The organism is Pseudomonas mangiferae (assembly GCF_007109405.1).
In the GTDB taxonomy this organism is placed as follows: Bacteria; Pseudomonadota; Gammaproteobacteria; order Pseudomonadales; family Pseudomonadaceae; genus Pseudomonas_T; species Pseudomonas_T mangiferae.
The window spans coordinates 279,396-380,147 of sequence record NZ_VJOY01000003.1 but is presented as its reverse complement, the minus strand read 5'-3'; the positions used below and the strand labels follow the sequence as shown (position 1 = coordinate 380,147).

Here is a 100,752-nt window from a genome sequence, read left to right as displayed (position 1 = left end):
GACCCGACCCGACCTCGACCTCGACCCCAGCCCCAGCCCCAGCCTGGGCCGCACCCGCACCGCCCCGATCCCGCCATGAGTCGGCCCTGACGCCCTGCCCTTGTCCCCCCGCCCAATCGGGCCTCTCGCTCGCCCGCACGCCGATTTCTTTATGGCTTCTTTACGCCGCGGCCCCGTGCCGCGGATCGTTTCTTTACGCGCCTCCCTTCGAGAATGACCGCCACTGCGGCGCGGCCGCGTTAACGGAGCATCACCATGGGTTTTCTCGACGGGGCGTCCCTGGCACTGGCCGTGGGGCTTTTCATCTACCTGCTGGCCGCGTTGCTGCGGGCGGATCGCTAGGAGGCGCGTCATGCAGCTTCACGACTTCGGGCTGATCCTGGCCTTCTTCGTCCTGGTGCTGGCGCCCGCGCCCTGGCTGGGGCGCTACCTGTACCGCGCCATGGAAGGCCAGCGCACCCTGCTGACGCCGCTGCTGCAGCCGCTGGAGCGGCTGTGCTATCGGGTGGCGGGGGTGGACCCCGGCGCCGGCCAGGACTGGAAGCGCTACACCGGGGCGCTGCTGGCGTTCAACGCCGTCGGCCTGGTGCTGCTGTTCCTGATCCTGGTGGGGCAGGGCGCGCTGCCGCTGAACCCGCAGCACCTGCCGGGGATGGAATGGAGCCTAGCCTTCAACACCGCGGTGAGCTTCGTCACCAACACCAACTGGCAGGCCTACAGCGGCGAGGCGTCCCTGAGCTACTTCAGCCAGATGCTCGGCCTCGCCGTGCAGAACTTCGTCAGCCCTGCAGTGGGCCTGGCGGTGCTGGTGGTGTTCTGCCGCGGCATCGCCCGGCGCAGCACCGCCGACCTGGGCAACTTCTGGGTCGACCTGACCCGCGCCACCCTCTATGGCCTACTGCCATTCTGCCTGGTGCTGGCGCTGCTGCTGGTCTGGCAGGGCGTGCCCCAGAGCCTGCACGCTTACGTCCAGGCCCATACCCTGGCGGGCGGCGAGCAGAGCATCCCCCTCGGGCCGGCCGCCAGCCAGATCGCCATCAAGCAACTGGGCACCAACGGCGGCGGCTTCTTCGGGGTCAACTCGGCCCACCCCTTCGAGAACCCCACGGCCTGGAGCAACCTGCTGGAAGTGGCGGCGATCATCCTGATCCCGGTGGCCCTGCTGTTCACCTTCGGCCACTACGTGGGCGACCGCCGGCAGAGCCGCGCGCTGCTGGCCAGCATGCTGATCCTGTTCGTCCTCGGCCTGGGCGCCACCCTCTGGGCGGAGCTGCGGCCGAACCCGGCGCTGGCCGCCCTGCCGGTGGAGCAGATCGGCTCCCTGGAGGGCAAGGAGAGCCGCTTCGGCAGCGTCGCCTCGGCGCTCTGGGCGGTGACCACCACGGCCGCCTCCAACGGCTCGGTGAACGCCATGCACGACAGCTTCAGCGCCCTGGGCGGGCTGGTGCCGCTGTTCAACATGATGCTCGGCGAGGTGATCTTCGGCGGCGTCGGTGCCGGCCTCTACGGCATGCTGCTGTTTGTCCTGATCACCGTGTTCCTGGCCGGCCTGATGATCGGCCGCACCCCGGAATACCTGGGCAAGAAGCTGGAGGCGCGGGAGGTGCGGCTGCTGGTGGCAACCCTGCTGGTGATGCCCCTGGGCGTGCTGGTGCCGGCGGCCCTGGCAGCCTGCCTGCCCGGCGCCGCGGCGGCGGTGAGCAACCCCGGCGCCCACGGCTTCAGCCAGATCCTCTACGCCTACACCTCCGGCACCGCCAACAACGGCTCGGCCTTCGCCGGGTTCGGCGCCAACACGCCGTACCACAACCTGATGATCGCCCTGGCGATGCTGCTGGGCCGCTTCGGCTACATCCTGCCGGTGCTGGCCATCGCCGGCAGCCTGGCGGCCAAGACCCGGGCGCCCCAGGGCAGCGGCAGCTTCCCCACCCATGGCCCGCTGTTCGTGGTGCTGCTGACCCTGACCCTGTTGCTGGTGGGCGGCCTGACCTTCCTGCCGTCCCTGGCCCTCGGCCCCCTGGCCGAACACTTCGCCGCCGTCGGCGGCGCCTGAGGAGACCTGTCATGAATGCCCAGAACCCGTTGCACGGCGCCCAGGCGCCGCTGGCCGGGACGTCCTTCGCCGCGCTCTGCGCCCCGGCGCTGCGCCAGGCCTTCGTCAAGCTCGACCCGCGCCGGTTGTGGCGCGCCCCGGTGATGGCGGTGGTGGCCCTGACCGCCACCCTCACCAGCCTGCTCTGCGCGGTGCCGGACAGCGGCGTGTCCACCGGTCTGGCGCTGCAGATCGCCCTCTGGCTGTGGTTCACTGTGCTCTTCGCCAACTTCGCCGAGGCCCTGGCCGAGGGCCGCGGCCGGGCCCGCGCCGACAGCCTGCGGGCCGGCGGGCGCGGCCTGATGGCGCGGCGCCGGGCCGGCGACGGCTACGAGACGGTGGCCGCCGCGGCCCTGCGCCGGGGCGACGTGGTACGGGTCCAGGCCGGCGAGAGCATTCCCGGCGACGGCGAGGTGATCGACGGCGTGGCGGCGGTCAACGAGGCGGCCATCACCGGCGAATCGGCGCCGGTGATCCGCGCCGCCGGCGGCGACCGCTCGGCGGTCACCGGCAACACCCAGGTGGTTTCCGACTGGCTGCTGGTGCGGATCACCGCCAACCCCGGGGAATCCACGCTGGACCGGATGATCGCCCTGGTGGAGGGCGCCAAGCGCCAGAAGACCCCCAACGAGGTGGCCCTGGACATCCTGCTGATCGGCCTGACCCTGATCTTCCTGGTGGTGGTGGCGACCCTGCAGCCGTTCGCCCGCTTCGCCGGCGGCGACCTGCCCCTGGTGTACCTGGCGGCGCTGCTGGTGACCCTGATCCCCACCACCATCGGCGGGTTGCTCTCGGCCATCGGCATCGCCGGCATGGATCGCCTGGTGCGCCTCAACGTGATCGCCAAGTCCGGTCGCGCGGTGGAAGCGGCGGGGGACGTGCACGTGCTGATGCTGGACAAGACCGGCACCATCACCTTCGGCAACCGCCGCTGCAGCGCCATGGTCAAGGCGCCCGGGGTGACAACGCCGGCGCTGGCCGAGGCGGCGCTGATCGCCTCCCTGGCCGACGAGACCCCGGAAGGCACCTCCATCGTTGACTACCTCAAGGGCCTGCACACCCTGCAGGCCCCGCCCCGGGAAGACCTCGACGTGGTGCCCTTCAGCGCCGAGACGCGCCTGTCCGGCGCCGACTGGCGCGGCGCTCGCTACCGCAAGGGTGCGGTGGACGCGGTACTGGCCTACCTGCACCTGGGCCGCGACGAGCTGCCGGCGCCCCTGGCACGGGAGGTGGAGAAGATCGCCCAGAGCGGCGGCACCCCGCTGCTGGTGGCCGCCGACGGCCAGTTGCTGGGGGCGATCCACCTCAAGGACGTGGTCAAGCCGGGCATCCGCGAGCGCTTCGGCGAACTGCGGCGCATGGGCATCCGTACGGTCATGGTGACCGGCGACAACCCCCTCACCGCCGCCGCCATCGCCGCCGAGGCGGGGGTGGACGACGTGATTGCCGAGGCCACCCCGGAGAAGAAGCTGGCGCGCATCCGCCAGGAGCAGGCCGAGGGCAAGCTGGTGGCGATGTGCGGCGACGGCGCCAACGACGCCCCGGCCCTGGCCCAGGCGGACGTCGGCCTGGCCATGAACGACGGCACCCAGGCGGCGCGGGAGGCGGCCAACCTGGTGGACTTGGACAGCGACCCCACCAAGCTGCTGGACGTGGTGCGGGTGGGCAAGGAGCTGCTGGTGACCCGCGGCGCCCTGACCACCTTCTCGGTGGCCAACGACGTGGCCAAGTACTTCGCCATCCTGCCGGCGCTGTTCGCCGGGCTCTACCCGCAGCTGGGTGCCCTCGACCTGATGCGCCTGCACAGCCCGCAGAGCGCGATTCTCTCGGCCATCGTGTTCAACGCGCTGATCATCGTCGTGCTGATTCCCCTGGCCCTGCGCGGGGTGCGCGTGCAGGCCCTGGACGCCGCCCGCCTGCTGCGGCGCAACCTGCTGATCTATGGTGTCGGCGGCCTGGTGGCGCCGTTCCTGGGGATCAAGCTCATCGACCTGCTGCTGACCGCCGTGGGGCTGGTGTGATGCCGGCCCTTCCTGACCCGATCCGAGGACTTCCCATGTTCCATCACCTGCGTCCCGCCATCGCCTCGCTGCTGGCGCTCACCCTGGTCACCGGGGTCGCCTACCCCCTGGTGGTCACCGCCCTGGCCCAGGCCACCTTCCCCGAGCAGGCCAACGGCAGCCTGGTGCGCGATGCCCGCGGCACGCTGCGCGGCAGCGCGCTGCTGGCCCAGCCGGCCGACGGCCCCCAGTGGTTCCACCCGCGGCCGTCGGCGGCGGACTACGCCAGCGTGCCCAGCGGCGCCAGCAACCTGGCGGCGGACAACCCGGCCCTGGCCGAGCGCATCGCCGCCGACGCCCGTGCCCTGGCGGTGCCGGGCCAGGGGCCGGTGCCGCTGGCCCTGGTCACCACCTCGGCCAGTGGCCTCGACCCGCACCTGCCGCCGGCCGCCGCGCGCTACCAGGTGGCCCGCATCGCCGCCGCCCGCGGCCTGCCGGTGGAGGCCCTGGAGCGTCTGGTGGCCCAGCACACCCGGCACCCCGCGGTGGGCCCGGCGGTGGTCAACGTGCTGGCGCTGAACCTGGCCCTGGCCAACCGCGCCGGCCTCTGAGCCGGCGGGTAGACTGGATCGCCGCGCCCACGGGCGCGGTCGCACCTTCACGACTGCACGAGGACATCCATGAGCGACAGTGGCCGGGCCGATGCCCTGCTGGCGGACCTGCCCGCCGCCGGGCGGGGCCGCCTGAACGTGTTCCTCGGTGCCGCGCCCGGGGTGGGCAAGACCTTCGCCATGCTGCAGGCCGCCCAGGCCCGCCTGCGCCAGGGCGTGCGAGTGCGCGCCGGGGTGGTGGAGACCCACGGCCGCGGCGAGACCGCGGCGCTGCTGGCCGGGCTGCCGGTGCAGGCGGCCCTGCGCCGGGACTACCAGGGCGTGGCGGTGGCGGAGATGGACCTGGACGGCCTGCTGGCCGACCCGCCGCAGCTGGTGCTGGTGGACGAGCTGGCCCACAGCAACGCCCCCGGCAGCCGCCACGCCAAGCGCTGGCAGGACGTGCAGGAGCTGCTGGACGCCGGCCTGGACGTCTACACCACGGTCAACGTGCAGCACCTGGAGAGCCTCAACGACCGCATCCGCGACATCACCGGGGTGCAGGTGCGCGAGACGGTGCCGGACTGGCTGCTGCAGGACGCCTTCGAGCTGGTGCTGATCGACCTGCCGCCGCGGGAGCTGCTGGAGCGCCTGCGGGACGGCAAGGTCTACGTGCCCGAGCAGGCCCGGGCGGCCATCGACGCGTTCTTCTCCCAGACCAACCTCACCGCGTTGCGGGAGCTGGCGATGCAGGCCGCCGCCGCCCGGGTGGACGCCGACCTCGCCCGGCGCTACCGCCAGCACGGCCGCGAGGCGCCGGCGGTGCGCGGCCGGCTGCTGGTGGGGATCGCCGGCGACGAGGCGGCCGACCGCCTGGTGCGCCACGCCAGCGAAGTGGCCCAGCGCCGCCACCTGCCGTGGTCGGCGGTGCACGTGGACACTGGCGCTGTGGGCGACGAGCACAGCCGCGCGCGGTTGCAGGCCGCCCAGCAACTCAGCGAGCGGCTGGGCGGCGAAGTGGTGCTGCTGCGCGGCGGCGAAGTGGTGCGGACCCTGCTGGAGCACGCCCGGGAACGCCGCGCCAGCCTGCTGCTGGTGGGCCACGGCGACCGCCGGGGCTGGCGCCGCGGGCTCGCCGAGCGCCTGCTGCGGCGCGGCGACGGCCTGGAGATCAGCGTACTGGACGGCGAGGGCGCCCGCCATGCCCGGCGGACACGGCCCCGACGCCCGCCGCTGCGGGCTACCGACTACCTGCTGGCGACCGTGGCCGCCCTGGTGGCCTCGGCCCTGGCCTGGGGCGTGTCCCGCTACCTGGCGTTGCCCAATATCTCCCTGGTGTTCCTCGCGGCGGTGCTGCTGGTGGCGGTGCGCAGCAGCCCGGGGCCGGCCCTGGCCTGCGCGGTGCTGTCGTTCCTGGCCTATGACGTCCTGTTCATCCCGCCGGCGTTCTCCTTCACCATCCAGCGTCAGGAAGACGTCCTGACCCTGCTGTTCTTCCTGCTGATGGCGGCCCTCACCGGCAACCTGGCGGCCCGCCAGCGGCGCCAGCTCACCGCCCTGCGCCAGGCCCAGCGGGAAACCACGGCGCTGCTGGAGCTGTCGCGGCGGCTCACCGCGGCCACCGACAGCGAGGCCATCTACAGCGCCACCGCCCAGCAGTTCGGCCAGTGGCCGGCCCTGGACGCCTGCCTGGTGGTGCGTGACGGCGACAGTGCCTGGCGCCTGGTGGCGGCGGCCGAGGGCAGCCCGGGCAGTTCCGTCGAGGCCCGGGCCGCGGCTTTCGCCGCCCGCTTCGCCGAACCGGAGCGGGCGGCGGCGGACTGGGCCTGGCAGCACGAGCGGCCCGCCGGCACCGGCACCGACACCCTGCCCGGCGGGCGCTGGTGGTGGTGGCCGCTGTCCGGCGAGGATGGCGCCCTGGCGCTGCTGGGGGTGCGCGGGCGTGACGGGCGGCCGCTGTCGGCGGCGCGCCGGCGCCTGCTGGCGGCCCTCGGCCAGCCGGTGGCCCAGGCCCTGGCCCGGGCGCGCCTGGCGGAGGACCTGGAGGCGGCGCGCCTGCACGGCGAGACCGAGCAACTGCGCAGCGCGCTGCTGGCCTCGGTGTCCCACGACCTGCGCACGCCGCTGACCGCCATGCGCGGCGCCATCGACAGCCTGCTGGCCCTGGGCGAGGCGATTCCCCTGGCGGACCGCCGGGCGCTGCTGGAGGGCACCCGCGACGAGGCCGAGCGCCTCGACCGCTACATCCAGAACCTGCTGGACATGACCCGCCTGGGCCACGGCGGGCTGACCCTCAACCGCGATTGGGTGGCGCCGGCGGACATCGTCGCCAGCGCCCTCGGCCGGCTGCGCCCGATGCTGGCCCCGCTGCGCCTGGAAACCCGCCTGGCGGACCCGCTGCCGCTGTTGCACGTGCACGCCGCGCTGATCGAACAGGCCTTGGTGAACGTTCTGGAGAACGCCGCACGCTTCTCGCCGGCGGACGGCCGCCTGCAGGTGGCCGTGGAGGCCGACGCCGACGAACTGCGCTTCGTGGTCAGGGACGAGGGGCCGGGCATCCCGGAGGCGGAGCGGGAGCGGGTGTTCGACATGTTCTACACCGCCGCCCGGGGCGACCGCGGCGCCGCCGGCAGCGGCCTCGGCCTGGCCATCTGCCAGGGCATGCTGGGCGCCCACGGCGGCCGGGTGAGCGTCGGCGAGGGCCTGGACGGGCGCGGCACCGGGATGGTCCTGCATCTGCCGCTGCCGGCGCAGCCGGCGGTGGAGGTGGAGCGCTGAGGGCGGCTCTGGGAGAATGCCGCCCGGCGCGATGGGCGCCCTGCCGGGGAGACGAGGATGAAGCCGGAAGACCTGCAGCTGCTGGTGACCCGCAGCATGCCGTTCGGCAAGTACAAGGGCCGGCTGATCGCCGACCTGCCGGGGCACTACCTCAACTGGTTCGCCCGGGCGGGCTTCCCGCCGGGGGAGATCGGCCGGCTGCTGGCGCTGATGCAGGAGATCGACCACAACGGCCTGGCCGGCCTGCTGGAGCCGTTGCGCCCGCGTTGAATGGCGTCAGGGGCGCCGCAGCTCCACCTTGTCCAGCCGCCCGGCGACGAAGGTGAGCACGCTGTAGGCGCCGCCCCCGCCGGGGTACACCCACTCCTCGACGGGCGCTTCCTGGCGACCGTAGGCGTCCAGGGTGTAGCCGGTGATGCTGCGGTCGGCCGGCGCCCCGCACTTCCGTTGCACGTCGTAGAGCCGGTCGCCGCTGTTCACCAGCTTGCCACCGCAGCGGAAGGAGTCGGCCTGGGCCAGGCCGGCGATACCCAGGCCGATCAGCAGCAGGGCAGGGCGCGAAAGGCGGTTCATGTCATCCCGATCCTCGAAAGCCGTCCGCCGGCCCGCAGGGGGCGGTACGGCGGGAGTCCGGCAGTATCGCCGGGGGCGCTCCTCCAGGCCAGGGGCGTGCTGCTGGCCTACCGTTCGTCCGATGATTTCCAGTGCGGACCGGCGGCAACCCCCCTGTGCAGAATGCGGAATTTGTCCAGCACGGCGGGAGGCGGCGGCGCCCAGGCGTTGGCGCCGGATCGGCCCGGGCGTGCGCGAAAAACGCGCGTCGGGTTGAGCGTTCGGTCAGCTCCGGATCCGCCCGCAGGCTCTGGAACGGCCACGAACTTCGACGCAACCCCTGCACCGGGACGGCGCCCCGCCTGTAAGAAAAGCTTTCCAGAAAAATGAGTACGAACGTACTAGAAATCGCCGGAGTGCCTTGCCAGAACTCGTTTCATGGTCTCCGACATATACTGTTACATGTCGCAACCTTTTGTATTTGAAGCGTTTTTTGTTCGTCGAAAAGACGCTAAGGAAGACCTGGGACGAGCGTCCAGGGGCCGCCTTCACGGCGTGGAAAGCTCGGCTACCGTGAGTTTCTGCCGGTTCGCACCGGAGACAAAAACAATCACGGAGATCGCTACATGGAAACGTCGAAGTCAGGATTCGCCTTCACCGCGACAGCCTTCGCTGCAGTAGTCGCCCTCGCCTCCGCGGGCGCCCAGGCGGCCGGGACCCTCGCCCCGGACAGTGCCAGCCAGGAAAGCGCCCGCTACATCATCAAGTACAAGTCCCCCAACAGCCTGAGCAAAGACCTGCGGGCCAAGTCGAGCCTGGTGGGCCCCATGGCCCAGGGTCGGTTCGACACCCTGGTGGCCGACGCCGTGCTCAACCGGGTCAGCACCCAGGCCATCATGCACCTGGACCAGGTGGGCGCCAGCGTCGCGACCCTCGATGCCCAGCAACTGGCCGCCCTGCGCCGCGATCCCTCGGTGGAATACGTGGAGCGCGACCCGAAGCGCTACCTGATGGCCGAGCAGACCCCCTACGGCATCACCATGGTCCAGGCGCCCCAGGTGTCCGACGCCAACATCTCCAGCCGCAAGGTGTGCATCGTCGACACCGGCTATTCCCTCGGTCACCAGGACCTGCCCTCCAGCGGCATCACCGGCACCGGCAACAGCCAGACTGGCAACTGGTACGAGGACGGCAACGGCCACGGCACCCACGTCGCCGGCACCATCACCGCCCTGGGCGGCAACAACGTCGGGGTGGTGGGGGTGAGCCGCTCGGGCAACATCGGCCTGCACATCGTCAAGGTGTTCGACAACAACGGCGACTGGGCCTACGGCTCCGACCTGGTGGCGGCCATCCAGCAGTGCCGCGACGCCGGCGCCAACGTGGTGAGCATGAGCCTGGGCGGCACCGCCTCGTCCACCACCGAGCGCAACGCCATGGACAGCGCCTACCAGGGCGGCATGCTGCTGGTGGCGGCGGCCGGCAACTCCGGCAACAGCTCGCTTTCCTACCCGGCGGCCTACGAGTCGGTGATCTCGGTGGCGGCAGTGGACAGCGCCGGCAACCGCGCCTCGTTCTCCCAGTACAACAACGACGTGGAGATCGCCGCGCCCGGGGTCAACGTCCAATCCACCATGCCCGGCAACAAGTACGGCAGCATGTCCGGGACTTCCATGGCCACGCCCCACGTGTCCGGGGTCACTGCCCTGGTCTGGAGCCAGCACCTGCAGTGCAGCGCCGAGCAGATCCGCAAGGCCCTGGATGCCACCGCCGAGGACCGCGGCACCGCCGGCCGGGACACTTATTACGGCTACGGCATCATCAAGGCCAAGGCCGCCAGCGACTACCTGAGCAAGGGCTGCGACGGCGGCAGCGACCCGGGCAACCCGGGCAACGGCCAGACCAAGCCGAACCTCTCGGCGAGCGCCGGCAACTGGCTGCGCTACAACTTCACCGTGCCGGCCGGCACCAACAGCCTGACGGTGCGCATCTCCGGTGGCACCGGTGACGCCGACCTGTACACCCAGATCGGCAAGCAACCGACCGCGTCCAGCTGGAACTGCCGGCCGTACAAGGAAGGCAACGCCGAGACCTGCACCTTCAACAAGCCGACCGCCGGTGAGTGGCACGTGGGCATCAACGCCTACTCCGCCTTCAGCGGCGTCACCCTCAACTGGTCCTTCCAGTAACGCGTTTTGCAGGCTGACGGCCGGCCTTCGTGCCGGTCGTCCTTTTTCTTCCGGCCGCGTCCGTCAGCCTCTGGCGGCGACGGCCACCACACTCAGCAGGTGGGCGCCATGGGCGGCGTACAGGCCGTCCAGCTCGCAGCCCGCTCGCCATTCGCCGTCCAGGTCCGCCAGCAGGCGCAGCCGCGCCCGGCCCCCGGCGCAGGCAACCACCTCGGCGGCCTCGAAGTAGAAACGCTGGCGCACCAGCGGGTAGAGGGCCTTGAACAGGCTCTCCTTGAGGGAAAAGGTCAGAGTGACCTGGCGGGCCCGTTCCGCGGCCGGCAGGCCGGCCAGGCGCTCCAGTTCCGCCGGCACCAGGATCTCCCCGGCCAGGCGCTCGGCGCGGTCGTCCGGCAGGTCTTCCTCCACGTCCAGGCCCAGGCTCCGCCAGGCGCGGGACGGGCCCACCACCGCGGCGGCGAGGCCCGAGCCGTGGGTGATGGAGCCGCAGACCCCGTGGGGCCACACCGGCGCACGGTCGTTGCCGATGGTCGGGATCGCCGGGCGCCCCAGCAGCGGCAGCAGGGCCTCCCGGGCGCAGAGGCGGCCGGCCAGGTACTCGGCCTGGCGCTTGGGCACCGAGCGCTCGATGCTCGCCGGCATCGGCACGTCGCTCTGGCGAAACGCCGCGGGGTCGAGGCGCGCCGGGTCGAACCGGCAGGCCACCCAGCGCACGCCGGGAAGCGGGGCGGGCAGGGGCCAGGCGAAGTCGAACGGGCCGCAGCAGGCGGGGTGGGTACGGGTCATGGCCGCATTCTGCCGGCCGGGCGCCGAACTGACCAGTCACGGCCGGGTTACATTCGGTTGCACAGCGGTAACCAAAGGCCAACGGAGCGAACGCCGCGGCTTTGCCAGACTGGCGCCGCGTTTCCCTGGAAACGCAAGGTGAGGTTTTTGCCGGACCGGCGTACAGCCGGTCCGGTATTTTCGCCCCTCCCGCTCCCGCCCTGGCCGGCCCACGGCCTTCCCCGGTCCGCCTCGCCTCCCGCTGCCGCTTCGCCATCGCGCGCCGGCCAGCCCCTGCCGCTGTGCTAGCCTGGGCCCTTCGCGGCCGTCTCGGCCGGGCTTTCCGGGAGACCTCATGAGCGCGGCACCCCCGCACCTGCTGCACGGCACGCCGGCCTACCGACGGGCGTCCTGGGCGCTGTTCTGCGCCGGTTTCGCCACCTTCGCCCTGCTGTACTGCGTGCAGCCGCTGCTGCCGCAACTGGCCGGGCACTTCCGGGTCTCGGCCGCCACCAGCAGCCTGGCCCTGTCCCTCACCACCCTGACCCTGGCCGGCTGCCTGCTGCTGGCCGGTGCCCTCAGCGAGCGTTTCGGCCGCAAGCCGGTGATGGCCCTGGCGCTGGGGGTGGCCGGGGTGCTCGGGCTGGGCTGCGCGCTGGTGACCTCCTGGCACGCCCTGCTGGTGCTGCGGGCGCTGCTGGGGCTGGCCCTGAGCGGGCTGCCGGCCCTGGCCATGGCCTACGTGGGCGAGGAGTTCGACCCCGAGTCGCTGCCGGCGGCCATGGGCCTGTACATCGGCGGCACCGCTTTGGGCGGGTTGCTGGGACGGCTGCTGGCGGGCCTGCTCAGCGACCTGGGCGGCTGGCAGCTGGCCCTGGGCGGCATCGCCGTGCTGGCCCTGGCGGCCCTCGGGCTGTTCGTCTGGCTGCTGCCGCCGTCCCGGCACTTCCGCCCGCAGCCCCTGAGCCTGGGCGGGCTGCTGGGGAATTTCCGCGCCCACCTGGCCCATCCCGCGCTGCGCCCGCTGTTCCTCCTGGCGTTCCTGCTGATGGGCGGCTTCGTGGCGCTGTTCAACTACATTGGCTTCCGCCTGGCGGCGCCGCCCTTCGGCCTGTCGCCCACGGTGATCGGCCTGCTGTTCAGCGTCTACCTGATCGGCATCGTCAGCGCCGGCTGGGGCGGCCGCCTGGTGCCGCGCCTGGGCGCCCGGCGGGTGGTGCAGGGCGGCATCGGCCTGATGCTGGCCGGGGTGGGGCTGTGCGCGCTGCCCTGGCTGGCCGCGGTCATCGCCGGCCTGGCCTGCTTCACCCTGGGTTTCTTCGCCGCCCATGCGGTGGCCAGCGGCCAGGTGGGCCTGCGCGCCCGGGGCGCCAAGGCCCAGGCCTCGGCACTGTACCTGTGCGCCTATTACCTGGGGTCGAGCCTGGTGGGCTATGGCGGCGGCTATGTCTGGCAGCACGCCGGCTGGCTGGCGCTGCTGGGGGTGCTGGCGCTGCTATTCGCCTTCGCCGGCTGGCGCGCCCGGGCGCTCTAGGTTCTGTACGAAACGTGCCTGCGCTCGGTGATGCTGCGTTAAAAACAGGCTCAGACTGCTCATTTACAGCACGTAAACCCCGCTTCTTCGCCTGTTTTTGCCTTGCCTGACCTTCGCTCGACGACTTTTCGTACAGAACCTAGGCATGGGGGGCACCAGGGGAGGGCGGAATCGTTCAGCGGCGGTTCAGGATGGGTTCAGCCGGGGTTCAGGGCGTTTCGGCCAGCATGTCGGCCGAACCCGTTCACTCATCTGGAGGATTCACGATGAACGTCCCACTGACCCGTCTCGCCCTGGCCGCCGGCCTGTCCCTCGTCGCCCTGTCCAGCCAGGCCGCCGATCCCTTCGTCGGCCTGAGCATCGGCCAGAGCACCAGCAATATGGAGCGGTCCAGCGCCCTGGAACGCAACCTGGACAACCCGAAGTACGACGACGTGCTCAAGCACGCCAGCACCTACGGCCTGCGCGCCGGCCAGGAAGACGCCCAGGGCCGCTGGTACGCCAGCTACGAGAGCCTGACCGGCGACTACCACCACGACCTGAACCTGCGCCAGCGCAACCTGCTGGGCAGCTACGACGCCTTCCTGCCCCTCACCGACAGCACCAAGCTGTTCGCCGGCGCCACCCTGGGCCTGACCAAGCTGAGCCAGAACGCCTCCGGTTACCGCCGCGACAGCGACATCGGCTACGCCGCGGGGGTGCAGGCCGGTATCCTGCAGAAGGTCGCCGACAATTTCTCCGTGGAAGGCGGCTACCGTTACCTGCGCAGCAACGCCAGCGTCGAGGTCAAGGACCACGACGGCGCCAAGGCCGGTTCCCTGGACCTGCGCAGCACCGGCCAGGCCTACCTGGGCGCGAACTACTATTTCTGACCGGTCGCGTCCCGTGCGCGCCCGGTGACGGGCAAGGCAGGATGCGACGGGACGATGCACCCGAAGCGGGGCGCCTCCGGGCGCCGTGTTTCGTTGAGGAGCGACGATGAAACTACTGGTGGTGGAAGACGAGGCGCTGCTGCGCCATCACCTCTCGACCCGCCTGGGCGAGCAGGGACACGTGGTGGACGCGGTGCCGAACGCCGAGGAGGCGCTGTACCGCGCCCGGGAGTACCACCACGACCTGGCGGTGGTGGACCTGGGGCTGCCGGGCATGAGCGGGCTCGACCTGATCCGCCAGCTGCGCAGCCAGGGGTGCGATTTCCCGATCCTGATCCTCACCGCGCGGGGCAACTGGCAGGACAAGGTGGAAGGGTTGGCCGCCGGCGCCGACGACTACGTGGTCAAGCCGTTCCAGTTCGAGGAACTGGAGGCGCGCCTCAACGCGCTGTTGCGGCGCTCCGCCGGCTTCACCCAGTCCACCATCGAGGCCGGCCCCCTGAGCCTGGACCTGAACCGCAAGCAGGCGCTGATGGACGGCCAGCCCATGGCGCTGACCGCCTACGAGTACCGCATCCTCGAATACCTGATGCGCCACCAGCAGCAGGTGGTGGCCAAGGACCGCCTGATGGAGCAGCTCTACCCCGACGACGGCGAGCGCGACCCCAACGTCATCGAGGTGCTGGTGGGCCGCCTGCGGCGCAAGCTGGAGGCGGCTTCCGGCTTCCGGCCCATCGACACCGTGCGCGGCCAGGGCTACCTGTTCACCGAGCGCTGCCGGTGAAGGTGCCCTGGCCGCTGCGTCGTGGCCGGGGGTTTTCCCTTCGCCTGCGCCTGATGCTGGGAGCGGCGGCCCTGGCGGTACTGTTCATGCTGATCCTGCTGCCGGCGCTGCTGGGGGTGTTCAGCTCCACCCTGGAGACGGTGATCGAGCAGCGCCTGGCGTCCGACGCCAGCACCCTGATCGGCGCGGCGCGCTTCGAGAACGGCGCCCTGAAGATGCCCAAGCGCCTGCCGGACGAGATCTTCAACCTGCCCGAGGCCAAGCTCCTGGGCTACATCTACGACCGCGACAACCGCCTGGTCTGGCGCTCCCGCTCCGCCGACGACGAGTCCATCACCTACCTGCCGCGCTTCGACGGCAACGGCTCCACCGACTTCCTGCGCACCCGCGACGCCAGCGGCGAGGAATATTTCGTCTACGACGTCGAACTGCACCTGCAAGGCCAGGAGGACGCCTCCTTCAGCTTCATCACCATGCAGCCCACCCGCGAGTTCGCCTACATGCTCGACGGCTTCCGCGACCAGCTGTACATCTGGCTGGGCGCCGCGCTGCTGGTGCTGCTCGGGTTGCTCTGGCTCGGCCTGACCTGGGGCTTCCGCAGCCTGCGCGGGCTGCGCGAGGAACTGGACGAGATCGAATCCGGCGCCCGTGAGCAATTGAGCCGGGAGCATCCGCGGGAGCTGCTGCGCCTGACCGATTCGCTGAACCGCCTGCTGGACGGCGAGCGCCGCCAGCGCCAGCGCTACCGGGATTCCCTGGGCGACCTGGCCCACAGCCTGAAGACCCCGCTGTCGGTGCTGCAGGGGGTTGGCGAGGTGATCGCCACCCAGCCCCACAACCGCGAGCAGGCCCAGGTGCTGCAGAGCCAGATCGAACGCATGAGCCAGCAGATCGGCTACCAGCTGCAGCGCGCCACCCTGCGCAAGAGCGGCCTGGTGCGTCACCGGGTGCCCCTGGCGCCGCTGCTGGACACCCTATGCCAGGCCCTGGACAAGGTCTACCGGGACAAGCGGGTGGAGGTGGAGCGGGTGTTCGACGGTCGCTTGCACCTGCCCATGGAGCAGGGTGCGTTGCTGGAGTTGCTGGGCAACCTGCTGGAGAACGCCTACCGCCTCTGCCTGGGGCGCATCCGCGTCAGCGCCCGCAGCGACCTGGGCGGGTGCGAGCTGTGGGTGGAGGACGACGGGCCCGGGGTGCCCGAGGACCAGCGCGCCCGCATTGTCCAGCGCGGCGAGCGCCTGGACACCCAGCACCCGGGGCAGGGCATCGGCCTCGCCGTGGTGCGGGACATCATCGACAGCTACGACGGCAGCCTCCACTTGCAGGCGTCCAGCCTGGGCGGCGCGGCCTTCCACATCCGCTTCGACAACGCCTGAGGGGGACGGGCGCCGCGAGCGCTTCCCGCCAGTGGGTGCAGCTAAGCCGGGTCGGCCGCGGTGGCCAGGCCCGGCGCCCTACGGGGCTGGCCAGCCTTCCGGATTTCTTTCCCCCTCGCCACCCATGCCGGTGGCGCTGTTCTCCTATTTCCAAAATCGCCGTAGCTGGTGCCCCCCCAAAGGCCCCGGGTGGCCGGGTGCCGCGCGTCGCCCCCGCTTGCTCCGCGCGGCGTCACCGGAGCGCCCGGGCGATCGGCGGCCGTTGCCCGGCAACCGGGCTGTCATCGGCTGGCCCCAGACTGGATCGGCCCACGGTGGCGGAAATCCCCCGAGGCCGACGGCGGAATCCCGCCATCGCTGGCGGGTCGCCGCCCGGCCACCGGTGCCCAGGCGCCGGAATCACAGGCCCGCGTAGACCCGACGGACCTGGCATGGGGCTTGCGATAGGAGGGGAGCGCGACGTCTGCCGCGCCCACAACAAAGTCTCCCGGTCAGGGAGGTGAACGAAGTCCCGGTGACGCCGCCGCCGTCCAGGCCGCGCCGCTACCCGCGAGGAAACTGCCATGTCCCGCCCACCCTTCTATAAAAGCTTGTATGTGCAAGTGCTGGTGGCAATCGCCATCGGGGTCCTGCTCGGCCACTTCTACCCGCAAACCGCCGTCGCCCTCAAACCCCTCGGGGACGGGTTCGTCAAACTGATCAAGATGGCCATCGCGCCGATCATCTTCTGCACCGTGGTCACCGGCATCGCCGGCATGCAGAGCATGAAGGCGGTGGGCAAGACCGGCGGCATGGCGCTGCTGTATTTCGAAGTGGTGTCCACCCTGGCGCTGATCATCGGCCTGGTGGTGGTCAACGTGGTACAGCCCGGCGCGGGCATGCACGTGGACCCGGCCAGCCTGGACACCAAGGGCATCGCCGCCTATGCCGCGGCTGGCGAGAAGCAGAGCACCATCGACTTCGTGATGAACATCATCCCGGCCACGGTGGTGGGCGCCTTCGCCAACGGCGACATCCTCCAGGTGCTGTTCTTCTCCGTGCTGTTCGGCTATGCCCTGCACCGCCTGGGCGACTACGGACGGCCGGTGTTCGAGTTCATCGAGCGCGTCTCCCAGGTGATGTTCAACATCATCAACGTGATCATGAAGGTCGCCCCCATCGGCGCCCTCGGCGCCATGGCCTTCACCATCGGCCAGTACGGCGTCGGCTCCCTGGTGCAACTGGGCCAGCTGATGCTGTGCTTCTACGTCACCTGCGTGTTGTTCGTGCTGCTGGTGCTGGGCACCATCGCCCGCGCCCACGGCTTCAGCGTGGTGAAGTTCGTCAAGTACATCCGCGAGGAGCTGCTCATCGTCCTCGGCACCTCGTCGTCCGAATCGGCGCTGCCGCGGCTGATCGCCAAGATGGAAAAGCTCGGCTGCAACAAGTCGGTGGTCGGCCTGGTGATCCCCACTGGCTACTCCTTCAACCTGGACGGCACCTCCATCTACCTGACCATGGCCGCGGTGTTCATCGCCCAGGCCACCGACACGCCCATGGACATCACCCACCAGGTCACCCTGCTGCTGGTGCTGCTGATCGCCTCCAAGGGCGCCGCCGGCGTCACCGGGTCGGGCTTCATCGTGCTGGCCGCCACCCTGTCCGCCGTGGGTCACCTGCCGGTGGCCGGGCTGGCGCTGATCCTCGGCATCGACCGCTTCATGTCCGAGGCCCGTGCCCTGACCAACCTGGTGGGCAACGGGGTCGCCACCCTGGTGGTGGCCAAGTGGTGCAAGCAACTGGACGAGGACACCATGCGCCGCGAGCTGGCCGGCGGTGCGCCGCCCAGCGATGTGATCCCGCCCCGTAGCGAAATGGCCTGACGCCTCCGCGTCGCCGCTCCACGAAACCCGCCCTCCGGCGGGTTTCGTCGTTTCAGGGCACGTCGAGGAAGCGCAGGGCCATGGGCTGCGTCACGGGCAGGCGCTGGCGGGTGTCGCCCAGCCGGCCGCTTTGCGGGTCGCGGCGGATTACCAGCAACTCGTCGCTCTGCTGGTCCGCCACCAGCAGCCAGCGGCCGCTGGGGTCCAAGGCGAACTCCCGCGCCTCGCGGCCTTCCAGGTCGTGGCGCTGCAACAGGCGCAGGCGGCCATCGCCCGGGGCCACGGCGAACACCGCCATGCGATTGCGCGGCCCGCGGCTGAGGACATAGAGAAAGCGCCCGTCCGCCGACAGGTGCAGGGCGCCGGCCCGCTGCGGGTCGGCCGCGCTGGCCGGCGGCGGCCCGGCCTCGCCCAGGGGCAGGCGCTGGCGCAGGGTCAGGCGCGCGGCCTGGCGATCCAGCAGCGCCACCTCGTCGGCCAGCTCCAGGGTCAGGTAGGCATGGGTGCCGCTGGCGTCGAACAGCAGGTGGCGCGGGCCGCTGCCCGGGGGCAGGGCGGTGGCGGGAGGCTCGGCCGGCGCCAGGGGCAGCGCGGCGTCCGGCTGGTAGCGGTAGGCGAACAGGCGGTCCGCCCCCAGGTCGCTGGCGAACAGGTAGCGGCCGTCGGGGGAGGGCACCGCGGCGTGCACGTGGCTGGAGGCCTGGCGCCGGGGATCGACTCCGCTGGGGGCGTGCCGCAGCCGTTGCCGGGGCGGACCCAGGCGACCCTGGCGGTCCACCGGCAGCACCGTGAGGTCGCCGCCGGGATGCGCCTGCACGGCGTAGTGGGCGACGAAGAGGAAGCGCTCGTCGGCGGACAGGCCCAGGTGGGTCGGTTCGTCGCCGCCGCTGGCCACCCGGGACAGCGGCGTCAGCCAGTGGTGGACCGGATCGAGGGCGAAGCTGCTGACGGCGCCGCTGGGGTCCGGTTGGCCCGGCCCGTTCTCGTGGCTGACGAACAGCCGTCGGCCGTCGACGGAGAGGGTCAGCCAGGCGCTGTTCGCGCTGCCCAGGCGTTGTTCCGGGTGCGTGTCCAGCCGGCCGTGCACCGGGTCGAAGCGGTAGCGGTACAGGCCCTCGCCGGGTGCCTGGGTGTGGCTGCCCACCAGCAGGTCCTGGCGCTCGCCACCGGCGCAGCCCGCCAGCAGCGCCAGGGCCAGCAGGGGGAGGGGCCGCCTCACTGGCGCGGCAGGGCGAAGGCCATGACGTAGTCACCCTGGCGCGTCTTCAGGGAGCCATGGCCGCCCGCCACGATCAGCACATACTGGCGTCCGTCGCGACCCTGGTAGGTCATCGGCGTCGCCTGGCCGCCGGCGGGCAGGCGGCCTTCCCAGAGCACCCGGCCGCTGCGCACGTCGTAGGCCCGCAGGTACTGGTCGAGGGTGCCGCCGAGGAAGGCCACGCCACCGCCGGTGAGCAGCGGGCCGCCCAGGCTGGGCACGCCCATGGGCAGGGGGAGCGGCAGCGGCGAGCTGTCCCGCACGGTGCCGTTCTTGTGTTTCCACAGCACCTGCTGGGTGGTCAGGTCGAGGGCCGCCACGTAGCCCCACGGCGGCGCCTGGCAGGGCAGGCCAAGGGGCGACAGCAGGGGCTCCAGGATCACCCCGAACGGCGCCCCGGCGTTGGGCTGCACGCCTTCGGTCTCGCTGATACGGGCCTTGCCGCCGGCCACCTGCTCGCGGGGCACCAGGGTGGAAGTGAAGGCCATGTAGTTGGGGTTGAGGAAGGCCATCTGGCGCACCGGGTCGACGGCGATGCCGCCCCAGTCGAAGACGCCGAAGTTGCCCGGGTAGACCAGGGTGCCCTGGGTCGACGGCGGGGTGTAGATGCCTTCGTAGCGCAGGGAGCGGAAGCGCAGCCGGCAGAGCATCTGGTCGATGGGCGTGCCGCCCCACATGTCCCGTTCTTCCAGGGTGGGCGGGGCGAAGCCGAGGGCCGACATGGGCTGGGTCGGCGCGGTGCGGTCGCCCTCCGCGGCGCCCTGGGGCACCGGCACTTCGTTGACCGGGACCAGGGGCGTACCGGTGCGCCGGTCGAGGACGTACAGGCTGCCCTGCTTGGTGGAGGCGATCAGCGCCGGCTTCACGCCGTCGGCGGTCTTCAGGTCCATCAGGGTCGGCTGGCCGCCCACGTCCATGTCCCAGAGGTCGTGGTGGGTCATCTGGAAGGTCCAGCGCACCTGCCCGGTGGCGATGTCCAGGGCGGTGACCCCGGCGCTGAATTTCTCCGCCTGGGCCGTGCGGCGGCCGCCCCACTGGTCGGGCATCTGGTTGCCCATGGGCAGGTAAAGAAGGCCCAGCGATTCGTCCAGGCTCATCACTGACCACATGTTGGGCGAGTTGCGGGTATAGGTCTGGCCCGGCGCCAGGGGCGTGGTGTCGTCAGGGTTGCCGCTGTCCCAGTTCCACACCAAGTGGCCGTCGTGGACGTCGTAGGCGCGCACCACGCCGGACGGTTCGTCCTCCGACAGGTTGTCGCTGACGTGGCCGCCGATGATCACCAGGTCGCGGGTCACCCCGGGCGGTGACGTGGAGTAGTAGCCGCCGGCGACGAAGCCGCCGATGCCGGTGGACAGGTCCACCGCGCCGCCCTGGCCGAACCCCGGGCAGACCTTGCCGGTGTCGGCATCCAGGGCGATCAGGCGGGTATCCGCGGTGGGCAGGAACAGCCGCCGCGGGCATTCGCCGCCGGCCGCCGTCCCGCCATAGGCAGCCGCGTCGTGGTAGGCCACGCCGCGGCAGGTCATGTGGGCCCAGCCCTTGAAGGTGTCCGCGCGCTGGGTGCTCAGGCGCGGGTCGTAGCGCCAGAGCTCACGGCCATCGTCCGGGTCGAGGGCGATCACCTGGCTGTGGGGCGTGCAGACGTAGAGCATGCCGTTGGCCTTCAGCGGGGTGTTCTCCGCGGTGGTCTCCTGGGGATCGTCGGGGCCGGGCAGGTCGCCGGTGCGGTACGTCCAGGCCAGTTCCAGCTGGCCGGCGTTGTCCGGGGTGATCTGCGCCAGGGGCGAGTAGCGCTGGCCGCGGGCGTCGCCGCCATAGGCCGGCCAGTCGCCGGCGGCCAGGGCGGGCGCCGCCGAGCCCGGGGCAGCGGCGTCCAGCGGGCGATCCAGGGTGCCGCGCACCTCGCCGGGGTCGCCGACGAACTGGCTGGCCAGGGCGAGGCCGCCGGCCAGCAGCACCGCCACCGCCAGGGTGCCGTGGGCGAACGGGGTCTGCTCGTCGGCCTGCAGCGGCCGGCGCAGGGCCGGCAGCAGCATCAGCACGCCGAGGGCGAACCACAAAGCCAGGCGCGGCACCAGTTGCCACCACTCCAGGCCTACTTCCCACAACGCCCAGACGCTGCTGCCCAACAGCAACACCCCGTACACCCCGAGGGCGGCGCGCCGACCACGCAGCAGCAGGAAGCCGGTGGCGCCCAGGGCCAGGCCGGCCAGCGGGTAGTACCAGGAGCCGCCCAGCAGGCCGAGGCGGATGCCGCCTATGAAGAGGAAGGCCGCCAGGGGCAGCATCAGGAGACCGAGCAGTGACGCCGGCAGGCGGCTGCGGTGGAAGGGGCCGGGGCTGTGCACGGGAAAGGATCTCCGCCGGAAAGGGTGCGCTGGGTTGAAACGAGGTCGAGTGGTCTGTGGACTTCGCCGCTGGCGGATAATTCTTCCCAGGTGCCGGCCGGGGCGTGCGTCGCGCGGATTGCCCGGGGACGCCTCGGGCGTCTACCGTTGGGGTTCGCCCCGCCGCCCAGGAGCCGCTCGTGACCGGTCCGCTGTCTTCCCTGAAGATCCTCGATTTCTCCACCCTGCTGCCGGGACCCTTCGCCTCGCTGCTGCTGGCCGACCTGGGTGCGGAGGTGCTGCGGGTGGAGGCGCCCGACCGGCCCGACCTGGTGCGGCTGCTGCCGCCCCACGCCGACGGGGTGTCCGCCAGCCATGCCTACCTGAACCGCAACAAGCGCAGCCTCGCCCTGGACCTGAAGCGGCCCGAGGCGCGGGAGGTGGTGACGCGCCTGCTGCAGACCCACGACATCCTGCTGGAGCAGTTCCGCCCCGGGGTGATGGCGCGCCTGGGGCTGGACTACGACACCCTCAAGGCCCTCAACCCGCGGCTCATCTATGTCTCCATCAGTGGCTACGGGCAGACCGGGCCCTATCGCCAGCGGGCCGGGCACGACATCAACTACCTGGCCCTGGCCGGCCTGGCCAGCTACACCGGGCGCGCCGCGGACGGCCCCTTGCCCCTGGGGATGCAGGTGGCCGACCTGGCCGGTGGGTCGCTGCACGGGGTGATCGGCCTGCTGGCGGCGGTGATCCAGCGCCAGCACACCGGTGAGGGCCAGCAGGTGGACGTGAGCATGACCGACTGCGCCGTCAGCCTGCATGCCATGGCCGGCGCCGGCTACCTGGCTGCCGGGGTGGAGCCGCAACCGGAAGGCCTGGCGCTGAACGGCGGCAGCTTCTACGACTACTACCGCACCCGCGACGGCCGCTGGTTCGCCGTGGGCAGCCTGGAACCGCCGTTCATGCGGGCGCTCTGCCAGGTCCTCGACCTGCCGGGGCTGGAACGCCAGGGCCTGGTTGCCGATCCGGCGGTCCAGCAGGACCTGAAGCGGCAACTGGCCGAGCGCTTCGAGCGGGAAGACTTCGACCACTGGTGCCGGCGCTTCGCCGAGGCGGATGCCTGCGTGGAGCCGGTGCTGACCCTGGCCGAGGCATTGCAGCATCCCCAGCTGCAGGCCCGCGGGGTGGTCACCGACGTGCCCTGGGAGACCGGGGGGGTGCAGCGCCAGTTGGCCTGCCCGCTGCGCTTCTCCACGGGCCTGCCGGCGCCGCGCCACCCGGGGGCGACCCTGGGCGCCCACACCGAGGCGGTGTTGCAGGAATGTGGGTATGGCGAGGCGGAGATTGCGGCGCTGCGGGACGCCGGCGCGATCCGCTGAGGCTCACTCCACCCGCTGCTCACCGGTGAAGGTGAGTGGCCCCCGGCAGCGCCGGCAAATGTAGCGGCGGCCGCGCCCTACCAGGGCGTGGCGCTGGGCGGTGAAGGGGAAGTCCTGGTCCGGGCAGCCGCAGCGGTAGATGTAGCGGGTGCCCTGGCGGCGCTCCACGGCGTAACTGTGGCAGCGGTGGGGCTGCAGTTCGTAGACGCCGCGCATGATCAGTTGCCATTCCTCGCCATGGGGCTGGATGCGACCGCCGAATACTTGGTGGGCGATGAGGTGGGCGACTTCGTGAGGGACGGTCTGGCGCAGGAAATCGTCCTGGTTGTCCCGGTAGAGCTGCGGGTTGAAGCGCAGGCGGTTTTCCTGCAGATGCGCGACCCCGGCCTTCTGACCGCGCAACTTGAAGCTGACGTCCGGGCGGGTGAAGCGGCGGTGGAAAAAGGCTTCGGCCTGCTGATAGCAGGCCTCCACCTTCGCGAGCAGGCGGTCGGGCATGAATCACTCCTGGAGGCGGGTGATTATGCCCGAGCCGCAGGGGGCTTACAGGCCTTCCGGGACCTTCTGCGGACGCTCGTCGACGGTCGGGTAGCTCTGGTCCTGGGTGGTGCGCTGGTATTCCGGGTACATGGACAGCTGCCAGATATGGATCGTGCCCACCATGGTGTTCACTAGCACCAGCAGGCCCACGGCCAGTACCGATGTGGAGAACAGCGCACCTTTCTGGTTGGGGATGCGCATGAAGCGCGGCAGGCCCACAAACAGCAGGAACGCCGAGTAGGCCGATGCCGCCAGCAGCACCGCCACTGCCAGCCAGCGGCTCGGGTACAGGCCGGTGAGGCCGGCCAGGTAGAACGGGGTGGAAACGTAGGCGATGAAGCCGACGCACTCGTTGAAGCTGGGGCGAGCATCGAAGGTGCGGGTCATCCAGCGCACGAAGGCGCCCATGACGAACACCCCGAGGATGATGGCGAAGTACATCAGCACGCACAGCTTGGCGGCGCTGGCGCTGTCGAGGCGGACTTCTTCGTTTTCCACCAGGTTCCACCCGGTGTAGGTAGTGCCCACGTAGAGGCTGACGGCGGGGATCAGCGCGAGCAGCAGCAGGTGGCCGAGGTAATGCAGGCCATTGCTCTTCTCATCCTGGCGAATTTCGTCCCAGGCACGCTCCGGACTGGTGAACAGCGACACGAAATGAGGGGTCATGTGAGGGCTCCTTGGCAGCCTTTGAGACATCCTGGCGGCCGGAGATCGGACGGCGGCCGTTATAGCCTTAGACGGCGTAAGGGAAAAGGGTTTCAATCCTTTGCACGGCCCCTTGCAGGGCTCTGGAATGCACCGGAGCCGCCCATGGGCGGCTCCGGTGGAAGGGGAGGTACAGGCCGGCGTGGCCGGCGCCGCGGGTCAGCGGATGTAGACCGGGCCGGCGCCCATTTCCCAGACGATCACCGACAGCGCGATCATCGCCACCAGCACTACCAGGCCCACCGCCAGCACCGAGCTGGAGAACAGAAAGCCCTCGTCCTTGGGAATGTTCATGAAGGTAGGCAGCCCCACGTACAGCAGGTAGACCGTGTAGCAGATGGCCGCGGTGCCGACGAACATCGCCAGCAGCAGGTGTGGGTAGAGCGCGGCGATGCCCCCGATGAACAGTGGCGTGGCGCAGTAGGCGGCGAACACCACGCACTCGGTGAAGGTCGGGCTGGCGTCGTAGGTGCGCGCCATCCAGTGCATGAAGGCGCCCATGATGGCGACCCCGCAGAGCATCGCCAGGTAGGCCAGCACGGTCATCTGCATGGCGCTGCTCTGGGTCAGCAGCACCGGCTCCCGGGTGCCGATGGCCCAGCCCACCTGGGTGGTGCCGATGTAGGCGGAGATGGCCGGGATCGCCGCCAGGACCAGGATGTGGGTCAGGTACATGTGAGCGATGGATTCCTCCTCCCCGCGGATGTCCTGCCATTCGCGGTCGGGATGGGTGAAGAGCCCTACGACGTGATGGATCATGTTGAGTACCTCCTCATTGTTCATGAGGGCGAACCCGGGGTTCGCCCTTGAGAGAAGGCGCCAATGCCCTGCGCCTTCGAAGCGGTCGTCCCGCGACCTTATGCCGCAGTATAGGAGCGCTGAAAGCCGCGGGGCCCGTGGCGTTAGAGCAAATCGACCTCTGCGCCTCAGCGGTAATAGCGGCGCAGAATTTCCATCGCCAGGTTGATGGATTGCAGCCGCGTGGTGCTGCCGCCGCGGTCCGGGTGGTGCTGGCTCACCAGCTCCCGGTAGCGCTGGCGGATGCGCGCCAGGTCCAGCCGGCCGCCTTCGCCATCCAGTTCGAACAGCGCCAGGGCCGCCTGCTTCTCCTCGCCGCCGTGCATGCGGGTCCAGAAGCTCTCCAGCAGCCGGTCCACGTCGCCCGGGGTGGTCTCGCGCAGGTGGCGCAGGTCCAGGTAGTAGTCGCGCAGCGGGTCGGTCTGGCTCACGCCCTGGGTGCCGTCGGCGTAGGGCAGCAGGCGAATGCACAGGGGCTCGATGAGCAGGTGGCCTGCGCGCTCCTGCCAGAGGCGATCACGCAGGCGGTACAGCGCGTTGAACAGCAGGAAATGGGTGCGGAACAGCACCAGGCGGTCGCTCAGGGCGAGGTGGGGCAGGTGGGTGGAGCGGCGGGCGCGCAGCTGCTGGATCAGCAGGTACTCCCCCAGGCCGTCCGGCGCCGCGCGCAGCAGCTCCAGCGCCTGGTCGGCCAGGTCCTGGTCCGGGTGGAAGTCGGGGAGGGGCGCGCGGTCCATCGGCGCAGCCTAGCATGGGGCGAAGCGGGGGTGGGGCGCGCCGCGCTTTGTGCGTAAAATAGCCAGTTTTTCGTTCCTCCCTCGGATTTCAGCGCACCATGGGCACCCTTTCGGTCAACCAGAACAAACTGCAGAAACGCCTGCGCCGCCAGGCCGGCGAAGCCATCGCCGACTTCAACATGATCGAGGACGGCGACAAGGTGATGGTCTGCCTGTCCGGCGGCAAGGACAGCTACACCCTGCTCGACATCCTGCTGTACCTGCAGAAGGTGGCGCCGATCCGTTTCGAGATCGTCGCGGTGAACCTGGACCAGAAGCAGCCCGGCTTCCCCGAGCACGTCCTGCCCGCGTACCTGGCCTCCATCGGCGTTGCGTACCACATCGTCGAGAAGGACACCTACTCGGTGGTGAAGGAGAAGATCCCCGAGGGCAAGACCACCTGCTCCCTGTGCTCGCGCCTGCGCCGCGGCACCCTCTATACCTTCGCCGACGAGATCGGCGCCACCAAGATGGCCCTGGGTCACCACCGCGACGACATCCTGGAAACCTTCTTCCTCAACCTGTTCTACGGCGGCACCCTCAAGGCCATGCCGCCCAAGCTGCGGGCCGACGACGGACGCAACGTGTTGATCCGCCCGCTGGCCTACTGCAACGAGAAGGACATCGAGGCCTACGCCCAGCTCAAGCAGTTCCCGATCATTCCCTGCAACCTTTGCGGTTCCCAGGAGAACCTGCAGCGCCAGGTGGTCAAGGAAATGCTCCTGGAGTGGGAGCGCAAATCCCCGGGGCGCACCGAGATCATGTTCCGCGCCCTGCAGAACGTGGTGCCGTCGCAGCTGGCGGACCGCGCGCTGTTCGACTTCACCAACCTGCGCATCGACGAAAGCGCCACCCCGCGCTTCCTCGACGTGATGAACCTGTAAGGACGAACCGACCCGCATGCGCGACTACCGCTGGCTCCACGAATTCTGCCTGAACCGCCTGGGCTCCGAGGCGGCGCTGCGGGCGCGCCTGCCGGTGCCGCGCAGCGAGGCCGAACTGCGCGCCGAGGGCGACGACCGCTACCTGTCGCTGCTGACCCGGCGGGTGTTCCGCGCCGGCCTCAAGCACAGCCTGGTGGATGCCAAGTGGCCGGCCTTCGAGGAGGTCTTCTTCGGCTTCGACCCGGAGAAGGTGGTGCTGATGGGCGCCGAGCACATCGAGCGACTGATGCAAGACGCGCGGCTGATCCGCTACCTGGGCAAGCTCAAGAGCGTGCCGCGCAACGCCCAGATGCTTCTCGACCTGCGCCAAAGCCACGGCCGCTTCGGCGATTTCCTCGCCGACTGGCCGGGGGACGACATCGTCGGCCTGTGGCGCTACCTGGCGCGCCACGGCAGCCAGCTGGGCGGGCTGTCGGCGCCACGCTTCCTGCGCATGGCGGGCAAGGACACCTTCCTGCCCACCGAGGACGTGGTGGCGGCCCTCAAGGCCCAGGAGGTGCTGGACAAGGCGCCCACCAGCCAGCGGGACCAGGCGGCGATGCAGGCCGCTTTCAACCAGTGGCACGCCGAAAGCGGCCGGCCGCTCTGCCATCTGTCCGTGATGCTGTCCCTTACCGTGAACCACTGACGGGCGCGCAGGCCATGGACGAACGCACCCTGCACACCGTGCTACGCGCGGTTACCCGGGCGGAACGCATCCTGATCGTTACCGGCGCCGGCCTCTCGGCGGACTCGGGCCTGCCCACTTACCGCGGCCTGGGCGGCCTGTACAACGGCCTGACCGAGGAGGGCCTGCCCATCGAGGCGGCCCTGTCCGGCCCGACCCTGCGCCGCGACCCGGCGCTGTGCTGGAAGTACCTGGCCGAACTCGGCCGTGCCTGCCGCCGCGCCGCGCCCAATGCCGCCCACCACGCCATCGCCGAGCTGCAGCGACGCAAGCCGGGCTGCTGGGTGCTGACCCAGAACATCGACGGCTTCCACCGCCGCGCCGGTTCGCCGGTGGAGCGGCTCATCGAGATCCATGGTGACCTGGAGCCGCTGCGCTGCCAGGGGTGCGGCGCGCCGGGCGGCGATTGGGATGCGCTGCTGGACGCGCCGCTGCCGCCGCGCTGCGGGGTGTGCGGGGACGTGATACGGCCGCCGGTGGTGCTGTTCGAGGAGCGCCTGCCGGAAGCGGCGCTGGAGACGCTCTACCGGGAGATGCAGGTCGGGTTCGAGCTGGCCATCAGCATCGGCACCACGGCGAGCTTTCCTTATATTGTCGAGCCGGTCTTGCAGGTGGAGAGGGCAGGCGGCTTGACCGTGGAGATCAACCCGGGCGTGACCGCGTTGAGCGGTCAGGTCGACATAAGGATGGAAGGACGCGCCTTAGACATCATGTCGCAGCTTTTAGGTCACACTTTATCGGATTAAATTTGCATAACCAGGTTCTGCAAGGCAGAGTGGCACATCTTAAAAAACCGACCAAGGCCGTGCCCATGCTCAAACGCTTAGCACCCCTCGTCCCTCTGTCGATGGTTTTCTTGCTGGCGGCATGCGCCGGGACCTCGACTCAGCAACACTCCCAGGCCGAAACCGCTCCCCGCGTCGCCCGTGTCGACCAGCCGGTATTCCCCACCCTGCCGTCCCCCAGCCTGGCGAAATTCGACAGCATCGACGACGCATCCGAGGACGAAAGCTACACCCTGCCGTCCCTGGCGGACAGCATCCTCGACCGCGGCTTCCAACTGATCGGCACCCCGTATCGTTTTGGCGGCCGTTCCCTGAAGACCGGCTTCGACTGCAGCGGCTTCGTCAGCTACCTGTTCAACGAAGAAGCCGGCATCCAGTTGCCGCGCTCCACCCGCGAGATGATCAACCTGGACGCCCCGCTGATCGCCCGCAGCGACCTGGAACCGGGCGACATCCTGTTCTTCAACGACCGCGGCCGTGGCCGGGTCAGTCACGCCGGCATCTACATCGGCGACGACCAGTTCATCCATTCCTCCAGCCGCCGCAGCGGTGGCGTGCGGGTGGACAGCCTGGAAGACGGCTACTGGCGTTCCAGCTTCATCGAGGGCAAGCGCGTCCTGGCCCAAACCTCCGGCCCGACCCTCGCCAGCCGCGGCCCGCTGCATCGCTGAGCCTGGCTGCTGGCGCGGGGCTTGCTTCCGCGCCGGTCTGCCGGCAGAGTAGGGCGCACTTCGGCCCCTGGACTTCAAGCCCATGCCTTCATCGCTGCGTATCACCCTGCTTGCCCTCTTCGCTCTGCTTGCCGCCTGCGCGAGCAAGGCACCCCCTCCGAAAGTCGTCGCCCCCGTCTTCACCCCTCCGCCCGTCGGTGCCTTCTCGCCGGTGGCCGAGGACGTGCTGTTCCGCGCGCTCGGGCTGGTGGGCACGCCCTACCGCTACGGCGGCAACACCCCCGATGGCGGCTTCGATTGCAGCGGCCTGATCGGCTACGTCTACCGCGACGCCGCCGGCATCCTCCTGCCGCGCTCCACCCGTGAACTGAGCGTCATGCGCTCCGCCAGCGTTGGCCGGGACGCGCTGCTGCCGGGCGACCTGGTGTTCTTCGCCACCAGCGGCGGCAGCCAGGTCAGCCACGCGGGCATCTACGTCGGCGAGGGCCGCTTCGTCCACGCGCCGGCCAGCGGCGGTACGGTGCGCCTGGACAACTTGTCGGCCCGCTATTGGCAGCACAGCTACCTCGCCGCCAAGCGCATCATCGACGACGCGCGCCTGGCCCGCTCGCCCTGAGAAGTCTCGCGGTAATCGCCGTCCCGCCGCCATGAGCGAGCCGATCCGCCTGCCGCCGCAACCGGACGCCTGCGAGCTCTGCGGTCGCGCGGCGCCCTTGACCCGTCACCACCTGATCCCCAAATCGCTGCACGGCAAGGCCTACATCCGCAAGCGCTACCCGCGCCACGAACGCATCACCGCCACCCTCTGGGTCTGCCGGCCCTGCCATTCCCACCTCCACGCCACCTTCGGCGAACGGGAACTGGCGCTTACCTACAACAGCCGTGACGCGCTGCTGGCCGACGAGCGCATCCGCAGCTTCGTCGACTGGCTGTCCGCCAAGCCGGCGGGCTTCAGGCCGAAGACCTAGGGCGGAGTGGGAAAGGGGCGATCCCCGGTCAGGCAACGGCAGCGAGCCGCGCCTGCCGGAGACGCCGCCTTCTCCTGACCGTTCTCAGCTATCTACGGGGGATGGGTTTCCGCCTTCAGGTCGCTACCGAAGCGCGGCGCTATTCGCTACTGGCGCGCATCACTTACCGCGCGCGACAGGGAGGGCAACCCGCTCGCCGGTCATGTCGGGTCCGGGTGCGGAGCGATCTGCGCAGGCGTTGGCCACATGCGTTCCGATAGGCCCGACGATCGATCGGGCCGCCTTGCCTTCGCCGGCCGAATACCGTCGCGCAGGCGATCCAGGGGCCTGACCGTACCGCCTGGGCCTCGCCTTGGAGCGGGAATGTCAAGGCTCGTTCCGGTGGAGAGAGGCGTCGCTTGGCCCGCGCAAGGCTGCTGGAAGCGCAAGGCCATTCCAGACGGTCGCCCGAGACGAGCCGCCCCGGCTCGCTTTCAGCACGTCGAACCCGGGATGGGCTTGCCCGAATTCAGGTCGATGCCCAGGGAACAGCGGTACTGACCGTCCTCCCAGCGGATGCACTCGAACTGGCTGCTCCGGCGGGCGCGAACCCGTATGCCCGTGCCTTCCGTGCAGGCGTCGCGGATATCCGGCCCGATGGCCTCGAACAGGCGTCTGGCGTCCTCGCCTTCTATACCGATGGCCAGCTTCTGGTCCTTCCGGGTGGGCGGAACGGGGTCACTGAGCTCGCCCCCGTAGAGCTTGTAAACACCGGAAAGAGGTTGATAGTCCGGCGCGTGCTCCAGGTCGTCACGCGCAATTGACGTGGCAGAAACCAGCAGGCTTGAAAGCGGGACCGCCAGCAGCATCAGTAATCGGATCATGGTCCATCCACAACGATATTCAGGTGGAAAAGACAGGGACGTCACCATCAGTCCATCGCTGGAGGCCGGCCCCCTGTCGTTGACCGGTATTTCTCCTGACCGACCCTGCTCACGCGGCAACGCTTCAGGCCGCGCGATGAAAGCGCGCCCCTATCGAAGGGGTGGGTGAGCCATGGGCGCGTCTTTCTCTTTGTAGGCAGTTGCACACGGTTTGATGGGCAGGTGATAGGCGTGCTACCGGCCAGGTCGACGGTATTGCGTCCGATCCATTCGGCTTGCTCATCCCACGTCGTTCAACCAAACCGCCCTGCGAAGGCAGGGAACAACGGCGGGCTTCGCGCGGCCTGGGGGCACTCCTTTTGCCCGGAGCACACGGTATCCTTTTCGAGCACTTCATACTGTGACGCCGTTAGAGTGGGCAGAACCCTCATGACCGTCATTCCCGCCGCACTCATCGACCGCCTGCGCCAGGCGCGTCGCGTGGTGTTCTTCACCGGTGCCGGCGTCTCCGCGGAAAGCGGAATCCCCACCTTCCGCGAGGCGCAGACCGGCCTGTGGGCGCGCTTCCGGCCGGAGGAGCTGGCGAGCCCGGAGGCGTTTCGCGAAAGCCCGCAGCGGGTCTGGGACTGGTATGCCTGGCGCCGTTCGGCCTGCCTGGCGGCCCGGCCCAACCCGGCGCATCACGCCATCGCCGCGTTGCAGCGGCAGTGGCCGGACAGCGTGCTGATCACCCAGAACGTGGATGGCCTGCACCGGCGCGCCGGCAGCGTCGAGCCGCTGGAATTGCACGGCACCCTGCACCGGCTGGCGTGCTTCGCCTGTGGTCGCGATGCCGGCGACTGGCCGGAGAACCCACCGCCCTCGGTGCCCCGCTGCGCCTGCGGCGGTCAGCTGCGACCCGCGGTGGTGTGGTTCGGCGAGGCGTTGCCGGCGGCGACCCTGCGGCGGGCGGTCGAGGCCAGCGAAGCGGCGGACCTGTTCGTCAGCATCGGCACCTCCGCGCAGGTCTACCCGGCCGCGGAGCTGCCGCTTCTGGCCCGGCGCCAGGGCGCCTGGCTGGTGGAGGTGAACCCGCAGCCCGCGCCCCTGAGCGCGCTGGCCGACCTCTGCCTGCACGGTGCCGCCGGGGAGGTGCTGCCCGCGCTGGCGGCCAGCCTGGACCTCGGTTGCGTTGACTCCCCGGGTGCGAGTCTCTAACCTTCCCGACCTGCCTCAGGTGCCCGCGCGTGCGCGACGGGTGAAACAGGGAAGCCGGTGATGTTCCAGAGTCCGGCGCTGCCCCCGCAACGGTAGGCGAGCAGGAACCGCACGATGCCACGGCGACCCCGGATGGCGCCGTTCGGAGGCGATGGCCTCGCTCGCGAGCCCGGAGACCGGCCTGAGGCGTTCCATGACCGTGCGGTGGGCGCGTGTCGGGCGGAGGCTGCCCCATGCGGCGTCCGCGCTCGTCCGCCGCGGGTCGTTCCCGATCCCGTGCCGGAGATCCGCCTTGGTCCTCCCGTTCCGTTCCCGGACCCCCGTGCCCGTCGCTCCCGGCGACGGCGCGTCCGGCCGTTCCCGGCTTCCTTTCTCTGCCCGGGGGCCTTGCGCCCGGGCCTGCCCCGCGAGGTGCCCATGACCGAATCCCTCGACCGCGACGCCCGGCACACGGCGCGCATGCAGCGCAAGAAAGCTTTGATGGACGAGAAGATCGCCCAGGCCCAGGAGGAATACGGGCTGCTGCTGGTGCTCGGCGGCAACGGCAAGGGCAAGAGCAGCTCGGCCTTCGGCATGGTGGCCCGCGCCCTCGGCCACGGCATGAAGGTGGGGGTGGTGCAGTTCATCAAGGGCGGCATGCCCACCGGCGAGGAAGTGTTCTTCCGCCGTTTCCCCGACGAGGTGCGTTACCACGTGATGGGCGAGGGCTACACCTGGGATACCCAGGACCGCCAGCGCGACATCGAGAAGGCGCAGGCCGCCTGGGCGGCCGCCCGCACGCTGCTGGACGACGACAGCATCGGCCTGGTGGTGCTGGACGAGCTCAACATCGCCCTCAAGCACGGCTACCTGGACCTGCAGGCGGTGCTGGCCGACCTCGCGGTCCGGCCGCTCATGCAGCACGTGGTGGTGACCGGTCGCGGCGCCCAGCCGGAAATGATCGAGGCCGCCGACACCGTCACCGAGATGACCCTGGTGAAGCACGCCTTCAAGGCCGGGGTGAAGGCGCAGAAAGGCGTCGAGTATTGAACGCCACCGCGCCCTCGTCGGGCACTCCCCGCGAATGCCCGGCGCTGCTGATCGCCGCGCCGGCCTCCGGCCAGGGCAAGACCACCGTCACCGCCGCCCTGGCGCGCCTGCACACCCGCCAGGGGCGCCGCGTGCGGGTGTTCAAGTGCGGGCCGGACTTTCTCGACCCCATGGTGCTGGCCCGGGCCTCGGGTGCGCCGGTCTACCAGCTGGACCTGTGGATGGTGGGCGAGGCCCATAGCCGCCGGCTGCTGTGGGAGGCGGCGGGGGAGGCCGACCTGATCCTCATCGAAGGGGTGATGGGGCTGTTCGACGGCTCGCCGTCGGCCGCCGACCTGGCGCGGCGCTTCGGCGTGCCGGTGCTGGCGGTGATCGACGGTTCCGGCATGGCCCAGACCTTCGCCGCCCTGGCCCACGGCATGGCCACCTTCCAGCCGGACCTGCCGTTCTCCGGGGTGCTGGGCAACCGCCTGGGCAGCCTGCGCCACGGGGAGATCCTCCGGGACAGCCTGCCCGCCCATCTGCGCTGGTACGGCGGCCTGACCCGCGACGCCGGGTTGGAATTGCCCAGCCGTCACCTGGGCCTGGTGCAGGCCGAGGAACTGCACGACCTGGACCGCCGCCTGGACGCCGCCGCCGACGCCCTGGCGGCCAGCAGCGACGTCTCCCTCCCCACCCCGGTGCGGTTTGCGCCGGCCGATGCTGCGGCAGCAGATGCCGCGACAGCCAATGCCGCGACAGCCGAAACGGCGCCGGCCGATGCCCTCCGCGAGGCCGCGCCGACCGACCCCCATCCGTTCACCGATGCCGTGCCCAGCGACGCCCTGGCCGGCGTGCGCCTCGGCGTGGCGCGGGATGCCGCCTTCGCCTTCCTCTACCCGGCCAACCTCGACCTGCTGCGGGCCATGGGGGCCGAGCTGCGGTTCTTCTCCCCCCTGGCGGATGCTCAGTTGCCCGCGGTGGACAGCCTCTACCTGCCTGGCGGCTACCCGGAGCTGCACCTGGAACGGCTCGCCGCCAACCGCTCGATGGCCGAGGCGATCCGCGCCCATCACCGGGCCGGCAAGCCGATCCTCGCCGAATGCGGCGGCATGCTCTACCTGCTGGAGCGCCTCACCGACAAGCACGGCGCCAGCGCCGAGCTGCTGGGACTGCTGCCCGGCCAGGCGACCCTACAGCCGCGCCTCACCGCCCTGGCGTTGCAGGCGGCGCACCTGCCGGAAGGCACCCTGCGTGGCCATACCTTCCATTACTCGAAGCTGGACTGCGACCTGGCGCCCCTGGCCCGGGGCGAGTGCCCCACCTACAAGCGCACCGCCGAGGCGGTCTACCGGATCGGTCGGCTGACCGCCTCCTATATTCACTTCTACCTGCCGTCGGCGCCCCGGGCGGCCGCGGCGCTGCTGCGGCCATGAGCGAGTCCCGGCCGTTCTCCGCGGCGGAGCGCGAGGCGGTCTACCGGGCCATCGCCGAGCGGCGCGACATGCGCCATTTCAGCGGCGGCGAGGTGCCGCCGGTCGTGCTGGCGCGCCTGCTGCAGGCCGCGCACCAGGCGCCCAGCGTCGGCCTGATGCAGCCGTGGCGCTTCGTGCGCATCGCCGAGCCCGCCCTGCGCGAGGCCATCCACGGCCTGGTGGAGGCGGAGCGGGTGCGCACCGCCGAGGCCCTGGGCGAGCGCGCTGACGCCTTCATGGCGCTCAAGGTGGAGGGCATCCGCGAGTGCGCCGAGCTTCTGGTGGCGGCGCTGGCGGACGGTCGCGACGCTCACGTCTTCGGTCGCCGTACCCTGCCGGAAATGGACCTGGCGTCGCTTTCCTGCGCGATCCAGAACCTCTGGCTGGCGGCCCGCGCCGAGGGCCTGGGGATGGGCTGGGTATCGCTGTTCGAACCCGCCGATCTGGCGGCGCTGCTGGGCATGCCGGTGGGCGCGAAGCCGGTGGCGATCCTCTGCCTGGGCCCGGTGACGGCGTTCTACCCGGCGCCGATGCTGGCCCTGGAGGACTGGACGCAGCCGCGTCCCCTGGAGGACTTCCTCTTCACCGACCGCTGGGGCGCGCAGCCGTGACCCTGGGACTGATGGCCCTGGCGGCGGTGCTGCTGGACGCCTGGTGGGGCGAGCCGCGGCGCGGTCACCCGCTGGTGGCCTTCGGTCGCCTGGCGCAGCGCATCGAGCAGCGCCTCAACGGCGGCGGCCAGGGCTGGCGCAGCCACGGGGTCACCGGCTGGTGCCTGGCGGTGCTGCCGCCGACCCTGCTGGTGGCCGGGCTGTCCCAGGTGCCCGGGCTGGGCACGCCCCTGGCGGTGCTGGCGCTGTACGCGGCCATCGGCCTGCGCAGCCTGGGCGAGCACGCCGAGCCGGTGATGCTCGCCCTGTGCCGCGAGGACCTGGCCGAGGCCCGGCGTCGGGTCGGCTACCTGGTCAGCCGGCAGACCGCCGAGCTGGACGACACCGCGGTGGCCCGGGCGGCCACCGAGTCGGTGCTGGAGAATGGCAGTGACGCGGTGTTTGCCGCGCTGTTCTGGTTCGCCGTGGCCGGGGCGCCGGGTGTCGTGCTGTACCGCCTGAGCAACACCCTGGACGCCATGTGGGGCTACCGCAACGCCCGCTTCGAGCGCTTCGGCTGGGCCGCGGCGCGCATCGACGACCTGCTCAACTACGTGCCGGCGCGCCTGGTGGCCCTGACCTATGCGCTGCTGGGGCGTACCCGCCTGGCGCTGCGCTGCTGGCGGCGCCAGGCACCGCTGTGGGACAGCCCCAACGCCGGCCCGGTGATGGCCGCCGGCGCCGGCGCGCTGGCGGTGAGTCTGGGCGGCCCGGCGGTCTACCACGGCGAACGCCACGAGCGGCCGCACCTGGGGGAGGGGCCGGCCCCGGTGCCGGCGGACATTCATCGGGCTCTGACCCTGGTGCGCCGCGGCGTATGGTTGTGGCTGGCGCTGCTGATCGCGGGAGGCCTCTGGCATGCTTGAACACGGCGGACGACTGCGCGCGGCGGCGCAGCGCCATGGCATTCCCCTGGCGGACTGGCTGGACCTGTCCACTGGCCTCGCCCCCTACGCCTGGCCGTTGCCGGCGATCCCGGCCCGGGCCTGGATGCGCCTGCCGGAGCCGGACGACGAGCTGGAACAGGCCGCCGCCCGCTATTACGGCGGCCCGGTGCCCCTGGCGGTGGCCGGTTCCCAGGCGGCGATCCAAGGCCTGCCGCGGCTGCGCGGGCGCTCCCGGGTCGGTGTGCTGGCACCCTGTTACGCCGAGCACGCCGCCGCCTGGCAGCGGGAGGGGCACCACGTGGTGGAGCTGCAGGCGGAGACCGTCGAGGCGGAGCTGGACGGCCTCGACGTCTTGCTGCTGGTGAACCCCAACAACCCCACCGGACGCCTGCTGGCGCCGGCGCGATTGCTGGACTGGCATCGTCGCCTGGCCGCCCGCGGGGGCTGGCTGGTGGTGGACGAGGCATTCGTCGACACCTGTCCCGACCACAGCCTGGTGGGCCACGCGGACCGGCCGGGGCTGGTGGTGTTGCGCTCCTTCGGCAAGTTCTTCGGCCTGGCCGGGGCGCGGCTGGGCTTTGTCTTCGCCAGCGCCGACCTGCGGGCGCGACTGGCCGACCTGCTGGGCCCGTGGACCGTGGCCGGGCCGACCCGCGCCCTGGCCACGCCGATCCTCGACGACCGCGACGGCCAGCAGCGCCAGCGCCAGCGGCTAGCCTTCGACGGCGCGCGGCTGGCGGCGCTGCTGGAACGCCACGGCCTCGCCCCCGACGGCGGCTGCGCCCTGTTCCAGTGGCGGCGCGATCCCGCGGCGGCGGTGCTGCACGACTACCTGGCCCGGCGCGGCATCCTGGTGCGCCTGTTCGAGACGCCCGCCAGCCTGCGCATCGGCCTGCCCCCCGACGAAGCCGGCTGGCAGCGCCTGAACGACGCCCTGCGAACCTGGAACGAGGACACCCCATGACCACCCTGATGGTGCAGGGCACCACCTCCGATGCCGGCAAGAGCACCCTGGTGACCGCCCTGTGCCGCTGGCTGCGCCGCCAGGGCGTGGCGGTGGCGCCGTTCAAACCGCAGAACATGGCGCTGAACAGCGCGGTCACCGCCGACGGCGGCGAGATCGGCCGGGCCCAGGCGGTGCAGGCCCTGGCTGCCGGCCTGGCGCCCCACACCGACATGAACCCGGTGCTGCTCAAGCCCAACAGCGACACCGGCGCCCAGGTGATCGTCCAGGGCCGCGCCCTGTGCAACATGGACGCCCGTGCCTACCACGGCTACAAGCGGGTGGCCATGGACGCGGTGCTGCAATCCCACGGGCGCCTGGCCGCGCGCTACCCGGTGGTGCTGGTGGAAGGCGCGGGCTCGCCGGCGGAGATCAACCTGCGGGAGCACGACATCGCCAACATGGGCTTCGCCGAGGCGGTGGACTGCCCGGTGATCCTCATCGCCGACATCGACAAGGGCGGCGTCTTCGCCCACCTGGTGGGCACCCTGGCGCTGCTGGCGGAGAGCGAACGGGCGCGGGTCGCCGGCTTCGTGATCAATCGTTTCCGCGGCGACGTGACACTGCTGCAACCCGGCCTGGACTGGCTGGAGGCCCATACCGGCAAGCCGGTGCTGGGGGTGCTGCCGTACCTCCACGACCTGCACCTGGAGGCGGAGGACGCCGTGGACCCGCGCCAGGCGGAAAAGCGCGGCGACGTGCTGCGGGTGGCGGTGCCGGTGCTGCCCCGCCTGAGCAACCACACCGACTTCGACCCGCTGCGCCTGCACCCGCAGGTGCACCTGACCTTCGTCGGCCCCGGCCAGCCCCTGCCGTCCAGCGACCTGATCGTGCTGCCCGGCTCCAAGAGCGTGCGCGCCGACCTGGACTGGCTGCGCCGCCAGGGCTGGGACGCGGCGATCCACCGCCACCTGCGCTACGGCGGCAAGCTGCTGGGCATCTGCGGCGGCCTGCAGATGCTCGGCCAGCGCATCGACGACCCCGACGGCCTGGAAAGCGCACCCGGCAGCAGCCAGGGCCTCGGCCTGCTGGAACTGGACACCCGCCTGGAACCCCACAAGCAACTGCGCACCGTCCACGGCCGGCTGTGCCTGGAGGACGCACCGGTGAGCGGCTATGAGATCCATGCCGGCGTCAGCCGGGGCCCTGGCCTGGCACGCCCGGCGGTGCGGCTGGCCGATGGCCGCGACGACGGGGCCCTGAGCGCCGATGGCCAGGTGCTCGGCACCTACCTGCACGGCCTGTTCGAAGACCCGGCAGGCAGCGCGGCGATCCTGCGCTGGGCCGGTCTGGAGGCGCCTGGCGCCTTCGACTACGGCGCCCTGCGCGAGCGCGACATCGAGCGTCTGGCCGACCTGGTGGAAGCGCACCTGGACGGCCCGCGGCTCCGCGCCCTCTGTGGCCTGGACGCGCGTCCGGGCGCTGCCGTGGAGGCCGTGCCATGCGCGAACTGATCCTCGGTGGCGCCCGCTCCGGCAAGAGCCGGCTGGCCGAGCGACGGGCGGAGGCCAGCGGCCTGGCGGTGACCTACGTCGCCACCAGCCGCCCGCTGGACGACGAATTGCAGCAGCGGGTCGCCCACCATCGGGCGCGCCGCCCCGGCCACTGGGGCCTGGTGGAAGAGCCCCATGCCCTGGCCGACGTGCTGCGCCGCCACGCCGCGCCGGAGCGTTGCCTGCTGGTGGACTGCCTGACCCTCTGGCTGACCAACCTGCTGATGCTGGACGACGACGCGCGCCTGGCGGACGAGCGCGACGCCTTGCTGGCCTGCCTGCCGGCGCTGCCCGGCCAGGTGCTGCTGGTGAGCAACGAGACCGGCCTGGGGGTGGTGCCCCTGGGCGAACTGACCCGGCGCTACGTGGACGAGGCCGGCTGGCTGCACCAGGCCCTGGCGGAACGCTGCGAGCGGGTGACCCTGGTGGTCGCCGGCCTGCCCATGACCCTCAAGGAGACGACCCCATGACCCACTGGTGGCAGGCCCCGACCCGGCCCCTGGACCGCGACGCCGAGCGTGCTGCCCTGGCCCGCCAGGATGCCCTGACCAAGCCCCGGGGCGCCCTGGGCCGGCTGGAGGCCCTGGCCGTCCGCCTGGCGGCGATGCAGGGGCGCGAGCGGCCGCGGCTGGAGGCGCTGCGCATCGTGGTGTTCGCCGGCGATCACGGCGTGGTGGCGGAAGGGGTGTCGGCCTATCCCCAGGCGGTGACCGGCGAGATGCTGCGCAACTTCGTCCGCGGCGGCGCGGCCATCAGCGTCCTGGCCCGCACCCTGGACGCGCAGCTGGAGGTCATCGACCTGGGCACCGCGGTCCCCCTGGAGCCCCTGGCGGGAGTGCTGCACCTGGGCCTGGGCGCCGGCACGGCCAACTTCCTGGCGGGCCCGGCCCTGGACCCGGAGCAACTGGCGGCGGCGCTGGACGCTGGCCGGGCGGCGGTGGCGCGGGCCCTGGCGGACGGCGCGCAGGTGTTCATCGGGGGCGAGATGGGCATCGGCAACACCACCGCCGCCAGCGCCCTGGCCTGCGCCCTGCTGCAACGGCCGGCGAGCGACCTGGTGGGGCCCGGCACCGGCCTGGACGCCCAGGGCGTGGCCCACAAGGCGGCGGTGATCGAGCGGGCCCTGGCCCGGCACCGCAGCGCGGAGACGCCCCTGGAGCGGCTGCGCTGCCTGGGTGGCTTCGAGATCGCCGCGCTGACCGGCGCCTACCTGGCCTGCGCCCAGGCCGGCCTGCCGGCCTTAGTGGACGGCTTCATCTGCAGCGTGGCGGCACTTTGCGCCCGGCACCTGAACCCAGGCTGCGGCGACTGGCTGTTGTACGCCCACCGCGGCGCCGAGCCGGGCCACGGCCTGGTACTGGCGGCGCTGGAGGCCGAGCCGCTGCTGGAACTGGGCCTGCGCCTGGGCGAGGGCAGCGGCGCCGCCCTCGCCGTGCCGCTGCTGCGCCTGGCCTGCGCCCTGCACGGGGGCATGGCCACCTTCGCCGAGGCGGCGGTGTCGGACCGCGCCCCATGAGCTTGCGCCTGGACCTGTTGCGTCACGGCGAGACCGAGCAGGGCGGCGGTTTTCGCGGCAGTCTCGACGATTCCCTCACCGCCGCCGGCTGGGCGCAGATGGAGGCGGCCCTGCACGCCGTGGGCGGCTGGGACCTACTGGTGAGTTCGCCGCTGCGCCGCTGCGCGGCCTTCGCCGAATCCCTGGCCGGGCGCCTGGGCGTTCCCCTGCAAGTGGAGGCGGAGTGGCGGGAACTGCACTTCGGCGACTGGGAGGGGCTCGACGCGGCCACCCTGATGGCCCGCGACCCCGAGGCCCTGGGGCGTTTCTGGGCCGATCCGTTCGGCTGTCCGCCGCCGGGGGGCGAGGCGGTGGCGGACTTCGTCGCCCGGGTGCTGGCCGCCCGTGACCGCCTGCTGCGCGAGCACGCGGGCCGCCACGTGCTGCTCATCGGGCACGCCGGGGTGATGCGCCTGCTGCTGGCCGACGCCCGGGGACTGCCGCCCGCCCAGTTGTTGCAGGTGCAGGTAGCCCACGGTGGCTTGCACCGCCTGCAGGCCGATGACGCCGGCGTCTGGCGCGAGGGCTGAGATGCTGCCGCTGCTGATCGCCCTGCAATTCCTCACCCGCCTGCCGGTGCGCCTGCCGGGCATGCCCGAGCCGGCCCAACTGGGCCGCTCGCTGCTCTGGTACCCGGCGGTGGGGCTGCTGCTCGGGCTGCTGCTGATGGCGGCCCAGGCCCTGTTGGGCAGCGTGCCGGTGCTGCTGCAGGCGGCGCTGCTGCTGACCCTCTGGGTGGCGCTGACCGGCGCCCTGCACCTGGATGGCCTGGCGGATACCGCCGATGCCTGGGTTGGCGGCTTCGGCGACCGGGAGCGGACCCTGGCGATCATGAAGGACCCCCGCAGCGGCCCCATGGCGGTGAGCGTGCTGGTACTGGTCCTGCTGCTGAAGTTCGTCGCCCTGGCCGCCCTCCTGGAAGGCGGACGAGGCGACCTGCTGGTGCTGGCTCCCTGGCTGGCGCGCGTGCTGCTGCCCGGGCTGTTCCGCTGCACCCCCTACGTTCGCTCGGGTGGACTCGGCCAGGCCTTGGCGGATCACCTGCCCGGCAGGCTGCCGGTGGTGCTGGCGCTGCACGGCCTGGCGCTGCTGCTGGCCTTCGGCGCCCCCGGCGCGCTGGCGGCGCTGCTGGGCGGGCTGGTGTTTCTGGTCTGGCGCCGCACGCTGCTCGCGCGCCTGGGCGGCACCACCGGTGACACCGCCGGCGCTCTGGTGGAGCTGGTGGAATGTGCGGTGCTGGTGGGGCTCGCCTGCTAGGTTCCGTATAAAACGTGCCTGCGCTCGGTGATGCTGCGTTAAAAACAGCCTCAGAATGCTCATTTACAGCCCGTAAACTCTGCTTCTTCGCCTGTTTGCCTTGCCTGACCTTCGCTCGACGACTTTTTGCACAGAACCTAGAAGTCGCGGGCGTCGTCGAGGGCGAGGTGCTGTGCGAAATGTGCCTGCTCTCGGTAATGCGCCGGGTTGACGTCCCCATTTAGCGCTTCGTAAAGCGCCGCTTTCCGCCCGCGTTTGTCCGCCTGATCGGGGTTTCGTCCACGGCCTGAGGCGTCGGCTCTGGAGAGCGGGATCACCGCCATCTTCCACGCCGAAACGGCGAAGTGGCTCGTTGATCGCCCTACCCAGGCCTCGGCGGATTTGACGCTGCCGTCGGTGCGGGTATATACACGTACCCCATGCTTACTTCCCATTGCCTGTGCACCCGGCTGCGCCGCGCTTCCCGGGCGGTCAGTCACCGCTACGACGAGGCCCTGGCCGACCTCGGCCTCAACGTCGCCCAGTATTCCCTGCTGCGCCACATCGAGCGGCTGGACCGGCCGAGCATCACCGGCCTTGCCGAGGCTACGGGCCTGGACCGCAGCACCCTGGGCCGCAACCTCAAGGTGCTGGAAGGCGCCGACCTGGTGACCCTGGGGGAGGGCGCCGACTTGCGCCACCGCCTGGTGGCCCTGAGCGAGACCGGCCGCCAGCGCCTGGCGCAGGCGCTGCCCCGCTGGCGGACGGCCCAGGCCCGGGTGGCCGAGCGCCTCGGCGAAGACCACGACACCCTGATGCGCCTGCTGGCGACGCTGGAGCGCCTCGATTGACCCACTCACCGAGGGGCCCGGCCCCCCACCAAGGAGTCCACATGACCTCGCTATGGCGTACGAGCGGCTGGATGCTTCTGGGGGCGTCGCTGATCCTGGCCCTGTCCCTGGGCACCCGCCACGGCTTCGGCCTGTTCCTCGCCCCCATGAGCGCCGAGTTCGGCTGGGGGCGCGAAGTGTTCGCCCTGGCCATCGCCCTGCAGAACCTGGTCTGGGGTCTGGCGCAGCCCTTCAGCGGCGCCCTGGCCGACCGCCTGGGGGCGACCCGGGTAGTGGTGGGTGGCGGCGTGCTCTACGCCATCGGCCTGGCCCTGATGGGCACAGCCGATTCCCTGGGGAGTCTGTCCCTGAGCGCCGGCCTGTTGATCGGCCTGGGCCTGTCCGGCACCTCCTTCTCGGTGATCCTCGGCGTGGTGGGCCGCGCGGTGCCGGTGGAAAAACGCAGCATGGCCATGGGCGTGGCCAGCGCCGCCGGCTCCCTCGGCCAGTTCGCCATGCTGCCGGGCACCCTGGGCCTGATCGGCTGGCTGGGCTGGGCCGGCGCGCTGCTGGCCCTGGGGCTCCTGGTGGCGTTGATCGTCCCGGCCGCGCGCCTGCTGCGCGACCGGCCGCTCGCCGCCCACGGCCCGGTGCAGAGCATTGGCGAGGCCTTGCGGGAGGCGTCCGTCCACAGCGGTTTCTGGCTGCTGGCCCTGGGTTTCTTCGTCTGCGGCTTCCAGGTGGTGTTCATCGGCGTGCACCTGCCGGCCTACCTGGTGGACCAGCACCTGCCGGCCCAGGTGGGCACCACGGTGCTGGCCCTGGTAGGGCTGTTCAACGTGTTCGGCACCTATACCGCCGGCTGGCTCGGTGGACGCTGGTCGAAGCCGCGCCTGCTGGTGGCGCTGTACCTGATCCGCGGGGTGGTGATCGCCGCCTTCGTCTACCTGCCCCTGAGCGCCGGCAGCGCCTATGCCTTCGGCATCGCCATGGGCCTGCTGTGGCTGTCCACGGTGCCCCTGACCAACGGCACCGTGGCGACCCTGTTCGGCGTGCGCAACCTGTCCATGCTGGGCGGCATCGTCTTCCTGTTCCACCAGTTGGGTGCGTTTCTCGGCGGTTGGCTGGGCGGCTACCTGTACGACCATACCGGCAGCTACCTGCTGGTCTGGCAATTGTCCATCGCCCTCAGCCTGCTGGCCGCGCTGCTCAACTGGCCGGTGCGGGAACGCCCCGTGGCGCGCCTGCAGGCCGTGGGGGCGGTGTGAACCGGCCGGGCTGGCCGAGGCTGGCGGTGATCGCCGGGGTGCTGCTGATCCTCGCCCTGGCCGCCTGGGGCTGGCAGCGCGGCGGCCTGGCGCTGCTGCAGATCGGCCCGGGCATCTGCTGACGACGCCCGGGCCTTCGCGGTCTAGCGGCGCAACGCCGGCAGCAGCGCCACCAGGCTGGCCGGCAGGCCGGTCCGCAAGCGCTCGGTGAGGCGGTCGCGCCGTTTCTGGTAGGCCACGCCCAAGGCGATCAGCCCCAGGCCGATCAGGGTCAGTACCAGGGGGAACGCCAGGGAATCGGCGAACACCCGGTAGGACAGGTGGCCCAGGTAGCCGGCTACCCCCAGGGCGCCGAACACCGCGAACATCGGCCGGCGCAGCAGCACCCCGGCGCCGATCAGCAGCAGGTTGATGAGGCAGTAGGCGGCTTTGCCCAGCTCGCTGTCGCTGTCCATCAGGCTCAGCCCGCCCCAGAACGCCAGCAGTCCCGCCAGGTAGCCCCAGAAGGCGTAGTCCCGGCGGCTGCGGCCATCCACCAGCAGGCTGCCCAGCAGCATCGCCAGGCCGAACCAGAGGGAGACCCAGCGCCGCTGCGTCCAGTCCAGGTCGATCCCGTACACCCATTCGCTGAAGTCCATGGAAAAGAACCACAGGGCCAGGGCCATGGGCATGACGATGAAGGGGAAGGGCATCAGCCGCAGCATCAGCACCCCCACTAGCACGGTGCCCAGCTCCATGGGCAGCCAGACGCCGTGGACATAGCGGTAGTAATCGTGGGAGCTGAAGTCCAGGCCCGGCCAGAACCCGGTCAGCCGCTCGAGAGCATAGATCGCCAGGGGGGTCAGGCTCACCGCCACCGCGCCCAGCAAGCCACCGGGGATTTCCAGGCCCCTGCGCCAGCAGCGCAGCCCGGCCGCGGTGAAGCCGACCATGTAGCAGACGGCGACCACCAGCAGCGCCCCCTCGCCGAGGCCGTTCCAGGCGCGGTTCAGCAGCCAGCCCATGGCGCCCATGATCAGCAGGGCGCCGAAATAGTAGGCGACGTGGGCGAACTGGAAGCTCGGGCGGGCCGACGGGTGCTGGCGGAAGAACGCCAGCAGCGCCTGGTCCTGGCCCGGTTGCAGCACCCCGGCCGTGACGGCCCGGGCGAAATCCTCGGGATCGAGCGTGAGCGACATGGGTACTCTCCTGTGGGTGGGCATCTGCAGGATGGGACGCCGCTCGCGCGCGATGCGCCACGTGGGAGAGAACAGGATGGGCAGGGAAGACCGCGCCGCAGCGGCGGCGCGGGGTTCAGCGAGGGCTCAGCGCGTGCGCGGGACCGACTTGAGCAGTTCGGCCGGGGGCATCTCGCAGTGGATCTTGCGGCCGATCAGCTCTTCGATGGGCGGCAGGGCGAAGGCGTCGTCCTCACCGGCGAAGCTGATGGAGGTGCCGCTGCTGCCGGCGCGACCGGTGCGGCCGATACGGTGCACGTAGTCGTCCGGGTCTTCCGGCAGGGTGAAGTTGATCACGTGGCTGATGGCGTCGACGTGGATGCCGCGGCCCGCCACGTCGGTGGCCACCAGCACGCGAATCTTGCCTTCGCGGAAGCCTTCCAGGACCTTGATGCGCTTGTGCTGGGGCACATCGCCGGACATCTGGGCGGCGCTGATGCCGTCCTTGGTCAGGCGTTCCTCGATGCGCCGCACTTCGTCCTTGCGGTTGGCGAAGACCATCACCCGCACCCAGTTGTTCTGGGCGATCAGGTTGTAGAGCAGCTTGTACTTGTCGCTGCCGGCCACCGCGTAGACGTGCTGTTCCACGGTGTCGCTGGCGACGTTTTCCGGCTCGATCTCGACGATGGCCGGGTCCACCGTCCACTGCTGGGCGAGGTTCATCACGTCCGGGGTGAAGGTGGCGGAGAACAGCAGGGTCTGCCGTTCGCCCTTCATCGGCGTCTGCCGGATGATCTGCCGCACCTGGGGGATGAAGCCCATGTCGAGCATGCGGTCGGCTTCGTCGAGGACCATCACCTCGACCATGTCCAGGTGCACTTCGCCCCGCTGGTTGAAGTCCAGCAGGCGCCCGGGGGTCGCCACCAGGATGTCGCAGAAGCGCGATTCCAGCTGCTTGAGCTGCTTGTCGAAGTCCATGCCGCCGACGAAGCTCATGACGTTGAGCTTGGTGTACTTGGTCAGCCCCAGGGCGTCCTTGGCGATCTGCACCACCAGCTCGCGGGTCGGCGCGATGATCAGCGCCCGCGGCTCGCCCATGTAGCGCTCCTTGGGCGGCGGGGTGGTGAGCAACTGGGTGATGGTGGAGATGAGGAACGCGGCGGTCTTGCCGGTGCCGGTCTGGGCGCGGCCGATGGCGTCGCGGCCCTTGAGGGTGTAGCCCAGCACTTGCGCCTGGATCGGCGTGCAGTAGGGGAAACCGAGGTCGTGGATGGCGTGCATCAGCTCCGGCGACAGGTCGAAGTCGTGGAAGCGGGTCTTGCCCTCGGCGGGCTCCACCGCGAAGTCTTCCAGCTTCCAGGTGTCCACCGGCTTGGCCGGCCGCTCGCGGCGCGGTCTGTCGCTGCGCGGCTTGTCCTGGCGCGAAGACGTGGCGGCCCGCGGCGCCTGTTCGGCGGGGGCAGGGCTGTCCGGCAGCGACGCCGCGGGCGGCGTATGGCCGGCAGGGCTGGCGGAACGAGGGGTTTCGAATTCAACGGAGGCACTGGGTCGGACGGAGGAACGTGCGTCGTCGTCCTTGCCGAACATTTTCTTGAGTGCTTTGAGCACGGTGGTCTCGTCGGTAACTGATGAATTATCCGGGGGAGTGTAAAGCAAGAAGCCGGCATGGCGAAGCGTTACGCCCAGTCAACCGACGTGAAGGCACCCATCGGGCGCGCGTCTTGCAATACGTCTTGGAGAAAGGGCGCCGATGCGCTCAGCCGAACAGCCGGTTGCGGCCCAGCTGCTTGGCCTGGTACAGGGCACGATCGGCCCGGGCGATCAGGCATTGCAGGGTATCGCCGGGCAGCATCTGGCTGAGGCCGATGGAGATGGTGACCCCCGGCAGCACGCCCACCGGGGAATAGAACGATGGCACCTGCTCCAGGCTCTGGCGCAGCCGCTCGCCGATGCTGCGGGCTTCGTCCAGGCCGATTTCCGGCAGCAGGATGACGAACTCCTCGCCGCCGAAGCGCGACATGCTGTCCTTGGGCCGCAGCTGGTTGCGCAGGGTGTGGGCCACCAGGCACAGGGCATAGTCGCCGGCCAGGTGGCCGTGCTGGTCGTTGTAGTCCTTGAAGTGGTCCACATCCATCATCAGCATGCACAGCGGCTCGTTGTTGTAGGCGCAACGCGTGCTTTCGCGGTCGTAGATGTGTTCCAGCCAGCGCCGGTTGAACAACCCGGTGAGGGTGTCGACGTTGGCGTTCTGTTCGGTGTCGAGGATGATCCGGTTGCCCTGGCGGACCCGCTCGCAGAGCAGCTCCAGCAGGTTCTGCATCAGCTGCGGCGACTGCTGGAACAGGTTCACCAGCGCCTGGCGGTGCAGGCGCAGCACGGTGGTGGGCTCGGTGGCCACCACGTAGGCGGACGGATGGTCGTTGTCGATGAAGCTGATCTCGCCGGCGCATTCCCCCGGGCCGAGAGTCGACATCGCCTGGTTGTCCAAGGACCCCAGGTAGACCTTGAGCTGGCCCTTGAGCACGAGATACAGGTATTTGTTGCGATTGAACGGGGAGAGGATGATTTCGCCGGGCTCCAGATCCCAGGCCCGAAACGCCTTCAACGACTGCTTGAGGCTGCTGGCGGCGACTTTCTGGAACAGTCGTGCCTGTTTGATCTGCTGCAGGTCCTCCTGCCAGTGGGCGCTTTTCATGAGAGTCCGGAGCTGAGATTTCGGGCAGGCGGCATCGCAAGCGCTTCCCTGTCGTCGAGACGAAAACCGTGATCGACACTAAGCGCGCGCAGGGGGGCTGACAATCCCTTGCAAACACCGGGCCGACCAGTGGTCGGCCCGTGCCATTCTCAGCTGTGACGCAGTTCGTATTTCAGGGCAAAACCCCGCAGCGCGTCGATCACCGCGAGGCGTTCCGGCTCGGCGAGCGAGCCCGTGTGAATCAGCACCATCTGGCCGTTGCGGGCGTCCGGCACCACCTCGATGCGCAGCGCAGGAACGAGGGTTTGCAGTTCGCCATGGAGAACCCGACGAATGGCGTCCTCGCGCAGAGCCGGCTTGAAGGTCTTGCCCACCGCAGTGAGCGGCAGGCTGTCGACGAGCCAGACGTCCTTGGGCACCGCGGCGCGCTCGGCGATGTGGGCGGTAGCGTGGGCCAGCAGCGCGGCCTCGTCGACCTGCGCGCCGGCCACCCGCTGCACGTAGACCACCGGCAGCTCGCCGGCGTGGCGGTCGGGCTTGCCCACCGCGGCCGCCAGGGCCACTTCGGGGTGCAGGTGCATGGCTTCCTCGATCATCTGCGGGTCGATGTTGTGGCCACCGCGGATGATCAGGTCCTTGCTGCGGCCGGTGAGCCAGAGGTAGCCATCGGCGTCCATGCGCGCCAGGTCACCGGTGTCGAACCAGTCGCCGTCGACCCAGATGTCGCGGTTCTTCTCCACCTGCAGGTAGCCCTCAAACACCGTGGCGCCGCGGATGCACAGGTGGCCGATCTCGTTCACGTCCGCTTTCCGCTGGTAGCGCCCGTGGTCGTCGAGGATCGCGATCTTCACCTCGCAGTAGGGCATGCGCAGGCCGATGGAACCGGGGCGGCGCTCGCCGCCGGCCGGGTTGGCGCTGGTACCGCAGGTGCCTTCGGTGAGGCCGTAGCCCTCGATCAGGGTGAGGCCGGTCTTGTGTTCGAACTGGCGGATCAGCTCCACCGGCATCGGCGCCGCGCCGCATAGCGCGTAGCGCAGGCTGGACAGGTCGTGGCCGTCGCTGGGCACCTGCAGCAGGGCCGCATAGATGGTCGGCACGCCGCTGAAGAAGGTCACCCGGTGGCGCTCGATGAGGGACCAGAAATTCTGGATCAGGGTCGGGTTGCGGTAGCCCTGGGGGGTCGCCAGCAGCACCTCGGCGCCCTGGTAGAACGGCGCGAGGCCAGTGACCATCACGCCATTGACGTGGAACAGCGGCAGGCCGCAGAGGGTGGTGTCGCCCTCGGCGAAGTCCGCCGCCAGGGCCAGGACGAAGGCCATGGTGACTTCGTTGCGATGGCTGTGGGGCGCCAGCTTGGGCGTGCCGGTGGTGCCTCCGGTGTGGAAGTAGGAGGCGATGTCGTCGGGCTGGATCACCCGGCCGCTCTCCAGATGGTCGGCGGGGCACTGGGCGATCAGTTCGTCGAAGTCCAGTACGCCCTCCGGCCACGGTCCGCGCTGGGCCTTGATCACCTCGATCATCGGCTCCGGCAGCAGGTTGGCCATGTCCACCGCGATGATCGCCTTGAGCTCGGGGAACTGGTGGCGCAACTGCGCCACCTTGTCCCACAGGTCGCTGCCGGGGAACGGGCCGATGGTCACCAGCAGGTCGGAACCGGCGGCGCGGATCAGTTCGGCGATGTGCTCGGCCTCCAGCAGCGGGTTGATGGCGTTGACGATGCCGGCCGCCTCTCCGCCCCACAGGGTGAAGTGGGTGTGGGGCAGGTTCGGCAGCAGGAACGACACCGCCCGGCCCGGGCGCAGGCCCAGGCGGTGGAAGGCGTTGGCGGTCTGGGTGACGCGGGCGAACAGCTCGGCGTAGGTCAGCCGGTACGGCTGTTCCTCGGCGTGGCCCTGGAGGATGAAACTGAGCGCCGGCGCGTGGGGGTGGCGCTGGGCGCTGCGGGCCAGCAGCGCGTAGGTGCTGGCGGGCAGGTCGCGGGCCTCCAGCGGGGTTTCTTCGAGGCGTTCTATATCGCGCAGTGAAGTGATCGACACGGGTTCGCTCCAGGCTCGATGTGGCAGGTGGCCGGCCGTCCGCTCGGGCCGGCCGGTGGGGATCAGGCGAGGCGTTCCGTCAGCCAGGCGCCGATGTCGCGGATTTCCTCGGGCAGCACTTCATGGCCCATGGGGTAGTCGCGCCAGGTGGCGGGGACCCCCGCGGCCTGCAGCGCATCGAACGCCGCGCGGCCCATGAAGGACGGCACCACCTCGTCGCGGCTGCCGTGCAGGCAGAGGGCGGAAATGGCCCGGGCACTGTCGTCCAGTTGCAACGCATCGGGGAAGGTGGGCGCATAGGTGGAGAGGGCGAGGACGCCGCCCAGGGCGCCGTTCCAGCGCAGGTAGGCGGTATGCAGCACCACCGCGCCACCCTGGGAAAACCCGGCCAGGAGGATGCGCGCCGGGTCGATGCCGCTGTCCCGCTGGGCCTCGATGAGCTCGATCACGGTCTGCGCCGAGTGCTCCAGCTGCTCGCGGTCGATGGCCCGGGCCGGGCTGATGGCGAGGATGTCGTACCAGGACGGCATGGCCCAGCCATTGTTGAGGCTGACCGGCCGGGTGGGCGCCTGGGGCAGGACGAACCGCACGCGGCGCAGTTGCCGCTGCAACGCTTCCGCCACCGGCTGGAAATCGTGGCGATCGGCCCCCAGCCCGTGCAACCAGATGACGCACGCGTCGGCCGGGTCTGGGGCTTCGAGGAGCAGGGGTTGGTGCATGGGTGACTCCCGGACAGTGCAGGCGCACCGTAACGGTGCGCGATGCTGGCGTTTGAATGGCAAATCTGTGAACAAGTTGTCGCCAGGGTGAAAGACCGCCCCCTTGACTAACTCCGAACCGCTGCCGGCCGAGAAGCTGGTACGGCGCTTGCTAAATCCTTCGGGATTCATCGGCGAACAGAAGGCGAGGTAACACTCTATACCACCTGTCCGGTCGCGTTGGCAGCGGAATGGGGCAGTACCGTTCCGTGAATGACCGTCGACACCGGCAACGCTGCATGTGGCAATCGATCCGTCTCAGGCCCGTTCGATCACGGGCGAGGATCGCGAGAGACACAGGGACGCTGCTTTCGCGGCCTTCAGGTCCGCACCCCGGTTGGCCCGCACGGCCATCAGCCTCATGAGGGTACGGTGGAAGGACCGAGACTCCAAACACAACAAGAGCAACTGGAGGTAGTGATGAAGATGGCGAAAACCACCCTGGCGGTCCTCGGCACCGCCGTTCTCCTGGGCGCCAGCGCCATGGCCCAGGCCGGCGCGACCCTGGATTCGGTGAAGAAGAAAGGTTACCTGCAGTGCGGTATCAGCGACGGCCTGCCGGGCTTCTCCTATGCCGACGAGAAGGGCAACTACCTGGGGATCGACGTGGACGTGTGCCGCGCCGTGGCCGCCGCGTTGTTCGGCGATGCCTCCAAGGTCAAGTACAGCCCGCTCACCGCCAAGGAGCGCTTCACCGCGCTGCAGTCCGGCGAAGTCGACGTGCTGTCCCGCAACAGCACCTGGACCAGCTCCCGCGACGCGGCCATGGGCCTGAACTTCGTCGGTGTGACCTACTACGACGGTCAGGGCTTCCTGGTGAACAAGAAACTGGGCGTGAAGAGCGCCAAGGAACTGGACGGCGCCACCGTGTGCATCCAGGCGGGCACCACCACCGAGCTGAACCTGGCCGACTACTTCCGTGCCAACGGCCTGAAGTACACCCCCATCACCTACGACACCTCCGACGAGAGCGCCAAGTCCCTGGAGTCCGGCCGTTGCGACGTGCTGACCTCCGACCAGTCGCAGCTGTACGCCCAGCGCATCAAGCTGGCCGCGCCGGACGAGTACGTGGTGCTGCCGGAAGTCATCTCCAAGGAACCGCTGGCCCCGGCGGTCCGCCAGGGTGACGAGGAGTGGTTCGACATCGTTCGCTGGAGCCTCTTCGCGCTGATCAACGCCGAGGAACTGGGCGTGACCTCGAAGAACGTCGAGGAAACCGCCAAGACCACCAAGAACCCCGACATCGGGCGCCTATTGGGCACCGAGGGCGAGTTCGGCAAAGACCTGAAACTGCCGAAGGACTGGGTGGTGCAGATCGTCAAGCAGGTGGGCAACTACGGTGAGGTCTTCGACCGCAACGTCGGCGCCGGCAGCCCGCTGAAGATCGAGCGCGGCCTCAACGCCCTGTGGAACAAGGGCGGTCTGCAGTACGCACCGCCGGTGCGCTGACCGTCGGGCCGGCGCCCGCGCCCGCGGACGCCGGTTTGCGTTTCCATCAAGACAGACTCCACGGCCCGGTCGACACCGGGCCGTCGGGGTTGCAGAGGTCGTCATGCAAAATCCTGCCAATCCGCCCCGCGCCGGTTCGCTGCTGAGCGATCCCAAGGCGCGCGCCTGGCTGTTCCAGGTGATCGCGGTGATCGCCGTGGTCGCCTTCGGCTGGTACCTGTTCCAGAACACCCAGCACAACCTGCAGCAACGCGGCATCCTGTCCGGCTTCCAGTTCCTCTCCAACAGCGCCGGCTTCGGCATTTCCCAGCACCTGATCGACTACGCCGAGAGCGACAGCTACGGCCGGGTGTTCGTCATCGGGCTGCTCAACACCCTGCTGGTGTCGGTCATCGGCATCGTCCTGGCCACCCTGCTGGGCTTCGTCCTCGGCATCGCGCGGCTGTCGCCCAACTGGCTGGTGCGCAAGCTGGCCACCGTATACATCGAGACGTTCCGCAACATCCCGCCGCTGCTGCAGATCTTCTTCTGGTATTTCGCCGTCCTGCTGCCCCTGCCGGGGCCGCGGCAGAGCCTGGGGCTGGGGGACGCGTTCTTCCTCAACAACCGCGGGCTGTACATGCCCGCGCCGACCCTGGACGGCGGCTTCTGGCCGTTCCTGGTGGCAGTGGTCCTGGCCCTCTCGGCCATCGGCGTGCTGGCCCGGGCGGTGCGCCGCCGTCGCGAGGCCACCGGCCAGGGCTTCCCGCTATTGCTGACTGCGCTGGCGCTGCTGGTCCTGCTGCCGGGGTTGAGCGTGCTGCTGTTCGGCAAGCCGTTCGTCTGGAGCGTGCCGCAGCTGCAGGGCTTCAACTTCCGCGGCGGCTGGGTGGTGATCCCCGAGCTGATCGCCCTGACCCTGGCGCTGACCGTCTACACCGCGGCGTTCATCGCCGAGAACGTTCGCGCCGGCATCCAGGCCATCAACCATGGCCAGACCGAGGCGGCCCGCTCCCTCGGCCTGCCGCCGGGCAAGACCCTGCGCCTGGTGATCGTGCCCCAGGCCCTGCGGGTAATCATCCCGCCGCTCACCAGCCAGTACCTGAACCTGGCGAAGAACTCGTCCCTGGCGGCCGGCATCGGCTACCCGGATATGGTCTCGCTGTTCGCCGGCACCGTGCTCAACCAGACCGGCCAGGCCATCGAGGTGATCGCCATCACCATGAGCGTGTACCTGGCCATCAGCATCAGCATCTCGATCCTGATGAACGTCTACAACAAGCGCGTCGCGCTGATCGAGCGGTAGGAGAGGCGCATGCTCACTCACACCTTCAAACCCGACCAGCCGCCACCGCGGACGAGCGTCGGCATCGTCGCCTGGCTGCGGGCCAACCTGTTCTCGGGCTGGTTCAACACCCTGCTGACCCTGTTCGCCCTCTACCTCGTCTGGCTGCTGCTGCCGCCGTTGCTGAATTGGGCGGTGCTGGATGCCGACTGGCAGGGCAGCACCCGTGCCGACTGTTCCGGCGAGGGCGCCTGCTGGGTCTTCATCAAGGCCCGCTTCGGCCAGTTCATGTACGGCTTCTACCCGCCGGAACTGCGCTGGCGGGTGGACCTCACCGTGCTGCTGGCGATCGTGGGGGCCGCGCCGCTGTTCGTCCGGCGCATGCCGCGCAAGGCCGCCTACGGGCTGGCGTTCCTGCTGGTCTACCCGCTGCTGGCGTTCTGGCTGCTGCATGGCGGCCTGGGCCTGACCCCGGTGCCCACCAGCCGCTGGGGCGGCCTGATGCTGACCCTGGTGATCGCCGCGGTGGGCATCGCCGGCGCGCTGCCCCTGGGCGTGCTGCTGGCCCTGGGCCGACGCTCGAAGATGCCGGCGATCAAGGTCCTGTGCGTCACCTTCATCGAGTTCTGGCGCGGCGTGCCGCTGATCACCGTGCTGTTCATGTCCTCGGTGATGCTGCCGCTGTTCCTGCCGGAGCAGGTGACCATCGACAAGCTGCTGCGGGCCCTGATCGGGGTGATCCTGTTCCAGTCCGCCTACGTTGCCGAAGTGGTGCGCGGCGGTCTGCAGGCCATTCCCAAGGGCCAGTACGAGGCGGCCGCGGCCATGGGCCTGGGCTACTGGCGGACCATGGGCCTGGTGATCCTGCCCCAGGCGATGAAGCTGGTCATCCCGGGCCTGGTCAATACCTTCATCGCCCTGTTCAAGGACACCAGCCTGGTGATCATCATTGGCCTGTTCGACCTGCTCAACAGCATCAAGCAGGCCACCAGCGACCCGGCTTGGCTGGGCATGGCCACCGAGGGCTACGTGTTCGCCGCCCTGGTGTTCTGGATTTTCTGTTTCGGCATGTCCCGCTATTCCCAGCGCCTGGAGCGCAGGCTGGACACCGGCCACAAGCGTTAGGAGTCGATCATGAACCAAGCAAGCCAACCGATTTCCGCCGAGCCGATCATCCAGCTGCAGGGCGTGAACAAGTGGTACGGGCAGTTCCACGTGCTCAAGGACATCAACCTGGACGTGCGCCAGGGCGAGCGCATCGTCCTCTGCGGGCCGTCGGGCTCGGGCAAGTCCACCACCATCCGCTGCATCAACCGGCTGGAGGAGCACCAGCAGGGCCGCATCGTGGTGGACGGCACCGAGCTGAGCAACGACATCAAGCGCATCGAGGCGATCCGCAGCGAAGTGGGCATGGTGTTCCAGCACTTCAACCTGTTCCCCCACCTGACCGTGCTGCAGAACTGCACCCTGGCGCCCATGTGGGTGCGCAAGATGCCGCGCAAGGAGGCGGAGGAAGTGGCCATGCACTACCTGCGCCGGGTACGCATTCCGGAACAGGCCAACAAGTTCCCCGGCCAGCTCTCCGGCGGCCAGCAGCAGCGGGTGGCCATCGCCCGGGCGCTGTGCATGAAGCCGAAGATCATGCTGTTCGACGAACCCACCTCGGCGCTGGACCCGGAAATGGTCAAGGAGGTGCTGGACACCATGATCGGCCTGGCCCAGGACGGCATGACCATGCTCTGCGTGACCCACGAGATGGGCTTCGCCCGCACCGTGGCGGACCGGGTGATCTTCATGGACAAGGGCGAGATCGTCGAGCAGGCGCCGCCGGACGTGTTCTTCGACAACCCGCAGAACGAGCGGACCCGGTTGTTCCTCGGGCAGATCCTCCACTGAGGCCGAACCCGGGCGGCGGGTAGCGCCCGGGTCCTTTGCTGAACGCCGCGCCTGCCGCGCGGCGACTTCTCCAGGGCGTTCCGGACGTGACGCCGCCGGAACGCGAGCAATCCCGCGCGGGCGTTGTCACATGGCTCCAGCGCGGCTGGCTGAACGAAAGGGTCCTGGGCCCACGGTGCGGTTTGGCGCTGTGCTAAGATTCGCCGCCAACCCGAGGTTTCCCATTCCCGATGTCCGAACAGTCCGCCTCATGAACCAGTGGAAACGTGCTGTGGTGGGTGAGCGCGCATGCCGGTGATCCACATCGCCATCGTCTCCCACGGGCACTTGGACGAGATCTCCCAGAACGACTGCCTGCTGGACCTGCGCGAGGTCGAGGACGTGCGCCTGCTGGTGGTGGACAACCTCGGGGAGCCGGCGCTGCGCGCCTTCTGCCTGGCCAAGGGCATCCCCTACCTGGTCAACTCCGGCCGTACCCGTGGCTTCGGCGCCAACAACAACCTGGCGTTCCGCTACTTCAAGGAGCGGGCAGGGCTGAAGCCGTCGGACATCTTCATCTGCTGCAACCCCGACGTGGAGCTGTCCCGGGACGCCCTGGAGCAGCTGCGGGAAGAAATATCCGCCCATCCCAGTTCTCTCTATGCGATCAATCTTTATACTGATCGCTCCTACGAAAAGGCAGACACGTCGATCCGCCATTTTCCACGAGTGAAGGACTACTACTGGATGATCATGGGCTGGGGCAATCCCGCACGCATCGACAGGGACGAGTTCCACGCGCCATCGCGCTGCGACTGGGCCGCCGGCTCGTTCCTGGTGTTCAACGCTGGCCTCTACGAAGCCCTGGGCGGCTTCGACGAGGGCTACTTCATGTACTTCGAGGACACCGACATCTGCCTGCGCGCCTGGCGGCGCTTCGGCGAGCGGGTCCTCTACCTGCCGTCGGTGAAGGCCTACCACAAGGGCGGCTTCCACAACCGCAACCTGTTCTCCCCGCATTTCTACTGGTACCTGGGCAGCATGCTGCGCTACTTCCGCCGCTTCTACCTGGGCGGTCGCCGCCCGCCGCGCCTGACGGAGGTGAGCCATGGCTGAAATCTGCCTGGTGACCGGTTCCACCGGCTTCGTGGGGCGTGTCCTCTGTCCGCGCCTGGTGGCCGATGGCTGGCAGGTACGCCGCGCCGTCCGTCGCCCGGACGCCCAGGGCGACAGCGTGGCGATCGGCGACATCCAGGGCGGCACCGACTGGAGCCAGGCGCTGCAGGGCGTATCCGCCGTGGTGCACGCTGCCGGCTGCGCCCACGTGCTGAAGACCGCCGGCCGCGACATGGAAAGCGAGTTCCGCACGGTGAACATCGAGGGCACCCTCAACCTGGCGAGCCAGGCCCTGGCCGCGGGGGTCAAGCGCTTCCTGTTCGTCAGCTCCATCAAGGTCAACGGCGAAGGCACCCAGCCCGGGGCGCCCTATACCGCCTTCGACCTGCCCGCCCCGGAGGACGCCTACGGCCGCTCCAAGTGGGAGGCCGAGAAGGGCCTGCGCGCCCTGTGCGAAGGCACGCCGATGCAACTGGTCATCGTGCGCCCGCCGCTGGTCTACGGCCCGGGCGCGAAGGCCAACTTCGCCGCGCTGATCCGCCTGGTGAACAGCGGCCTGCCGCTGCCCCTGGGGCGCCTGGACAACCGGCGCAGCCTGGTGGCACTGGACAATCTGGTGGACCTGCTGGCAGTGTGCCTGCGTCACCCCGCAGCCGCGGGGCAGACGTTCCTCGTCCGCGATGGCGAGGACCTCTCCACCAGCGACTTGGTGAGGCGCCTGGCGAAGGCCTCGCAGCGGCCGAGCCGGCTGCTGCCGATGCCGGGGTTCGCGCGCCGGCTGATGCTGATGCTGGGCCAGGAAGGCATTCACAAGCGTCTGTATGGTTCGTTGCAAGTGGATGACAGCGCCACCCGCGAAAGGCTCGGCTGGGTGCCCCCGCTGGATGTCGATCAGGGCCTGCGCCGTGCCGTTGTGGATTTCCCCGAAGGACGATGATGACCCTGCTTTGCTCGACGTTTCTGGTTTCCCTGGCGCTGACCGGCCTGGTGCGTCATCTCGCCCTGCACAAGAACCTGCTGGACGTGCCCAACGCCCGCAGCTCCCATTCGATCCCCACCCCGCGCGGCGGCGGCATCGCCATCGTGGTCGCCTACCTGATGGCGCTGACCCTGCTGTACGGCCTGGGCGAGTTGCCCTTCGCCGCCTGGCTGGGCCTGGTCCTGAGCGCCGCCGCGGTGGCGCTGATCGGCTTCATCGATGACCTGGAACATGTGCCGGCGCGCTGGCGCCTGCTGGTCCACTTCGCCGCGGCGGGCCTGCTGCTGAGCTGTGTCGGCGGGCTGCCGCCGCTGCCGGTGCCCTGGGTCGGCACGCTCGACCTGGGCTGGTTCGGCACCGCGCTGCTGGGGCTGTTCCTGGTCTGGCTGATCAACCTTTACAACTTCATGGACGGCATCGACGGCATCGCCGCCGCCCAAGCGGTGACCGTCTGCCTGGGCATGGCCTTCCTTTCCTGGTATGGCGATCACGCCAACACCCTGGAGCCCCTGGTGATGCTGGCCGTGGCCGCCCTCGGGTTCCTGCTGTGGAACTTCCCCCCGGCGAAGATCTTCATGGGCGACGTGGGCAGCGGCTTCCTCGGCGCGGCCCTGGGCGGGCTGATGACTTGGCAGGCGCAGACCTCCGGCGACCTGCTGTGGGCCTGGCTGATCATGCTCGGCACCTTCGTGGTGGACGCCAGCCTGACCCTGCTGCGGCGGCTGTTGCGTCGCCAGCGCGTCTACGAGGCGCATCGCAGCCACGCCTACCAGTCCGCTTCGCGTCAGGCCGGCAGCCACCGGCCGGTGACCCTGGCGGTGATCGCCCTCAACCTGTTGTGGCTGCTGCCCTGTGCCTGGTTGGCGGTGTCCGGCCTGCTGCCGGGCCTGGTGGCGCTGCTGGTGGCCTACCTGCCGTTGATGCTGCTGGCCCTCTACTACCGCGCCGGCGCCGATGAGGCCCGCTCGCGGGCGATGCCCCACTGATGGCGCTCAAGCCATGGCTCCTGGGTCTCAGCCGGCGCAAGAAGCGCGTGCTGCAGGTGGTCACGGACGTGGTGCTGATCTGGACCGCGCTGTGGCTGGCCTTCGGCATCCGCCTGGGCATCGAGCACGCCTTCGTCCCCTTCGATCAGTACCTCTGGCTGTTCATCGCCGCGCCGCTCACCGCCGTGCCGTTCTTCATCCGCATGGGGCTGTACCGGGCGGTGATGCGCTATGTGGGCAACGACGCCCTGCTGGCCATCGGCAAGTCCATCACCCTGTCGGCGCTGCTGCTGACCCTGGTGATCTTCCTGATGCAACCGGACAAGGTGATGCCGCGTTCCGTGGTGTTCATCTACTGGTGGCTGGCGCTGTGCATGGTGGGTGGGCTGCGCCTGCTGATGCGCCAGTACTTCATGGGCGACTGGTTCGCCAGCGGCACGATCCTCTCGCTGCACACCGAGACGGTGGTGCGCAAGGTGGCCATCTACGGTGCCGGCACCGCCGGCAACCAGCTGCTGGCCGCCCTGCGCCAGGGCCGCATCATGCGGCCGGTGGCGTTCATCGACGACGCCCCGGAGATCGCCACCCGGGTCATCGCCGGCCTGCGGGTGTACAAGCCCAAGCACATCGAGCAGATGATCCGCGAGACCGGCGCGGAAGAAGTGCTGCTGGCAATTCCCTCGGCGTCACGCATCCGTCGCCGGGAAATCCTCGAATCCCTGGAAGGCTACCCGCTGCGGGTGCGCAGCGTGCCCGACGTCAACGACCTGGCCCAGGGCCTGGTGGAAGTGGACGACCTGCGCGAGGTGGACATCGGCGACCTGCTGGGCCGCGACGTGGTACCGCCGCGCCAGGAGCTGTTCGAGCGCTGCATCCGCGGCCAGGTGGTGATGGTCACCGGTGCCGGCGGCTCCATCGGCTCCGAGCTGTGCCGGCAGATCCTCACCTGCGAGCCGGCCACCCTGGTGCTGTTCGAGCACTGCGAATACAACCTCTACTGCATCCAGAACGAGCTGGAGCGGCGCATCCGCCACGATGCCCTGGCGGTGGAACTGGTGCCGATCCTGGGCTCCATCCGTCATGCGGACCGGCTGCAGGACGTGATGCGGACCTGGAAGGTCAACACCGTCTACCACGCGGCCGCCTACAAGCACGTGCCCATCGTCGAGCACAACATCGCCGAGGGCGTGCTGAACAACGTGCTGGGCACGCTGCTGACCGCCCAGGCCGCGGTGCAGGCGGGGGCGGCCAACTTCGTGCTGATCTCCACCGACAAGGCGGTGCGCCCCACCAACGTCATGGGCAGCAGCAAGCGCCTGGCGGAGATGGTGCTGCAGGCCCTCAGCCACGAGACCGCGCCGGTGCTGTTCGGCGACAGCGCCGGGGTGCACCGGGTCAACAAGACCCGCTTCACCATGGTGCGCTTCGGCAACGTGCTGGGTTCTTCCGGGTCGGTGATCCCGGTGTTCCGCGAACAGATCAAGCGCGGCGGCCCGGTGACCGTCACCCACCCCAGCATCACCCGTTACTTCATGACCATCCCCGAGGCGGCGCAGCTGGTGATCCAGGCAGGCTCCATGGGGCAGGGCGGCGACGTGTTCGTGCTGGACATGGGCAAGCCGGTGCGGATCGCCGACCTGGCGGAGAAGATGATCCACCTCTCCGGGCTGTCGGTGCGCTCCGAGCACAACCCCCATGGCGACATCGCCATCGAGTTCAGCGGCCTGCGTCCCGGCGAGAAGCTCTACGAGGAGCTGCTCATCGGCGACAACGTCAGCCTCACCGAGCACCCCATGATCAAGCGCGCCGACGAGGAGCACCTGCCCTGGGAAACTTTCAAGACGGTGCTGGCCGAACTGCTCAAGGCGGTGGAGCAGGACGACTACGACCGGGTGCGCCAGTTGCTGCGCCAGGCGGTGAGCGGCTACAGCCCGGAAGGCGAAATTGTGGACTGGATCTACAAACGGAAAAATCCCTGAGGGCGACGTTTGACGCCCTGGCGGGCCCGGCTATGGTGGTTCCTGCGGCTTAGGAAAAGCCGTTTTCTCAACGATGAAAAAGGAATCTCATCATGCGCAAGCTCGCACTTTCGTCCCTGCTGTTCGCCCTCCTGACCGGTTTCTCCGTCGCCACCCCGGCGGCTGTCGAGACCACCGCGCCCGAGCCCGCCGTTACCCACGCCAAGGCGGCCGCCACGGCGCCGGCGACTGATCGGGTCAACCTCAATACCGCCGATTCCGACACTCTGGAGAAAGGGCTGGTGGGCATTGGCGGCGTCAAGGCCCGGGCCATCGTGGACTATCGCGAGGCTCACGGCGCGTTCACCTCGGTGGACGAGCTGCTGGAGGTGAAAGGGATCGGTACCGCGACGCTGGAGAAAAACCGGGAGCGACTGACCCTCGACTGAGGCGATCCACGGTAAAAAAGGCCGGTCCCTGGACCGGCCTTTTTATTGTGTGCCGCATTTTGGCTGGCTTGTCCGCGAGGGCTCGCATGAGGCCCTCGAAATTCCATGGTCGCCGGGGCCGAAACGAATCAGGTCGGTGAGCCCGTCGCGTCGGTCGCCTTCCACATCGCCCGAGTGAAGCGGTAGACCAGCAGGGGCGGCGGGTTTGTGGGGTCCACGTGACGCGCATGCCACTGGAAACCGACCTTCTCCAGGACCCGTTGCGAGGCCAGGTGGTTGTCCCGCACCAGGGCGGTGACGGTTTCCAGGTGGGCCAGGCCGCCGCTGGCGCGGTCGGGCTGCGCCGGGCCGAAGGCGCAGGCGAGGGCGCATTCGGCGAATTCGGTGGCGTAGCCGTTTCCCCAGCTCTCCAGGGCGAAGTGATAACCCAGGTTGTTGATGGGCTGGCCCTGGAAGTCGCGCACCCGGATACCGCCGAAGCCGATGAGGCGATCCGGTGCGTCCCGGGTGGCGATCGCCCAGTAGCCGAAGCCGTGGGCCCGCCAATGCGCCAGCCAGGCGGCCATGACCTGCTTCGCGTGGGCGAGGTCGGGAAGGGGGCCTTCCGGGTTGAGGCGGTTGGTTTCCGGATCGCCATAGATCCGCAGCAGATCCTCGGTATCGGCATGGGCGGCGGGACGCAGGACGAGCCGCTCCGAATTCACGTGCATGGCCACCTCGATGGCGGGGACGGGCAGGGCCGCATGATACCCGGGGACGCCGGCGACGAGTCCAGGCCTCATTCCTCGGGCATGCGGAAAAGGCGGTGTGGCAGCGCTGACGGCACGGCTCGATCGCCAAGAAGAATGCTCGCCCCAGCGCAAGCCCCCCGTTCCGATCTCGTCCAGTGGCAGGGTGGCTGCGGGCTTTGCGCTGCATCGAGCGAGGGTGGCCCCGGGCCAATGGGCATCCAGGCGCCTAGGCGTCTCGGTCGCTCCCCTGACGCCCGGCGCCCTTCGACAGGTGCGCCACCAGTTGCCGGGCATGGGAGGGCAGGCGTTCCCAGTCCCTGATGCACAGCCGCAGTTCGCGGGTCGCCCAGGCGTCCTCCAGGGGCACGATGTTCACCGGCAATTCGTGGACATGGCGCAGCGCCGCGGCCTCGGGGAGCATGGCGATCCCGGCGTTCTGCGCCACCAGCTGGGCAATGGCGTCGAAGCTCGGCGCCCGCACCCGGATCTTCAGCGGCACCCCGTTGTTCAGGGCGGTTTCCTCGATGAAGCGCTGCATGGCCCGTTCCGGGGGCAGGCAGACGAAGGAAAAGCCCAGTGCGTCGCGCATGTTGGCCGTCTGCCGCTGGGTCAGGGGATGCGAGTGCGGCACCAGCAGGACCAGCTTGTCGTCGCGGAACGGCAGGGAGATCAACCCTTCCGTGGGCAGGTTGCCGTCGTAGACGCCGATCTCCGCTTCGCCGGCCTGCACCGCCTTGAGAATGTCGCGGCTCTTCTGCTCCACCAGTTGCAGGTCGATCTCCGGGTAGTCCATCAGGAACGGCCCCAGGGCGGAGGGTAGGAAGGTGCTGTTTGCCACCGTGGTGGCGGACAACCGCAGGCTGATCCGCTGATGGCCCGCCAGGTCCTTCACCGCCTGCCGGAGTTTCTCCGCCTCTCCCAGGACTGCCACGGCCTGGTCGATGACCAGCCGGCCGGCCGGCGTCAGGGCCATGCCTTCCGGAGAGCGATTGAACAGGATGAGCCCGCAGCGCTCCTCGAACAGCCGCAGCCGGTTGCTGGCGGCAGAAACCGCGACGGGAAAGGTGGACGCCGCCTTGCTCAGGCTGCCGGTGGTGGCGATGGCCACGATCAGGCGAAGGTCGATCAGGTCGAAGTGCAGGGCGTTCATCTGGGGAGAAGGCAGCGTGCTGAAAAAAGCGATACGGCCGAGTGGCGCGTTCCACGCAGAATAAGCCCTTCTGTCCTTGCCCTGGAAGCCGTCCCGTGAAGTCCCTGCCCCTGTTGTACCGGCAAAGCGTGGGAGATGGCCGTTTCTACGCGGTGTTGTCCGCGGCCGGCTTCAGCCTGAAGGCCATTTTCGTCAAGCTCGGCTACGCCGCCGGCCCGGTGGACGCGGTGACCCTGCTGGCCCTGCGCATGGGCCTGGCCCTGCCGCTGTTCCTCGGCCTGATCTACCTGAGCCGGCAGGACAGCGAGGCGCCCCTGGATGCCGGCGGCCTGCTGAAGATCCTGCTGCTGGGGGCGGTCGGCTACTACCTTTCCAGCCTGTTCGACTTCTACGGGCTGGAGTACATCAGCGCCGGCCTGGAACGCCTCATCCTGTTTTCCTACCCGACCCTGGTCCTGGTGATCCAGGCCGTCCTGCTCCGGCAGTGGCCGGCCTCCCGCACGTTGCAGGCCATGGGCATCTGCTACCTGGGGCTGGGTGTGGCCTTCCTGCACGATGTGGGCTTCGCCGGGGGCGGCGATGCCGTGCTCAAGGGGGCTGCCTGGGTCTTCGCCAGCGCGGTCACCTATGCCTTCTACTACATCGGCACGGGGGCGCTGGTGAAGCGGGTCGGCTCCATGCGCCTGGCCGGGCTGGCCGGCAGCGCCTCGGCGATCTTCGTGCTCGGCCACTACGGCCTGACGACCGGGGGCAGGAACCTGGCGGGGCTCGACGGAGCGGTGTGGCTCTATGCGGCGCTGATGGCGCTGTTCTCCACCGTGCTGCCGGTGTACTGGATGGCGCTGGCCATCCAGCGCATGGGGGCAGCCCATGCGGCCACCATCGGCAACCTCGGTCCAGTGCTCACCCTGTTCGCCGCCTGGGCGATCCTCGGCGAGCAGGTGTCGGTGTACCAGCTGGGCGGCCTGGCCCTGGTGCTGTTCGGGATTTCCCGGATCAAGCCCGCGGCGCCGAAGGCCACTGGCCGGTAACACAAGCGGCAAGGCCCTCGACCGCGATCATCGGCCTGAAGCGGACGCCAGTCGGCAGGCCAGCACCAGGAACACCGCGCCGAGGAACAGGTTCAGGCGCCGGGCGATCCGGGCATTGGTGGCGAGGACGGTACCGAAGCGGCTGGCCAGCAGGCTCACCGCACCGTTCACCAGCAGGCCGATGCCGTTGAGGAGCGTCGCCAGCAGCAGGATCTGGGTAGCAACGGAGCCTCGCTGCGGGTCGACGAACTGGGGAAACAGCGCCAGCACGAACAGCGCCATCTTCGGGTTGAGCAGGTTGGTCAGCAGGCCCTGGGTGAAGATCGACAGGAGCGGCGTGGTAGCCGGCTTCGTCTCGATCGCCAGGGCCGGGCGCTTCGTGGTGAAGGCCTTCCAAGCCAGGAACGCCAGGTAGGCGGCCCCGACGAAGCGCACGACGTCGTAGGCCAGGGGCACGGCGACGAACAGCTGGGACAGGCCCAGGGCGGCGGCCAGCGCGTGGCAGTAGGTGCCCGCCTGGATGCCGGCCAGGGACATGAAGCCCGAGGCCTGGCCCTGGCTGAGGCTGCGGGAGGCGATCAGCAGCATGTCCGGGCCGGGCGTCAGTGAGAGGGCCAGGCAGGCGCCGGCGAACAGGATGGCTACCGACGGATCGATCATGGAATGCTCCTGGGCCCGGAGGCCGACGCGGCGGCTGGATCGGTGTGTGGACGCGGAAAGAAGCCGCCAGAATACCCCGGCGGGCCCCGCGGTGGCAGGGCGGTTGGTGGCGAGCCGTCGGCGCGCCGGAGGGGCGGTGCATCTATCGCTCGTTTCTTCGCGAGGCCTCTGGAAGACGGTTTGCCAACGAACCTTGCGCGTGAGGGGCACGTTTCGCAAAGCGGCTTGCCGTAATGCCGGACAGTTTCCGTGGTGTGCCAGGCGGTCAGGGTGGCGGCGACTCCAGGCGCGCGGGCAGGGCCGCCAGGCAGACCGCAGGCGATCGCTCTTTCACGGGTTGGGCGCCCGCGGGATCGGTCGCCGGGCCGTGGGTGTGCTTAAATCGGCGCCACCTACGACTGCGGGGAGCCCCCATGCTGGAACTCGAAGAGCCGTCCAGGGACACGATGCTGGAGCCTGAGCTGTCGGTGGATGCCCAAGGGCTGGTCAGGCTGCGGTTTCCCCACCTGGGGCTGACCCTCGAAGCGCCCGCCGCGCAGATTCGCATCGCCGTGGAAGCGGTGAGGAAGCAGCGCCCGATGCGGGTATCCGCCGAAGCCTTCGAGGGCCCGCTCTGGGAGATCCTGCTCTCGTTCGCCAAGGCCAACGAACTGCGCCGGCTCATCGACCCGAACGCGGCGCGTACGTAGGCGAAGTGCTTCAGGAGCGAGGGATTCCAAGGGGATGCGCACTGCAGCACGGCACGTCGCAGCGGCGCATTCAACGGCGGGGGATACGAATGGCCGACGGCCAGGGCGACCACGCGGAATTGGTGCGCTGAATGACTTTGCGGGCAAAAAAAAAAGCCCTGCATCGCTGCAGGGCTTCGTTTTATCTGGCTCCGCGACCTGGACTCGAACCAGGGACCCAATGATTAACAGTCATTTGCTCTACCGACTGAGCTATCGCGGAACAACGGTGCGTATCCTACTGATTAAAAAGGGGAAGTCAATACCCTTCGGATGACTTCCCCCGTGTCGTCAGAGGACGGCGGCGATGGCGCGGGTCACGGTCTGCAAGTTGCCACGGTTCAGGGCGGCAACGCAGATGCGGCCGGTGCTGACGGCGTAGATGCCGAACTCGCTCCGCAGCCGGTCCACCTGGTCGGCGCTGAGCCCGGAATAGCTGAACATCCCGCGCTGGCGCGCGACGAAGCCGAAGTCCCCGACCGATGCCAGCTGGTCCACCAGGGCCAGGCGCATGGCGCGGATGCGGTCGCGCATCTCCGCCAGTTCCTGCTCCCAGAGCGTCCGCAGGGCGGGATCGTTGAGCACGCTGGCGACGATCACGGCGCCGTGGGTGGGCGGGTTGGAGTAGTTGGTGCGGATCACCCGCTTCACCTGGGACAGGACCCGGCCACTTTCTTCCCGGGACCCGGTGACCAGGGACAGCGCGCCGACCCGCTCGCCATACAGGGAGAAGGACTTGGAGAAGGAGCTGCTGGCCAGGAACGGCAGGCCGGAATCGGCGAACAGCCGCACCGCCGCAGCGTCTTCCTCGATGCCATCGCCGAAGCCCTGATAGGCCATGTCGAGGAACGGGATGTGCCCGCGGGCGCGGACCACGTCCAGCACGGCACGCCAGTCGTCCGGGGTCAGGTCGACGCCGGTGGGGTTGTGGCAGCAGGCGTGCAGCACGACGATGGAGCCGGCGGGCAGGGCGTTCAGGTCGTCCAGCAGGCCGGAACGGTTTACCCCGTGGCTAGTCGCATCATAGTAGCGGTAGTTGCGCACCTCGAAGCCGGCGGCTTCGAACAGGGCGCGATGGTTTTCCCAGCTGGGATCGCTGATGGCCACCACCGCGTCGGGACACAGGCGCTTGAGGAAGTCGGCGCCGATCTTCAGGGCACCGGTGCCGCCTACCGCCTGCACGGTGACCACGCGGCCGTCGGCCACCAGGGCGGAGTCGGCACCGAACAGCAGGGTCTGTACCGCCTTGTCGTAGGCGCCGATGCCGTCGATGGGCAGGTAGCCGCGAGACGCGTGGGCCGCTACCCGGGCCTGCTCGGCCTGGGCCACGGCGCGTAGCAGCGGGATGCGGCCCTGTTCATCGCTGTAGACGCCCACCCCGAGGTTGACCTTGTCCGGACGGGGGTCGGCATTGAACGCTTCGTTGAGACCCAGGATCGGGTCCCGTGGGGCCATCTCGACGGCGGAAAACAGACTCATGTGCGCTGGCTCTGGGGGTGGGGAAGAAAGAGGCCGGCAACGCCCGTCCACGGAAAGGGTGGGGGTTGCGTAAACGGGTCGCTATTATAGCGGCCATGGGTGTTCGGAGCGATAACGCATCCGCGCTTTTCGCCCGCTTTGACGTGAGCCTCGCCGCCACGTCACAGCCGTCTGTCGAGGGGGCTTCATGTCCGAGTTCCAACTGGTCACGCGTTTCCAGCCCGCCGGCGATCAGCCGGAAGCCATCCGTCAGATGGTGGAGGGGCTGGAGGCGGGCTTGTCCCACCAGACCCTGCTGGGGGTCACCGGCTCCGGGAAGACCTTCAGCATCGCCAACGTCATCGCCCAGGTGCAGCGACCGACCCTGGTGCTGGCGCCCAACAAGACCCTGGCCGCGCAGCTCTACGGGGAGTTCAAGACGTTCTTCCCGAACAACGCGGTGGAGTACTTCGTTTCCTACTACGACTACTACCAGCCCGAGGCCTACGTGCCGTCGTCGGACACGTACATCGAGAAGGACTCGTCGATCAACGACCACATCGAGCAGATGCGCCTGTCGGCCACCAAGGCGCTGCTGGAGCGCTCGGACGCCATCATCGTCACCACGGTGTCCTGCATCTACGGCCTGGGCAGCCCGGAGACCTACCTGCGGATGGTTCTCCACGTGGACCGTGGTGACAAGCTCAACCAGCGCGATCTGCTGCGCCGGCTCACCGACCTGCAGTATGCCCGCAACGAGATGGATTTCGCCCGGGCCACCTTCCGCGTGCGCGGCGACGTGATCGACGTGTTCCCGGCCGAGTCCGACCTGGAGGCGGTGCGCATCGAGCTGTTCGACGACGAGGTGGAGAGCCTGTCCGCCTTCGATCCCCTCACCGGCGAGGTGATCCGCAAGCTGCCGCGCTTCACCTTCTTCCCCAAGACCCACTACGCCACGCCGCGGGAAACGCTGCTGGACGCGGTGGAGAAGATCAAGGTGGAGCTGCAGGAGCGCCTGGATTTCCTGCGCGGCCAGCACAAGCTGGTAGAGGCCCAGCGCCTGGAACAGCGCACCCGCTTCGACCTGGAGATGATCCTCGAACTGGGCTACTGCAACGGCATCGAGAACTACTCCCGCTACCTGTCGGGGCGCGGCTCTGGCGAGGCGCCGCCGACCCTCTACGACTACCTGCCGGCCAACGCCCTGCTGGTGATCGACGAATCCCACGTCTCGGTGCCCCAGGTCGGGGCCATGTTCAAGGGCGACCGGTCCCGCAAGGAAACCCTGGTGGAGTACGGCTTCCGCCTGCCCTCGGCGCTGGACAACCGACCGCTGCGCTTCGAGGAATGGGAGGCCATCAGCCCGCAGACCATCTTCGTTTCCGCCACGCCCGGCCCCTACGAGGCGGACCACGCCGGTCGGGTGGTGGAGCAGGTGGTGCGGCCCACCGGCCTGGTGGACCCAGTCATCGAGGTGCGCCCGGCCACCACCCAGGTGGACGACCTGCTCTCGGAAATCCGCAAGCGCGTGGCCGCCGAGGAGCGGGTGCTGGTGACCACCCTGACCAAGCGGATGTCGGAGGACCTCACCGACTACCTGGCCGATCACGACGTGCGGGTGCGCTACCTGCATTCGGACATTGATACCGTGGAACGGGTGGAGATCATCCGCGACCTGCGCACCGGGACCTTCGACGTGCTGGTGGGGATCAACCTGCTGCGGGAAGGCCTGGACATGCCCGAGGTGTCCCTGGTGGCGGTGCTGGACGCCGACAAGGAAGGCTTCCTGCGCTCTGAGCGCTCGCTGATCCAGACCATCGGCCGGGCAGCGCGCAACCTCAACGGCCGGGCGATTCTCTACGCCGACAACGTGACCGGCTCGATGCAGCGGGCCATCGACGAAACCGAGCGGCGGCGCGAAAAACAGATGGCTTTCAACGAGGCCAATGGCATCGTGCCCAAGGGCGTCAAGAAGGACATCACCGACATCCTCGAGGGTGCCGTAGTGCCCGGCGGGCGCGGCAAGCGCCGGGGCGTGGCCAAGGTAGCGGAGGAAAGCGGCAAGTACGAGACCGAGCTGCGCTCCCCCAGCGAGATCAACAAGCGCATCCGCCAGCTGGAGGACAAGATGTTCCAACTCGCCCGGGACCTGGAGTTCGAGGCCGCCGCCCAGGTGCGCGACGACATCCAGAAGCTGCGCGACCGACTGTTGCAGGTCTGAGTCGGGCCAGGCCGCTGGCGGTGCTGCCCGATCCCCGGCGGTCGCCTCGCCTCAGCGGCGGCCGAGGACGATCAGGGTCACCCCGGCCAGGGTGGCCACGCAGGCCAGCAGGGCGACGCCGCTCAGGCGCTCGCCCAGCAGCAGGTAGCCCAGCAGCAGCGCCACCAGCGGGTTGACGAAGGCGAAGGTGGACACCAGGCTCGGCCGCACTTCCCGCAGCAGCCAGAAATACGCCGGGTACACCCCCAGGCTCACCGGCCCCACCAGGTAGGCCAGCCAGAGCCAGCCCTGGTGAGAAATGGCGTCCAGGCCGAAGCCCTGCCAGTCGCCGCGCAGCAGGGCGCACACGCTGAGGATCGCCGAGCCGGTCAGCATCTGCAGGGCGAGGCCGGTCCACTGGGAACGGAACGGTGCGCGCCGGCGCATCAGCCAGGCGCCTACCGCCCAGAGCAGCGTCGCCCCCACCACCAGCGCCCCGGCGAACCACTCGGCGGGCCCGGCATCGCTGGGGAAGCCCTTGCCCATCAGCAGCACGATCCCGGCGATGGCCACGGCCAGCCCGGCCAGTACCCGCAGCGGCGGGCGATCCCCCAGCAGCCATTCCAGGGCCACGCTCCACAGCGGTAGGGTGGTGTAGAGCATCGCCAGCAGCCCGGTGGGCAACACCCGGTTGGCGAAGATCAGCGCGCCCTGGGCCACTGCGATCAGCAGCAGTCCACCGATCAGCACGCTGCCCAGGTCCTGCCGGCCCAGGTGGGCGCGGCCGCTGGCCAGCGCCCAGGCCAGGGCCAGCAGCCCGGCCAGGAGGAAGCGCAGGGAGCCCACCACGAAAGGTGGGATCTCCCGCAGCAAAAAGTGGTTGGCCAGGTACGTGGTGCCCCAGCCGATGTAGAGCACGGTGAAGGCCAGGACGAGGAGCAGGGTGCGGCGTGAAGCGGGCGAAGCGGACATCGGTACTACCCGGGAAGAAGCGCGAGGCGCGAGGTCAGTGGGCGGCGCCACCGGTGGCATTGGCCGGCAGCGGACGGGTCAACAGCACGGCGAGCATGCTGATGGCCAGGGCGAGGCCGACGAAATGGAAAGCGTCGTTATACGCCATGATCGCCGCCTGCTGGTGAACGATCTCGCTCAACTTGCCCAGGGCCGCCTGTTCGTTGCCGATCCGCGCGGTGAGCTGGGCGAGGCGTTCCTGGGCCTGGGGGTTGGCCGGCCCCAGGGCCTCGCGCAGGTAGTCGAAGTAGACCTTGGCGCGGCTGTCCAGCAGGGTCGCCAGCAGGGCGATGCCGATGGCGCCGCCGAGGTTGCGCAGGATGTTGAACAGGCTCGACGCGGAGCCGGCGTCCTGGGGGCGGATGTAGGCAGTGGCGATCAGCGAGATGGTCACCATCACCATGGGCTGGCCGATGGCGCGGATCACCTGGATGTGGTTGAACTGCGGGCCGGCAAAGTCCGGGTCGAGCACCCCGGAGGCGAAGCTGGAGGCGCCGAACAGCAGAAAACCCAAGGCGCAGAGCAGCCGCGGCGGGATCACCTTCATCAGCTGCGGCACCAGGGGGATCAGGAACAGCTGGGGGATACCCATCCACATGATCACCTCGCCGATCTGCAGGGCGTTGTAGCCCTGGATCTGCGCGAGGTACAGCGGCAGCAGGTAGATCGAGCCGTACAGGCCGACGCCCATGCCGACGCTGGCGATGCTGGTCAGGCCGAAGTTGCGCTCCCGCAGCACCCCCAGGTTGATCAGCGGGTGGGGCCGGGATACCTGGAGGATGACGAACAGCACCAGGCTCACCAGGGCGACGGAACCCAGGCCGACGATCAGGCTGGATTCCAGCCAGTCCTTGCGGTGGCCTTCCTCCAGGAACACCTGCAGGCAGCCGAGGCCGAGCCCGAGGGTGAGGATGCCGGCGTAGTCGGTGGTCTTCAGCAGCTCCCAGTGGGGCGCCTTCTTCTCCAGGCCGTAGAGCAGGCCGGCGATCATCACCAGCCCGGGCGGGACGTTGATGTAGAAGATGTACTCCCAGCCGAAGCGCTCCGTCAGCCAGCCGCCCAGGGTCGGCCCGATGGAGGGGGCGAAGGTGGCAGTGATGGCGAACAGCGCCATGCCCTTGGCGCGGTGCCGGTCCGGCAGCTTGATCAGGGTCAGGGTGAAGGCCAGGGGGATCAGCGCGCCGCCGGTGAAGCCCTGCAGGGCGCGGAAGACGATCATGCTCTCCAGGTTCCAGGCCAGGGAGCAGAGCAGCGAGGCGGCGAGGAAGCCCAGGGACACCCAGAGCGCCAGGCGCCGCGCCGAGAGCAGCTGCACCAGCCAGGCGGTGAGGGGGATCATGATGATCTCCGCCACCAGGTAGGAGGTGGAGATCCACGAGCCTTCTTCCAGGGTGGCGGACAGCGCGCCCTGGATGTCCTTCAGGGAGGAGTTGGTGATCTGGATGTCCAGCACCGCCATGAACGCGCCGAGCATGGCGCTCATCACCGCGATCCAGTCGCGTCGGCTGGGCTCGGCGGTGGGTCGGATCAGCGCATCGGCGGCCACTAGCGGTCGCGTCCGACGGCCACGTCCACCTGCACCGACATGCCCGGGCGGATACGACCGCGCAGCGGATTGTCCGCGGCCATGGCGATCTTCACCGGGATGCGCTGCACCACCTTGGTGAAGTTGCCGGTGGCGTTGTCCGGCGGCAGCAGGCTGAACTGCGCACCGGAGGCGGCGAACAGGCTGTCCACGCGACCCTCGATGGGCGTGCCGGGGAAACTGTCGAACTCCAGCTCCACCGCCTGGCCGGGCTGCATGCGGCCGATCTGGGTTTCCTTGAAGTTGGCCTGGACCCAGATGTCTTCGTCCGGCACCAGGGACATCAGGTAGGCGCCCACCTGCACGTACTGGCCGCTGCGCGCCGAGCGCTGGCCGACCAGGCCGGCCACCGGTGCGCGGATCTCCGTGCGCCCCAGGTTCAGGTCGGCCTGGGCCAGCTCGGCGCGGGCCTCGGCGATCAGCGCGTCGAGGCGCTTGAGCTCGGCGGCGAGGGCGCCCACCTGTTCCTGCTGGGCCTTGAGGTCGGCCTCCGCCTTGGCCACCTGGGAGCGGGCGACGTGGCTGTCGGCGGACAGGGTGGTGACCCGCTCCTCGGAGACGTAGCCCGGCTTGCGCAGGGTCTGGGCGCGGGTCAGGTCGATCTGGGTGCGGTCGAGGGTGGCGCGGCTGGCGGCCAGCTGCGCCTGGCCGGCGGCGATCAGGCTCGCCTGCTGGGTCAGCTTGCTCTGGGCCTGGACCCGCTCCGCCTCGCGGATCGCCAGGGCCGCGGTCGCGCGCTGGCGGGCCAGGTCGAAGTCGTCGGCCTCCAGCCGCACCAGCACGTCGCCCTTGGCCACGTGCTGGTTGTCGCTCACCAGTACCTCGACGATGCGGGCATTGACCTGGCTGGACACCCGGGTGATCTCGCCCTGCACATAGGCGTTGTCGGTGGTCTCGTGGAACCGTCCCACCAGGTACCAGCGGAGCAGGAAACCGCCCGCGACGAGAATCAGCAGGGCAAGAAAGATCAACAGGCGACGCTTCAGGGTGGCGGGCATGGCGGGGTATCGAGGGGAAAAGTGTAAAGGAATTTAACAAATGTCCGGTGTTGGCACATAGCCGGTACACTTCAGAAACTTTGTTGTTTATGAGGAACAATAATGGGGCTGGATGACGCGCTCATTTTCACCCGGGTGGTGGAGTACCACAGTTTTACCCAGGCCGCGCACAGCCTCGGCATGCAGAAGTCCACCGTCAGCCGCCGCATCGCCCTGCTGGAGGAGCGGCTGGGGGTGCGCCTGCTGAACCGCACCACCCGCAAGCTGCGCCTGACGGAAGTGGGGCAGGCCTACTACGAGCGCTGCCGGCAGATCATGCTGGATTTCGCCGAGGCCGAGCAGGCGGTCATGCAGTTGCAGCAGGAGCCGTCCGGGCTGTTGCGGATCACCGCCCCCATCGAGTTCGGCCAGCTGTTCCTCGGCCGCGTGCTGGGCGCGTTCATGCGCCAGTACCCGCAGATCACCGCCGAAGTGGAGATCACCTCCCGGGCGGTGGACCCGGTGGAGGAGGGCGTGGACATCGTCATCCAGGTCGGTCAGCCCCAGGACTCCACCCTGATCGCCCGCAAGCTGTTCGAGAGCAGCCGGCGCTTCTACGCCAGCCCGGACTACCTGGCGGCCCATGGCACGCCCCTGGAGACGACGGACCTGTCCGCCCACCGCGCAGTGCTGCTGCCCCAGGACGCGAGCCGCTACTGGCCGCTGTTGGGGGACAGCGTGCCGTGCCAGCGGGCGCTGTCCTGCAACAACATCACCTTCGCCCGCGAGGCGGTGATCGCCGGCGCCGGCATCGCCGGGTTGCCCACCATGATCAGCGACGAGGCGGTGCGCCTGGGTACCCTGGTGGAACTGCTGCCCCAGGCGCGTCTGCCCATCGGCGAGTTGTACGCGGTCTACCCGTCGCGGCGCTTCCAGGCGATGAAGGTGAAGACCTTCCTGGACTTCCTCATGAGCAATCTGCCGGTGGAGAACGGCCGGCTGCTGGAGCCCGTCGCGGCGTGCCTGTTAACATCGCCCCCTTGAAGTCGCCCTCGCGCCCGTCCGTCGCGGCGCCCCGTTTCGGAACCTCCCCATGACCACCGTTCGTACCCGTATCGCGCCGTCGCCCACCGGCGACCCGCACGTCGGCACCGCCTACATCGCCCTGTTCAACCTCTGCTTCGCCCGCCAGCACGGCGGCCAGTTCATCCTGCGGATCGAGGACACCGACCAGGTGCGTTCGACCCGCGAATCCGAACAGCAGATCTTCGACGCGTTGCGCTGGCTGGGCATCGAATGGGACGAGGGCCCGGACGTAGGCGGCCCCCACGGCCCCTACCGGCAAAGCGAGCGCGGCGACATCTATCGCCGCTATGCCCTGGAACTGGTGGAGAAAGGCCACGCCTTCTACTGCTTCTGCACCCCCGAGGAGCTGGAGCAGATGCGCGCCGAGCAGACCGCCCGGGGCGAAACGCCGCGCTACGACGGCCGCGGCCTGCAGCTGTCCGCCGACGAGGTGCAGCGTCGCCTGGCGGCGGGCGAGCCCCACGTGATCCGCATGAAGGTGCCCAGCGAGGGCATCTGCGTGGTGCCGGACCTGCTCCGTGGCGACGTGGAGATTCCCTGGGACCGCATGGACATGCAGGTGCTGATGAAGGCCGACGGCCTGCCCACCTACTTCCTCGCCAATGTGGTGGACGACCACCTGATGGGCATCACCCACGTGCTGCGCGGCGAAGAATGGCTGCCTTCGGCGCCCAAGCTGATCAAGCTCTATGAATACTTCGGCTGGGAACAGCCCCAGCTGTGCTACATGCCGCTGCTGCGCAATCCGGACAAGAGCAAGCTGTCCAAGCGCAAGAATCCCACCTCCATCACCTTCTACGAGCGCATGGGCTTCTTGCCCGAGGCGATGCTCAACTACCTGGGGCGCATGGGCTGGTCGATGCCGGACGAGCGCGAGAAGTTCTCCCTGGCGGACATGATCGAGCACTTCGACCTTTCGCGCATTTCCCTGGGCGGGCCGATCTTCGACCTGGAGAAGCTGTCCTGGCTGAACGGCCAGTGGATTCGCGAGCTGCCGGTGGAGCGCTTCGCCGCCGAGGTGCAGAAGTGGGCGCTGAACCCCGAGTACCTGATGAAGATCGCCCCGCTGGTGCAGGGCCGCGTGGAAACCTTCAGCCAGATCGCCCCGCTGGCCGGCTTCTTCTTCGCCGGCGCGTTGCCCCTGGAGCCCGGCCTGTTCGCCCACAAGAAGCTGGACGCCGACCAGGTTCGCCAGGTGATGCAGCTGGTGCTGTGGAAGCTGGAAGCGTTGCGCCAGTGGGACAAGGAGCGCCTCACCGCGTGCATCCAGACAGTGGCCGAGCACCTGCAGCTCAAGCTGCGCGACCTGATGCCGTTGATGTTCCCGGCGATCACCGGGCAGGCCAGCTCCGTGTCGGTGCTGGACGCCATGGAAATCCTCGGCCCGGACCTCACCCGTTTCCGCCTGCGCCAGGCCCTGGAGACCCTGGGGGGCGTGTCGAAGAAGGAAACCAAGGAGTGGGAAAAGCTGCTGGCGGCCCTGGGCTGACCGGCGGCGTCTCGCCGCGAGGGCCCGCGCTTTCGCGGCGGTTCGGGTAAGTGGTTGTTCTTCCTCCGAAAAAAAATCGATCCGGACAGAAAATTTTGTTGACAGGCGGGGAGGGCGCCCCTAACATGCGCCCCGTCCTGTAAGGGGGCTATAGCTCAGCTGGGAGAGCGCTTGCATGGCATGCAAGAGGTCGACGGTTCGATCCCGTCTAGCTCCACCACCCCTCCCTCGGGAAGGGTGCCACCATCGGCGATGAGCCGATGTGCAGAAGGGTATCAGCGTCCCCTTCGTCTAGTGGCCTAGGACACCGCCCTTTCACGGCGGTAACAGGGGTTCGAGTCCCCTAGGGGACGCCACTGTTTCCAGCGTCCGGTTCACGAACCGGGCGCGCGGTCGAAAGATCGCACCCAGGCAGCTCGCGCTGCAGGCTTTTCGGGGCTATAGCTCAGCTGGGAGAGCGCTTGCATGGCATGCAAGAGGTCGACGGTTCGATCCCGTCTAGCTCCACCAAACGTCAGACAAGGCCAGCCTTCGGGCTGGCCTTGTTCTTCGAAGGTCATGTCCCCTTCGTCTAGTGGCCTAGGACACCGCCCTTTCACGGCGGTAACAGGGGTTCGAGTCCCCTAGGGGACGCCAGTTTTCCCGCTCTGCGGGCTTTCAAGGGTCATTCCGTCATGGAGTGGCCCTTTTGTTTTTCTGCCTCCCGAATCTTCCAGTCTCGCGTCCCGCGAGCGACATCATGCGCGTCCATTCCGCGGGGTGCGCGTCCCGGTGCGCGCGCCGAATCCACCCGAACCCGAGGCGCTCGCGCCGTTCAGACGTAGGGATCGGCGCCGCGAGTGGTTACACTGCGCGACCCACCGAGCGCCGGCGTCCTTCGCGGCCTCGGACCTGACAGCCTGCCGAGACGGGAGACGACATGGCCCTGACGATGGAAGCGGTATTGCAGCGGGCGCGCCCGGTGATGCCGGTATTGGTGATCGAGGACGTGGGCCTCGCCGTGGACCTGGCCGCGGCGCTGCAGGCCGGCGGCGTACAGGTGCTGGAAGTGACCCTGCGCACCCACCGCGCCCTGGAGGCAGTGTCGGCGATCAGCGAGGCCTTCCCCGACCTGCTGGTGGGCGCCGGCACCCTGATCCACACCGAGCAATTCCTCGAGGCCCGCGACGCCGGTGCCCATTTCGTGGTCAGCCCGGGCTGTACCCAGCGCCTGGCCGCCGCGGCCGAGGACGCGGGCCTGCCGTACCTGCCGGGGGTGATGACGCCGTCCGAGGTGCTGCAGGCCCTGGAGTACGGCTACCGCTCCCTGAAGCTGTTCCCGGCCAACGGCAACGCCAGCGTGAAGATGCTCAAGAGCCTCAAGGGGCCGTTCACCGGCATTCGCTTCTGTCCCACCGGCGGCATCACCCCGGACAACCTGGCCGGCTTCCTGCGCCTGCCCAACGTGACCTGCGTGGGCGGCACCTGGATCGCCCCGGACAACCTGATCCGCGCCCGCGCCTGGGACCAGATCACCCAACTGGCCCGGGAAGCGCAGCTGCTGGGCGGCGACCTGGAGCGACCGACATGACCTGGGACCTGCCCGATCCGTTCGTGATCGACCTCATGGTGGCCGCCGACGACATCGACGGCCTGGGCCACGCCAACAACGCGGTCTACGTGACCTGGCTGGAGCGCTGCGCCTGGCGCCATTCCCAGCGCCTGGGGCTGGACCTGGCGGAATACCGCCGGCTGGACCGGGCCATGGCGGTGGTGCGCCACGAGATCGATTACCTCGCCAGCGCCTACGAGGGCGAGGCGCTGGAGATGGGAACCTGGATCGTCGAATCCGACCAGCGCCTGAAAATGGACCGCTGTTTCCAACTGGTCCGTCCGGCGGATGGCCTCACATTATTGCGTGCACGAACTACATTCGTTTGCATCGAACTGTCGACCGGACGGCCGAAACGTATGCCGCCGGAGTTTGTCGAAGGCTACGGAAAGGCTCTACGACGGGCCTGAGAGATGGAAAATCGTCCCCGCTTCGGATAGCGTGGGCAGCCCAAGGAAGGGTACGTGTCATGAAAGGAACGAGTCATCCCACGTCTTTGCAGGTCAAGCTGGCCTCGCAAATTCTCTCCGCCATTCAGTCCGGCGAATTCGCCGCCGGGCGCCACCTCAAGGAAGTCGAGCTGGCCAGCCGCTTCGGCGTGTCGCGTTCGCCGATCCGCGGTGCCCTGGCCTACCTGGCGTCCCGCTCCCTGATCGAACCGTTGCCCCAGCAGGGTTATGGCGTGCCGCGCCAGCTGCGCACCCAGCGCCTGCCGACGCGCCTGCCCTTGAGCGAGGACGAGGAGTTGTACCGCCGCCTGCTGGGCGACCGCATGGCCCGCCGGCTGCCCGACCAGATCATGGAGAGTGACGTACTGCGCCGCTACGGGGTCGGCAAGGCGACCCTGCGGCGCTGCCTGCTGCGCCTCTCGGAGGAGGGCGTGATCCAGCGGCGGCATGGCCACGGCTGGCTGTTCCTGCCCACCCTGAATACCCCCCAGAAGCGCTACGAGAGCTACCGCTACCGGATGCTGGTGGAGCCGGCGGCGCTGCTGGAGGATTCCTTCGGTCTGTGTGGTGACCGGCTGCGCCAGTGTCGCCAGCGTCACCTCGACCTGCTGGCCGCGCTGCCGGACGGTTCGGGTTTCTTCGCCGCCAATTCGGAGTTCCACGAGCTGCTGGCGGCGTCCTCCGGCAACAGCTACATCCTCCAGGCGGTGCGCCAGCAGAACCGCCTGCTGCACCTCAGCGAGAGCCTGCGGCACCCCAATCCGGAGGACGTGCGCCTGTCCTGCCGCGAGCACCTGGCGATCCTGGATGCCCTGGAGCAGGGCGAGAACGAGTGGGCAGCGACCCTGATGCACCGGCACCTGGAGGTGTCCAGCCGCCGCCATCACGGTGCCGACGGGCAGGCACTGGACGATGGGGAGGACCTCGCCGCAGAAGGTCGGGGCGGCGAAGTGGTGGCCCAGGCGGCGCGGGCCTCCGGGGGTTAGTCGATCAACGGCGAAAGGAACACGCCGCTGGTATCCACCATGACCCGGTACTGGCGGGTCTCGCCGGGCTTGAGAATCGCCGACTGCACGGCGCCGGGGGTGTTGCTCTCGGCGCAGTAGCCGGCGCTGGACAGGGACGCCGACACCCCCACCTCGCCGCTGGGCACGTTGAGGGTCACCGACTGGTCGGGGGCCAGCTCGGCGGCCAGTTGGCCGTTGATGAACAGGGTCACGTCACAGGCGTTCGGGGCACTGCTGTCGCGGCCGATCATCAACCGGGCGGGCGCCAATGGCGACGGGTCCGGCGGTCCGGGCGGGATCGAGTCTTCGGCGGCCAGGGCCAGGCCGGCCACCAGCAGGATGGGGAGGGGCAGCAGCGGATGACGCATGGGTGGCTCCAGACGAGGCATTCAGGAGTGAGACCGCCCGCCGCCCGCGGCGCTCCACCCATTTCGCGCCGTGCGGCGCTTCGAACCCCGCCAGTGCTGCACTACACTACGCGCCCTTTTTGGCTTGGCGGATCGATCCCCATGCAAATCGCCCTGGCGCCCATGGAAGGCCTGGTGGACGACATCCTGCGCGACGTGCTCACCCGGGCCGGCGGCATCGACTGGTGCGTGACGGAGTTCATCCGGGTCTGCGACCGCCTGCTGCCCGCCAGCCATTTCCACAAGCTCGCGCCCGAGCTGCGCCACGGCGCGCGGACCCCGGCCGGCACGCCCATGCGGGTCCAACTGCTGGGCTCCGACCCCGCCTGCCTGGCGGACAACGCGGCGTTCGCCTGCGAACTGGGGGCGCCCGCCATCGACCTGAATTTCGGCTGCCCGGCCAAGACCGTCAACAAGTCCCGGGGCGGAGCGGTGCTGCTCAAGGAGCCGGAGCTGCTCCACGCGATCCTCTGCGAGGTGCGCCGGGCGGTGCCGCCCTCGATCCCGGTGACGGCGAAGATGCGCCTGGGCTTCGACAGCCCGGACGGCGCCCTGGACTGTGCCCGGGCCCTGGCCGAGGGCGGCGCCGGCCAGCTGGTGGTGCATGCCCGGACCAAGGTGGAAGGCTACCGGCCGCCCGCCCACTGGGAATGGGTGGCCCGGGTGCAGGACGTGGTTAAGGTGCCGGTGTTCGCCAATGGCGAGATCTGGTCCCTGGAGGACTACTTGCGCTGCCGTGCGGTGAGCGGGGTCGAGCACGTGATGCTGGGGCGCGGGCTGGTGTCGCGGCCGGACCTGGCCCTGCAGATCGCCGCCTGGCGCGACGGCGGCGCTTGCGCCGCCCTGGACTGGACGGCGCTGCAGCCGCTGCTGCGGGACTTCTGGCGGCAGGCGCGGCGCAAGCTGGCGCCGCGCTATGCGCCGGGCCGTTTCAAGCAATGGCTGGGGATGCTCACCCGGGGCTACCCGGAGGCCGTGGCGCTGTTCGCCGAGATCCGCCGCGACAGCGATTGCCAGCGCTTCGACGCCTGGCTGGAGTTCGCCCCCGGCGAGGCCCTGGACGTGGCCTGACCCCTCAGTGGGTGGCGATCCAGATCAGCAGGCCGGCCTGGAACATGGCGAAGGTGACCAGGCAGGCGATGGTGAAGCGCAGGCTGGTGTCGTCGCGCTTGAAGGTGCTCAGGCGCTGGTTCAGGGTGCGCAGCTCGGCGTCCTGCTCCCGCAGGTTCTGGTCGGCCAGTTGCAGCATGGCCGCGGCCTCCAGCAGGTCGACGAACTGGACCTTTTCCTTGTTCCAGTCCGGGTGCAGCTCGCTGACCCGGCCGGCGCCGAAATGGCCCTTGGTCTGCGCCTCGCCTTCGTAGGTCAGCTCGAAGCCCTGGGCCCGCAGCACATGGTCGCGGCGCAGGCGCGCGTCCTCGGTGAGCGCGTCCTTCGCCGCCAGGGTTCCCGGCTCGACTCGATAGTGCGCCCATTTCTGCCGCGCCCAGGCGATGCCCTGGGCCAGCAGGAAGCGCCCCAGGCCGCGATTGGCCGGGTCCAGCGGCGTACTGCCCTCCAGTTCGAAACGAACCCGCTTCTCGCGATGGTCGACCCACACGTCCAGCATGTTCTGACCGGCCCGCAGGTGCTGGCCGGGCACCTCCACGCCGAGGCGCAGCAGGCTCTGCTCGGGGCTGTGCCGCTCCGCCTGGCCGAGCTGCACGAAGCGCAGCGGGCGCGCGCCGCTGCTGCGGTCGGTGGGCAGGGGCGCGAGCCGCAGCAGGCGCTTGCGCTCGGTCTTCAGGTCCGCCCAGGGATGGACGCGCGGAGTGTCTTCGGCGGCGTCCGGGGAATCGGCGGTGGGTTCGGTCATCGGCGGCGTCCTCCTGGCGGGCCCAGCATGCCAGCCGTCGCCGGTTTGGCCAAGGCGACGCGCTGGGTGGGGAACCGGCTTATCGGCTGCCGTCGGCCGCGCTGGAGGCGGGAAGGGCGTCGATGAAGCGGAACAGCTGCGGGCCCAGTTCGCCCGCCAGGGGCAGGCCCGGCTCGTCGTAGGAGTCCAGTTGCCGACGGCGATCCAGAGGCACCACCCGCATCACGTGGTTCATGCCGGGGATCAGCGCCAGCTCGGCGTCCGGGCGCGCCGCCTTCAGCCGCTCGGCATCCTTCACGCTGACCTGGATGTCGTGGGTGCCCTGGATGATCAGCGCCGGCAGGCGCAGGCGCCCGAAGGCTTCGGCGGGCTGCTGGCGGAACAGGCTGATGAGGTACGGCTGCACGCTGGGGCGGAACAGCACCTGTAGCTCGTCGGGGACCTCGTCCACCGTATGGCCGGCCTTGAGCGACTCGATCAACGCTTCGCTTTCGGCCAGCAGCGGCGGCGGCAGGCGACCGCCGAGCTGCTCCCGCAACAGGTCGTCCACCGGGCGCGAGGTGCCGGCGATGACCACCAGGGCGTCGGCGCCGGCGGGCTCCGCGGCGAGGCTGGCGATCAGCGCGCCTTCGCTGTGGCCGATGAGGATCAGCGGGCCGAAGCGCGGGTCGTCCTTGAGCCGGCGGCCCCAGGCGATGGCGTCGGCGACATAGCCCTCGACGCTCAGGCTGCGTTCGTCCGGCGCGGCCGGCTTGCTGGCGGCCACGCCACGCTTGTCGAAGCGCACGCTGGCGATGCCATGGCCGGCCAGCAGCCGCGCCAGCCGCTTGAGGCCGTCGTTGCGCCCGCCGTAGGGGTTGTTGCCGTCGCGGTCGGTGGGGCCGGAGCCGGCGATCAGCAGCGCCACCGGGACGCGCCCGTCGCGCTTGGGCAGCAGCAGGCTGCCGCGCAGCACGCCACTGCCGGTGTCGAGATCGATCGGGCGTTGCAGGACCGGGGCGGGGGCGGCGTGGGTGAAACCGACGAACAGCAGCAGGGACAGGGCAAGGGTTCGCAACATCGGGGTGGCGCCGCAGGGAAGGTCTGGCTTGGACGCGGCGCGCCGGGCAAAGGTTCGTCGGGCGCGAGGCGCCGTCGGCTCGCGCCTGTCATGCAGCCATGGGTATACTCGGCGGTCCCGTTTCAGGCTGATTCCGTGGAGCGTCCGCATGTCCGGCAATACTTTCGGCAAGCTGTTCACCGTCACCACCGCTGGCGAAAGTCACGGCCCGGCGCTGGTCGCCATCGTCGACGGCTGCCCGCCCGGCCTGCCGCTTTCCGCCGAGGACCTGCAGCTCGACCTGGACCGGCGCAAGCCGGGTACCAGCCGGCACACCACCCAGCGCCAGGAGGCCGACGCGGTGGAGATCCTCTCCGGGGTCTTCGAAGGCCGCACCACCGGCTGCCCCATCGGCCTGCTGATCCGCAACACCGACCAGAAGTCCAAGGACTACTCGGCGATCAAGGACCAGTTCCGCCCGGCCCATGCCGACTACACCTACCACCACAAGTACGGGCTGCGGGACTACCGCGGCGGCGGTCGTTCCTCGGCCCGGGAAACCGCCATGCGGGTGGCGGCGGGCGCCATCGCCAAGAAGTACCTGGCGACCCTGGGCATCCGGGTGCGCGGCTACATGAGCCAGCTGGGGCCCATCGAGATTCCCTTCAAGACCTGGGACAGCGTCGAGCAGAACGCCTTCTTCAGCCCCGACCCGGACAAGGTGGCGGAGCTGGAGGCCTACATGGACCAGCTGCGCCGCGACCAGGACTCGGTGGGGGCCAAGGTCACCGTGGTGGCCGAGGGCGTGCCGCCCGGCCTGGGCGAGCCGATCTTCGATCGCCTGGACGCCGAACTGGCCCACGCGCTGATGAGCATCAACGCGGTGAAGGGGGTGGAGATCGGCGACGGTTTCGCCAGCGTCGCCCAGCGCGGTACCCAGCACCGTGACGAACTGAGCCCCGAGGGCTTCGCCTCCAACCACGCGGGCGGCATCCTCGGAGGGATTTCCTCCGGCCAGCCGATCGTCGCCCACCTGGCCCTCAAGCCCACCTCCAGCATCACCACCCCGGGGCGCAGCATCGACATCCATGGCGCGCCGGTGGATGTGATCACTAAGGGCCGCCACGACCCCTGCGTGGGCATCCGCGCCACCCCCATCGCCGAGGCGATGATGGCCCTGGTGCTGGTGGACCACCTGCTGCGCCACCGCGGGCAGAACGCCGACGTCCGGGTCGACACCCCGGTACTGCCGCAGCGTTGAGCGCGGCCATGGCCGGGCCGGGAAGCGGCCGTCGGTGAGCGCGTCCCTGCCTTACTGGCGGCTGTCCAGCTTCTATTTCTTCTACTTCGCGTTGCTCGGCGCCACGGCGCCGTTCCTCGGCCTGTATTTCGCCCACCTGGGGTTCCCGGCGGCGCGCATCGGCGAGCTGGTGGCGATCCCCATGCTGATGCGCTGCATCGCGCCGAACCTGTGGGGCTGGCTGGGCGACAGCACCGGCCGCCGCCTGTTGATCGTGCGCCTCGGCGCCCTCTGCACCCTGGCCAGCTTCGCCCTGATCCTGGCGAGCAAGAGTTACGCCTGGCTGGCCCTGGTGATGGCCCTGCACGCGTTCTTCTGGCATGCGGTGCTGCCGCAGTTCGAGGTGATCACCCTGGCCCACCTGCGGGAGCAGGCGGCCCGCTACAGCCAGGTTCGGCTGTGGGGCAGCATCGGCTTCATCCTGACCGTGGCCGGGCTGGGCCGGCTGTTCGAGTGGAGCAGCCTGGACCTCTACCCCTGGGCGATGCTAGTCATCATGGCCGGCATCGTCGGCGCCAGCCTGTGGGTGCCCGACGCCACGCCGGCACCGCGCGGCGACGCCGCCAGCGGCGGCTTCCTGGCCCAGCTGGCGCGGCCTGGCGTGGCGGCCTTCTACGCGTGCGTCGGCCTCATGCAGCTGTCCCACGGGCCCTACTACACCTTCTTCACCCTGCACCTGGAATCCCTCGGCTATGCCCGGGGGCTGATCGGCCAACTGTGGGCCCTGGGAGTGGTGGGGGAGGTGCTGCTGTTCGTGGTCATGGCGCGGCTGCTGGCCCGGTTCAGCGTGCCCCAGGTGCTGATCGCCAGCTTCCTGCTGGCGGCCCTGCGCTGGTTGCTGCTGGGCACCCTGGCCGATCACCTGGGCGTGCTGCTACTGGCGCAGCTGCTGCACGCGGCCACCTTCGGCAGCTTCCACGCCGCCGCCATCGATTTCGTCCAGCGCAGCTTCGGCCACGCCCAGCAAGGCCAGGGCCAGGCGCTGTACGCCGCCCTGGCCGGCATCGGTGGCGCCCTCGGCGCGTTGTACGCCGGCTACACCTGGAACAGCCTCGGCCCGGCCTGGACCTTCGTCCTCGCCAGCCTCGCGGCCCTGGCCGCCGCCGGCCTGGCCTGGCATTCCCTGCGCGAACGGCCGGTGGCCGTGCACACGTCTTCCCAGAAGGATTCCTCATGACCGCCCTCCGCGAACGCCTCGCCCAGGAGATCATCGACGCCGGCCGCTTCCTCTACGAGCGAGGCTGGTCGCCGGCCACCAGCAGCAACTATTCCACCCGGCTGTCCGCCGACCAGGCGCTGCTCACGGTGTCCGGCCGCCACAAGGGGCGTCTCGGGCCCGACGACGTACTGGCCACCGACCTGGCGGGGAACAGCCTGGAACCCGGCAAGAAGCCCTCGGCCGAGACGCTCCTGCACACCCAGCTGTACGGCTGGAAGGCGGCGATCGGCGCGGTGCTGCACACCCACTCGGTGAACGCCACGGTGCTGTCGCGGCTGTGCCTGGGGGATTCCCTGGTGTTCGCCGACTACGAGCTGCAGAAGGCGTTCTCCGGCATCGCCAGCCACGAGACCCAGGTGCAGGTGCCGATCTTCGACAACGACCAGGACATCGCGCGCCTGGCGGCCCGGGTCCAGCCCTGGCTGGACGCGCATCCGGACTGCGTCGGCTACCTGATCCGCGGCCATGGCCTTTACACTTGGGGGCCGTCCATGGGTGACGCGCTGCGCCAGGTGGAAGCCTTCGAGTTCCTCTTCGAATGCGAACTGAAAGTGCGCGCCCTGCAGCGCTCCTGATCCACCCGGGGCGTCCGGACCCGATGCCCCCAGCCGAGCGGAGAAGCCGATGAGTTGCCTGAGCGTCTACCACGAATCCAGCCCCGACCTGCCGGACAAGGTCCTCACCGATGCCGGTGACATCGCCGCCACCCTGGCGGAGGTGGGTGTGCGCTTCGAGCGCTGGGAAGCCGCCACGCCGGTGACCGCCGGTGCCAGCCAGGACGCGGTGATCGCCGCCTACCGGGCGCAGATCGATACCCTCATGGGCGAGCGCGGCTACGTCACGGTGGACGTGGTCAGCCTGGACGCCTCCCACCCGCAGAAGGCGGAGCTGCGCGCCAAGTTCCTCGACGAGCACCAGCACGGCGAGGACGAGGTGCGCTTCTTCGTCGAAGGCCGCGGGCTGTTCACGCTGCATATCGACGATTACGTCTACGCCGTGCTCTGCGAGAAGAACGACCTGATCTCGGTCCCGGCTGGCACCCGCCACTGGTTCGACATGGGCGAGCAGCCGCATTTCGTCGCGATTCGCCTGTTCAACAACCCCGAGGGCTGGGTCGCACGCTTCACCGGCGACGACGTCGCCAGCCGATTCCCCCGCCTGGACGACTGAGTCCGGCCCCCGTTACGGAGCAGGCATGCCCATCACCGCCATCCTCACTGACATCGAAGGCACCACCAGCGCGGTCAGTTTCGTCTTCGACACGCTGTTTCCCTACGCCGCCGAACACCTGCCCGACTTCGTCCGGACCCGGGGCGACGACCCGGAGGTGGCCCGCCAATTGGACGCAGTGCGGGCGGACATTGGGGAACCCCAGGCGGATCGCGAGCGGGTGATCGAGGTGCTGCTGGGGTGGATCGCCGAGGACCGCAAGGCGACGCCCTTGAAGGCGCTGCAGGGTATGGTCTGGGCCGAGGGCTATTCCGCGGGCCGGCTGAAAGGGCACGTCTACCCCGACGCAGTGGAGGCGCTACGGCGCTGGAAGGCGGAGGACTATGACCTGTACGTGTATTCCTCCGGCTCGATCCAGGCGCAGCGGCTGATCTTCGGCTGCTCCGAGGCCGGTGACCTGAGCCCGCTGTTCTCCGGCTACTTCGACACCACCAGCGGGCCGAAGCGGGACGCCGCCTCCTACCGCCGAATCGCCGAGGCCATCGGCCAGCCGCCTTCGACGCTACTGTTCCTCTCCGACGTGGTGGAGGAACTGGACGCGGCCCGGGACGCCGGGCTGCGCACCTGCGGGCTGGCGCGCCAGGGCGGCGATTTGCCCGGGCATCCGTGCGTGGCCAGCTTCGGCGCCATCGACCCGGCGGCGTTCTGAGTCGTCACTCGTCGGCGTTGCCGTTGCGCTGGTCGATCATGTCCTGACCGCTCTGCTGGCGCTCCTGGGTCATTTCCCCCGCGCGTGATTCGCGGTCGTAGTCATCCTGGCCAGGCGGGGTGTCGTTGGCGCCGATGCCGGTGTTGCGGCGCGCGGGGTTGGCGTTGCCGTTGGGCTGCTGCGCCGGTTGCGGGGTGACGGTGGTGGGGGTGTTGATCATCGGTGCGTTGGGGCCGGTGGCCGGCCCGGAAGGCGAGGCGGGGGTCTGCGCCGGGGCGGAACTGGCGGCGTGGGCGCCGCTGGCGAGGAGGGCGCCCAGGGCGAGGGCAACGGCAACGGTCTGCTTCCTGTTCATGCTGGCGACTCCTTGGTCGGTCGATACCTGACATTGGGCTGCCGGTCGCGCCGTCGAGTTCGCCTCGTCGATCCCGGCAAGCGGCGCCATCCGTCGGGAGGTGGAGGGAACCGCCGTTCGCGGCGGGCGTTCCTAGTTGTATCCCTTCCCCCTTTGAACACGAGGTACCGACCATGGGTTCGCTGTTGAGCGGTCTGGCCAGCCTGATCATCCTGGCCCTGGATATCTGGGCGATCATCCACGTGATGCGCAGTGGGGCCGAGCCCGGGCCGAAGATTCTCTGGGTGCTGCTGATCCTCTGCCTGCCGGTGCTGGGGCTGATCATCTGGGCCATCGCCGGGCCGCGGTCCGGCGCCATGCGCGTCTGAGCCAGCGCCCCGGTTATCGGGCGTGGCGCGGGTTCCACCTCGCACGCCGCGCCGCGTAGAATGCGCGCCTTTCTCGACGACGCCGCCGCGCGTTGCCGCCCGCTTTCGCTTGAGAGGCTGCCATGAGCGACTATCAGGAAACCCTTTACGACGGCTACGGCCAGCGCTTCCGCATGGACACGCTGCTCCACGAGGTGCGCACCGAGCACCAGCACTTGGTGATCTTTGAGAATGCCCGCATGGGCCGGGTGATGGCCCTGGACGGTGTGATCCAGACCACCGAGGCCGACGAATTCATCTACCACGAGATGCTCACCCACGTGCCGCTGCTGGCCCATGGCGCCGCGCGCCGGGTGCTGATCATCGGCGGCGGCGACGGCGGCATGTTGCGGGAAGTGTGCAAGCACCCGGGCGTCGAGCAGATCACCATGGTGGAGATCGACGGCACGGTGGTGGACCTGTGCAAGACCTACCTGCCCAAGCACTCCAGCGGCGCCTTCGACGACCCGCGGCTGAACCTGGTGATCGACGATGGCATGCGCTTCGTCGCCACCACCGATCAGCGCTTCGATGTGATCATCTCCGACTCCACCGACCCCATCGGCCCGGGCGAGGTGCTGTTCTCCGAGAACTTCTACCAGGCCTGCCGCCGCTGCCTCGCCGATGGCGGCATCCTGGTGACCCAGAACGGGACGCCGTTCATGCAGCTGGCCGAAGTGCAGACCACCGCCTCGCGGATGCACGGGCTGTTCGCCGACTGGCATTTCTACCAGGCCGCGGTGCCCACCTACATCGGTGGCGCCATGACCTTCGCCTGGGGCAGTACCGACATCGGCCATCGCCGCCTCGCCCTGGACACCCTGCGCCAGAGCTTCGCGAAGAGCGGCATCGCCACCCGCTACTACAACCCGGAAATCCACCAGGGGGCGTTCGCCCTGCCGCAGTACGTGCTGCAGGCCATCGGCAAGCCCGGCAACGACTGAGCCGCCGCTGCGGTGGATCGCCCCAGGGGCTTGATCAATCCACCGCCAGCCCTTAGCGTGCGCCCATCGCCGCCCTGCCGGGCGGCATCCCCTCTCACCTTCCGCCCGCGGTCCCGTCGGCCGCTGGCGTTGCGCAGGAACCCCCTCCATGCAGGACGCGATCAAGGTCTTCGTCGGCTGCGACCCCAACGACTGCGACCTCGAACAGATGATGGTGCTGGACTACAGCATCCGCAAACACACCTCGATGCCGGTGGACATCCACTGGATGCAGCTCTCCCGGGACCCCCAGAGCTTCTGGTACTCCGACCCCCAGCAGCAGCTGGGCTGGCGCACCGAGGCCTGGACCACGCCTTTCTCGGCGTTCCGCTGGGGCATCCCGGCGTTCTGCGACTACCAGGGCAAGGCGATCTATATGGACACGGACATGATCGTGCTGAGCGACCTGGCCGAGCTGTGGAACACCCCGTTCGAGCCCGGCAAGGTGGTGATGGCCAAGGGGGGCGAAGAGTCCTGGCGCTTCTGCGTGTCCATGTGGGACTGCCAGGGCGCCGAGCGCCACCTGCCGCCCATCGAGGCGCTCAAGGGCAAGCCGGAGAGCCACCAGACCCTCAAGCGCTACTACAAGGAAAACACCGCGGTCATCCAGCCGTTCGATACCCAGTACAACAACATCGATGGCGAGGACGCGTCGGTGGAGCAGATCAAGATCCTTCACTATTCCGACATGGGCACCCAGTTCTCCCACCGGATTTCCTTCCCTCGCCTCGCCCGGGAAGGCAAGAAGCACTGGTTCGACGGCGAGGTGATGCCCCACCCGCGGCAGGACCTGCAGGCGCTGTTCGAGCGCTACTACGAAGAAGCCCTGGCCAACGGCTATTCCCTGGAGAACTACCGCGCCCGGCCGGTGTTCGGCGAGTTTCCCAAATACTCCCAGAAGGGCTACACCGGCAACCGGGTCACCCGGCCCAAGCACTGGTGGAAGAAACTGAAGTTCTGGTGAGCGCGCGCCGCCCCATGAAAAAAGCCCGTGTCCTGCGACACGGGCTTTTTCGTTCACGCCGCCCCGGTTACAGGTTGGCGGCGTTTTCCGACAGGTACTGGGCGACGCCTTCCGGCGAGGCGGTCATGCCCTTGTCGCCTTTCTTCCAGTTGGCCGGGCAGACTTCGCCGTGCTCTTCGGTGAACTGCAGAGCATCCACCAGGCGCAGCAGCTCGTCCATGTTGCGGCCCAGGGGCAGGTCGTTGACGATCTGCGAGCGGACCACGCCCTGGGTGTCGATCAGGAACGCGCCGCGGAACGCCACGCCGCCTTCGGATTCCACGTCGTAGGCCTTGGCGATCTCGTGCTTGACGTCAGCCGCCAGGGTGTACTTGACCGGGCCGATGCCGCCTTTTTCCACCGGGGTGTTGCGCCAGGCGTTGTGGCTGAAGTGGGAGTCGATGGACACGCCGATCACTTCCACGTTGCGCGCCTGGAAGTCGGGGATGCGGCGGTCCAGGGCGATCAGTTCGGACGGGCAGACGAAGGTGAAGTCCAGCGGGTAGAAGAACACCAGGCCGTATTTGCCCTTGATGGCCGACGACAGGCTGAAGTTTTCGACGATCTCGCCGTTGCCCAGCACCGCGGCGACTTCGAAATCCGGGGCCTTCTTGCCTACGAGTACGCTCATTCCATTTCTCCTAGTGTCGATGAGGGAGACGCCGCGGCGGGCCTTGCCGTCCGTCGGCGTCCCTGGGGGCGACATGATACACCGCGTGCCTGCCGGCCGCCGCAGACGCCGTTGATTGCTGGTCCCCGTGGGCTTTTCGGGAGTCCTGGAGGGATAAAACGGGCGTGGATCGAGCTTTGACAATCATTCTCATTACTATTAGTATCCCTCGCACTGCCCACCTGCCGAGGGTTGCTGAGTATGTATGTGTGTCTTTGCCAGGGTGTCACCGACGGCCAGATCCGCGACGCGATCTACGAGGGCTGCTGCAGCTACCGTGACGTGCGCGAGACCCTCGGGGTCGGTACCCAGTGTGGCAAATGCGCCTGCGTCGCCAAGCAGGTGGTACGCGAAACCCTCAGCGACATGCAGAGCCAGGTTTCGCTGGCGTATCCGGCGAATTTCGTCGCCGCCTGATTTCCCGCTTTTCCAGAGAACCGGACCTCGAGTCCGGTTTTTTTATGTCTGAATTCAAAGCGTTAGCGCCGAGTCGCGGAACAAAAACATTCGTATTCAGATTTAAATTCGTTTATATTTCAATAACTTAGGTTTGACACGGGGTTTCCCTGCGGCCAGAATCCGCTCGAACACCCAAATTCGACCGTGGCAGGACCTCAGCATGAAAGGCGACAAGCAAGTCATCCAGCATCTCAACAAAATCCTCGGCAACGAGCTGGTCGCGATCAATCAGTACTTCCTGCACGCGCGGATGTACCAGGATTGGGGCCTGAAGAAACTCGGCGAGCACGAGTACCACGAGTCCATCGACGAGATGAAGCATGCGGACAAGCTGATCAAGCGCATCCTCTTCCTCGAAGGGCTGCCGAACCTGCAGGAGCTCGGGCGCCTGCTGATCGGCGAGAACACCAAGGAGATGCTGGAGTGCGACCTGCGCCTGGAGCACAAGGGCATCCCGGACCTGCGCGCGGCCATTGCCTATTGTGAGAGCGTCGGCGACTACGCGAGCCGCGAGCTGCTGGAAGACATCCTCGAGTCCGAGGAAGAGCACATCGACTGGCTGGAGACCCAGCTGGGCCTGATCGACAAGGTCGGCCTGCAGAACTACCTGCAGTCGCAGATGGAAGACTGACCGATACCGGTCATGAAAAAGCCCCGCATCGCGGGGCTTTTTTCGTTTCGCCGAACCGGATTCAGGCGTCGGTCTTCTGCACGGCGGACTTGATGAGGTCCTGCAGCTCACCTTTCTCGAACAGCTCGGCCATGATGTCGCTGCCACCGACCAGTTCGCCACCTACCCACAGCTGGGGGAAGGTCGGCCAGTTGGCGTACTTGGGCAGGTTGGCGCGGATTTCCGGGTTCTGCAGGATGTCGACGTAGGCGAACTTCTCGCCGCACGCCATGACCGCCTGGGCGGCACGGGCCGAGAAGCCGCACTGCGGGGCGTTCGGCGAGCCTTTCATGTAGAGCAGCACGGTGTTGTTGGCGATCTGCTCTTTGATGGTTTCGATGATATCCATGGGTATACCTCGGCTGGACTGACCCGACTCGGCGTCGGCACGGTGGCCGGCATTGTAACGGAAAGCCGAGTGCCGCGCTCGGTCACTGGGGCGTGCGCCGGCCGCCCTCAGGCGGCCTCCACTTTCACCGGCACCCCGTTCAGCGCGGCGTTCCCGGATAGGCCGTCGAGCCGGCGCTCGTCGGTGAGGTCATTGGCGCTGGCCCCCGGCTGGCGACTGGCCACCTGCAGGCGAACGCCGGCTCGCCCATGGCCCCAGCCGTGGGGCAGGCTGACCACGCCCGGCATCATGTCCTCGCTGGCGGCCACCTCGATCTCCAGGCTGCCGACCCGCGACCGCACCCGTACCCGCTGACCGTCCTGCAGCCCGCGCCGGGCAAGGTCCGCCGGGTGCATCAGCAACTGGTGGCGGGGCTTGCCCTTCACCAGCCGGTGATAGTTGTGCATCCAGGAATTGTTGCTGCGCACGTGGCGCCGGCCGATCAGCAGTAAGGCGCCGTCGGGCAGGGCGGGCGTTTCGGCGAACCGCGCCAGGTCGGCCAGCAGCAGGGGCGGCGCGGCCTGAATGCGCCGCTCCGGGGTCTTCAGGCGCTCCGCCAGGTTCGGCGCCAACGGCCCCAGGTCGAGACCGTGGGGATGGGCGCGCAGGACCTCCACGCTGAGCCCCAGGGCGTGGCGGTCACCATAGGGGCCGGCACGCAGGCCCATGTCGATCAGCACGTGGGGCGGCACCGTGGGTTTCAGCGGGACGCCGGTGCGGGCGGCGAACGCCTCGGCGAGGCCGACGAAGATTTCCCAGTCGTGAAGCGCGCACTCCGGCCGGGCGAGGACCGGCTCGTTGAAGCGGGTGACGTTGCGCACCGCGAACAGGTTGAACGTGGTGTCGTAGTGATCGTGTTCCAGGGGCGCGGTGGGCGGCAGGATCAGGTCGGCAGAGCGGGTGGTCTCGTTGATGTAGAAGTCCACCGCCAACTGGAACGACAGGCCCTTCAGCGCGTGCTCCAGTTGGCGCCCGTTGGGCGTGGAGAGCACCGGATTGCCGGCCACGGTGATCAGGGCATGGACCTGGCCGTCGCCCTCGACCCGCATCTCCTCCGCCAGGGCCGCCACCGGCAGCTCGCCGCCGTATTCCGGAAGCCCCGAGACGCGGCTGCGCCAGCGGTCGAAGTGACCGCCCCCGGTGCTGCCCACCAGGTCCACCGCCGGCTGGGTGCAGAGGGTGCCGCCGGGCCGGTCCAGGTTGCCGGTAACCAGGTTGATCAGCTGGATCAGCCACTGGCAGAGGCTGCCGAAGGCCTGGGTGGAAACGCCCATGCGTCCATAGCACACCGCCCGCGGTGCGGCAGCGAAGTCCCGGGCCAGCTGGCGGATCGTCTCGGCCTCGACCCCGCAGCGCGGCGCCATGGCGTCGGCGGGGAAGGGCGCGACGGCGTCGCGCACCGCATCCAGGCCGTCTACCGGCAACGGGCCCGGGCGCACCAGGCCTTCCGCGAACAGGGTGGCGAGCACGCCCAGCAGCAGGGCCGCGTCTTCCCCGGGGCGGACGAACAGGTGCTGGTCGGCCACCTGGGCGGTCTCGCTGCGCCGCGGGTCCACCACTACCAGGCGCCCGCCCCGGGCCTGCAGCGCCTTCAGGCGCTTCGCCACGTCCGGCACCGTCATCAGGCTGCCATTGGACGCCAGCGGATTGCCGCCGAGGATCAGCATGAAATCGGTGTGATCGATGTCCGGGATGGGGATCAGCAGGCCATGGCCGTACATCTGCTGGCTGACCAGGTGGTGGGGCAACTGGTCCACGGAGGTGGCGGAGTAGCGGTTGCGGGTCTTCAGCAGGCCGAGGAAATAGTTGGCGTGGGTCATCAGCCCGTAGTTGTGCACGCTGGGGTTGCCCTGGTAGATCGCCACGGTGTCGCGCCCGTGACGCGCCTGGAGGTCCGCCAGGCGCTCGGCCGCCAGGGCGAAGGCATCGTCCCAGCCGATGGCTTCCCAGTGGTCGCCGATGCGCCGCATGGGCTGGCGCAGCCGGTCGGGGTCGTCCTGGATGTCCTGCAGGGCCACCGCCTTCGGGCAGATATGGCCACGGCTGAAGCCGTCCAGGGGATCGCCCTTGATGGACAGGATGCGGGTGCTGCCGTCGGGCTCGGTGGCGGTTTCGATGGCCAGGCCGCAAAGGGCCTCGCAAAGGTGACAGGCACGGTAGTGTGAGGTGGTGGCGGACTGGGTCATGGCCTCGTCTCTCCGGTTGTGTCGGGGGACTATGGCCCTGGCACCGGGCTCCCGCCAGCAAGGTTCGTCCCGTGAATCGCCCGGCATCAGCGGCGCGACCCGGGCCAACGGAAAAGTTCCCCTGTAATCAAACCTTTATGGAACGGCAACGGCGCTGACACAGACCCTCGCCAAGATTCCCCCAGCACCAGCGAGCCCCCGGCTCGCGTGCCTTTCTGCCAAGACTAAGGGGAATCCTTCGATGCGTCGTAAGCACAGTTTCCGTGGGGTGAAGGTCGGCTTCGCCGGCAGCGCGCTGGCCCTGGCCATTTCCGCCCAGGCGTTCGCCGGCACCGTCACCACCGATGGCGCTGATATCGTGGTCAAGACCAAGGGCGGTCTGGAAGTGGCCACCACCGACAAGCAGTTCGGGTTCAAGATCGGCGGCCGCCTGCAGGCGGACTACAGCCGCTTCGATGGCATCTACACCCGCAACGGCGACACCGCCGATGCCGCCTACTTCCGCCGCGCCTTCCTGGAGATCTCCGGGGTGGCCTTCACCGACTGGGCGTACATCATCAACTACGACCTGTCCCACAACTCCGGCAGCTCCGACGACGGCTACTTCGACGAAGCGTCCATCAGCTACAACGGCTTCGCGCCGCTGTCCATCAAGGTGGGCCGCTTCGACCCGGACTTCGGCCTGGAGAAGGCCACCAGCTCCAAGTGGGTGACCGCCCTGGAGCGCAACGCCGCCTACGACCTGATCGACTGGGCCAACTCCCACCAGAACGGCATGGGCATCCAGGCCCTGGCCCTGCTGGGTGACTCGGGCTACGTCTCCACCAGCCTGAGCAGCAAGGACAACAACGACGACGACGGCGACAGCATCAAGCAGTTCAACGCCCGCGGCGTGTTCGCCCCGATGCACGAGGCCGGCAACGTCCTGCACGTCGGCGCCAGCTTCGCCCGTCGCGACGTGTCCGATGCCAGCTTCGACGCCCGCTTCCGCTCCCGCCTGGGCATTCGCGGCGTGGAGACCCTGGGCGGCAACGATGCCGGCAGCAACGGCAACCGCCCGGTGTTCGGTGGCGCCAACAACTCGCCGTCCGGCTCCTACGACGACGACACCGCCTGGGGCCTGGAAGGCGCCTGGGCCATGGGCCCGCTGTCGGTGCAGGGCGAGTACATCAAGCGCAAGCTCAAGTCGGACAGCGACGCCTACCACGACATCAAGGGCGACGGTTACTACGCTCAGGTGGCCTACACCCTGACCGGCGAGGCCCGTGGCTACAAGGTCGGCCGCTTCGACGCGATCAAGCCGGAGAACAAGCAGATCGGCGCCTGGGAGCTGTTCTACCGCTTCGACAGCCTGTCGGTGGACGACAAGAACATCGTGGCCGCCAGCGCCACCCGCGACGTCGGCGACGGCGAAGCCAAGGTGCACAACCTGGGCGTGAACTGGTACGCCACCGAGGCGGTGAAGCTCAGCGCCAGCTACGTCAAGGCGAAGACCGACAAGGTCTTCAACGCGGTGAACAGTGTGCGGACCGGCGACGACGACGGAGATGGCTTCATCGTCCGCGCCCAGTACGTCTTCTAACAAAGCAGAGCGCCTGTAGTCGTTTGCCCCGCCTCGCGCGGGGCTTTTTCATGGGCAGCCTTTTCTGGGGGAGGGCGCCTGCCGGGCAGACCAACCTGGCGCAGCCCTTCGGGCTTGGCGACCCAGGCGTGCGCCATATTCGCCTGCCGGCTGCAACCGGCGAACCGCTCCTCGGCAACGCTTCCCTTCGGCCCGCCCCCGCGCCAGACTGCTCGCCATGCCGATCCAGACCCTGCAACGCCTGTCCGACCTCGACCCCCGCGAATGGGACGGCCTGTTGCCGTCGCCCCAGCAGCCCTTCCTGCGCCACGCCTTCCTGTCCGCCCTGGAGGACAGCGGCAGCGTCTGCGCCGCCCAGGGCTGGCGCCCGGCTCACCGGCTGCTGCGGGGCGCGGATGGCCGCCTGCGGGCCGCCGCGCCGGCCTACCTGAAGCAGCATTCCTACGGCGAGTACGTGTTCGACTGGGCCTGGGCCGATGCCTGCCAGCGGGCGGGCATCGCCTACTACCCGAAGCTGCTGGCGGCGGTGCCGTTCTCCCCGGTGAGCGGGCCGCGCCTGCTGGGGGAGACCGCTGCGGTGGACGAGCTGCTGGCGGGCTGGGCCGAGTCCCTGGACGAGGCGGGCGTATCGGGGCTCCACGTCAACTTCACCGACCCGGCGGCGGACGCTCGGCTGGCGTCGCGGAATGGCTGGCTGGAGCGGCTGGGCTGCCAGTTCCACTGGCACAACCGCGGCTACCGGGATTTCCAGGATTTCCTCGACACCCTGAGTTCGCGCAAGCGCAAGCAGATGCGCAAGGAGCGCGACCAGGTGGCGGGGCAGGGGATGGCCTTCGACTGGCGCGAGGGTCGCGAACTGAGCGAGGCGGAGTGGGACTTCGTCCACGCCTGCTACGCCAACACCTATTTCGTGCGGGGCCGCGAGCCGTACCTCACCCGGGCATTCTTCAGCTTGCTGGCGGAGCGCATGCCCGAGGCGATCCGGGTGGTGTTCGCCCGCCAGGGCGCCCTGCCGGTGGCGATGGCGTTTTCCCTGGTGGGTGACGGCAGCCTCTATGGCCGCTACTGGGGGTGCCTGGCGGAATACGACCGCCTGCATTTCGAGACCTGCTTCTACCAGGGCATCGACTACGCCATCGCCCAGGGCCTGACGCGCTTCGACGCCGGCGCCCAGGGCGAACACAAGCTGATCCGCGGCTTCGAGCCGGTGCTGACCCGCTCTTGGCATTACCTGGCGCACCCGGGACTGCGTGCGGCGGTGGCCGAATTCCTCGCCCAGGAGCGCGAAGGCGTGCGGCATTACGCCGAGCAGGCGCGGGAGGCCCTGCCGTACCGCCGGGACGGCTGAGCCGGCGTCAGTCGACGCCGACGAAGCCGCCGGTCTGGTGCTGCCAGAGCCGGGCGTACAGGCCGCCCCGGGCGATCAGCTCGGCGTGGGTGCCCGTTTCCACCACCTGGCCGTGCTCCAGCACCACCAGGCGGTCCATGCGGGCGATGGTGGACAGCCGGTGGGCGATGGCGATTACCGTCTTGCCGTGCATCAGCGTCTCCAGGCTTTCCTGGATCGCCGCCTCCACTTCCGAGTCCAGGGCGGAGGTGGCTTCGTCCAGCACCAGGATCGGCGCGTTCTTCAGCAGCACCCGGGCGATGGCGATGCGCTGGCGCTGGCCGCCGGACAGCTTGACCCCGCGCTCCCCCACCTGGGCATCCAGGCCACGGCCGCCCACGTGGTCGTGGAGCGCCGGGATGAAGCCGTCGGCCCGGGCCTGGGCGGCGGCGGCCAGCAGGTCCTCATCGCTGGCGTCCGGCTTGCCGTAGCGCAGGTTGTCGCGGATCGAGCGGTGCAGCAGCGAGGTGTCCTGGGTGACCACGCCGATCTGCGCGCGCAGACTGTCCTGGGTCACCGCGGCGATGTCCTGGCCATCGATGAGGATGCGCCCGCCCTCCAGGTCGTAAAGGCGCAGCAGCAGGTTGACCAGGGTGGACTTGCCGGCGCCGGAGGGGCCGACCAGGCCGATCTTCTCGCCCGGGCGGACCTCGAAGCTCAGGTTCTCGATGACCCCGCCCGGTTTACCGTAGTGGAAGCGAACCTGCTCGAAGCGCACCTCGCCACGGCTCACCTCGAGCGGCACCGCGTCGTCCCGGTCGGCGACCCGCCGCGGCTGGACGATGGTGCGCATGCCGTCCTGCACGCTGCCGACGTTCTCGAAGATGCCGTTGACCACCCACATGATCCATTCGGACATGTTGTTGATGCGGATCACCAGGCCCAGGGACAGGGCGATGGCGCCGGTGCTGATCAGCGACTGGCTCCACAGCCACATGGCCAGCCCGCCGGTGCCGACGATCATCAGGCCATTCAGGCAGGTGATGACGAAGTCCATGGTGGTGATGGTGCGGGTCTGGGCGCGCACCGTGTCGATCATCTCGCCCATGGCCTCGGCGGCGTAACGCTCCTCGTCGCGGGTGTGGGCGAACAGCTTCAGGGTCATCACGTTGGTGTAGCCGTCCACCACCCGGCCCATCAGCTTGGAGCGGGACGAGGAGGCGGTGGCCGAGCGGTCCTTGATGCGCGGGACGAAGTAGCGAAGGGTGGCAATGTAGCAGACGATCCAGGCCGCCAGGGGCAGGGTCAGGCGGATGTCGGCCTCGGCGAACAGGTACAGCGCGCTGCCGGCGTAGATCACCACGTGCCACAGGGCGTCCACCACCTGGATCGCCGAGTCCCGCAAGGCCTGGCCGGTCTGCATGATGCGCTGGGCCACCCTGCCGGCGAAGTCGTTCTGGAAGAAGCCCAGGCTTTGCTTGAGCACGTAGCGGTGGTTCTGCCAGCGGATCAGGTTGGTCAGGCCGGGGTTCAGGGTCTGGTTCGCCAGCAGGTTGTGCAGGCCGAAGAGCAGTGGCCGCACCACCAGGGCGACCGCGGCCATCCCCAGCATTTCCCGGCCGTGCTCGGCGAAGAACTGCGCGCTAGGCGTGGTCTGGGCCAGGTCGATCAGGCGGCCGATGAAGTCGAACAGCGCCACTTCCACCAGCGCGGCGAAGAAGCCCACCACCATCAGCCCGCCCAGCAGCGGCCACACCTGGCGCAGGTAGTGGAGGTAGAAACGCGTTACGCCGGCGGGAGGCTCGGCATCGGGCGCGGGTTTGAAGACGTCGATGAGGTTTTCGAAGAAGCGGAAAAGCATGGGAAATCCTGTCCGGCCGTACCGCCGGCGGGGGCGGCACGGGGTTGCGAAAAGCCCGGCGGAGAGGATCGGTCGCGCAGGTGAAGCCTGCGCGGGCGGGACGATCGACCCGAGGGGCGTCAGAGGCGTTTGGCGGAAACCACGGTGACCGGCTGCAGCGGCACGTTCTGGTTCATGCCGCGGTTGCTGGTGGGCACGCCGGCGATCTGGTCCACCACGTCCATGCCGCGCACCACCTTGCCGAACACCGCGTAGCCGAAGTCGCGGGCGCCGTGGTCGAGGAAGGCATTGTCCTTGTGGTTGATGAAGAACTGGCTGGTGGCCGAATCCTTCGCCTGGGTGCGTGCCATGGCCAGGGTGCCGCGCACGTTGTGCAGGCCGTTGTCGGCCTCGTTCTTGATCGACGCCTGGGTGGGTTTTTCCTGCATGTCGGCGGTGAAGCCGCCGCCCTGGATCATGAAGCCGGGGATCACCCGGTGGAACACGGTGCCGTTGTAGAAGCCCGAATCCACGTAGGCGAGGAAGTTCTTCACGCTGACCGGGGCCTTGTCGTCGTCCAGCTCGATCTCGATCTCCCCCTTGCTGGTGGTCAACAGCACGTGGGGCTTGCCGGCGGCCATCAGGTTGGCGGTGAACAGCAGGGTGCAGGCGGCGATGAACAGTCGCTTGAGCATGGTCGTTCCTTATCAGGGGAGGTGGGAGCGCTGCCCGCGGGCGCACAACGCAAGGCGTGGCTCGTCGGGCGAGGGCACGTAGGGTGCCGCGAAACCGCCGCCGCGGCCAGCCTGGGCGGCGCCGACTGCGTCACATCGCCGGGCCAGGGTAGGACCCGGGGACCTCCGTCGGCGTTCCCTGGCGCCGGTATCAGCAAGGCACGGTAGGGGCCTCGGCGGTATCCAGCGGCTCGGCGTCGTAGCGGCGGATCAGCTCCACCAGGATCTGTGAGGCCGGCCCCAGGGCCCGGTCGCGGTTGGCGTAGAGGTAGAACGTGGGGTGCCGCCGCCCGCCATGCTCTAGGGGCAGCGGCTTGAGAATACCGTCGCGCAGCTCGCGCTCGATCAGATGCCGCGGCAGCCAGGCGAAGCCCAGGCCGCTGCCGACGAAGGTGGCGGCGGTGGGCAGGCTGCCCACCGTCCAGCGCTGCTCGGCGCCCAGCCAGCCCACGTCCCGGGGCTGGGTGCGGCCGGAGTCGCGGATCACCACCTGCAGCTGGCTTTCCAGGTCCTGCACGCTGAGCACCCGCTGGAGGCGATGCAGGGGATGGTCCGGGTGGGCCACGGCGATGAATTCCACGGTGCTCAGCTCGGCGCCCAGGTAGCCGGGCAGGCTCATGCTGCTGATGGCCAGGTCCGCGGTGCCCTCCAGCAGCACCTCGTCCACCCCGGAGAGCACTTCTTCGCGCAGGCGCACCCGGCACCCGCGGCTCTGGGGCATGAACGCGGACAGCGCACGCACCAGCCGGGCGTTGGGGTAGGCGGCGTCCACCACCAGTCGCACCTCGGCTTCCCAGCCCTGCTCCATGTGGTGGGCCAGCTCTTCCAGCTGGCTGGCCTGTTTGACCAGTTGCCGCGAACGCCGCAGCAGCACTTCGCCGGCTTCGGTGAGCACCGCCTTGCGGCCGTCGATGCGCAGCAGCGGCACGCCCAGCTGCTCCTGCATCCGTGCCACGGTGTAGCTGACCGAGGATTGCGAGCGGTGGGTAGCTTCCGCCGCCTGGGCGAAGCCGCCGTGGTCGACCACTGCCTGCAGGGTGCGCCATTGCTCCAGGGTGACACGGGGTGCCTTCATCCGAACCTCTTCTTATCGTATGGATGGCCGTGGCCGGGCGTTGCGTTCGCGGCGGTTTCCGCGGAATCTGGCCCTCGTTCCGTCCGGCCGAGATCGTCCTCGATGAAAAACCTGCTCTGCGCCTTCGCCGCACTCGTTCCGCTGACCGCCTGGGCCTACCCGATCGACCTCGATCGGCAGCTCAACGGTACCGAAGTGACCTATGTCACCGATGACCTGGACCCGAGCATGGGCTCCATCACCCTGCGCAACGACGGGCAGAGCCCGGTCGCCTGCAGCGTGATCTTCGCCAATGGGCCGGAGGCGCCGAAGCGACGCCGCGCCTCCCTGGCGCCCGGCGAGACCGCCAACCTGGTGGTCCACTTCAACCGCACCATCATCAAGCTGCGCATCGAGTTGGAATGCACGCCCTGATGAGCTGCACAGACTAGGGAGCGTACCCCGACAAATCAATGCGTTAGCCGGCATCGGCAGAAGCGGGCGGTGGCCCGTGGGGCAGGGTGCGCAGTGCGGACGTCGAAACGACTGAACGATGACGCCGCGCCAGGGCCGAAATTCAAGTATCCCCTGCCCATGGAGTCATCGCGATGAAACGTACCCTGACGGCCCTGTTGATCTCCGGCCTGCTGGCCGCTCCCGCCTTCGCCGACAGCACCGGCCCCACCAATCCCGTTCCGCCCAGTGACCCGGCAGCGCCCACATCGCCTATCGGCGTGAACGGCCAGGGCACCAGCCCCGACAACGTCGGCAACAAGCCGGCCACCGAAGTCGGCCGCGGTACCGGTCGCTCCACCGGCACGGCCACGGGCGACGGCACCACCGGTGAAGCCACTGGCACTGGCAAGGCAACCCAGGAAGATACCGGCAAGAGCGGCACCACCAAGGGTCAGTGATCTGGCGATCATCACGCGACCGATAAATCGAAGGCCCGGTGCACGCCGGGCCTTTTTATATCTAGAGGAATGGAGCGAAGAAAATCTGACGGAGGATCAGGACGGTTCGGCGTCCTGGTTCATGCGTTCCAGCTCTTCCTGAAAAACCCGGTCCATGGGCGTCTCACGCTTGCGCCAGGGTTTTCGTTCAGGGCGCCGTTGTGCGGCATAGGTGACGATTTCATTGCCACGCTTGGTGAAAGTTTCCGCCTGAAGAGCGAGTTGTTCTCTGAGTTCATCTTTGGACATATATACGACTCCTGTCTTTATAGGGCTCTGAGCTCCTGGAAAGTGTGGGGCTGTGAATCCGCTTTAAATAATGACGTTGCGCTTTTTAGCGCAGTTCAAACGAGATGGATGTACAGGGCGACGAAAGGTATTGGCACGATTAGGCATCTTGCAAAATGCCTTGCGATTGAATTGCCATCGTGCAGCTTGCATGTAGCAGAATGAGATTGGTTTGATTAAGCGGCTGATATATAAGGAAATTAACGAAGAGTGGCGAATGGCACGGTCCCTGCTCTTATGACCGCGGTTGTTCCATCCCCCCCTTCATAGGAGCGCTTCAAATGTCCGTATGCCTGAAGACTATCGCTGCTGCTTTTCCCGATCATGCGGTCACCGCGCAACAGCGTGCCGATGGTGGGCAAGTAATCGTTCTCGAGAAGGACGGCGTACAGGTCAAGCGCAGCATTCCCTCTCCGCAACTGAGCGCTCCGGTTCGTACCGAGTGGGTGATCAGCGCAATTCGTCGTGACCTGGAAGCAGGCGCTGCGGTATCTCCGCTAGTAGCCCAGCGCGCCAAGCGCGCGGCGGCGGGTTCCGCTCAACTGTCCTGATCGAGTGAGTGGGCTGTTCAGCTCCCCTGTCGAGCTGAACAGTGAGGGCCGTTAAGTCGCCCAAAGAATGAAATGGCGTCAATAAGTGGGCCGAGGGAGCCTCGGTCGGCTAGTCGGGAAGACGCAATAAGCGATCCAACGGCATATAGCCCCTGAATGTCCCCTACTCGGCCCGCCTTTCGGCGGGCTTTTTTTTGCGGGTCAGTTGGGGACTTCTTTCTCGCCCGGGTCTTTGCCTTCCGGGTCATGGTGTTCGATCACCGCATTGACCTCGGCTCCCAGGAGCAATACGGCGGCGGAGATGTAGAAGTACAGCAGGAGCACGATGATCGCGCCGATGCTGCCGTACATGGCGTTGTAGTCGGCGAAGTTGCTCACGTAGTAGCCGAAGCCGAGGGAGGCGCAGATCCAGATCACCACCGCCAGGATCGAGCCGGGGGTGATGAAGCGGAATTCCTGCTCCACGTCCGGCGCGACGTAATACAGGGTCGCCACCGCAATCATCATCAGGACGACTGCCACGGGCCAGCGCAGCCAGGCCCACAGGGAGACGATGAAGTCTTCCAGGCCCACTTGGCTGGCAAGCCAGCCCATGACCTGGGGACCGGTGATCATCAGGCCCGCTGCGCAGAGCAGCAGCACCGCGATGGCGATGGTGTAGACGATGGACAGGGTGAAGCGCTTCACGGTGGAGCGCTGTTCCTGCACGTCATAGGCGTAGTTGAGGGCATTCATGATGGAGCGAATGCCGGACGAGGCGGACCACAGCGCCAGCAGGATACCCATCGAGAGGAAGCTGCTGTCCTGGGACTGCATCTGGTCGATGATCGGGTTCACCAACTCGATGGCCTGGCCCGGCAGCACCAGAGCCGCCTGTTCCCTCAACCAGGCGAAGAATTCCGGCAAATGCAGTGCGCTGACCATGGCCAGCAGGAACAACAGAAAGGGAAACAGCGAAAAGAGTGCCTGGTAGGCGAGGCCGGCGGCAAACGTCGGCATATCGTCTTCGATGAACTCGTTGATGGTGCGCTTGACCAGGGTCATCGCA

99 protein-coding genes, 5 tRNA genes and 1 riboswitch (1 of these 105 cut by a window edge) are annotated in these 100,752 nt (G+C 69.0%); of the genes, 70 read left to right on the top strand and 34 right to left on the bottom strand.

Annotated features, from left to right (window positions below; genetic code table 11):
• Positions 1-255: 255 nt before the first annotated feature.
• The 6 genes from kdpF (at position 256) to FM069_RS06130 (ending at position 7,730) form a co-directional block, all read left to right on the top strand.
• The gene (gene kdpF, locus FM069_RS06155) at positions 256-342 is read left to right on the top strand and encodes a K(+)-transporting ATPase subunit F (protein WP_143487419.1); all 87 of its coding nucleotides are present in this window, start codon (positions 256-258) and stop codon (positions 340-342) included.
• 10 nt (positions 343-352) lie between these two features.
• Positions 353-2,053: a potassium-transporting ATPase subunit KdpA gene (gene kdpA / locus FM069_RS06150; RefSeq protein WP_143487403.1), complete on the top strand. Its 1,701-nt coding sequence runs from the start codon at positions 353-355 to the stop codon at positions 2,051-2,053.
• An 11-nt stretch (positions 2,054-2,064) separates the two neighbouring features.
• On the top strand, positions 2,065-4,113 hold the full coding sequence (gene kdpB / locus FM069_RS06145; protein WP_143487402.1) for a potassium-transporting ATPase subunit KdpB: 2,049 nt from the start codon (positions 2,065-2,067) through the stop codon (positions 4,111-4,113).
• A gap of 35 nt (positions 4,114-4,148) precedes the next feature.
• Complete coding sequence (gene kdpC, locus FM069_RS06140; RefSeq protein WP_143487401.1) at positions 4,149-4,703, top strand: potassium-transporting ATPase subunit KdpC; 555 nt, start codon at positions 4,149-4,151, stop codon at positions 4,701-4,703.
• 69 nt (positions 4,704-4,772) lie between these two features.
• On the top strand, positions 4,773-7,460 hold the full coding sequence (locus tag FM069_RS06135; RefSeq protein ID WP_143487400.1) for a sensor histidine kinase: 2,688 nt from the start codon (positions 4,773-4,775) through the stop codon (positions 7,458-7,460).
• A 57-nt stretch (positions 7,461-7,517) separates the two neighbouring features.
• Positions 7,518-7,730 (top strand): DUF3820 family protein, encoded by a 213-nt coding sequence (locus tag FM069_RS06130; RefSeq protein ID WP_143487399.1) that lies wholly within the window; start codon positions 7,518-7,520, stop codon positions 7,728-7,730.
• Positions 7,731-7,736: 6 nt separating this feature from the next.
• Here FM069_RS06130 and FM069_RS06125 read toward each other — a convergent pair whose 3' ends face one another.
• Positions 7,737-8,033, bottom strand: coding sequence for a DUF2845 domain-containing protein (locus FM069_RS06125; RefSeq protein ID WP_143487398.1), 297 nt, complete (start codon positions 8,031-8,033; stop codon positions 7,737-7,739).
• A 605-nt stretch (positions 8,034-8,638) separates the two neighbouring features.
• Here FM069_RS06125 and FM069_RS06120 point away from each other — a divergent pair.
• Entirely contained in the window at positions 8,639-10,201 is a 1,563-nt protein-coding gene (locus FM069_RS06120; protein WP_143487397.1) for a S8 family serine peptidase, read from the top strand.
• Between the two features lie 63 nt (positions 10,202-10,264).
• Here FM069_RS06120 and FM069_RS06115 read toward each other — a convergent pair whose 3' ends face one another.
• Positions 10,265-10,987, bottom strand: a complete 723-nt coding sequence (locus tag FM069_RS06115; protein WP_143487396.1) for a 4'-phosphopantetheinyl transferase family protein — start codon at positions 10,985-10,987, stop codon at positions 10,265-10,267.
• A 334-nt stretch (positions 10,988-11,321) separates the two neighbouring features.
• Here FM069_RS06115 and FM069_RS06110 point away from each other — a divergent pair, with 334 nt between their 5' ends.
• The 5 genes from FM069_RS06110 (at position 11,322) to FM069_RS06090 (ending at position 17,394) form a co-directional block, all read left to right on the top strand.
• The gene (locus FM069_RS06110) at positions 11,322-12,500 is read left to right on the top strand and encodes an MFS transporter (protein ID WP_143487395.1); all 1,179 of its coding nucleotides are present in this window, start codon (positions 11,322-11,324) and stop codon (positions 12,498-12,500) included.
• A 266-nt stretch (positions 12,501-12,766) separates the two neighbouring features.
• Positions 12,767-13,372, top strand: coding sequence for an outer membrane protein (locus FM069_RS06105; RefSeq protein WP_143487394.1), 606 nt, complete (start codon positions 12,767-12,769; stop codon positions 13,370-13,372).
• A gap of 106 nt (positions 13,373-13,478) precedes the next feature.
• Positions 13,479-14,156: a response regulator gene (locus FM069_RS06100; RefSeq protein ID WP_143487393.1), complete on the top strand. Its 678-nt coding sequence runs from the start codon at positions 13,479-13,481 to the stop codon at positions 14,154-14,156.
• A gap of 53 nt (positions 14,157-14,209) precedes the next feature.
• Positions 14,210-15,532, top strand: coding sequence for an ATP-binding protein (locus FM069_RS06095; RefSeq protein WP_143487418.1), 1,323 nt, complete (start codon positions 14,210-14,212; stop codon positions 15,530-15,532).
• A 563-nt stretch (positions 15,533-16,095) separates the two neighbouring features.
• Positions 16,096-17,394: a dicarboxylate/amino acid:cation symporter gene (locus FM069_RS06090; RefSeq protein WP_143487392.1), complete on the top strand. Its 1,299-nt coding sequence runs from the start codon at positions 16,096-16,098 to the stop codon at positions 17,392-17,394.
• Positions 17,395-17,446: 52 nt separating this feature from the next.
• Here the strand turns inward: FM069_RS06090 and FM069_RS06085 are convergent, their stop codons facing one another.
• Positions 17,447-18,613 carry a lactonase family protein gene (locus FM069_RS06085; RefSeq protein ID WP_143487391.1) on the bottom strand — a complete coding sequence of 389 codons (1,167 nt, stop codon included), beginning with the start codon at positions 18,611-18,613 and terminating at the stop codon, positions 17,447-17,449.
• Entirely contained in the window at positions 18,610-20,940 is a 2,331-nt protein-coding gene (locus FM069_RS06080) for a glucose/quinate/shikimate family membrane-bound PQQ-dependent dehydrogenase (RefSeq protein WP_143487417.1), read from the bottom strand. The genes FM069_RS06085 and FM069_RS06080 overlap by 4 nt, the downstream gene beginning before the upstream one ends.
• A 239-nt stretch (positions 20,941-21,179) precedes the next feature.
• Between FM069_RS06080 and FM069_RS06075 the strand changes: the two genes are divergently transcribed.
• Positions 21,180-22,361 (top strand): CaiB/BaiF CoA transferase family protein, encoded by a 1,182-nt coding sequence (locus FM069_RS06075; RefSeq protein WP_143487390.1) that lies wholly within the window; start codon positions 21,180-21,182, stop codon positions 22,359-22,361.
• A 3-nt stretch (positions 22,362-22,364) separates the two neighbouring features.
• On the opposite strand, the gene FM069_RS06070 is transcribed toward FM069_RS06075, so the two are convergent.
• The 4 genes from FM069_RS06070 to FM069_RS06055 form a co-directional block, all read right to left on the bottom strand.
• Positions 22,365-22,859, bottom strand: coding sequence for a SprT family zinc-dependent metalloprotease (locus FM069_RS06070; protein WP_143487389.1), 495 nt, complete (start codon positions 22,857-22,859; stop codon positions 22,365-22,367).
• Between the two features lie 45 nt (positions 22,860-22,904).
• Positions 22,905-23,567: a Yip1 family protein gene (locus tag FM069_RS06065; RefSeq protein WP_143487388.1), complete on the bottom strand. Its 663-nt coding sequence runs from the start codon at positions 23,565-23,567 to the stop codon at positions 22,905-22,907.
• Between the two features lie 198 nt (positions 23,568-23,765).
• A complete protein-coding gene (locus FM069_RS06060) occupies positions 23,766-24,365 on the bottom strand; it encodes a Yip1 family protein (protein ID WP_143487387.1) in 600 nt (199 codons plus the stop codon).
• Between the two features lie 167 nt (positions 24,366-24,532).
• Positions 24,533-25,141, bottom strand: a complete 609-nt coding sequence (locus tag FM069_RS06055; RefSeq protein ID WP_143487386.1) for a DNA-J related domain-containing protein — start codon at positions 25,139-25,141, stop codon at positions 24,533-24,535.
• A 98-nt stretch (positions 25,142-25,239) separates the two neighbouring features.
• Here FM069_RS06055 and ttcA point away from each other — a divergent pair, with 98 nt between their 5' ends.
• From ttcA to FM069_RS06025, 6 genes are all read left to right on the top strand, one after another.
• The gene (gene ttcA / locus FM069_RS06050) at positions 25,240-26,064 is read left to right on the top strand and encodes a tRNA 2-thiocytidine(32) synthetase TtcA (RefSeq protein WP_143487385.1); all 825 of its coding nucleotides are present in this window, start codon (positions 25,240-25,242) and stop codon (positions 26,062-26,064) included.
• Positions 26,065-26,080: 16 nt separating this feature from the next.
• Positions 26,081-26,752: a DNA-3-methyladenine glycosylase I gene (locus FM069_RS06045; RefSeq protein WP_143487384.1), complete on the top strand. Its 672-nt coding sequence runs from the start codon at positions 26,081-26,083 to the stop codon at positions 26,750-26,752.
• A gap of 14 nt (positions 26,753-26,766) precedes the next feature.
• A complete protein-coding gene (locus tag FM069_RS06040; RefSeq protein WP_143487383.1) occupies positions 26,767-27,537 on the top strand; it encodes an NAD-dependent protein deacylase in 771 nt (256 codons plus the stop codon).
• Between the two features lie 65 nt (positions 27,538-27,602).
• The gene (locus FM069_RS06035) at positions 27,603-28,247 is read left to right on the top strand and encodes a C40 family peptidase (protein ID WP_143487382.1); all 645 of its coding nucleotides are present in this window, start codon (positions 27,603-27,605) and stop codon (positions 28,245-28,247) included.
• Between the two features lie 82 nt (positions 28,248-28,329).
• Positions 28,330-28,863, top strand: coding sequence for a C40 family peptidase (locus FM069_RS06030; RefSeq protein WP_143487381.1), 534 nt, complete (start codon positions 28,330-28,332; stop codon positions 28,861-28,863).
• A 31-nt stretch (positions 28,864-28,894) separates the two neighbouring features.
• A complete protein-coding gene (locus FM069_RS06025; protein WP_143487380.1) occupies positions 28,895-29,215 on the top strand; it encodes a hypothetical protein in 321 nt (106 codons plus the stop codon).
• A gap of 473 nt (positions 29,216-29,688) precedes the next feature.
• Here FM069_RS06025 and FM069_RS06020 read toward each other — a convergent pair whose 3' ends face one another.
• The gene (locus tag FM069_RS06020) at positions 29,689-30,078 is read right to left on the bottom strand and encodes a hypothetical protein (protein ID WP_143487379.1); all 390 of its coding nucleotides are present in this window, start codon (positions 30,076-30,078) and stop codon (positions 29,689-29,691) included.
• Between the two features lie 429 nt (positions 30,079-30,507).
• On the opposite strand from FM069_RS06020, the gene FM069_RS06015 reads away from it, so the two are divergent.
• The 14 genes from FM069_RS06015 to FM069_RS22025 all read left to right on the top strand — a co-directional run bounded on the left by FM069_RS06015 (position 30,508) and on the right by FM069_RS22025 (position 42,802).
• Complete coding sequence (locus tag FM069_RS06015; RefSeq protein ID WP_178106673.1) at positions 30,508-31,275, top strand: SIR2 family NAD-dependent protein deacylase; 768 nt, start codon at positions 30,508-30,510, stop codon at positions 31,273-31,275.
• Positions 31,276-31,474: riboswitch (cobalamin riboswitch) on the top strand.
• A 218-nt stretch (positions 31,475-31,692) separates the two neighbouring features.
• Entirely contained in the window at positions 31,693-32,304 is a 612-nt protein-coding gene (gene cobO, locus FM069_RS06010; protein ID WP_143487378.1) for a cob(I)yrinic acid a,c-diamide adenosyltransferase, read from the top strand.
• Positions 32,301-33,719, top strand: coding sequence for a cobyrinate a,c-diamide synthase (locus tag FM069_RS06005; protein WP_143487377.1), 1,419 nt, complete (start codon positions 32,301-32,303; stop codon positions 33,717-33,719). The genes cobO and FM069_RS06005 overlap by 4 nt, the downstream gene beginning before the upstream one ends.
• The gene (gene bluB, locus FM069_RS06000) at positions 33,716-34,369 is read left to right on the top strand and encodes a 5,6-dimethylbenzimidazole synthase (protein WP_143487376.1); all 654 of its coding nucleotides are present in this window, start codon (positions 33,716-33,718) and stop codon (positions 34,367-34,369) included. The genes FM069_RS06005 and bluB overlap by 4 nt, the downstream gene beginning before the upstream one ends.
• Positions 34,370-34,380: 11 nt before the next feature.
• Positions 34,381-35,274: an adenosylcobinamide-phosphate synthase CbiB gene (cbiB, locus tag FM069_RS05995; RefSeq protein ID WP_178106679.1), complete on the top strand. Its 894-nt coding sequence runs from the start codon at positions 34,381-34,383 to the stop codon at positions 35,272-35,274.
• On the top strand, positions 35,267-36,259 hold the full coding sequence (gene cobD, locus FM069_RS05990) for a threonine-phosphate decarboxylase CobD (RefSeq protein WP_143487374.1): 993 nt from the start codon (positions 35,267-35,269) through the stop codon (positions 36,257-36,259). Before cbiB ends, cobD begins: the two co-directional genes overlap by 8 nt.
• Complete coding sequence (locus tag FM069_RS05985) at positions 36,256-37,752, top strand: cobyric acid synthase (RefSeq protein ID WP_143487373.1); 1,497 nt, start codon at positions 36,256-36,258, stop codon at positions 37,750-37,752. The genes cobD and FM069_RS05985 overlap by 4 nt, the downstream gene beginning before the upstream one ends.
• Positions 37,740-38,261 (top strand): bifunctional adenosylcobinamide kinase/adenosylcobinamide-phosphate guanylyltransferase, encoded by a 522-nt coding sequence (gene cobU / locus FM069_RS05980; protein ID WP_143487372.1) that lies wholly within the window; start codon positions 37,740-37,742, stop codon positions 38,259-38,261. The genes FM069_RS05985 and cobU overlap by 13 nt, the downstream gene beginning before the upstream one ends.
• Positions 38,258-39,307, top strand: a complete 1,050-nt coding sequence (cobT, locus tag FM069_RS05975) for a nicotinate-nucleotide--dimethylbenzimidazole phosphoribosyltransferase (RefSeq protein ID WP_143487371.1) — start codon at positions 38,258-38,260, stop codon at positions 39,305-39,307. The genes cobU and cobT overlap by 4 nt, the downstream gene beginning before the upstream one ends.
• Positions 39,304-39,876, top strand: a complete 573-nt coding sequence (gene cobC / locus FM069_RS05970) for an alpha-ribazole phosphatase family protein (protein ID WP_143487370.1) — start codon at positions 39,304-39,306, stop codon at positions 39,874-39,876. Before cobT ends, cobC begins: the two co-directional genes overlap by 4 nt.
• 1 nt (position 39,877) lies before the next feature.
• The gene (locus FM069_RS05965) at positions 39,878-40,603 is read left to right on the top strand and encodes an adenosylcobinamide-GDP ribazoletransferase (protein WP_143487369.1); all 726 of its coding nucleotides are present in this window, start codon (positions 39,878-39,880) and stop codon (positions 40,601-40,603) included.
• 419 nt (positions 40,604-41,022) lie between these two features.
• Positions 41,023-41,433, top strand: a complete 411-nt coding sequence (locus tag FM069_RS05960) for a MarR family winged helix-turn-helix transcriptional regulator (RefSeq protein WP_143487368.1) — start codon at positions 41,023-41,025, stop codon at positions 41,431-41,433.
• A gap of 41 nt (positions 41,434-41,474) precedes the next feature.
• Positions 41,475-42,680, top strand: coding sequence for an MFS transporter (locus tag FM069_RS05955; RefSeq protein WP_143487367.1), 1,206 nt, complete (start codon positions 41,475-41,477; stop codon positions 42,678-42,680).
• Positions 42,677-42,802: a hypothetical protein gene (locus FM069_RS22025; RefSeq protein WP_267904173.1), complete on the top strand. Its 126-nt coding sequence runs from the start codon at positions 42,677-42,679 to the stop codon at positions 42,800-42,802. The genes FM069_RS05955 and FM069_RS22025 overlap by 4 nt, the downstream gene beginning before the upstream one ends.
• Before the next feature lie 21 nt (positions 42,803-42,823).
• Here the strand turns inward: FM069_RS22025 and FM069_RS05950 are convergent, their stop codons facing one another.
• From FM069_RS05950 to FM069_RS05930, 5 genes are all read right to left on the bottom strand, one after another.
• Positions 42,824-43,858, bottom strand: a complete 1,035-nt coding sequence (locus FM069_RS05950) for a DUF2157 domain-containing protein (protein WP_143487366.1) — start codon at positions 43,856-43,858, stop codon at positions 42,824-42,826.
• A gap of 126 nt (positions 43,859-43,984) precedes the next feature.
• A complete protein-coding gene (gene rhlB / locus FM069_RS05945; protein WP_143487365.1) occupies positions 43,985-45,445 on the bottom strand; it encodes an ATP-dependent RNA helicase RhlB in 1,461 nt (486 codons plus the stop codon).
• Between the two features lie 148 nt (positions 45,446-45,593).
• Entirely contained in the window at positions 45,594-46,532 is a 939-nt protein-coding gene (locus FM069_RS05940) for a GGDEF domain-containing protein (protein ID WP_143487364.1), read from the bottom strand.
• A 149-nt stretch (positions 46,533-46,681) separates the two neighbouring features.
• A complete protein-coding gene (locus FM069_RS05935; RefSeq protein WP_143487363.1) occupies positions 46,682-48,568 on the bottom strand; it encodes an acyl-CoA synthetase in 1,887 nt (628 codons plus the stop codon).
• A 62-nt stretch (positions 48,569-48,630) separates the two neighbouring features.
• Complete coding sequence (locus tag FM069_RS05930) at positions 48,631-49,287, bottom strand: alpha/beta hydrolase (RefSeq protein WP_143487362.1); 657 nt, start codon at positions 49,285-49,287, stop codon at positions 48,631-48,633.
• A gap of 459 nt (positions 49,288-49,746) precedes the next feature.
• Between FM069_RS05930 and FM069_RS05925 the strand changes: the two genes are divergently transcribed.
• The 9 genes from FM069_RS05925 to FM069_RS05885 all read left to right on the top strand — a co-directional run bounded on the left by FM069_RS05925 (position 49,747) and on the right by FM069_RS05885 (position 59,402).
• Positions 49,747-50,775 (top strand): amino acid ABC transporter substrate-binding protein, encoded by a 1,029-nt coding sequence (locus FM069_RS05925; protein WP_143487361.1) that lies wholly within the window; start codon positions 49,747-49,749, stop codon positions 50,773-50,775.
• Positions 50,776-50,878: 103 nt separating this feature from the next.
• Complete coding sequence (locus FM069_RS05920; protein ID WP_143487360.1) at positions 50,879-52,060, top strand: amino acid ABC transporter permease; 1,182 nt, start codon at positions 50,879-50,881, stop codon at positions 52,058-52,060.
• A 9-nt stretch (positions 52,061-52,069) separates the two neighbouring features.
• Complete coding sequence (locus FM069_RS05915; protein WP_143487359.1) at positions 52,070-53,164, top strand: amino acid ABC transporter permease; 1,095 nt, start codon at positions 52,070-52,072, stop codon at positions 53,162-53,164.
• 9 nt (positions 53,165-53,173) lie between these two features.
• Positions 53,174-53,935 (top strand): amino acid ABC transporter ATP-binding protein, encoded by a 762-nt coding sequence (locus FM069_RS05910; protein ID WP_143487358.1) that lies wholly within the window; start codon positions 53,174-53,176, stop codon positions 53,933-53,935.
• A 288-nt stretch (positions 53,936-54,223) separates the two neighbouring features.
• The gene (locus FM069_RS05905) at positions 54,224-55,030 is read left to right on the top strand and encodes a glycosyltransferase family protein (protein ID WP_143487357.1); all 807 of its coding nucleotides are present in this window, start codon (positions 54,224-54,226) and stop codon (positions 55,028-55,030) included.
• Positions 55,023-55,967 (top strand): UDP-glucose 4-epimerase family protein, encoded by a 945-nt coding sequence (locus FM069_RS05900; protein ID WP_143487356.1) that lies wholly within the window; start codon positions 55,023-55,025, stop codon positions 55,965-55,967. The genes FM069_RS05905 and FM069_RS05900 overlap by 8 nt, the downstream gene beginning before the upstream one ends.
• The gene (locus tag FM069_RS05895; protein ID WP_143487355.1) at positions 55,964-56,995 is read left to right on the top strand and encodes an MraY family glycosyltransferase; all 1,032 of its coding nucleotides are present in this window, start codon (positions 55,964-55,966) and stop codon (positions 56,993-56,995) included. The genes FM069_RS05900 and FM069_RS05895 overlap by 4 nt, the downstream gene beginning before the upstream one ends.
• On the top strand, positions 56,995-58,974 hold the full coding sequence (locus tag FM069_RS05890) for a polysaccharide biosynthesis protein (protein ID WP_143487354.1): 1,980 nt from the start codon (positions 56,995-56,997) through the stop codon (positions 58,972-58,974). The genes FM069_RS05895 and FM069_RS05890 overlap by 1 nt, the downstream gene beginning before the upstream one ends.
• A 92-nt stretch (positions 58,975-59,066) precedes the next feature.
• Complete coding sequence (locus FM069_RS05885) at positions 59,067-59,402, top strand: ComEA family DNA-binding protein (RefSeq protein WP_143487353.1); 336 nt, start codon at positions 59,067-59,069, stop codon at positions 59,400-59,402.
• 128 nt (positions 59,403-59,530) lie between these two features.
• Here the strand turns inward: FM069_RS05885 and FM069_RS21565 are convergent, their stop codons facing one another.
• Together FM069_RS21565 and FM069_RS05875 are read right to left on the bottom strand one after the other, a co-directional pair.
• A complete protein-coding gene (locus FM069_RS21565) occupies positions 59,531-60,112 on the bottom strand; it encodes a GNAT family N-acetyltransferase (RefSeq protein ID WP_178106672.1) in 582 nt (193 codons plus the stop codon).
• 247 nt (positions 60,113-60,359) lie between these two features.
• Complete coding sequence (locus tag FM069_RS05875) at positions 60,360-61,283, bottom strand: LysR family transcriptional regulator (protein WP_233281987.1); 924 nt, start codon at positions 61,281-61,283, stop codon at positions 60,360-60,362.
• A 95-nt stretch (positions 61,284-61,378) separates the two neighbouring features.
• Between FM069_RS05875 and FM069_RS05870 the strand changes: the two genes are divergently transcribed.
• Positions 61,379-62,314 (top strand): DMT family transporter, encoded by a 936-nt coding sequence (locus FM069_RS05870; protein WP_143487351.1) that lies wholly within the window; start codon positions 61,379-61,381, stop codon positions 62,312-62,314.
• A gap of 27 nt (positions 62,315-62,341) precedes the next feature.
• Here FM069_RS05870 and FM069_RS05865 read toward each other — a convergent pair whose 3' ends face one another.
• Positions 62,342-62,974, bottom strand: a complete 633-nt coding sequence (locus FM069_RS05865) for a LysE family translocator (protein WP_143487350.1) — start codon at positions 62,972-62,974, stop codon at positions 62,342-62,344.
• Positions 62,975-63,387: 413 nt separating this feature from the next.
• Here FM069_RS05865 and FM069_RS05860 point away from each other — a divergent pair, with 413 nt between their 5' ends.
• On the top strand, positions 63,388-63,663 hold the full coding sequence (locus tag FM069_RS05860) for a hypothetical protein (protein ID WP_143487349.1): 276 nt from the start codon (positions 63,388-63,390) through the stop codon (positions 63,661-63,663).
• 186 nt (positions 63,664-63,849) lie between these two features.
• Here the strand turns inward: FM069_RS05860 and FM069_RS05855 are convergent.
• Positions 63,850-63,925 (bottom strand) — tRNA-Asn (locus tag FM069_RS05855).
• Between the two features lie 68 nt (positions 63,926-63,993).
• Positions 63,994-65,181, bottom strand: coding sequence for an amino acid aminotransferase (locus FM069_RS05850; RefSeq protein ID WP_143487348.1), 1,188 nt, complete (start codon positions 65,179-65,181; stop codon positions 63,994-63,996).
• 187 nt (positions 65,182-65,368) lie between these two features.
• On the opposite strand from FM069_RS05850, the gene uvrB reads away from it, so the two are divergent.
• Entirely contained in the window at positions 65,369-67,381 is a 2,013-nt protein-coding gene (gene uvrB, locus FM069_RS05845) for an excinuclease ABC subunit UvrB (protein WP_143487347.1), read from the top strand.
• Positions 67,382-67,432: 51 nt separating this feature from the next.
• Here uvrB and FM069_RS05840 read toward each other — a convergent pair whose 3' ends face one another.
• From FM069_RS05840 to FM069_RS05830, 3 genes are read right to left on the bottom strand one after another with little or no spacing between them, the layout of a single operon-like run.
• Positions 67,433-68,332 carry an EamA family transporter gene (locus FM069_RS05840; protein ID WP_143487346.1) on the bottom strand — a complete coding sequence of 300 codons (900 nt, stop codon included), beginning with the start codon at positions 68,330-68,332 and terminating at the stop codon, positions 67,433-67,435.
• Positions 68,333-68,366: 34 nt separating this feature from the next.
• A complete protein-coding gene (locus FM069_RS05835) occupies positions 68,367-69,857 on the bottom strand; it encodes an MDR family MFS transporter (RefSeq protein WP_178106678.1) in 1,491 nt (496 codons plus the stop codon).
• A 59-nt stretch (positions 69,858-69,916) separates the two neighbouring features.
• Positions 69,917-70,954 (bottom strand): HlyD family secretion protein, encoded by a 1,038-nt coding sequence (locus FM069_RS05830; protein ID WP_143487344.1) that lies wholly within the window; start codon positions 70,952-70,954, stop codon positions 69,917-69,919.
• Between the two features lie 102 nt (positions 70,955-71,056).
• Between FM069_RS05830 and FM069_RS05825 the strand changes: the two genes are divergently transcribed.
• From FM069_RS05825 to FM069_RS05785, 9 genes are all read left to right on the top strand, one after another.
• Positions 71,057-71,977 carry a LysR family transcriptional regulator gene (locus FM069_RS05825; RefSeq protein WP_143487343.1) on the top strand — a complete coding sequence of 307 codons (921 nt, stop codon included), beginning with the start codon at positions 71,057-71,059 and terminating at the stop codon, positions 71,975-71,977.
• 49 nt (positions 71,978-72,026) lie between these two features.
• Complete coding sequence (gene gltX / locus FM069_RS05820) at positions 72,027-73,508, top strand: glutamate--tRNA ligase (RefSeq protein ID WP_143487342.1); 1,482 nt, start codon at positions 72,027-72,029, stop codon at positions 73,506-73,508.
• A gap of 144 nt (positions 73,509-73,652) precedes the next feature.
• A tRNA-Ala gene (locus FM069_RS05815) sits at positions 73,653-73,728 on the top strand.
• A gap of 60 nt (positions 73,729-73,788) precedes the next feature.
• Positions 73,789-73,864: transfer RNA gene (locus FM069_RS05810), tRNA-Glu, on the top strand.
• 78 nt (positions 73,865-73,942) lie between these two features.
• Positions 73,943-74,018 (top strand) — tRNA-Ala (locus FM069_RS05805).
• Positions 74,019-74,068: 50 nt separating this feature from the next.
• Positions 74,069-74,144: transfer RNA gene (locus FM069_RS05800), tRNA-Glu, on the top strand.
• A 283-nt stretch (positions 74,145-74,427) separates the two neighbouring features.
• Entirely contained in the window at positions 74,428-75,078 is a 651-nt protein-coding gene (locus tag FM069_RS05795; RefSeq protein WP_143487341.1) for a bifunctional 4-hydroxy-2-oxoglutarate aldolase/2-dehydro-3-deoxy-phosphogluconate aldolase, read from the top strand.
• Entirely contained in the window at positions 75,075-75,509 is a 435-nt protein-coding gene (locus FM069_RS05790; protein ID WP_143487340.1) for an acyl-CoA thioesterase, read from the top strand. Before FM069_RS05795 ends, FM069_RS05790 begins: the two co-directional genes overlap by 4 nt.
• Positions 75,510-75,568: 59 nt before the next feature.
• The gene (locus tag FM069_RS05785; protein ID WP_143487339.1) at positions 75,569-76,534 is read left to right on the top strand and encodes a GntR family transcriptional regulator; all 966 of its coding nucleotides are present in this window, start codon (positions 75,569-75,571) and stop codon (positions 76,532-76,534) included.
• Here FM069_RS05785 and FM069_RS05780 read toward each other — a convergent pair.
• Positions 76,531-76,923, bottom strand: coding sequence for a hypothetical protein (locus FM069_RS05780; protein ID WP_143487338.1), 393 nt, complete (start codon positions 76,921-76,923; stop codon positions 76,531-76,533). The genes FM069_RS05785 and FM069_RS05780 overlap by 4 nt on opposite strands.
• Positions 76,924-77,064: 141 nt before the next feature.
• On the opposite strand from FM069_RS05780, the gene FM069_RS05775 reads away from it, so the two are divergent.
• A complete protein-coding gene (locus FM069_RS05775; RefSeq protein WP_143487337.1) occupies positions 77,065-78,033 on the top strand; it encodes a tRNA dihydrouridine synthase in 969 nt (322 codons plus the stop codon).
• Between the two features lie 4 nt (positions 78,034-78,037).
• Here FM069_RS05775 and FM069_RS05770 read toward each other — a convergent pair whose 3' ends face one another.
• Together FM069_RS05770 and FM069_RS05765 are read right to left on the bottom strand one after the other, a co-directional pair.
• Complete coding sequence (locus FM069_RS05770) at positions 78,038-78,817, bottom strand: hypothetical protein (protein WP_143487336.1); 780 nt, start codon at positions 78,815-78,817, stop codon at positions 78,038-78,040.
• Positions 78,818-78,896: 79 nt separating this feature from the next.
• Positions 78,897-79,877, bottom strand: a complete 981-nt coding sequence (locus FM069_RS05765; protein ID WP_143487335.1) for an alpha/beta hydrolase — start codon at positions 79,875-79,877, stop codon at positions 78,897-78,899.
• A 148-nt stretch (positions 79,878-80,025) separates the two neighbouring features.
• On the opposite strand from FM069_RS05765, the gene aroC reads away from it, so the two are divergent.
• From aroC to mtnC, 5 genes are read left to right on the top strand one after another with little or no spacing between them, the layout of a single operon-like run.
• Positions 80,026-81,117: a chorismate synthase gene (gene aroC / locus FM069_RS05760; RefSeq protein WP_143487334.1), complete on the top strand. Its 1,092-nt coding sequence runs from the start codon at positions 80,026-80,028 to the stop codon at positions 81,115-81,117.
• 34 nt (positions 81,118-81,151) lie between these two features.
• Positions 81,152-82,333, top strand: coding sequence for an MFS transporter (locus FM069_RS05755; protein WP_143487333.1), 1,182 nt, complete (start codon positions 81,152-81,154; stop codon positions 82,331-82,333).
• Positions 82,330-82,950 (top strand): methylthioribulose 1-phosphate dehydratase, encoded by a 621-nt coding sequence (locus tag FM069_RS05750; RefSeq protein ID WP_143487332.1) that lies wholly within the window; start codon positions 82,330-82,332, stop codon positions 82,948-82,950. Before FM069_RS05755 ends, FM069_RS05750 begins: the two co-directional genes overlap by 4 nt.
• A 49-nt stretch (positions 82,951-82,999) precedes the next feature.
• On the top strand, positions 83,000-83,545 hold the full coding sequence (locus FM069_RS05745) for a 1,2-dihydroxy-3-keto-5-methylthiopentene dioxygenase (RefSeq protein WP_143487331.1): 546 nt from the start codon (positions 83,000-83,002) through the stop codon (positions 83,543-83,545).
• 25 nt (positions 83,546-83,570) lie between these two features.
• Positions 83,571-84,254, top strand: a complete 684-nt coding sequence (gene mtnC, locus FM069_RS05740) for an acireductone synthase (protein WP_143487330.1) — start codon at positions 83,571-83,573, stop codon at positions 84,252-84,254.
• Positions 84,255-84,258: 4 nt separating this feature from the next.
• Here the strand turns inward: mtnC and FM069_RS05735 are convergent, their stop codons facing one another.
• Entirely contained in the window at positions 84,259-84,609 is a 351-nt protein-coding gene (locus FM069_RS05735) for a hypothetical protein (RefSeq protein ID WP_143487329.1), read from the bottom strand.
• A gap of 173 nt (positions 84,610-84,782) precedes the next feature.
• On the opposite strand from FM069_RS05735, the gene FM069_RS05730 reads away from it, so the two are divergent.
• The 3 genes from FM069_RS05730 to FM069_RS05720 all read left to right on the top strand — a co-directional run bounded on the left by FM069_RS05730 (position 84,783) and on the right by FM069_RS05720 (position 86,963).
• Positions 84,783-84,977, top strand: a complete 195-nt coding sequence (locus tag FM069_RS05730; protein ID WP_143487328.1) for a PLDc N-terminal domain-containing protein — start codon at positions 84,783-84,785, stop codon at positions 84,975-84,977.
• Between the two features lie 122 nt (positions 84,978-85,099).
• Positions 85,100-85,960, top strand: a complete 861-nt coding sequence (gene speE / locus FM069_RS05725) for a polyamine aminopropyltransferase (protein ID WP_143487327.1) — start codon at positions 85,100-85,102, stop codon at positions 85,958-85,960.
• Between the two features lie 148 nt (positions 85,961-86,108).
• A complete protein-coding gene (locus tag FM069_RS05720; RefSeq protein ID WP_143487326.1) occupies positions 86,109-86,963 on the top strand; it encodes a glycosyltransferase in 855 nt (284 codons plus the stop codon).
• Between the two features lie 67 nt (positions 86,964-87,030).
• Here FM069_RS05720 and FM069_RS05715 read toward each other — a convergent pair whose 3' ends face one another.
• Positions 87,031-87,633, bottom strand: coding sequence for a peroxiredoxin (locus tag FM069_RS05715; RefSeq protein WP_143487325.1), 603 nt, complete (start codon positions 87,631-87,633; stop codon positions 87,031-87,033).
• 240 nt (positions 87,634-87,873) lie between these two features.
• Here FM069_RS05715 and FM069_RS05710 point away from each other — a divergent pair, with 240 nt between their 5' ends.
• Together FM069_RS05710 and bfr are read left to right on the top strand one after the other, a co-directional pair.
• On the top strand, positions 87,874-88,089 hold the full coding sequence (locus FM069_RS05710; protein ID WP_143487324.1) for a bacterioferritin-associated ferredoxin: 216 nt from the start codon (positions 87,874-87,876) through the stop codon (positions 88,087-88,089).
• A 202-nt stretch (positions 88,090-88,291) separates the two neighbouring features.
• A complete protein-coding gene (gene bfr, locus FM069_RS05705) occupies positions 88,292-88,762 on the top strand; it encodes a bacterioferritin (protein WP_143487323.1) in 471 nt (156 codons plus the stop codon).
• Between the two features lie 61 nt (positions 88,763-88,823).
• Here the strand turns inward: bfr and grxD are convergent, their stop codons facing one another.
• Both grxD and FM069_RS05695 read right to left on the bottom strand, forming a co-directional pair.
• Positions 88,824-89,150, bottom strand: coding sequence for a Grx4 family monothiol glutaredoxin (grxD, locus tag FM069_RS05700; RefSeq protein WP_143487322.1), 327 nt, complete (start codon positions 89,148-89,150; stop codon positions 88,824-88,826).
• A 107-nt stretch (positions 89,151-89,257) separates the two neighbouring features.
• Positions 89,258-91,375, bottom strand: coding sequence for a molybdopterin oxidoreductase family protein (locus tag FM069_RS05695; RefSeq protein ID WP_143487321.1), 2,118 nt, complete (start codon positions 91,373-91,375; stop codon positions 89,258-89,260).
• A gap of 241 nt (positions 91,376-91,616) precedes the next feature.
• Between FM069_RS05695 and FM069_RS05690 the strand changes: the two genes are divergently transcribed.
• Together FM069_RS05690 and FM069_RS05685 are read left to right on the top strand one after the other, a co-directional pair.
• Positions 91,617-92,957: an OprO/OprP family phosphate-selective porin gene (locus FM069_RS05690; RefSeq protein WP_143487320.1), complete on the top strand. Its 1,341-nt coding sequence runs from the start codon at positions 91,617-91,619 to the stop codon at positions 92,955-92,957.
• Positions 92,958-93,174: 217 nt separating this feature from the next.
• Positions 93,175-94,305: a GNAT family N-acetyltransferase gene (locus FM069_RS05685; protein WP_143487319.1), complete on the top strand. Its 1,131-nt coding sequence runs from the start codon at positions 93,175-93,177 to the stop codon at positions 94,303-94,305.
• A gap of 7 nt (positions 94,306-94,312) precedes the next feature.
• Here FM069_RS05685 and FM069_RS05680 read toward each other — a convergent pair whose 3' ends face one another.
• The 3 genes from FM069_RS05680 to FM069_RS05670 all read right to left on the bottom strand — a co-directional run bounded on the left by FM069_RS05680 (position 94,313) and on the right by FM069_RS05670 (position 97,933).
• On the bottom strand, positions 94,313-96,145 hold the full coding sequence (locus FM069_RS05680; RefSeq protein WP_143487318.1) for an ABC transporter ATP-binding protein: 1,833 nt from the start codon (positions 96,143-96,145) through the stop codon (positions 94,313-94,315).
• 119 nt (positions 96,146-96,264) lie between these two features.
• A complete protein-coding gene (locus tag FM069_RS05675) occupies positions 96,265-96,819 on the bottom strand; it encodes a peptidylprolyl isomerase (RefSeq protein WP_143487317.1) in 555 nt (184 codons plus the stop codon).
• 190 nt (positions 96,820-97,009) lie between these two features.
• Entirely contained in the window at positions 97,010-97,933 is a 924-nt protein-coding gene (locus FM069_RS05670; RefSeq protein ID WP_143487316.1) for a LysR family transcriptional regulator, read from the bottom strand.
• Between the two features lie 102 nt (positions 97,934-98,035).
• Here FM069_RS05670 and FM069_RS05665 point away from each other — a divergent pair, with 102 nt between their 5' ends.
• Both FM069_RS05665 and FM069_RS05660 read left to right on the top strand, forming a co-directional pair.
• Positions 98,036-98,347 (top strand): 3-phosphoglycerate kinase, encoded by a 312-nt coding sequence (locus tag FM069_RS05665; protein ID WP_143487315.1) that lies wholly within the window; start codon positions 98,036-98,038, stop codon positions 98,345-98,347.
• Between the two features lie 173 nt (positions 98,348-98,520).
• Positions 98,521-98,826 carry a hypothetical protein gene (locus FM069_RS05660; RefSeq protein WP_143487314.1) on the top strand — a complete coding sequence of 102 codons (306 nt, stop codon included), beginning with the start codon at positions 98,521-98,523 and terminating at the stop codon, positions 98,824-98,826.
• Between the two features lie 96 nt (positions 98,827-98,922).
• On the opposite strand, the gene FM069_RS05655 is transcribed toward FM069_RS05660, so the two are convergent.
• Positions 98,923-99,114: a hypothetical protein gene (locus FM069_RS05655; protein ID WP_143487313.1), complete on the bottom strand. Its 192-nt coding sequence runs from the start codon at positions 99,112-99,114 to the stop codon at positions 98,923-98,925.
• A gap of 320 nt (positions 99,115-99,434) precedes the next feature.
• Here FM069_RS05655 and FM069_RS05650 point away from each other — a divergent pair, with 320 nt between their 5' ends.
• Positions 99,435-99,704 (top strand): DUF3509 domain-containing protein, encoded by a 270-nt coding sequence (locus tag FM069_RS05650; protein ID WP_143487312.1) that lies wholly within the window; start codon positions 99,435-99,437, stop codon positions 99,702-99,704.
• Between the two features lie 201 nt (positions 99,705-99,905).
• On the opposite strand, the gene FM069_RS05645 is transcribed toward FM069_RS05650, so the two are convergent.
• A protein-coding gene (locus FM069_RS05645) for a YihY/virulence factor BrkB family protein (RefSeq protein ID WP_143487311.1) crosses the window boundary here: on the bottom strand, positions 99,906-100,752 show its 3' portion. It continues 23 nt past the right edge of the window; 847 of the gene's 870 nt are visible here — the last part of the coding sequence; the start codon falls outside the window, past its right edge; it ends in the stop codon at positions 99,906-99,908.

Bases quoted from the DNA above. Each gene is read 5' to 3' on its own strand.
- kdpF (WP_143487419.1), top strand. From the start codon at position 256: ATGGGTTTTCTCGACGGGGCGTCCCTGGCACTGGCCGTGGGGCTTTTC.
- kdpA (WP_143487403.1), top strand. From the start codon at position 353: ATGCAGCTTCACGACTTCGGGCTGATCCTGGCCTTCTTCGTCCTGGTG.
- kdpB (WP_143487402.1), top strand. From the start codon at position 2,065: ATGAATGCCCAGAACCCGTTGCACGGCGCCCAGGCGCCGCTGGCCGGG.
- kdpC (WP_143487401.1), top strand. From the start codon at position 4,149: ATGTTCCATCACCTGCGTCCCGCCATCGCCTCGCTGCTGGCGCTCACC.
- FM069_RS06135 (WP_143487400.1), top strand. From the start codon at position 4,773: ATGAGCGACAGTGGCCGGGCCGATGCCCTGCTGGCGGACCTGCCCGCC.
- FM069_RS06130 (WP_143487399.1), top strand. From the start codon at position 7,518: ATGAAGCCGGAAGACCTGCAGCTGCTGGTGACCCGCAGCATGCCGTTC.
- FM069_RS06125 (WP_143487398.1), bottom strand. From the start codon at position 8,033: ATGAACCGCCTTTCGCGCCCTGCCCTGCTGCTGATCGGCCTGGGTATC.
- FM069_RS06120 (WP_143487397.1), top strand. From the start codon at position 8,639: ATGGAAACGTCGAAGTCAGGATTCGCCTTCACCGCGACAGCCTTCGCT.
- FM069_RS06115 (WP_143487396.1), bottom strand. From the start codon at position 10,987: ATGACCCGTACCCACCCCGCCTGCTGCGGCCCGTTCGACTTCGCCTGG.
- FM069_RS06110 (WP_143487395.1), top strand. From the start codon at position 11,322: ATGAGCGCGGCACCCCCGCACCTGCTGCACGGCACGCCGGCCTACCGA.
- FM069_RS06105 (WP_143487394.1), top strand. From the start codon at position 12,767: ATGAACGTCCCACTGACCCGTCTCGCCCTGGCCGCCGGCCTGTCCCTC.
- FM069_RS06100 (WP_143487393.1), top strand. From the start codon at position 13,479: ATGAAACTACTGGTGGTGGAAGACGAGGCGCTGCTGCGCCATCACCTC.
- FM069_RS06095 (WP_143487418.1), top strand. From the start codon at position 14,210: ATGCTGGGAGCGGCGGCCCTGGCGGTACTGTTCATGCTGATCCTGCTG.
- FM069_RS06090 (WP_143487392.1), top strand. From the start codon at position 16,096: ATGTCCCGCCCACCCTTCTATAAAAGCTTGTATGTGCAAGTGCTGGTG.
- FM069_RS06080 (WP_143487417.1), bottom strand. From the start codon at position 20,940: ATGCTGCCCCTGGCGGCCTTCCTCTTCATAGGCGGCATCCGCCTCGGC.
- FM069_RS06070 (WP_143487389.1), bottom strand. From the start codon at position 22,859: ATGCCCGACCGCCTGCTCGCGAAGGTGGAGGCCTGCTATCAGCAGGCC.
- FM069_RS06065 (WP_143487388.1), bottom strand. From the start codon at position 23,567: ATGACCCCTCATTTCGTGTCGCTGTTCACCAGTCCGGAGCGTGCCTGG.
- FM069_RS06060 (WP_143487387.1), bottom strand. From the start codon at position 24,365: ATGATCCATCACGTCGTAGGGCTCTTCACCCATCCCGACCGCGAATGG.
- FM069_RS06055 (WP_143487386.1), bottom strand. From the start codon at position 25,141: ATGGACCGCGCGCCCCTCCCCGACTTCCACCCGGACCAGGACCTGGCC.
- ttcA (WP_143487385.1), top strand. From the start codon at position 25,240: ATGGGCACCCTTTCGGTCAACCAGAACAAACTGCAGAAACGCCTGCGC.
- FM069_RS06045 (WP_143487384.1), top strand. From the start codon at position 26,081: ATGCGCGACTACCGCTGGCTCCACGAATTCTGCCTGAACCGCCTGGGC.
- FM069_RS06040 (WP_143487383.1), top strand. From the start codon at position 26,767: ATGGACGAACGCACCCTGCACACCGTGCTACGCGCGGTTACCCGGGCG.
- FM069_RS06035 (WP_143487382.1), top strand. From the start codon at position 27,603: ATGCTCAAACGCTTAGCACCCCTCGTCCCTCTGTCGATGGTTTTCTTG.
- FM069_RS06030 (WP_143487381.1), top strand. From the start codon at position 28,330: ATGCCTTCATCGCTGCGTATCACCCTGCTTGCCCTCTTCGCTCTGCTT.
- FM069_RS06025 (WP_143487380.1), top strand. From the start codon at position 28,895: ATGAGCGAGCCGATCCGCCTGCCGCCGCAACCGGACGCCTGCGAGCTC.
- FM069_RS06020 (WP_143487379.1), bottom strand. From the start codon at position 30,078: ATGATCCGATTACTGATGCTGCTGGCGGTCCCGCTTTCAAGCCTGCTG.
- FM069_RS06015 (WP_178106673.1), top strand. From the start codon at position 30,508: ATGACCGTCATTCCCGCCGCACTCATCGACCGCCTGCGCCAGGCGCGT.
- cobO (WP_143487378.1), top strand. From the start codon at position 31,693: ATGACCGAATCCCTCGACCGCGACGCCCGGCACACGGCGCGCATGCAG.
- bluB (WP_143487376.1), top strand. From the start codon at position 33,716: ATGAGCGAGTCCCGGCCGTTCTCCGCGGCGGAGCGCGAGGCGGTCTAC.
- cbiB (WP_178106679.1), top strand. From the start codon at position 34,381: ATGGCCCTGGCGGCGGTGCTGCTGGACGCCTGGTGGGGCGAGCCGCGG.
- cobD (WP_143487374.1), top strand. From the start codon at position 35,267: ATGCTTGAACACGGCGGACGACTGCGCGCGGCGGCGCAGCGCCATGGC.
- FM069_RS05985 (WP_143487373.1), top strand. From the start codon at position 36,256: ATGACCACCCTGATGGTGCAGGGCACCACCTCCGATGCCGGCAAGAGC.
- cobU (WP_143487372.1), top strand. From the start codon at position 37,740: ATGCGCGAACTGATCCTCGGTGGCGCCCGCTCCGGCAAGAGCCGGCTG.
- cobT (WP_143487371.1), top strand. From the start codon at position 38,258: ATGACCCACTGGTGGCAGGCCCCGACCCGGCCCCTGGACCGCGACGCC.
- cobC (WP_143487370.1), top strand. From the start codon at position 39,304: ATGAGCTTGCGCCTGGACCTGTTGCGTCACGGCGAGACCGAGCAGGGC.
- FM069_RS05965 (WP_143487369.1), top strand. From the start codon at position 39,878: ATGCTGCCGCTGCTGATCGCCCTGCAATTCCTCACCCGCCTGCCGGTG.
- FM069_RS05960 (WP_143487368.1), top strand. From the start codon at position 41,023: ATGCTTACTTCCCATTGCCTGTGCACCCGGCTGCGCCGCGCTTCCCGG.
- FM069_RS05955 (WP_143487367.1), top strand. From the start codon at position 41,475: ATGACCTCGCTATGGCGTACGAGCGGCTGGATGCTTCTGGGGGCGTCG.
- FM069_RS05950 (WP_143487366.1), bottom strand. From the start codon at position 43,858: ATGTCGCTCACGCTCGATCCCGAGGATTTCGCCCGGGCCGTCACGGCC.
- FM069_RS05940 (WP_143487364.1), bottom strand. From the start codon at position 46,532: ATGAAAAGCGCCCACTGGCAGGAGGACCTGCAGCAGATCAAACAGGCA.
- FM069_RS05930 (WP_143487362.1), bottom strand. From the start codon at position 49,287: ATGCACCAACCCCTGCTCCTCGAAGCCCCAGACCCGGCCGACGCGTGC.
- FM069_RS05925 (WP_143487361.1), top strand. From the start codon at position 49,747: ATGAAGATGGCGAAAACCACCCTGGCGGTCCTCGGCACCGCCGTTCTC.
- FM069_RS05920 (WP_143487360.1), top strand. From the start codon at position 50,879: ATGCAAAATCCTGCCAATCCGCCCCGCGCCGGTTCGCTGCTGAGCGAT.
- FM069_RS05915 (WP_143487359.1), top strand. From the start codon at position 52,070: ATGCTCACTCACACCTTCAAACCCGACCAGCCGCCACCGCGGACGAGC.
- FM069_RS05910 (WP_143487358.1), top strand. From the start codon at position 53,174: ATGAACCAAGCAAGCCAACCGATTTCCGCCGAGCCGATCATCCAGCTG.
- FM069_RS05905 (WP_143487357.1), top strand. From the start codon at position 54,224: ATGCCGGTGATCCACATCGCCATCGTCTCCCACGGGCACTTGGACGAG.
- FM069_RS05900 (WP_143487356.1), top strand. From the start codon at position 55,023: ATGGCTGAAATCTGCCTGGTGACCGGTTCCACCGGCTTCGTGGGGCGT.
- FM069_RS05895 (WP_143487355.1), top strand. From the start codon at position 55,964: ATGATGACCCTGCTTTGCTCGACGTTTCTGGTTTCCCTGGCGCTGACC.
- FM069_RS05890 (WP_143487354.1), top strand. From the start codon at position 56,995: ATGGCGCTCAAGCCATGGCTCCTGGGTCTCAGCCGGCGCAAGAAGCGC.
- FM069_RS05885 (WP_143487353.1), top strand. From the start codon at position 59,067: ATGCGCAAGCTCGCACTTTCGTCCCTGCTGTTCGCCCTCCTGACCGGT.
- FM069_RS21565 (WP_178106672.1), bottom strand. From the start codon at position 60,112: ATGCACGTGAATTCGGAGCGGCTCGTCCTGCGTCCCGCCGCCCATGCC.
- FM069_RS05875 (WP_233281987.1), bottom strand. From the start codon at position 61,283: ATGAACGCCCTGCACTTCGACCTGATCGACCTTCGCCTGATCGTGGCC.
- FM069_RS05865 (WP_143487350.1), bottom strand. From the start codon at position 62,974: ATGATCGATCCGTCGGTAGCCATCCTGTTCGCCGGCGCCTGCCTGGCC.
- FM069_RS05860 (WP_143487349.1), top strand. From the start codon at position 63,388: ATGCTGGAACTCGAAGAGCCGTCCAGGGACACGATGCTGGAGCCTGAG.
- FM069_RS05850 (WP_143487348.1), bottom strand. From the start codon at position 65,181: ATGAGTCTGTTTTCCGCCGTCGAGATGGCCCCACGGGACCCGATCCTG.
- uvrB (WP_143487347.1), top strand. From the start codon at position 65,369: ATGTCCGAGTTCCAACTGGTCACGCGTTTCCAGCCCGCCGGCGATCAG.
- FM069_RS05840 (WP_143487346.1), bottom strand. From the start codon at position 68,332: ATGTCCGCTTCGCCCGCTTCACGCCGCACCCTGCTCCTCGTCCTGGCC.
- FM069_RS05830 (WP_143487344.1), bottom strand. From the start codon at position 70,954: ATGCCCGCCACCCTGAAGCGTCGCCTGTTGATCTTTCTTGCCCTGCTG.
- FM069_RS05825 (WP_143487343.1), top strand. From the start codon at position 71,057: ATGGGGCTGGATGACGCGCTCATTTTCACCCGGGTGGTGGAGTACCAC.
- gltX (WP_143487342.1), top strand. From the start codon at position 72,027: ATGACCACCGTTCGTACCCGTATCGCGCCGTCGCCCACCGGCGACCCG.
- FM069_RS05795 (WP_143487341.1), top strand. From the start codon at position 74,428: ATGGCCCTGACGATGGAAGCGGTATTGCAGCGGGCGCGCCCGGTGATG.
- FM069_RS05790 (WP_143487340.1), top strand. From the start codon at position 75,075: ATGACCTGGGACCTGCCCGATCCGTTCGTGATCGACCTCATGGTGGCC.
- FM069_RS05785 (WP_143487339.1), top strand. From the start codon at position 75,569: ATGAAAGGAACGAGTCATCCCACGTCTTTGCAGGTCAAGCTGGCCTCG.
- FM069_RS05780 (WP_143487338.1), bottom strand. From the start codon at position 76,923: ATGCGTCATCCGCTGCTGCCCCTCCCCATCCTGCTGGTGGCCGGCCTG.
- FM069_RS05775 (WP_143487337.1), top strand. From the start codon at position 77,065: ATGCAAATCGCCCTGGCGCCCATGGAAGGCCTGGTGGACGACATCCTG.
- FM069_RS05770 (WP_143487336.1), bottom strand. From the start codon at position 78,817: ATGACCGAACCCACCGCCGATTCCCCGGACGCCGCCGAAGACACTCCG.
- FM069_RS05765 (WP_143487335.1), bottom strand. From the start codon at position 79,877: ATGTTGCGAACCCTTGCCCTGTCCCTGCTGCTGTTCGTCGGTTTCACC.
- aroC (WP_143487334.1), top strand. From the start codon at position 80,026: ATGTCCGGCAATACTTTCGGCAAGCTGTTCACCGTCACCACCGCTGGC.
- FM069_RS05750 (WP_143487332.1), top strand. From the start codon at position 82,330: ATGACCGCCCTCCGCGAACGCCTCGCCCAGGAGATCATCGACGCCGGC.
- FM069_RS05745 (WP_143487331.1), top strand. From the start codon at position 83,000: ATGAGTTGCCTGAGCGTCTACCACGAATCCAGCCCCGACCTGCCGGAC.
- mtnC (WP_143487330.1), top strand. From the start codon at position 83,571: ATGCCCATCACCGCCATCCTCACTGACATCGAAGGCACCACCAGCGCG.
- FM069_RS05735 (WP_143487329.1), bottom strand. From the start codon at position 84,609: ATGAACAGGAAGCAGACCGTTGCCGTTGCCCTCGCCCTGGGCGCCCTC.
- FM069_RS05730 (WP_143487328.1), top strand. From the start codon at position 84,783: ATGGGTTCGCTGTTGAGCGGTCTGGCCAGCCTGATCATCCTGGCCCTG.
- speE (WP_143487327.1), top strand. From the start codon at position 85,100: ATGAGCGACTATCAGGAAACCCTTTACGACGGCTACGGCCAGCGCTTC.
- FM069_RS05720 (WP_143487326.1), top strand. From the start codon at position 86,109: ATGCAGGACGCGATCAAGGTCTTCGTCGGCTGCGACCCCAACGACTGC.
- FM069_RS05715 (WP_143487325.1), bottom strand. From the start codon at position 87,633: ATGAGCGTACTCGTAGGCAAGAAGGCCCCGGATTTCGAAGTCGCCGCG.
- FM069_RS05710 (WP_143487324.1), top strand. From the start codon at position 87,874: ATGTATGTGTGTCTTTGCCAGGGTGTCACCGACGGCCAGATCCGCGAC.
- bfr (WP_143487323.1), top strand. From the start codon at position 88,292: ATGAAAGGCGACAAGCAAGTCATCCAGCATCTCAACAAAATCCTCGGC.
- grxD (WP_143487322.1), bottom strand. From the start codon at position 89,150: ATGGATATCATCGAAACCATCAAAGAGCAGATCGCCAACAACACCGTG.
- FM069_RS05695 (WP_143487321.1), bottom strand. From the start codon at position 91,375: ATGACCCAGTCCGCCACCACCTCACACTACCGTGCCTGTCACCTTTGC.
- FM069_RS05690 (WP_143487320.1), top strand. From the start codon at position 91,617: ATGCGTCGTAAGCACAGTTTCCGTGGGGTGAAGGTCGGCTTCGCCGGC.
- FM069_RS05685 (WP_143487319.1), top strand. From the start codon at position 93,175: ATGCCGATCCAGACCCTGCAACGCCTGTCCGACCTCGACCCCCGCGAA.
- FM069_RS05680 (WP_143487318.1), bottom strand. From the start codon at position 96,145: ATGCTTTTCCGCTTCTTCGAAAACCTCATCGACGTCTTCAAACCCGCG.
- FM069_RS05675 (WP_143487317.1), bottom strand. From the start codon at position 96,819: ATGCTCAAGCGACTGTTCATCGCCGCCTGCACCCTGCTGTTCACCGCC.
- FM069_RS05670 (WP_143487316.1), bottom strand. From the start codon at position 97,933: ATGAAGGCACCCCGTGTCACCCTGGAGCAATGGCGCACCCTGCAGGCA.
- FM069_RS05665 (WP_143487315.1), top strand. From the start codon at position 98,036: ATGAAAAACCTGCTCTGCGCCTTCGCCGCACTCGTTCCGCTGACCGCC.
- FM069_RS05660 (WP_143487314.1), top strand. From the start codon at position 98,521: ATGAAACGTACCCTGACGGCCCTGTTGATCTCCGGCCTGCTGGCCGCT.
- FM069_RS05655 (WP_143487313.1), bottom strand. From the start codon at position 99,114: ATGTCCAAAGATGAACTCAGAGAACAACTCGCTCTTCAGGCGGAAACT.
- FM069_RS05650 (WP_143487312.1), top strand. From the start codon at position 99,435: ATGTCCGTATGCCTGAAGACTATCGCTGCTGCTTTTCCCGATCATGCG.